This is a genomic window from Hallella absiana (genome assembly GCF_025457485.1).
Taxonomy (GTDB): domain Bacteria; phylum Bacteroidota; class Bacteroidia; order Bacteroidales; family Bacteroidaceae; genus Prevotella; species Prevotella absiana.
Map to the genome: position 1 here is coordinate 115343 of NZ_JAMXSP010000002.1, position 115343 is coordinate 230685.

At 52.4% G+C, this 115343-nt stretch carries 84 protein-coding genes and 2 pseudogenes (2 of these 86 running past the window's edge); 55 read left to right on the forward strand and 31 right to left on the reverse strand.

Annotated elements, in window-relative coordinates:
• The 6 genes from rpsB to NG346_RS01535 all read left to right on the forward strand — a co-directional run.
• Nucleotides 1-37: the final stretch of a 30S ribosomal protein S2 gene (gene rpsB, locus NG346_RS01510; protein ID WP_262279031.1), read on the forward strand. It extends 806 nt beyond the left edge of the window; the window shows 37 of its 843 coding nt (coding positions 807-843); the start codon falls outside the window, past its left edge; its stop codon occupies nucleotides 35-37.
• A gap of 42 nt (nucleotides 38-79) precedes the next feature.
• Nucleotides 80-1078: a translation elongation factor Ts gene (tsf, locus tag NG346_RS01515; RefSeq protein ID WP_262279032.1), complete on the forward strand. Its 999-nt coding sequence runs from the start codon at nucleotides 80-82 to the stop codon at nucleotides 1076-1078.
• A gap of 337 nt (nucleotides 1079-1415) precedes the next feature.
• Complete coding sequence (locus tag NG346_RS01520; RefSeq protein WP_262279033.1) at nucleotides 1416-1970, forward strand: helix-turn-helix domain-containing protein; 555 nt, start codon at nucleotides 1416-1418, stop codon at nucleotides 1968-1970.
• A gap of 53 nt (nucleotides 1971-2023) precedes the next feature.
• Nucleotides 2024-3715, forward strand: a complete 1692-nt coding sequence (locus NG346_RS01525; RefSeq protein ID WP_262279034.1) for an AMP-binding protein — start codon at nucleotides 2024-2026, stop codon at nucleotides 3713-3715.
• 9 nt (nucleotides 3716-3724) lie between these two features.
• On the forward strand, nucleotides 3725-4741 hold the full coding sequence (locus NG346_RS01530) for a YqiA/YcfP family alpha/beta fold hydrolase (RefSeq protein ID WP_262279035.1): 1017 nt from the start codon (nucleotides 3725-3727) through the stop codon (nucleotides 4739-4741).
• Between the two features lie 2 nt (nucleotides 4742-4743).
• Nucleotides 4744-5244: a hypothetical protein gene (locus NG346_RS01535; RefSeq protein WP_262279036.1), complete on the forward strand. Its 501-nt coding sequence runs from the start codon at nucleotides 4744-4746 to the stop codon at nucleotides 5242-5244.
• Between the two features lie 239 nt (nucleotides 5245-5483).
• On the opposite strand, the gene NG346_RS01540 is transcribed toward NG346_RS01535, so the two are convergent.
• Together NG346_RS01540 and NG346_RS01545 are read right to left on the reverse strand one after the other, a co-directional pair.
• Nucleotides 5484-7445, reverse strand: coding sequence for an alpha-L-arabinofuranosidase C-terminal domain-containing protein (locus NG346_RS01540; protein ID WP_396266675.1), 1962 nt, complete (start codon nucleotides 7443-7445; stop codon nucleotides 5484-5486).
• Nucleotides 7446-7575: 130 nt separating this feature from the next.
• Complete coding sequence (locus NG346_RS01545) at nucleotides 7576-10782, reverse strand: glycoside hydrolase family 2 TIM barrel-domain containing protein (RefSeq protein ID WP_262288184.1); 3207 nt, start codon at nucleotides 10780-10782, stop codon at nucleotides 7576-7578.
• Nucleotides 10783-10911: 129 nt separating this feature from the next.
• Here NG346_RS01545 and NG346_RS01550 point away from each other — a divergent pair, with 129 nt between their 5' ends.
• The 5 genes from NG346_RS01550 to NG346_RS01570 all read left to right on the forward strand — a co-directional run bounded on the left by NG346_RS01550 (nucleotide 10912) and on the right by NG346_RS01570 (nucleotide 16866).
• Nucleotides 10912-11424: a methylated-DNA--[protein]-cysteine S-methyltransferase gene (locus NG346_RS01550; protein ID WP_262279123.1), complete on the forward strand. Its 513-nt coding sequence runs from the start codon at nucleotides 10912-10914 to the stop codon at nucleotides 11422-11424.
• 60 nt (nucleotides 11425-11484) lie between these two features.
• Nucleotides 11485-15015: a DEAD/DEAH box helicase gene (locus NG346_RS01555; RefSeq protein WP_262288185.1), complete on the forward strand. Its 3531-nt coding sequence runs from the start codon at nucleotides 11485-11487 to the stop codon at nucleotides 15013-15015.
• Between the two features lie 109 nt (nucleotides 15016-15124).
• Complete coding sequence (locus tag NG346_RS01560) at nucleotides 15125-15703, forward strand: porin family protein (RefSeq protein ID WP_262279038.1); 579 nt, start codon at nucleotides 15125-15127, stop codon at nucleotides 15701-15703.
• A gap of 236 nt (nucleotides 15704-15939) precedes the next feature.
• On the forward strand, nucleotides 15940-16410 hold the full coding sequence (greA, locus tag NG346_RS01565; RefSeq protein ID WP_154534773.1) for a transcription elongation factor GreA: 471 nt from the start codon (nucleotides 15940-15942) through the stop codon (nucleotides 16408-16410).
• Between the two features lie 57 nt (nucleotides 16411-16467).
• On the forward strand, nucleotides 16468-16866 hold the full coding sequence (locus NG346_RS01570) for an HIT family protein (protein WP_154534774.1): 399 nt from the start codon (nucleotides 16468-16470) through the stop codon (nucleotides 16864-16866).
• Between the two features lie 210 nt (nucleotides 16867-17076).
• Here NG346_RS01570 and NG346_RS01575 read toward each other — a convergent pair whose 3' ends face one another.
• Together NG346_RS01575 and NG346_RS01580 are read right to left on the reverse strand one after the other, a co-directional pair.
• Complete coding sequence (locus NG346_RS01575; protein ID WP_262279039.1) at nucleotides 17077-18066, reverse strand: virulence RhuM family protein; 990 nt, start codon at nucleotides 18064-18066, stop codon at nucleotides 17077-17079.
• 1 nt (nucleotide 18067) lies between these two features.
• Nucleotides 18068-19159: a mannose-1-phosphate guanylyltransferase gene (locus NG346_RS01580; RefSeq protein ID WP_262279040.1), complete on the reverse strand. Its 1092-nt coding sequence runs from the start codon at nucleotides 19157-19159 to the stop codon at nucleotides 18068-18070.
• Between the two features lie 263 nt (nucleotides 19160-19422).
• Between NG346_RS01580 and NG346_RS01585 the strand changes: the two genes are divergently transcribed.
• From NG346_RS01585 to NG346_RS01600, 4 genes are all read left to right on the forward strand, one after another.
• A complete protein-coding gene (locus tag NG346_RS01585) occupies nucleotides 19423-20247 on the forward strand; it encodes a pyridoxamine kinase (RefSeq protein WP_262279041.1) in 825 nt (274 codons plus the stop codon).
• A gap of 54 nt (nucleotides 20248-20301) precedes the next feature.
• A complete protein-coding gene (locus tag NG346_RS01590) occupies nucleotides 20302-21966 on the forward strand; it encodes a putative transporter (RefSeq protein ID WP_262288186.1) in 1665 nt (554 codons plus the stop codon).
• A 594-nt stretch (nucleotides 21967-22560) separates the two neighbouring features.
• Complete coding sequence (trxA, locus tag NG346_RS01595; RefSeq protein ID WP_262288187.1) at nucleotides 22561-23079, forward strand: thioredoxin; 519 nt, start codon at nucleotides 22561-22563, stop codon at nucleotides 23077-23079.
• Nucleotides 23080-23091: 12 nt separating this feature from the next.
• On the forward strand, nucleotides 23092-23448 hold the full coding sequence (locus NG346_RS01600; RefSeq protein WP_262288188.1) for a MarR family winged helix-turn-helix transcriptional regulator: 357 nt from the start codon (nucleotides 23092-23094) through the stop codon (nucleotides 23446-23448).
• Between the two features lie 96 nt (nucleotides 23449-23544).
• Here the strand turns inward: NG346_RS01600 and NG346_RS01605 are convergent, their stop codons facing one another.
• The 4 genes from NG346_RS01605 to NG346_RS01620 all read right to left on the reverse strand — a co-directional run bounded on the left by NG346_RS01605 (nucleotide 23545) and on the right by NG346_RS01620 (nucleotide 28908).
• Complete coding sequence (locus NG346_RS01605; RefSeq protein ID WP_262288189.1) at nucleotides 23545-24840, reverse strand: L-cysteine desulfidase family protein; 1296 nt, start codon at nucleotides 24838-24840, stop codon at nucleotides 23545-23547.
• Nucleotides 24841-24894: 54 nt separating this feature from the next.
• Complete coding sequence (locus NG346_RS01610; protein ID WP_262288190.1) at nucleotides 24895-27036, reverse strand: protein-disulfide reductase DsbD family protein; 2142 nt, start codon at nucleotides 27034-27036, stop codon at nucleotides 24895-24897.
• 133 nt (nucleotides 27037-27169) lie between these two features.
• A complete protein-coding gene (locus NG346_RS01615; protein ID WP_262288191.1) occupies nucleotides 27170-27637 on the reverse strand; it encodes a nucleoside deaminase in 468 nt (155 codons plus the stop codon).
• 233 nt (nucleotides 27638-27870) lie between these two features.
• Entirely contained in the window at nucleotides 27871-28908 is a 1038-nt protein-coding gene (locus NG346_RS01620) for a glycoside hydrolase family 43 protein (RefSeq protein ID WP_262288192.1), read from the reverse strand.
• 184 nt (nucleotides 28909-29092) lie between these two features.
• On the opposite strand from NG346_RS01620, the gene NG346_RS01625 reads away from it, so the two are divergent.
• The 4 genes from NG346_RS01625 (at nucleotide 29093) to NG346_RS01640 (ending at nucleotide 33880) form a co-directional block, all read left to right on the forward strand.
• Nucleotides 29093-31540, forward strand: a complete 2448-nt coding sequence (locus tag NG346_RS01625) for a GH36-type glycosyl hydrolase domain-containing protein (RefSeq protein ID WP_262288208.1) — start codon at nucleotides 29093-29095, stop codon at nucleotides 31538-31540.
• 176 nt (nucleotides 31541-31716) lie between these two features.
• Nucleotides 31717-32223 (forward strand): RNA polymerase sigma factor, encoded by a 507-nt coding sequence (locus NG346_RS01630; RefSeq protein WP_262288193.1) that lies wholly within the window; start codon nucleotides 31717-31719, stop codon nucleotides 32221-32223.
• Nucleotides 32220-32990, forward strand: coding sequence for a hypothetical protein (locus tag NG346_RS01635; protein WP_262288194.1), 771 nt, complete (start codon nucleotides 32220-32222; stop codon nucleotides 32988-32990). Before NG346_RS01630 ends, NG346_RS01635 begins: the two co-directional genes overlap by 4 nt.
• On the forward strand, nucleotides 32987-33880 hold the full coding sequence (locus NG346_RS01640; protein WP_262288195.1) for a DUF5024 domain-containing protein: 894 nt from the start codon (nucleotides 32987-32989) through the stop codon (nucleotides 33878-33880). Before NG346_RS01635 ends, NG346_RS01640 begins: the two co-directional genes overlap by 4 nt.
• 129 nt (nucleotides 33881-34009) lie before the next feature.
• Here the strand turns inward: NG346_RS01640 and rseP are convergent, their stop codons facing one another.
• From rseP to tsaB, 6 genes are all read right to left on the reverse strand, one after another.
• On the reverse strand, nucleotides 34010-35446 hold the full coding sequence (gene rseP / locus NG346_RS01645) for an RIP metalloprotease RseP (RefSeq protein ID WP_262279051.1): 1437 nt from the start codon (nucleotides 35444-35446) through the stop codon (nucleotides 34010-34012).
• A gap of 155 nt (nucleotides 35447-35601) precedes the next feature.
• Complete coding sequence (locus tag NG346_RS01650; RefSeq protein ID WP_262279052.1) at nucleotides 35602-36804, reverse strand: 1-deoxy-D-xylulose-5-phosphate reductoisomerase; 1203 nt, start codon at nucleotides 36802-36804, stop codon at nucleotides 35602-35604.
• A gap of 61 nt (nucleotides 36805-36865) precedes the next feature.
• Entirely contained in the window at nucleotides 36866-37393 is a 528-nt protein-coding gene (gene rimM, locus NG346_RS01655; protein WP_262279053.1) for a ribosome maturation factor RimM, read from the reverse strand.
• Between the two features lie 18 nt (nucleotides 37394-37411).
• Nucleotides 37412-38722 carry a UDP-N-acetylglucosamine 1-carboxyvinyltransferase gene (murA, locus tag NG346_RS01660; RefSeq protein ID WP_262279054.1) on the reverse strand — a complete coding sequence of 437 codons (1311 nt, stop codon included), beginning with the start codon at nucleotides 38720-38722 and terminating at the stop codon, nucleotides 37412-37414.
• 12 nt (nucleotides 38723-38734) lie between these two features.
• On the reverse strand, nucleotides 38735-39343 hold the full coding sequence (locus NG346_RS01665; protein ID WP_262279055.1) for a DUF4290 domain-containing protein: 609 nt from the start codon (nucleotides 39341-39343) through the stop codon (nucleotides 38735-38737).
• A 55-nt stretch (nucleotides 39344-39398) separates the two neighbouring features.
• The gene (tsaB, locus tag NG346_RS01670; RefSeq protein ID WP_262279056.1) at nucleotides 39399-40091 is read right to left on the reverse strand and encodes a tRNA (adenosine(37)-N6)-threonylcarbamoyltransferase complex dimerization subunit type 1 TsaB; all 693 of its coding nucleotides are present in this window, start codon (nucleotides 40089-40091) and stop codon (nucleotides 39399-39401) included.
• A gap of 193 nt (nucleotides 40092-40284) precedes the next feature.
• On the opposite strand from tsaB, the gene NG346_RS01675 reads away from it, so the two are divergent.
• The 3 genes from NG346_RS01675 (at nucleotide 40285) to nadD (ending at nucleotide 42653) form a co-directional block, all read left to right on the forward strand.
• On the forward strand, nucleotides 40285-41160 hold the full coding sequence (locus NG346_RS01675; protein WP_262279057.1) for a YicC/YloC family endoribonuclease: 876 nt from the start codon (nucleotides 40285-40287) through the stop codon (nucleotides 41158-41160).
• Between the two features lie 326 nt (nucleotides 41161-41486).
• Nucleotides 41487-42056, forward strand: a complete 570-nt coding sequence (gmk, locus tag NG346_RS01680) for a guanylate kinase (protein ID WP_262279058.1) — start codon at nucleotides 41487-41489, stop codon at nucleotides 42054-42056.
• Between the two features lie 12 nt (nucleotides 42057-42068).
• Nucleotides 42069-42653, forward strand: coding sequence for a nicotinate (nicotinamide) nucleotide adenylyltransferase (nadD, locus tag NG346_RS01685; RefSeq protein ID WP_262279059.1), 585 nt, complete (start codon nucleotides 42069-42071; stop codon nucleotides 42651-42653).
• Nucleotides 42654-42866: 213 nt separating this feature from the next.
• Here nadD and NG346_RS01690 read toward each other — a convergent pair whose 3' ends face one another.
• The 7 genes from NG346_RS01690 to NG346_RS01720 form a co-directional block, all read right to left on the reverse strand.
• Nucleotides 42867-44486, reverse strand: coding sequence for an RluA family pseudouridine synthase (locus NG346_RS01690; RefSeq protein ID WP_262279060.1), 1620 nt, complete (start codon nucleotides 44484-44486; stop codon nucleotides 42867-42869).
• Nucleotides 44487-44609: 123 nt separating this feature from the next.
• Entirely contained in the window at nucleotides 44610-45503 is an 894-nt protein-coding gene (locus NG346_RS01695; protein WP_262279061.1) for an FAD-dependent thymidylate synthase, read from the reverse strand.
• Nucleotides 45504-45586: 83 nt separating this feature from the next.
• The gene (gene xerA, locus NG346_RS01700; protein WP_262279062.1) at nucleotides 45587-46492 is read right to left on the reverse strand and encodes a site-specific tyrosine recombinase/integron integrase; all 906 of its coding nucleotides are present in this window, start codon (nucleotides 46490-46492) and stop codon (nucleotides 45587-45589) included.
• A gap of 23 nt (nucleotides 46493-46515) precedes the next feature.
• The gene (locus tag NG346_RS01705) at nucleotides 46516-47190 is read right to left on the reverse strand and encodes an O-methyltransferase (RefSeq protein ID WP_262279063.1); all 675 of its coding nucleotides are present in this window, start codon (nucleotides 47188-47190) and stop codon (nucleotides 46516-46518) included.
• Nucleotides 47187-47624 carry a type II 3-dehydroquinate dehydratase gene (gene aroQ, locus NG346_RS01710; protein WP_262279064.1) on the reverse strand — a complete coding sequence of 146 codons (438 nt, stop codon included), beginning with the start codon at nucleotides 47622-47624 and terminating at the stop codon, nucleotides 47187-47189. The genes NG346_RS01705 and aroQ overlap by 4 nt, the downstream gene beginning before the upstream one ends.
• Before the next feature lie 112 nt (nucleotides 47625-47736).
• On the reverse strand, nucleotides 47737-49620 hold the full coding sequence (locus tag NG346_RS01715) for a GH32 C-terminal domain-containing protein (protein WP_262279065.1): 1884 nt from the start codon (nucleotides 49618-49620) through the stop codon (nucleotides 47737-47739).
• A gap of 23 nt (nucleotides 49621-49643) precedes the next feature.
• The gene (locus tag NG346_RS01720; protein WP_262279066.1) at nucleotides 49644-51941 is read right to left on the reverse strand and encodes a TonB-dependent receptor; all 2298 of its coding nucleotides are present in this window, start codon (nucleotides 51939-51941) and stop codon (nucleotides 49644-49646) included.
• A gap of 460 nt (nucleotides 51942-52401) precedes the next feature.
• Here NG346_RS01720 and NG346_RS01725 point away from each other — a divergent pair, with 460 nt between their 5' ends.
• The 10 genes from NG346_RS01725 to NG346_RS01770 all read left to right on the forward strand — a co-directional run bounded on the left by NG346_RS01725 (nucleotide 52402) and on the right by NG346_RS01770 (nucleotide 67894).
• Complete coding sequence (locus NG346_RS01725; protein WP_262288196.1) at nucleotides 52402-53394, forward strand: hypothetical protein; 993 nt, start codon at nucleotides 52402-52404, stop codon at nucleotides 53392-53394.
• A 300-nt stretch (nucleotides 53395-53694) separates the two neighbouring features.
• Entirely contained in the window at nucleotides 53695-56895 is a 3201-nt protein-coding gene (locus NG346_RS01730) for a SusC/RagA family TonB-linked outer membrane protein (protein ID WP_262288197.1), read from the forward strand.
• A gap of 19 nt (nucleotides 56896-56914) precedes the next feature.
• Entirely contained in the window at nucleotides 56915-58657 is a 1743-nt protein-coding gene (locus tag NG346_RS01735; protein WP_262288198.1) for a RagB/SusD family nutrient uptake outer membrane protein, read from the forward strand.
• Nucleotides 58658-58696: 39 nt separating this feature from the next.
• Nucleotides 58697-59962 carry a glycan-binding surface protein gene (locus NG346_RS01740; protein ID WP_262288199.1) on the forward strand — a complete coding sequence of 422 codons (1266 nt, stop codon included), beginning with the start codon at nucleotides 58697-58699 and terminating at the stop codon, nucleotides 59960-59962.
• Nucleotides 59963-59974: 12 nt separating this feature from the next.
• Nucleotides 59975-61456 (forward strand): glycosyl hydrolase, encoded by a 1482-nt coding sequence (locus NG346_RS01745; RefSeq protein WP_262288200.1) that lies wholly within the window; start codon nucleotides 59975-59977, stop codon nucleotides 61454-61456.
• A gap of 193 nt (nucleotides 61457-61649) precedes the next feature.
• Nucleotides 61650-63386, forward strand: a complete 1737-nt coding sequence (locus tag NG346_RS01750) for a hypothetical protein (RefSeq protein WP_262288201.1) — start codon at nucleotides 61650-61652, stop codon at nucleotides 63384-63386.
• A gap of 34 nt (nucleotides 63387-63420) precedes the next feature.
• On the forward strand, nucleotides 63421-64821 hold the full coding sequence (locus NG346_RS01755) for a DUF5723 family protein (RefSeq protein WP_262288202.1): 1401 nt from the start codon (nucleotides 63421-63423) through the stop codon (nucleotides 64819-64821).
• A 92-nt stretch (nucleotides 64822-64913) separates the two neighbouring features.
• Nucleotides 64914-66731 (forward strand): arginine--tRNA ligase, encoded by a 1818-nt coding sequence (gene argS, locus NG346_RS01760; protein ID WP_262288203.1) that lies wholly within the window; start codon nucleotides 64914-64916, stop codon nucleotides 66729-66731.
• Between the two features lie 2 nt (nucleotides 66732-66733).
• Nucleotides 66734-67210 (forward strand): ribonuclease H family protein, encoded by a 477-nt coding sequence (locus NG346_RS01765; protein ID WP_262279075.1) that lies wholly within the window; start codon nucleotides 66734-66736, stop codon nucleotides 67208-67210.
• 336 nt (nucleotides 67211-67546) lie between these two features.
• A complete protein-coding gene (locus tag NG346_RS01770; RefSeq protein WP_262279076.1) occupies nucleotides 67547-67894 on the forward strand; it encodes a DUF1893 domain-containing protein in 348 nt (115 codons plus the stop codon).
• Nucleotides 67895-68146: 252 nt separating this feature from the next.
• On the opposite strand, the gene NG346_RS01775 is transcribed toward NG346_RS01770, so the two are convergent.
• A complete protein-coding gene (locus NG346_RS01775) occupies nucleotides 68147-68749 on the reverse strand; it encodes an HU family DNA-binding protein (protein WP_262279077.1) in 603 nt (200 codons plus the stop codon).
• A 494-nt stretch (nucleotides 68750-69243) separates the two neighbouring features.
• Here NG346_RS01775 and NG346_RS01780 point away from each other — a divergent pair, with 494 nt between their 5' ends.
• The 4 genes from NG346_RS01780 to NG346_RS01795 all read left to right on the forward strand — a co-directional run bounded on the left by NG346_RS01780 (nucleotide 69244) and on the right by NG346_RS01795 (nucleotide 75427).
• Complete coding sequence (locus NG346_RS01780; RefSeq protein WP_262288204.1) at nucleotides 69244-70425, forward strand: tyrosine-type recombinase/integrase; 1182 nt, start codon at nucleotides 69244-69246, stop codon at nucleotides 70423-70425.
• Nucleotides 70426-70472: 47 nt separating this feature from the next.
• Nucleotides 70473-70988: a hypothetical protein gene (locus tag NG346_RS01785; protein WP_262279079.1), complete on the forward strand. Its 516-nt coding sequence runs from the start codon at nucleotides 70473-70475 to the stop codon at nucleotides 70986-70988.
• Between the two features lie 135 nt (nucleotides 70989-71123).
• Nucleotides 71124-72899 (forward strand): IS1634 family transposase, encoded by a 1776-nt coding sequence (locus NG346_RS01790; RefSeq protein ID WP_262279080.1) that lies wholly within the window; start codon nucleotides 71124-71126, stop codon nucleotides 72897-72899.
• Between the two features lie 1106 nt (nucleotides 72900-74005).
• Entirely contained in the window at nucleotides 74006-75427 is a 1422-nt protein-coding gene (locus tag NG346_RS01795; RefSeq protein WP_262279081.1) for a substrate-binding domain-containing protein, read from the forward strand.
• A 109-nt stretch (nucleotides 75428-75536) separates the two neighbouring features.
• Here NG346_RS01795 and NG346_RS01800 read toward each other — a convergent pair whose 3' ends face one another.
• Genes NG346_RS01800 through rfbA form a run of 3 tightly spaced genes read right to left on the reverse strand, consistent with a single transcriptional unit; the run spans nucleotide 75537 to nucleotide 79497 of the window.
• Nucleotides 75537-75968: a BT0820 family HAD-type phosphatase gene (locus tag NG346_RS01800; protein ID WP_262279082.1), complete on the reverse strand. Its 432-nt coding sequence runs from the start codon at nucleotides 75966-75968 to the stop codon at nucleotides 75537-75539.
• Nucleotides 75969-75977: 9 nt separating this feature from the next.
• Nucleotides 75978-78563, reverse strand: a complete 2586-nt coding sequence (locus NG346_RS01805; protein ID WP_262279083.1) for a GumC family protein — start codon at nucleotides 78561-78563, stop codon at nucleotides 75978-75980.
• Nucleotides 78564-78621: 58 nt separating this feature from the next.
• On the reverse strand, nucleotides 78622-79497 hold the full coding sequence (gene rfbA, locus NG346_RS01810) for a glucose-1-phosphate thymidylyltransferase RfbA (RefSeq protein WP_262279084.1): 876 nt from the start codon (nucleotides 79495-79497) through the stop codon (nucleotides 78622-78624).
• Nucleotides 79498-79733: 236 nt separating this feature from the next.
• On the opposite strand from rfbA, the gene NG346_RS01815 reads away from it, so the two are divergent.
• The 5 genes from NG346_RS01815 (at nucleotide 79734) to NG346_RS01835 (ending at nucleotide 83339) form a co-directional block, all read left to right on the forward strand.
• Entirely contained in the window at nucleotides 79734-80366 is a 633-nt protein-coding gene (locus NG346_RS01815; protein WP_262279085.1) for a hypothetical protein, read from the forward strand.
• A gap of 93 nt (nucleotides 80367-80459) precedes the next feature.
• A complete protein-coding gene (locus NG346_RS01820) occupies nucleotides 80460-80777 on the forward strand; it encodes a hypothetical protein (protein ID WP_262279086.1) in 318 nt (105 codons plus the stop codon).
• On the forward strand, nucleotides 80761-81087 hold the full coding sequence (zapA, locus tag NG346_RS01825; protein WP_262279087.1) for a cell division protein ZapA: 327 nt from the start codon (nucleotides 80761-80763) through the stop codon (nucleotides 81085-81087). The genes NG346_RS01820 and zapA overlap by 17 nt, the downstream gene beginning before the upstream one ends.
• Before the next feature lie 39 nt (nucleotides 81088-81126).
• Nucleotides 81127-82662: a ribonuclease Y gene (gene rny / locus NG346_RS01830; protein WP_262279088.1), complete on the forward strand. Its 1536-nt coding sequence runs from the start codon at nucleotides 81127-81129 to the stop codon at nucleotides 82660-82662.
• Between the two features lie 86 nt (nucleotides 82663-82748).
• Nucleotides 82749-83339, forward strand: a complete 591-nt coding sequence (locus NG346_RS01835) for a helix-turn-helix transcriptional regulator (RefSeq protein WP_262279089.1) — start codon at nucleotides 82749-82751, stop codon at nucleotides 83337-83339.
• Between the two features lie 103 nt (nucleotides 83340-83442).
• Here the strand turns inward: NG346_RS01835 and cls are convergent, their stop codons facing one another.
• The 3 genes from cls to kdsA all read right to left on the reverse strand — a co-directional run bounded on the left by cls (nucleotide 83443) and on the right by kdsA (nucleotide 86651).
• Nucleotides 83443-84705 (reverse strand): cardiolipin synthase, encoded by a 1263-nt coding sequence (gene cls / locus NG346_RS01840; protein ID WP_396266677.1) that lies wholly within the window; start codon nucleotides 84703-84705, stop codon nucleotides 83443-83445.
• 126 nt (nucleotides 84706-84831) lie between these two features.
• Nucleotides 84832-85845 carry a KpsF/GutQ family sugar-phosphate isomerase gene (locus NG346_RS01845; protein ID WP_262279091.1) on the reverse strand — a complete coding sequence of 338 codons (1014 nt, stop codon included), beginning with the start codon at nucleotides 85843-85845 and terminating at the stop codon, nucleotides 84832-84834.
• Between the two features lie 47 nt (nucleotides 85846-85892).
• Nucleotides 85893-86651: a 3-deoxy-8-phosphooctulonate synthase gene (gene kdsA / locus NG346_RS01850; RefSeq protein WP_262279092.1), complete on the reverse strand. Its 759-nt coding sequence runs from the start codon at nucleotides 86649-86651 to the stop codon at nucleotides 85893-85895.
• A 250-nt stretch (nucleotides 86652-86901) separates the two neighbouring features.
• Between kdsA and fmt the strand changes: the two genes are divergently transcribed.
• Nucleotides 86902-87882 (forward strand): methionyl-tRNA formyltransferase, encoded by a 981-nt coding sequence (fmt, locus tag NG346_RS01855; RefSeq protein ID WP_262279093.1) that lies wholly within the window; start codon nucleotides 86902-86904, stop codon nucleotides 87880-87882.
• Nucleotides 87883-88013: 131 nt separating this feature from the next.
• On the opposite strand, the gene NG346_RS01860 is transcribed toward fmt, so the two are convergent.
• Nucleotides 88014-88991: an ROK family protein gene (locus NG346_RS01860; protein WP_262279094.1), complete on the reverse strand. Its 978-nt coding sequence runs from the start codon at nucleotides 88989-88991 to the stop codon at nucleotides 88014-88016.
• A gap of 220 nt (nucleotides 88992-89211) precedes the next feature.
• Between NG346_RS01860 and NG346_RS01865 the strand changes: the two genes are divergently transcribed.
• From NG346_RS01865 to NG346_RS01895, 7 genes are all read left to right on the forward strand, one after another.
• Nucleotides 89212-89781: an L-threonylcarbamoyladenylate synthase gene (locus NG346_RS01865; protein ID WP_262279095.1), complete on the forward strand. Its 570-nt coding sequence runs from the start codon at nucleotides 89212-89214 to the stop codon at nucleotides 89779-89781.
• Between the two features lie 158 nt (nucleotides 89782-89939).
• The gene (locus tag NG346_RS01870) at nucleotides 89940-91661 is read left to right on the forward strand and encodes a chloride channel protein (protein ID WP_262279125.1); all 1722 of its coding nucleotides are present in this window, start codon (nucleotides 89940-89942) and stop codon (nucleotides 91659-91661) included.
• Between the two features lie 98 nt (nucleotides 91662-91759).
• Entirely contained in the window at nucleotides 91760-92428 is a 669-nt protein-coding gene (locus NG346_RS01875; RefSeq protein WP_396266678.1) for a LysE family translocator, read from the forward strand.
• A 102-nt stretch (nucleotides 92429-92530) separates the two neighbouring features.
• Nucleotides 92531-93082, forward strand: a complete 552-nt coding sequence (locus tag NG346_RS01880) for a DUF4924 family protein (protein ID WP_262279096.1) — start codon at nucleotides 92531-92533, stop codon at nucleotides 93080-93082.
• 14 nt (nucleotides 93083-93096) lie between these two features.
• The gene (gene rfbD, locus NG346_RS01885) at nucleotides 93097-93984 is read left to right on the forward strand and encodes a dTDP-4-dehydrorhamnose reductase (RefSeq protein ID WP_262279097.1); all 888 of its coding nucleotides are present in this window, start codon (nucleotides 93097-93099) and stop codon (nucleotides 93982-93984) included.
• A gap of 7 nt (nucleotides 93985-93991) precedes the next feature.
• Nucleotides 93992-95578 carry a peptide chain release factor 3 gene (locus NG346_RS01890; RefSeq protein WP_262279098.1) on the forward strand — a complete coding sequence of 529 codons (1587 nt, stop codon included), beginning with the start codon at nucleotides 93992-93994 and terminating at the stop codon, nucleotides 95576-95578.
• A gap of 25 nt (nucleotides 95579-95603) precedes the next feature.
• Nucleotides 95604-96173 carry a UpxY family transcription antiterminator gene (locus NG346_RS01895; protein ID WP_262279099.1) on the forward strand — a complete coding sequence of 190 codons (570 nt, stop codon included), beginning with the start codon at nucleotides 95604-95606 and terminating at the stop codon, nucleotides 96171-96173.
• Nucleotides 96174-96380: 207 nt separating this feature from the next.
• Here NG346_RS01895 and eno read toward each other — a convergent pair whose 3' ends face one another.
• The gene (eno, locus tag NG346_RS01900) at nucleotides 96381-97688 is read right to left on the reverse strand and encodes a phosphopyruvate hydratase (protein WP_262279100.1); all 1308 of its coding nucleotides are present in this window, start codon (nucleotides 97686-97688) and stop codon (nucleotides 96381-96383) included.
• Nucleotides 97689-97979: 291 nt separating this feature from the next.
• On the opposite strand from eno, the gene NG346_RS01905 reads away from it, so the two are divergent.
• The 6 genes and pseudogenes from NG346_RS01905 (at nucleotide 97980) to NG346_RS01930 (ending at nucleotide 111062) form a co-directional block, all read left to right on the forward strand.
• Nucleotides 97980-100112 carry a M3 family metallopeptidase gene (locus tag NG346_RS01905; RefSeq protein WP_262279101.1) on the forward strand — a complete coding sequence of 711 codons (2133 nt, stop codon included), beginning with the start codon at nucleotides 97980-97982 and terminating at the stop codon, nucleotides 100110-100112.
• 244 nt (nucleotides 100113-100356) lie between these two features.
• Nucleotides 100357-103005, forward strand: a pseudogene (locus NG346_RS01910) (glycoside hydrolase family 88 protein); the annotation flags it as partial.
• 93 nt (nucleotides 103006-103098) lie between these two features.
• Nucleotides 103099-104193, forward strand: a pseudogene (locus NG346_RS01915) (pectinesterase family protein); the annotation flags it as partial.
• A 136-nt stretch (nucleotides 104194-104329) separates the two neighbouring features.
• On the forward strand, nucleotides 104330-107560 hold the full coding sequence (locus tag NG346_RS01920; protein WP_262279102.1) for a SusC/RagA family TonB-linked outer membrane protein: 3231 nt from the start codon (nucleotides 104330-104332) through the stop codon (nucleotides 107558-107560).
• Nucleotides 107561-107572: 12 nt separating this feature from the next.
• On the forward strand, nucleotides 107573-109414 hold the full coding sequence (locus NG346_RS01925; protein ID WP_263010668.1) for a RagB/SusD family nutrient uptake outer membrane protein: 1842 nt from the start codon (nucleotides 107573-107575) through the stop codon (nucleotides 109412-109414).
• 31 nt (nucleotides 109415-109445) lie between these two features.
• Entirely contained in the window at nucleotides 109446-111062 is a 1617-nt protein-coding gene (locus NG346_RS01930) for a fibronectin type III domain-containing protein (RefSeq protein WP_262279103.1), read from the forward strand.
• Between the two features lie 1184 nt (nucleotides 111063-112246).
• Here the strand turns inward: NG346_RS01930 and NG346_RS01935 are convergent.
• On the reverse strand, nucleotides 112247-115343 hold the 3' portion of the coding sequence (locus NG346_RS01935) for a two-component regulator propeller domain-containing protein (protein WP_262279104.1). Its footprint extends 728 nt past the window's final position; 3097 of the gene's 3825 nt are visible here — the last part of the coding sequence; its start codon lies off the right edge, out of view; its stop codon occupies nucleotides 112247-112249.

Below are 115343 nucleotides of genomic sequence, written 5' to 3' on the forward strand. Positions count from 1 at the left end.
AGCTGCTGCTGAGGAGCAGGCACCTGCTGCTGAGTAATTGAGCAAATCATTATCATAAACCAATAGATTTATATCCATTATGGCTGTTACAATTGAAGACATCAAGAAGCTCCGCGCTATGACCGGTGCAGGCATGAAAGACTGCAAGAAGGCTCTGGCCGAGGCTGATGGTGATATTAACAAGGCCGTAGAGCTCGTTCGTGAGCGTGGTCTGGCTATCGCTGCAAAGCGTTCTGACCGTACCACATCCAACGGCTGCGTGCTGGTGAAGAACGTCAATGGCTTCGCTGCCATGATCGCACTGAAGTGCGAGACCGACTTCGTGGCCAACGGTGCTGACTATGTCCAGCTGACACAGGACATCCTCGACGCTGCCATCGCTGCTAAGGCTAAGACCCTCGATGAGGTGAAGGAGCTGACACTGGCTGATGGTCTGAAGGTTGCCGAGGCTGTGACACGTCGCTCTGGCGTTGTTGGTGAGAAGATGGAGCTCGACGGCTACAACGTGCTTGAGGGCGAGAACATCTACACCTACGACCACATGGGTCGCCACACACTGGGCACAATGGTTCAGCTCTCCGCTGCCAACGAGGATGCAGGCCACAAGGTAGCCATGCAGGTGGCTGCTATGAAGCCTGTTGCTCTCGACGAGGCATCTGTTCCTCAGGCTACTATCGACGAGGAGCTTCGCGTGGCTGTCGAGAAGACAAAGGAAGAGCAGGTCGAGCGCCAGGTCAATGTCGCACTGAAGAAGGCTGGCATCAACCCCAACCTCGTTGACTCTGATGATCACATCGAGAGCAACGTCGCTAAGGGCTGGCTGACTCAGGAGGATGCTGACAAGGCTAAGGACATCCGCACAAAGGTTGCTGCAGAAGCTGCTGGTAACCTCAAGGAGCAGATGATCCAGAACATCGCTAAGGGCCGCCTCAATAAGTTCTTCAAAGAGAACTGCCTCGTTGATCAGGAGTTCCAGTTCGGCGACGGTGACAAGGCAAGCGTAGCACAGTGGCTCGCTAAGCAGGACAAGGATCTGAAGGTCGTTGCCTACAAGCGCTTCAGCCTCTCTGCTGACTAAGCCCACGTAAAATTGCCCATAGCAATTCAATTATACATACATTATCATTAATGAAGTCCGAAGTACGTGACGTACTTCGGGCTTTTTTTTGTGGCCGTACTTCTCAATCCTCAGTCATCACACTTTACGGCACGGAAATTTACAGCTGATGGGAAAGACTCCCTAAACAGAATGTTTCTGCACACTTGTTTTCTCAGTGTGCAGAGGGCATTGCACAACCCATATAGTTGTGCGCAACGATTTATGCTTTCTTTACAGTCTGAAAAAGAAATCTGTAAGATATGACTGCGTTTTGCTAAGTTTTTTGTACTTTTGGCTAAACAAAACGAGAGTTATCATGGAAGAATCAATCAAGCAAATCGGCGAGCGGCTCAAAGGCCTGCGCGAAGTTCTGAACATTCCGGCACAAGAAGTTGCCGACCTCTGTGGCATTTCGCTGGAGCACTATCAAAAGATTGAGTCTGGTGAGGCCGACCCTTCTGTCTACCGTCTCAGCAAGATTTCCAAACGCTATGGCATCGATCTCGATGTCTTGCTCTTTGGCGAAGAGCCACGCATGAGCAGCTATTTCATCACACGAGCCGGTCAGGGTCAGGAGATCGACCGTGGCAATGACTATCGCTATCAGTCGCTGGCCGCCGGATTCCGCGGTCGTAAGATCGATCCATTCTTCGTCACCGTGGATCCATTGCCCGACGGACGCAACCACAATAAGAACACACACGACGGTCAGGAGTTCGACTTCATGATTGACGGAACGCTCGAAATCACCATTGACTCCAAAGTTCTCGTGCTCAACGCCGGCGACAGCATCTATTTCGACAGCCGTCATCCCCACTGCATGCGCGCCCTCGGAGGAGAGCCCGCCACGTTTATCAGCATCATCATCTAATCAGTCTCCTGCGAGAGGCTTCCACGTTTATAGGTAAAAATTCATTCACCATCATGATAGAAAGATTCCTTACTCAGACGCATTTCACGTCGGAACAAGATTTCAAGGATCACCTTCACTTTATTATCCCCGAGAACTTCAACTTTGCCTACGATGTCATGGACGAGTGGGCACGCCTGAAGCCCGATAAGGTCTGCCTGCTGTGGACCAGCGAGCGTGGCGAGGAAGTGCGTACCACCTTCCGCCAGTTCAAGGAGCAGACCGACCAGACAGCCGCCTATTTCCAGCAGCTGGGCATCGTCCACGGCGATAAGGTCATGCTCATCCTCAAGCGCCACTACCAGTGGTGGCTGAGCATGATGGCCCTGTGCAAGCTCGGTGCCATTGCCATTCCGGCCACCCACATGCTCACCAAGGGCGACATCATCTACCGCAACAACCGGGCCAGCGTGAAGGCCATTATTTGCTGCAACGATGAGTATGTCACCACGCAGGTCAGCGAAGCCATGTCTGAGAGTCCCACCGTCAAGCAACTCGTGGCTGTGAACTCCTCTACCCAGCAGGACAAAGCCGTACCCGAAGGCTTCCACGACTGGCGCAAGGAATGGGCAGAAGCACCGCATTTCCGTCGTCCCGAGTTTGTCAACACCAACGAGGACACCATGCTGATGTACTTCACCAGCGGCACCAGTGGCGAGCCGAAGATGGTAGCCCACGACTTCCTCTATGCCATGGGGCATCTCACGACCGGATGTTTCTGGCACAACCTCAACGAGAACAGCGTCCATCTCACCGTGGCTGATACCGGATGGGGCAAGGCCGTGTGGGGCAAGCTCTACGGACAATGGTTTGCCGGTGCCACCGTCTTCGTCTTCGACCACGAGAAGTTCACGGCCGAAAAGATCATGCGGCAGATCGAGAAATACCGCGTCACCTCGTTCTGCGCGCCTCCAACCATCTATCGCTTCATGATTCTTGAGGACTTCTCCAAGTACGACCTCAGCAGCCTGGAGTACTGTACCACGGCCGGCGAGGCAATGAATCCCTCCGTGGAAGAGACTTTCTATCAGCGCACAGGCATACATATCTATGAGGGTTTCGGCCAGACTGAGACCACGATGACGCTTGGCACCTTCCCATGGATCAAGCCGAAACCCGGCAGCATGGGCAAACCCAATCCACAGTACGACGTCTGCCTGCTCCGTCCCGACGGCACTGACTGCGAGGATGGCGAGAAAGGCGAGATCTGCATCCGCATCGGCGACGTAAAGCCCATCGGCCTGTTCAAAGGCTATTACCGCGATCCCGAGAAAACCAAGGAAGCCTGGCACGATGGCATCTACCACACCGGCGACATGGCGTGGCGCGACGAAGAGGGCTACTACTGGTTTGTAGGCCGCACCGACGACGTCATCAAGAGCAGCGGCTACCGCATCGGGCCCTTTGAAGTGGAGAATGCGCTGATGACCCACCCCGCTGTTGTGGAGTGCGCCGTGACGGGCGTTCCCGATCCCATCCGTGGCATGGTAGTGAAAGCAACGATCGTTCTGAGCCAGGAATACAAAGCCAAAGCCGGACCGGACCTCGTCAAGGAACTGCAAGACCACGTCAAGCACGAGACCGCACCCTATAAGTATCCGCGCGTCATCGAGTTTGTCGATGAACTGCCTAAGACGATTTCCGGTAAGATCCGGCGCGTGGAGATCCGCGAAAACGACGAAGAGAAATATCAGGAAAAGAAATAACGCACGCACATGGAAAACGAATATGTCAAGCAGTTCCCTGAGCTGATGAAGGGAAAGAAGATCATGTATAACCACGGCTTCAGCTCCTCCGCCGCGTCAGGCACGGTGAAGCTGATCCGCCAGACTTTCCCCAATGCCACCGTAGTCGCCTACGACATCCCACTCCATCCCGCCGAGGGCCTGGCTCTCTTGCGCCAAAAAGCAGAGGAAGAGAAGCCCGACCTGATCATCGGCACGTCGATGGGTGGCATGTACACCGAACTGCTCTATGGCTTCGACCGCATTCTCGTCAATCCCGCTTTCCAGATGGCACAGACCATGAAGGAACATGGCATGACCGGAAAACAGGCGTGGCAGAATCCCCGGCAGGACGGCGAGACGGAGTTTATGGTCACCAAAGCCCTTGAGAAAGAATATAAGGAGCTCACCGACCAGTGCTTTGTGCAGCTGGAAGCCATGGACGAGGAGCAGAAGAAAGAAGAGCAGAGCCGCGTATGGGGCCTCTTCGGCGATGAGGATCCGGTGGTTCACACCTTTGATCTCTACCGCAGCCACTATCCCCAGGCTGCCCACTTCCACGGCGAGCACCGCATGGACGACAAGAGTTTCCTCAACGGTGTAGTCCCCGTCATCCGATGGATCGACGACAAGCAGGAAGGACGTGAGCGCCCCATCATCTACATCGACTTCTCGGCCCTGGTCGACAGCTATGGCAAGCCCAAAGCAAGTCTGGTCAAGGCCTACCGCATGCTGATCGAAAACTACCAGGTTTATATCGTCGCCTCAGCACCCACCAACGACCATCAGCACCTGGCCGACGCGGCAGCATGGGTCGAGCAATATCTCTCCACGCCTGCCCACGACCATGTCATCTATGCCAACCAGAAGGCATTGCTCTATGGTGATTACTTCATCGACATGCTCCCTGACGACAATTTCATGGGCACCGGCATCCAACTCGGCAGCGATGAGTTCAAGACGTGGGACGAGATCATCACGTATTTCGAGCGACTGGGAGGACAATAACGATGAAAAGAACCAACCTCATCATCGGTTTTCTGTGTTACGCGCTCCTCGCTCTGATTCTGATCGTGTGCGGATGGTGGTTAGCCGCCCTGTTGTTACTGCTTATCTATGGCGTTGTACTACTCCTCTACAAGCGCAACAAGAAGGCACAATGGCTGATCGACGGCGACCCAAGCGACAAAGAGACACTCGACACGCTCATTGCGCAATATGGTCAGCCCGACGATGTGGTGATCATCGACGCCAGCCGTGCCAACGAGCCTTTTGGCGTGATCCTCGTCTATCGCTCCGGCCGTTTCCTCATCGCCGCAGGCAAGCGCATCCCCTTCGACAGCATTACAAGCATCTCGGCCAAGAATTCTGCCACGCCTTATACCGTAGGACAATACCAGATTCTCATCAATACCAACGACAAACTGTTGGGCACGCTGCATCTCAACGCAGGCTATGACGCTCAGTTCGCTACAAATGCGGCAACACAAGTCTTACATGCGCTGAAATAGAAATTTCGGTTTCTGTGACTCAAAAGACAACAAACGATGGCTCACATCAGCCTCTCCTTCTGATCAAAGCAGGTATCTCTAATGATAAAAAAGACGTCGGACAATTGGCAGACGGCTGTTTACCATCTTCAAATCAGCTCTTTACACGACACATCAAGGTTGAAGAAATCAGCGATCACGAAAAAAGCATGGTGAGCCAACAGCTCATCATGCTTTTTATTTTAGTAGAGGGATCTCTTTTAGAATCTATACACAGCAAATGTCTTGGCAGGGATCGTCACCGTGCAGGTGTTTCCGTTGACATCCACAGAGCTTTGCTGCGGCACCACATTATTGGGTTTATCCAGCGTGTTCACCGCACGGGGATCGTCAGCGTGGAGCGTTGTGACCTGAGCCTGACCTGCAATCTTGGCGCCACGGAAGGAGAGTGTGATCTGCTGCGGCTGGTCGCTGGTGTTAGCAATCTTCACGATGTATTTCTTCATCGGCTTATCCCATACCGCACTGGCATAGAGGCCGTCCTTACCTTCTACGGGCAGACCATTTTCAGTGAGGTTAAGCACATTGGTGCCCTTATTGGTGCCATAGAGCATCTGCACGTACCAGTTGACCGAGCGCACAGAGCGCAGATTGTCAAACCAAATCAGATCGGGACGCCACTGCCAGCCTTCGACATGTGCGAAAAGCGGAGCATAGGTAGCCTGATAAACCACGTCGGCATTGCGCTCCAAGCCTGTCATGAAGGCAGCCTCGGAAAGAGCAGCCTCGAAATTGTTCTTTGCCACAGTAGGCTGATCGTCCACGCCCTTGACGTGTGAGGCGTATTCTCCGGCAAAGACCTTCGGACCCTTGCGTGAATAGTTGTCATATCGGCCTGCGTTCTTCAGGAACCAGTCGGGCGACATATAGTAGTGCTCATCGACAAGATCCACTCCTAACTTGCGCATCTGCTCCCAACCATAGTCAAAGTCCTTGCCGCTGGCAGAAGGTCCCGACGTTCCACAGATCTTGATATTGGGATATTTAGCGCGTATCTGCTCCACAAACTTCTTCAGGCGCTCGGGATAAAGCGGTCCCCACTGCTCATTACCGATACCGATCTGCTTAAGATTGAACGGTTGTGGATGGCCCATCTCAGCGCGCAACTTACCCCATTTGGTGGTTGTAGCACCATTGGCGAACTCTATCAAATCGAGGGCGTCGTCGATATACGACTGCAAGTCGTCGACAGCCACATGCGCGTTTTTGTCATTGTCCTTATTTTGGAACTGGCAAGCAAGGCCACAGCTCAGCACCGGCAACGGCTCTGCGCCAATCTTCTCCGACAGCAGGAAGAACTCATAGAAGCCAAGACCATAGGTCTGATAATAGTTGGGATAGAGACGATGCGGGAAGGTATAGTTCCAGCGGTTCTCGTTGAGCGGGCGGTTCTCAGCCGGTCCCACACTGTTCTTCCACTGATAGCGTGTGGCCAGATCGGTACCCTCGACGATACATCCGCCGGGGAAGCGGAAGATGCCGGGATGAAGATCTTCCAAGTCCTTCACGAGATCAGCCCGCAATCCGTGCCAGTTGTCTTCAGGGAAAAGACTGACATGATCGAGATCTACGCCGTCGGCACTCTCCAAGAAGATGCGCATCAAGCCTTTCTCAACAGTCTTGTTGGAGGTGAGCGTCACCGTTTTCTTCGCCCACTGGTTGTTTGCGATAGTGATCTCCTTCTTGTCGATAGGGTTGTCCTGGTCGTCGACAAGCTCTACACGAATCTTAGCTTCCTTGCCCTGCAAGTCGTGAAGGCGGGCAAAGACCGAGAAATCATAGTTCATACCCTTCTTCAGTCCCATGCCGAAGAAGCCACGGTTCTCCAGTCCGGTGAACTTCTGGTCGTGACCGGCGCTCTCCAATACCACGTAGTGGGGATTGCGGTCAAAGGCCGGTTTCACATCGCTGACGCTGACATTGCCGAAGGTGTTCCAGCCCATCAGCCGCTGCGGAAATTCAAAACTGCGGTTTTCGACCATCTCGGCATAGAGTCCGCCGTCGGCGCCGAAGTTGATATCTTCGAAGAAGATACCGTACATCGTTGGCTGGATGGGCGCACCCGGCTTGGCGTTGATGGTCAACTGTCGCTGAGCCGAAGCCCCCGTGAAGGAGAGCAAGCCAAGGGCCAGCGAGACAAACATTTTAGTAGTATGGTTCATAAGTAATGATTGTTGAGTCTTCCTCCTCCTCCCGGATATGCCGGAAGAAGGAAGAGAGACAAGTTAAATATAAGATGCTATGTTCGTAAAAACAAATTCTTGAGCGTATGTCTACGCGACGGACATCGGATTACTTCACCGGTGCGATCATGACTTTAAAGGTCATGTTCTGTGCATGCAGTTGGTATTCCTTCAGCGGACGGGCGCCCCAGCTGTTGATGCCGCCCACACCGTATTGTGCCAAGTCAAGACAGAGCTCCGTGTATTTGCTCTTTGGCACTTGGTAGGGATGGCGCTGATCCTTCTCCTGTCCTTCGTCGAGATCAGAAATATTGTAATGCAAAGCACTTGCATAGAATGGTTTGGCAGCTGTGAAGCGCAGTCCGATACCTTGTGCGTTGGTTTGTTTCCACCAACGGATGTCGCTCTTCGTCCCCGTCTCCTGTGGACGGATGTAGGGATAGAACTGCTGGTCGGCGGTCTGCGTATAGATACCGAGCCGCTCACTGCTCTTGCGGTCGACATAGTTCTCGATAGGTCCGCGGCCATAGAATGTGCTGCGATCCATGTCGTAAGCCAAGTCTATCTTCAAGCCGAAGCGGAAAAGATCGCTTACCTTTGCGCCCGGCGTCAGCTTCATAGCCTCTGTCACGGTCATCTTGCCGCAAGGCTCTACTTGGTAAGTCATGGTCAACTCAGCCTTCACGTCGGGCATGTCATAGACAGCGGTCACCACATTGTTGTCCTTATCAACGGCGATCGTCTTGAGGTTCATGGCCGGATTTCTCCAAGCAGCAAACTGTTTTTGCAGTCCGGCACCCATGTCGTTGTCGGTCACGGCGCGCCAGAAGTTTGGTTTCAGCGTACCACCGTCGGGCAGAAGATTGCTGCCGCCCACGGTGTACTCCTTGAGCCAACCGGTCTGTTTGTCAAAGACGATGTCGAGACCGGCCTTGTTGCTCAGAGTGATAGTGGCGGTCTTCTTGTCGTCCTTCACCTTGATCTTGCCGTCCTTGTCGGCTTTTCCTTCTTCCTCCATAGCGCAGCAGGCAGCCGGAGCCGTCTGTTCGCGTACGGTCATCTGACGGTAGGCGACGGTTTGTCCCTTTGTCATCAGCGGCTCAGCTTCCTTCAGTTGGAAATCGACGTTGAGCATCACCTCGCCCGTAGCCGGTACCTGATAGGGCAGTGTCAGCGTGGCGCGCTGCTGAGGAGCAACGTTCAGGTCAGCAACCTCACCGTTTTGTACGGCCTTACCGTCCTGGAGCAAAGTCCAAACAAGCTTATAGCTGCTCAGATCGCGGAAGAAGTTCTCGTTGTAGACCGAGATCTTTCCGGCTTTCAGATCCACGGGCTCAGCCCAAATGTTCTGATACTGATAAGCCAACTCATAAGCGTGGGGGTTGAGCTGACGGTCGGGACCGATGATACCGTTGCAGTTGAAGTTGTTGTCGCTGGCGTCTGTCTTGTTGTAATCCCCGCCATAGGTGTATTCGGGAGCCATGTTTCCGGTTCCGGGCTCATACTTTGCGGCGATAGCGTCGTAATCGGCTACCGTGCGGCCAGCCTTGAAGTCGGGATGACGGTGGAGTCCCTGGTCTACGAAATCCCAGTCATAGCCGCCCTGGAATTTAGGATACTTGCGGATAAGATCCCAATATTCCTTGAGGTTACCACCCGAGTTGCCCATTGTGTGGTTGTATTCGCACTGGATCAGCGGGCGTGTGTATTTCGGATCTTTGGCGTAGGCTTCACAATCCCACGGCGTGTAGTACATGGGGCAGAAGATGTCTGTGTTGGCTCCGGTTCTTCCAGCTTGCTCATACTGCACGGGACGGCTCTTGTCCTGACTCTTGATCCATTTGTAAGCAGCGGTGAAATTAGGTCCGTCAACCGTTTCGTTGCCCAAGCTCCACACGATGACACTGGGATGGTTGAAGTTGATAGCCACGTTGTGCTGGTTGCGCTGGAGGATCTGCAAGCCAAAGTTCTCCTTCTTAGCCTCAGAGTCGCTCTTGTAGCCAAAGCCGTGGCTTTCCTGATTGGCCTCAGCGGTGACATAGAGACCATATTCGTCACAGAGGTCATACCAGCGTGGATCGTCGGGATAGTGACAGGTACGCACTGCATTGATGTTCAGCCGTTTCATGACCTTGATATCCTGAATCATGCGGTCGAGGGTGACGACATATCCTCCGTCGGGATCCATTTCGTGGCGGTCAGCACCCTTGATGAGCACGGGCTGTCCATTGACGAGCAGCTGGCTGTTTTTGATTTCCACCTTGCGGAAACCGACTTTTTGCGGGATGACCTCCACGACATTGCCGCGGCTGTCCTTGACGGTGGCAAGGAGCGTATATAAATAAGGTGTCTCTGCCGTCCACTTCTTTACGTTGCGAAGCATGAAGCGGGCAGTGCCCTCCTTGCGTCCGACCAACTTAGCGGTAGACTTGGCTACGACGAGATCGTTCTCGTTGAGCAGTTGGAAGTCGATCGTCGGGTTGCCCTTGACATTGACATCGATGAGCAGCTCACCGTCGTTGTAGTCATTCTCCAAGTCCGGTGTCAGCCTGATGTCGTTGACCTGCACCTTACTGTCGCGTGCGAAGAGATAGCACTGACGGGCTACACCGCTCAGCCGCCAGAAGTCCTGATCCTCGTCGAGCGAGCCGTCGCACCAGCGGAACGTCTGAAAAGCGATGAGGTTCTTGCCGGGATGGACATATTTCGTAATGTCGAACTCAGCGGCAACCTTTGCGTCCTCGCTGTATCCGACATACTGTCCGTTGACATAGAGATAGATATTTGAGGTCACGGAACCGAAATGGGCGATGACCTGCTTGCCGTTCCAGTCGGCCGGCAAATCGATCTCCCGGCGATAAGAACCTACGTGGTTGTCCTTTGTAGGCACGTTGAGCGGATGCTTCCAGTCGAACTGATAGCGCCATGCAAAACCGATATTGACATATTCCGGGTCGCCGAAGCCGTTGAGTTCCCACATTCCCGGCACCTGCATCGTCTTCCAATTGGCGTCGTTCAAGTCGGTTTTGTAGAAGTCCGTTGGGCGTTGGTCGGCATTGGCCACCCAAAGAAATTTCCAAGGTCCCTCAAGTGACAGGTAGTTGGCAGATCGGGTAATATCGCCCGCAAGCGCTTTCTGCCCATTCTCATAGGCGAAGAAACTGGTGTGCATCGGGAAACGGTTGACCTCGTTGACCTGCTGGTCGTGCCATTCCGTCCACGTTGGCTCCACGCTCTTGGCCGCCAAGGGCTTCTGTGCGGCGCGTGCTCCCAAAGCCATCAGCATCATTGCGGATAGGATGATTGTTTTGTTCATAACGCTTTAGGTATTTATTAGTAAAGATGTCTTATGTTCTTACAAGTGCAAAAATACAATTATTTTTTCAGAAATAAAAATAATACATCTTTTCTTTTGGTTTTCTTATTATTTTATGTAGATTTGCAAATTATGAGACAAATAGTTTATGGATTTAGTGACTCTCCTTTCGGTCACATCATCGTGGCGCGCACATGGGAGGGCATCTGCGATTTGCAGTTCTTGGATTACAACCGGCTGGAGACCATCCACCAACTGGCTAAGCGATGGGGCGTCTATACGCCGACAACGCAAAACGACACTATGGCGCAAACCGTAGAGCGCGTTATCTTCGAGGGCTATGACCATCCCCTCAAACTCGACATCAAAGGCACTGACTTCCAGCTGCGCGTGTGGAATGAGGTTCAGAAGGTGCCCTTCGGTCACACCGCTACTTATCTCGACATCGCAAAAGGCATTGGGGAGCCAAAAGCCGTCAGAGCCGTCGCAACAGCCATCGCTCAAAACCCCATCGCCATGCTCATTCCCTGCCACCGCATCATCCACAGCGACGGAACCACCGGCGAGTATCACTGGGGAAAGGAACTTAAGCAGCAACTGCTCGACTGGGAGAAAGACTCTCTTTTGAACGCTCAGAAATAGAAACCACGAGAGGACTGCCACGATCCTGACACCGAGGCAGCCCCATCATCCTATCCACTTATGCTCTCTACCGAACACACTATCCACGCCACCACTTCCGCCGCACAGCTTGCCGGTGAGTTTTTCCAGCGCATCGAGGCGTTGCTCGCCCAGCAGGGCAGTGCCACGGCCAACAAACTCATGCATGAGACACTCGTCCTCGTCTGTGCCGAAGGGTTGAAAGACACACGCTACGGCTTCGGTGACCTCAATGCGCAAGTCGAAACGCTGTTGCGACAGCACCACATGCCCACCGACGAGGCGAATGCCGTCAGGCAGATGCGCCGCCACTCCAACCAAAGTCTGCCGCTGTTGCCCGAAGACTTGCTCCACGATGCACGTGCCCTTGCCGTCTTCGTCAGCCGTGTGCTCCATACCGACATACCACCGTCGCTCTCCATCCGACTGCCCCGCGACCTACAACCCAAGCAGGAGCACCTCCATGTCAACGCGCCCAACAAGCGTTGTCTCGTTCGATCGTGGGACAACAGCACCATTTCCGTTGTCGTTGATGAGGATGGAGCCGAGTCACCGATGACGGTTCACTACTGCGAGGACAACCAATACGCCGACATGGGCTACCTGGCTTCTATCCTCAAAGAAGGCATGCACCTCAATCTGCTGGACTGTCAGGTGGAAGGAGACGACATCTATCCGCGCATCATCATCGTAGAGCCGGACTTTCTGCTCGACATCAGCACGATCGCATCCTGCTTCATGGAGTATGGTCACTCGCCACTTCTCTACCTCGTCAGCCGCATGAGGCCCAAAGCCAACACCCAGCCGATCCTGCTCGGAAACTTTGCCGGCAGTGCACTCGACGACATCATCAACAATCCAAACTTCAACGCTTCTCAAACGCTGCGCGACAATTTTCGGGAGAAAGCACTGGAGTATAGCACCTGCACAGACTTCGACGCACGCCGCTTCAAGGACGATGCCGCCATGCAAATCCGGAACTTGCAGCAGGCCGTCGCGGAGCTGCGCCGCTACTTCAACATGGATCACGCGATTCTCGAACCTTCCTTTGTCTGTGAGCAACTCGGCATCCAGGGACGTGTGGACCTGATGACCACCGATCTGCAACTGCTCGTCGAGCAGAAGTCGGGACGCAACATGCTCATCGAACGGCCAGATACGACCAACGGCATCAAGGCCGTGGAGAAACACTACGTGCAGTTGCTGCTCTACTACGGCATACTCTATTACAACTTCCACGCCACGCGCACCGACATCCGACTGCTTTACTCCAAATACGCGCTACCCGGTGGACTGCTCAGCGTGACGCGATTGATGAAACTCTACTACGAGGCCATCCGCTTCCGCAATGAGGCTGTGGCCCAGGAATTCCAAATCGCGGAGCACGGCTTCGCCCCTTACCTGCCGCTGCTGACGGCCGACAACCTCAACGTGGCAGGCAGATGCGACTTCTTCTACAACAATTATCTCTATCCACAACTCAACGCACAGCTGCAGCCTCTGGCTTTTCTCACGCCACTGGAGAAGGCTTACTTTTGTCGCATGATGCAGTTTGTCATCAAGGAAAACCTGCTATCGAAGGTCGGCGTCGTCGAGGGCACGGGCAACTGCGCGGCTTCGCTATGGAACATGCCACTGGCTGAAAAACGCGAAACTGGCAATATCTACACAGGACTGAAAATCGTCAGCAAGGAGAAAAGCAACGACTATAACGGCTACGACCGCATCACGCTCGCCGTACCCGACCAGGGTGAGGACTTCCTGCCCAACTTCCGGCGGGGCGACATGGTCTATCTCTATGCCTATCCACAGGACGAAGAGCCCGACGTGCGCAAGGCCTTACTCTTCAAGGGCGGTTTGGAGGACATCCATACCGACCGCATCACCGTGTTGCTGACCGACGGACAGCAGAATGCCGACATCTTCAACCATCTGCCCTATCGCCGTACGCTGCGGCAGGGCGAGCCCATCAGCAAGGCCGGAAAGTCTTTTGTGTGGTGTGTCGAGCACGGCAGCAGCGACGCCGGAGGCAGTGCGGCAATCGGTGCGCTCTATGAGCTGATTACCTCCACCGCCGACCGCAAGGCACTGCTCCTGGGGCAGCGTACGCCTCAGGTCGACAAGAGCTTGACGCTTTCCCACTCTTATCTCCCCGACCTCGACGCCATGTTGACGCGAGCCAAGCAGGCGCGCGACTTCTTTCTCCTCGTCGGACCGCCGGGAACAGGCAAGACCAGCATGGCACTGCGCTTTATGGTGGAGGAAGCCCTCGCCACGCCCTCACCCTCAGGACAGCAGGCCGACCTGTTGCTGATGGCCTATACCAACCGTGCCGTCGATGAGATCTGCGGCATGCTCGTCAAGGCTGGCATCTTGTTCTTGAGGATTGGCAGTGAGCTGAGCTGCGATCCTCAGTATCAGCCTTGGCTGCTGCAAAACCAAATCGGCGACAAGCCTAAGCTCAGCGACATGCAGGAGAAGTTGCTCGCGGCGCACGTCATCGTCGGCACCACCTCGATGATGCAGTCACGCTCCTATCTCTTTGCCCTGAAACACTTCACGCTGGCCATCGTCGACGAGAGCTCTCAGATTTTGGAGCCCAATCTCATCGGACTCCTCGCCAGTCATCAAGGCGAGAACAGTATGGCAGGCAAACAGCATTCAAGCGATAAAGCCGCCATGAGTGTCTGCGACATCGACAAGTTTATCCTTATCGGCGACTATAAGCAACTGCCTGCCGTGGTACAACAAAACGACGGGAGTGCTGCCATCAACGAGCCGGAATTGCAGGCCATCGGCTTGACAAGTTGCAAGAACAGTCTTTTTGAACGACTCATCCGCCAAGAGTTGCGTGCCGGACGCACCGAGTTCATCGGCACGCTCCACCATCAAGGACGCATGCATCCCGAGATTGCAGACTTTCCCGGCAAGGCTTTCTACGCCGAGGAACATATTTCTCCCGTGCCACTGCCGCATCAGCAAGAGACATCGCTCAACTATCCCTCGCCCGCTCTCGACAGCATGGACGAATTGCTGAAAGCTCACCGCTGTCTTTTCTTCGCCTCTGCCGACTGCCGGCAACCTGAGATCTCAGACAAAGTCAACAGCTATGAGGCACGTCTCGTGGCACTGTTGTCGCAGCGCATCCGCCGTTTCTATGATCAAGACTTCGATGCCGACACCACGCTCGGCGTCATCGTGCCCTACCGCAACCAGATCGCCATGATCCGCAAAGAACTTGAGAAGCTCGATGATCCGCTGTTGGAGCGCATCAGCATCGACACCGTGGAGCGCTACCAGGGCTCGCAACGCGACGTCATCATCTATTCGTTCACGATTCAACAACGCTATCAGCTCGACTTCCTCACGGCCAACAGTTTCGACGAAAACGGCCGTATCGTGGACAGAAAACTCAACGTAGCCCTCACGCGCGCCCGCCGCCAACTGCTGCTTACCGGTCATCCCGACACGCTACAGCAGTCCCCGCTCTTCAACCGACTTATGGAATATTTCAAAGAAAAAAGCGAATACATTCCTACAGACTTTTTAAGTAATTATGTGAAAATAGATTAATTCCACCCACAGTGCTGTTACTTTTTCAATACTTCGTCGTCGTTAGATTTAGAAAGATAGAAAAAGTATAATAACAACAAATAAAAGACAAAACTAAATTTTAGGTATTATGAAAAAGTTACTTCTCATGGCAGCTGTCATGCTGTCTTCCGTGGGCGCTTTTGCTCAGCACGCAGTTGGTTCTTTCACACTGCAGCCGAAGGTGGGTATCAACATTGCCAACATCACTAACTACGGTGATTATGGCAAGGCACGCGTTGACTTCGCAGGCGGTCTGGAAGGCGAGTATCAGGCAACAGACATCTTCTCTCTGAGCGCCGGTCTGATGTACTCTCGTCAGGGCTTCAAGACAAAGGACGTGAAAGTAGCAGGCTACACCGTTTCTGGCGATTCCTGGAAGCCCAGCTACTTGAACATCCCCGTGCTGGCCAACGTATATGTTGTACCTGGCCTCGCAGTGAAATTGGGTGTACAGCCCGGCTTCATGATTGACAAGGACGATGCTGAGGATGTCAACACCTTTGATCTCTCTATCCCTGTAGGTCTGAGCTATGAGTACAACAACTTCGTGCTCGACGGCCGTTACAACTGGGGCGTAACCAAGATCAACAAGCACAGCATCAAGGGAGCTGACGACACTCGCAACTCTGTCTTCCAGATCACTCTGGGCTACAAGTTCAGCCTCTAATCATTCCATAAGCATAAGTTTCAAGCCACAGAGTCCAATGCTCTGTGGCTTTTTTCGTCGCTTTAGATAGAAAGCAAAATAAACATTAAAAAAGTTGCTCGTTAGGAAATAAATGCCTACCTTTGCAAAACATATAGGTAACGAGCAAACAGAGAGATGGAATTCCGACATTCTACGATGTTGGAATTCTTTTCTTTTTTGCCCTTTTGAAACGAAACAATTAAACAGAAACAATTATGGCTTACATGTCTCAAGAAGGCTACGACAAACTCGTGGCCCAGCTTCACGAACTCGAAGCAGTAGAGCGCCCAAAGGCATCGGCCGCCATCGCCGAGGCCGCTGACAAGGGCGACCTGAGCGAAAACTCAGAATATGACGCAGCCAAGGAGGCTCAGGCTCACTTGGAAGCGAAGATCAACAACATCAAGCTCACCATCGCTCAGGCAAAGATCGTCGACACCAGCCGACTTTCTACCGAAGAGGTGCAGATCATGTCTAAGGTGGAGATGACCAATCTCGCCACAAAGAAGAAGATGACCTACACGATCGTCAGCGAGAGTGAGGCTGATCTGAAGAAAGGCAAGATCTCTATCCACACGCCGATCGCTCAGGGTCTGCTCAACAAAAAGGTGGGCGACATCGCTGAGATCAAGATTCCGCGTGGCACCATCCGCCTGCAGATCGACAAGATCTCCATCGGCGAGTAAGTCCGGCAAGGCGGCAGACAACATCATTAACCCATTAACAGATAGGAGAACAAGACTATGGCTACATTGTTCAGTAAGATTGCTGCGGGAGAGATTCCCAGCTACAAGTGCGCCGAGGATGACAAGTTCTATGCTTTTCTCGACATCAATCCGGTGGTAAAGGGACATACCCTCGTGGTGCCACGCAAGGAGATTGACTATATCTTCGACATGGACGACAAGGACTTGGCCGACTTTGAGGTCTTTGCCAAGAAGGTGGCACGCGCCATCCGCGCTGCTTTTCCTTGTAAGAAAGTAGCTGAGGTGGTGCTCGGTCTGGAGGTCAACCACGCCCACATCCATCTGATGCCTATCAACAGCGAGGCCGACGTAGACTTCCACAAGCACGTGAAGTTCTCCGACGAGGAGATGGCGGCTATCGCTGACAAGATCTACACGGAGTTTAAGAAACTGTAGTAGAAGACTCTCCCCCTAACCCTCCCTGAAGGGAGGGAAAAAGCTCACCCTTGCACACAGCAGGAGGGAAGGCTCAACTAAGAAAGCCATCACAAGCGTATGGTAAACAAGCTCCCCGACTTTTCTCATTGGGAAAAGTCGGGGAGTTTTTTCACAACTATGCTTATGACATTGATAAAGAGTGATGAAAACGCTCATGAAATTATACTTTTATTTCCCCTTCAACTTCCTTATCTCCTTATCAAAATCAGAGTCAATCTTTTGCGTTTTATTGAAGATGTCGTATTCCTGCTCCGCTTTTGCCTTGGCTTCCGCCGCAGACACCTTGCCTTTATCTGGAAGGATGCGATAGTTGCGGAACTCAAGAAATTTGTTGACGCATGCTGAGAACTGATCCATCGTGAACGTATTCTCCCGTTCAATAAGATCCTCGACATAATCGAAGAAGCCAGTGACAGCACGCTCCAGACGTCTGATCTGTTCAGGTTGCAAGTAGTTCTTTGCTATGCTGACATCAGACTTCAACACTCTGCCGTCGGGTGCATTTTTCCATGTTGTCAATCCCATATGGTCTTTCGTGTGGTCAGCGTTCGTAAAGATGATCTCTGCAGCCGTCATACCTGTTATGGCAAAATGGAAGCGGTTTTGAATCATCGCATAGAAATCGCGGGTAGTCGGCGCGTTCTTGTCATAGTCTGTGCTGCACTCTGCATAGATATCTGTGATCTGTTGCCAAATGCGACGCTCGCTGGCACGAATAGAGCGAACGCGCTCCAAGAGCTCACGGAAATAGTCTTTTCCAAACACAGCCGTGCCCTGTTTGAGTCGTTCATCATCGAGTGCAAACCCCTTGGTAATATATTCCTTCAACACCACCGTGGCCCATTGACGAAACTTCGTAGCCTTGATGGAATTGACGCGATAGCCAACGGAGATGATTGCATCAAGAGAATAGAACGAAGTCAAATAGTTTTTACCATCAGCAGCAGTTATTCGAATTTTTTGAATAACTGAATCTTCTGAGAGTTCCTGACTCTTGAAGATCTCCTTTAAATGGTAATTGATCGTATTGACTTGCACTCCGAACAGCTGTGCCATCGCCTTTTGGCTACACCAAAGCGTGCCATCCTTAACGACGACCTGCACTTTACCCTGCTCATCGGGCATACTGTAGAGCAAAAACTGTATCTCGTTCTCCATTCTACACATATTTCTCGCCCTTCTTCAGCGCCACCTCATTGACATACTTGCGGATGAGGGCAGAAGAGTCTTCTTTCTTGCAGATGAGCAGCACATTGTCCTTTTCAGCCACGATGAAACCATCGAGACCGCTGATCACGCCCAAGCGGTCTTTCGGCAACTTGATGATGTTGTTACGACTGTTTTCAATCATCACGTCAGAGCCCACCACCACATTGTCGTCGCCAGTCTTCTGCTGTGACTCATACATACTATGCCATGTGCCCAGGTCGGCCCAGCCAAAGCTACAGCGCATCACGTGCACGTGCTCAGCCTTCTCCAGTGTGGCCGATTCAATGCTCAGGTTGGGATAAGAGGGGAAATGCTCGAGCATATAGCTCTCCTCCTGGTCGGGAGAGGCATAGAAGTTGATGTTGTCGAGCTGTCTGAGCACCACGGGCAGCTGCTTGGTCAGTTCTTCCCACGCCGTCTTCACGTTGACGAAGAACACGCCCGTATTCCAGTAAAACTCACCGCTGTCCATAAACACCTGGGCAAACTGCCGCTCAGGCTTCTCAGTAAACGACTTCACGGTGTAGAAGCCTTCCTCCACGGGATCGCCCAACTGGATATAGCCATAGCCTGGTTCCGGCCGTGTCGGCTTGACACCCATGACCAGAAAGCCCTCGTGCGCCGAGACAAAGGCAAAGCCGTCGTGGACATTGCGCTCGAAAGCAGCCTCGTCCATCACAGCCTGATCAGAAGGCACCGTGACTATATTGGCTTTGGCATCCTCGCGCGCAATGCGATAAGCAGCCCAAGCCAGGCTCGGTGCCGTATTGCGCTGCACGGGTTCTGCAAGGATATGGTCGCGCGCCACCTCTGGCAACTGCTTGCGCACCAAGTCGACGTAGTCGATGTTTGTACTGACAAAGATATGGCCGGGAGCCACCAGCCTGGCCATGCGGTCATAGGTCTGCTGCAACTGTGTGCGTCCGGTACCAAAAAAGTCAATGAACTGTTTGGGATAAGACTCTCGGCTGTAAGGCCATAAACGCTGTCCCTTACCGCCCGCCAATATCAAACAGTAGTCGTTGTCACTTCTTGTCGTCATGTTTCTTAGGGTATGAGATTTAAATTCTTGTACGAAATTACGATTAATCTTCGAGACCGCAAAACGTTTTACACTCTTTTTGTGTATTTTAATCATCGTGTCCATTGTGTTCGTTCACATTCTCACAACTCCTTTTCCTATCCTCGCCTCTCCGCCTTCAAGCGACAAGCCTCGTCATTTATCGGAATCACAGAACTTTTCGTGGCTTTTACTTTCCTATCTTTATAGTTTTTACTACCTTTGCACTGTATTTCATCGAAGATATGAACAAGAAACAGATACTTCTGATCAACGACATGGCAGGCTACGGCAAGGTGGCTACGGCAGCCATGCTTCCCATCCTCTCTTACATGGGGCTCCCCACCTATAACCTGCCTACCGCTTTAGTCAGCAACACGCTGGACTATGGCAAGTTCAATATTCTCGATACCACCGACTATATCCAAGGTGTCTTCCCCGTCTGGAAGGAGCTGGGCTTTAGCTTCGATGCCATCGCCACGGGCTTCATCGCTTCCGAGCGTCAGGCCGAGATCGTCTCGGCATACTGCAAGCAGGAGGCTGCCCACGGCACGACGATATTCGTAGATCCCATCATGGGCGATGAAGGGAAACTGTACAATGGCGTGACACCGGCCACTATCCAGAGCATGCTGGAGATGATCGCTGTGGCTGACCTGATCTTTCCCAACCACACCGAGGCCTGCTATCTCACGGGCAGCGAGTACCATGCCGAAGGCGTCAGCAAGCAAGAGGCACGCACGCTGCTCGACAAGCTGCACGCCACAGGCGCCAAATCGGTGCTCATCACCTCCATTCCCGTTGAGGGCCAGCACTGCGTGGCAGGATACAACGACAAGCTGAAAGAATACTTCCTGCTGCCCTACACCGAGATACCGGTGCACTTCCCCGGCACAGGCGACATCTTCTCGGCTGTGCTCATCGGCAACCTGCTCAACGGCAAAGCACTGCGCCTTGCCACCCGCATCGCCATGGACGCTGTCTACCGCCTCATCGATCTCAACAAGAACAATGCCGACAAGAACCGTGGCATACCCTTGGAAAACTATCTCAACGTACTGGATGAGTAATCTCCGCTGTTGTGAAATGCAAGAAGACTACAAGTATACAATGTTGTAAATAACATGGACTGGTTAACTTCCCTCTTTACTGTTCATTCTTCGATACAGACCGTTGTCATCATCTCTGTGATCATCGCTGCCGGTCTGGCTTTAGGCAAGATACGTGTCATGGGCATCTCGCTGGGCATCGCCTTCGTGTTTTTCGTGGGTATCGTAGCCGGCAACATCGGCATGTCTGTCGACAAGGTGACGCTCGACTATGCCGAGACCTTCGGTCTGTCGATGTTTGTCTATTGTCTGGGACTGCATGTGGGCCCCAACTTCTTCGGCTCGCTTCGCCACGAGGGCATGATGCTCAACGTGTGGAGTCTGGCCGTCATCGTCCTGGGCACCGCCTTTGCGCTGGCACTCTCGCCGTTGACAGGCATCAGCATACCGGTGATGACAGGTCTGCTCTGCGGTGCTACGACCAACACACCTGCCCTCGGTGCCGCCACGCAGGCACTGGCTCACGCCGGACTGCCCAGCAGCGACACGGCACTGGCCACGGCTGTCACTTACCCGCTCGGCGTGGTCGGCGTGATCATCGCCATGGTCCTGATCCGCAAGTTCTTTGTGAAACCGGCTGATCTCGAAGTCAAGAAGCTCAGCGACGATAACCATACCTATATCGCACAGTTCACCGCCATCAACCCGGCAATCATCGGCCGCACCATCCAGCAGATTGCTCTGATGACTCATGTGAAGTTCATTATCTCACGCATCTGGCGCGGCAAGCAGGTGCTTGTACCGGTAGCGACGACAGAACTGCACGTCAACGACAAACTGCTCGTCGTCACCAACAAAGAGGATGAGCAGGCCATGACGCTGCTCTTCGGAAAGAAAGAAAACGATCAGGACTGGAACAAGGAAGACATCGACTGGAACGCCATCGACGCCAACGTAGAGAGCCGCGTATGCGTCATCACACGTCCCTCGCTCAACGGCAAGCATCTCGGCGCACTGCACATGCGGCAGGCTTATGGTGTCAACGTCAGCCGCGTGATCCGTGGCGACATCAAGCTGTTGGCCAGCGACGACCTTCGACTGGAATACGGCGACCGCATCACTATCGTGGGCAAGCACGAGAACCTCGACAATGCTGAGCATTTCTTTGGCAACTCGGTCAAGACTTTGGAGGAGCCAAACATCGGCAGCATCTTCCTCGGCATCGTGCTCGGTCTCATCCTCGGCTCCATTCCACTCAGTCTGCCAGGCATGGAGTCACCGATCCGCCTGGGCATTGCCGGTGGTCCGATCATCATGGGCATCATCGTCGGAGCCCTTGGTCCCCGTCTCCACCTCATCTCTTATACGACACGCTCGGCCAGTCTCATGCTCCGCAAACTGGGACTAAGCATCTACTTGGCCTGTCTGGGACTCGATGCCGGCAAGGACTTCCTCTCCACAGTCATCAAACCTGAGGGCCTCGTCTGGGTGGGCATTGGCTTCCTCATCACGCTCGTGCCTGTCCTTATCATTGGCGTCATCGCTCTCAAAGCCCATCGCTACGACTTCGGAACCATCTGCGGCATCCTCTGCGGCAGCATGGCCAACCCGATGGCACTGGGCTATGCCAACGACACCCTCAAAGGCGACACGGCAAGCATCTCCTACGCTTCAGTCTATCCCTTGGGCATGTTCATCCGAGTCGTCATCGCGCAGATGATCATCATGTTCTTTGTGTAGAACCATATATACATGCCGGGAGGATTCCCGGCATACAGAATAATACTGACAAAAACACTTCATCCCGAACTCACAATCTAGAGAAGACAAAAACAGAAAATCGGCTTCTCTAACTCAGTTTTGAGGCGTGAAATGATGAAAACAGCCTGATGAGAGGGAGAAAGCAGTGGTTTGACAGCATCAAAACACTGAGATGACAAGGTAAAACAACTGAGATGACCATGAGAAAACAGTTGTTTGATGAAAAATTCTCTAGAGAATTTTTCATCAAACAACCGTTTTTATTTTATCAAAATACAATATTTTCTATAACTTGTTATGTATCAGTAGTTTATAAAATAGTGCTGAAATTCGCAAAATTCAGTCCAATGTGCCTCTCGTTTCTGAAAAACGTCTCTACGAGCGCGGAAAAATGTCAGTTTCGCGGACAAAAGATAGTATTAACAGCAAGGAGACTTTAAATACAGACCACGGCAAACTATAATGCGCGCAATAGGTTAATATACGTTAGAAAACTATTATTTTCCTTTGGAAATTTGTTACTTTGGAAAACAAGCATTACCTTTGCACTGTTTTCCAACGGAAAGTATATATATGAGTAAAAGTTCAACCCTGCTGTCGCTCTTATTTTTGCTTCCGATGACCCTCAGCATTTCGTGCACGGGCAAAACCACACACCCCGATGGTCAGAAGCGTAGCAACGCCTACGCGCAAGAGCAAACAGCAACAAAGAAAAAGGAGAAAAAGAATATGGAAGTAAAGGAGTTAACAACACAGGAGTTCAAGGAGAAGGTGATGAACTACGACGTGCATCCCAAGGAGTGGGTGTTTGAAGGTGACAAACCGGTGATCATCGATTTTTATGCCACCTGGTGCGGTCCCTGCAAGGCTACAGCGCCAATTGTGGCAGACATCGCCAAGACATACGCCGGAAAGATCGATGTATATAAGGTGGACGTGGACCAGCAGCAGGAGCTCGCTGCCACATTTGGCATCCGCTCCATCCCGACAATATTCTTCATCCCAAAGCAGGGCAATCCACAGGTACAGGTGGGCGCCATGAACCGTGCGCAGTTCGACGAGGCCATCAAGGAGATCCTCCTTCCCGAGTAATCCTTGCGCACAATGGAAACCGAATGTATCTGTAGACTCCGGAAGATCTACAAGGCCATCACGGCTTTTGAGACGCAGGTGGAGGCATCATTGGGCGTGAATATCAACGCGATGATGCTCCTCTGCCTGCTCTCGGAGAAAGAAAATCTATCGGCCGGCGAGATTGCCGACGAGATGGGGCTCACCCGCTCCAACGCCTCGAAGGTCATCGCCTCACTGGAGAAGAGCGGCAGCATCCGTCGCCGCATCTGCAAGGAGGACGGCCGCAGCATGCGCTTCCACCTCACCAAGCAAGGTCAGGAACTGCTGGACCATGTCCATTGCGACAGCCTGCAACTGCCGGAAGAGCTCAGGAAGGTGGTAGAGTAGAAATGAATAGAAAATAAAAAAGGCTCACTCGGGCAACAGACATCAGCGTCTGTTAGCTCGAGTGAGCCTTTTTTTATATTGTACTGGAAAGACTGCTTAGCACCCTCCTTTGTGCGTCATGATGTTGAGCACCATGTCGTCTGTGGAGCACATGGCTTCTTTGCCGATGCTGGTGAGGTTGTGGATGCTCTTGTCCACGTCCTCGTCGATGATGCCCTCGGCGGCGGTGACATGCTCGCCCTCCATGCTCAGCAAAGCAGAGAGCAGAGCTGAGGACACACCGGAACAGATCTTGATCGAGCAACTCGGCTTCGCACCGTCGCAGATCATGCCCGTGAGGTTGGCGATCATGTTCTTCACCGCATGGCAGACACGCGTGAAGTCACCACCCATCAGGTAGACGATGCCACAGCTCGAACCGATGCTTGCCACCACACAACCACAGAGCGCACTGAGCTTGCCAAGGCTCTGCTTGATGTAGATGGCCGTGAGATGCGAGAGCGTCAGCGCACGGATGAGTTCCTCCTCGGTATTTTCGTTCTCCTCGGCATACACGGCGACGGGATTGGTAGCGCAGATGCCCTGGTTGCCCGAACCGGAGTTGGACATCACGGGAATCATGGCGCCACCCATACGGGCGTCGCAGGCCAGAGCCGTCTCGGAGATGATATGCGAGAAGATCGTCTTGCCGAAGATGCCATGACTCAAAGGCCGGTCGATCGTCTTACCCAGGCAGTGGCCGTAGTTGCCCTTTTTGCTCTCCTCGGCCGCACGGATATTGTAGTCGCGCGTTTGCAGGATGAAACGAATATCGTCGAGCGGTGCCGTGGTGGCAAAGTCCCACACCATCCGCAAGGTCAGCTGCACGTCATCCTCCTCGGCACTGCCGCCAAGACAAGCCCGCTTGTCCAGAAGCACCTTGCCGCAGGCTTCCTCATAGACAAAATTGGTGTGGCCACCGGCAATGATCGCCGTAGCCTTGTTGCCGTCAGCCTCGCAGGTCACCTCGATATAGAGTTTCTCCGTGATGTTCTCTTTGAGTTTGATGTCGATATGATCGCCCTCGATATATTTCTTTCCCTCTTCCAGAATGTCCGGCGTCAGGTCGCGCAGCACCTCCAACTGGTATTTGCTTTTTCCGCAGAGCGCACCGAGTGCAATGGCAATGGGCAGTCCGATCATGCCCGTACCGGGAATGCCTACCCCCATCGCGTTTTTCAACATGTTGGCACTCAGCAGCACCGAGATATGAGACGGACGCTTGCCCAAGTCCTCCGTGGCCCTTGCGGTACAGAGGGCCACGGCCATTGGCTCTGTACAGCCAATGGCGGGGACAACCTCTTTTTTTATGAGAGAGATAATGGAATGATTGAGTTCGCTGTTGTTATTCATAGTAGACAGGGATCAATTTGCTGAAGAAAACTGTAGCCCCGAAGGGCCACAGGTTTATTTTCCTGCTTTGTAGTTGTCAAGGCCCTTCTGCAGGAAGTCGAGATAAGCGGGCACATCCTCTTTATAGCTGAACGAGCCACTGAGCGGATTGCCTTCGTTGTCGACCGTGACATAGAAAGGCTGGGCGTTAGCACCGAACTTATGGCTTTGGAGATAGCTCCACTTGTCGCCGACGGTGCGCAGCGTACGATGCTGTCCGTTGTCGTTGACCTCGATAGGCTTTGGCAATGGCGTCTTGTCGTCGACATAGAGCGAGATGAGCACATAGTCTTTCTCGAGCTTGTCAGCCACTTGGGGATCTGTCCAGACCGAGGCCTCCATCTTACGGCAGTTGACGCAGCCATAGCCTGTGAAGTCGAGCATCACTGGCTTGCCCAAGGCTTTGGCAGCCGCCATACCTTCCTCATAGTTCTTGTATTTAGCCTCGACGGTCTTCGTGTTAAGGTTGAAGTCCTGTGTGTTCATAGGAGGAGCGAAAGCCGAGACCGCCTTGCAAGGAGCACCCCACAGGCCCGGCAGCATGTAGATGGCGAAGGCGATGGAGCACAAGCCAAGCATCACGGCAGGGACAGGCATGGGACGGTTGAGCTCGCCACCGATCTCGTCGCTGCGAAATTTCAGCCAGCCGACCAGATAGCAGCCCAAAGCCAGGAAGATGACAATCCAAAGGGAGAGGAACACCTCACGGTCGAGGATGTGCCAGCCATAGGCCAGATCCGCCACGCTGAGGAACTTCAGCGAGAAGGCAAGCTCGACGAAGCCGAGCACCACCTTGATCTGATTCATCCAAGAACCGCTCTTCGGACTCTTCTTCATCAGTGTCGGGAACATGGCAAAGAGCGAGAACGGGATGGCCAAAGCCAAGGCGAAGCCAAACATGCCCACAGCGGGACCAACCCAGTTGCCCGATGTCACGGTCTCTACCAGCAGCAGACCGATGATCGGTGCCGTGCAGGAGAAGCTGACGAGCACAAGGGTGAACGCCATGAGGAAGATAGAGAGCAGCCCCGTCGTCTTGCTGGCTTTGGAGTCAACGCTGTTGGCCCAGCTGTCCGGCAGCTTGATCTCGAACCAGCCAAAGAAGCTTACGGCAAAGATCACCAGCAAGAGGAACAGGAAGATATTGAAGACGGCATTGGTCGAAAGCGCGTTGAGCGTGTTGGGACCGAAGATCGCTGTCACGCCAATACCGAGGGCGAGATAGATGACCACAATGGAGATGCCGTAAGTGACGGCGTCGCGAATACCTTTCTTCTTGTCGTCTTTGGAACGTTTCAGGAAGAAGCTGACCGTCATCGGGATGATGGGCCAGATGCAGGGCATGACGAGGGCGAGCAGTCCGCCCACGAGTCCCATGAGGAAGATATATAATAAGGAGTGGTTGGCAATGTCGCCCGTACCACCGAACTGCTGGAGTTGCTTGATCACCGGACGCCAGAGCATGTCCTTGTCAGCACTGGAGAGAGAGGCACTGGCAGCGGCAGCAGCCTGTGCGGCAGAGTCGGCTTGCAGCTTGGCAAGCGAGTCAGCTCTGAGTTGCTCCAAGGCTGCGGCAGCCTCGGGATCGCCTTCCTGAGCCTTGAGCATCAAAGTCTGCTCCTGAGCAGACATGGGGGCACCGGTCTGAGCACCGGCGGCTGTGGCTGAAGCGGCGGCAGTCTTCGCGGCAGCAGCGTCGACGGCAGGACTCTTGCCCGACTGCTTAATGTTTACATCAGTGGGCGGCAGGCAGTTCTGGTCGTTGCAGGCACCATAGGTCAGATAAGCGTCGATCGTGTAAGTAGGCTTGGTGAACTTGATCTTCTGCACAAACTGCACACTATTCTCGAAATAGCGCAGCTTCATGTCGAAGAGCTTGTCGAAAGAGGAAATCTCGTGTCCCACAGCCTTCAACTTGCCGACAAGCTGCACGCCGTCGAGCTTGTTGACATTAAAAGTGGCGGAGATAGGACCGTCAGCACCGAGTCCGGTGGAATAAACGTGCCATCCGCTCTCGATTCTTCCGGAGAACACAATCTCAGCCTCAGCCGATCCGTTGGTCTTCAAATGGGAAGAGAACTTCACGGGGTTGAGCATTTGTGCGTTGGCCAGCAGGGTAAAGACCAGCAGCAAGGCCAGTGTCATTGCTTTTTTCATTTGTAGTTTCCTAATACGATGAATATTTTCTAAATGTTCTATCTTCAATACGCTTTCACTGGTAACATGGCTACTGATCATCAGAATTATTGAGAGTTTTTAACGAATCGGCCAATAATTTCCACCGAACCAGTTAATATTCGACTTTATCCTTGCTGTTCCGCCACAGCTCAAACGCCTTGATCGCTTCCTGCGGCAACAGACGCTCCATAGCTTTATCGCGGTCTTCGGGACGCAGCGCGATCTCGTGATAGATGAAATCGTCGTCGAAGCCAATGTCAGCAGCGTCCTTACGCGTGTTGGCGTAATAGATCTTGTCGAGATGAGCCCAGTAGATGGCACCAAGACACATCGGACAGGGCTCGCACGAACAATAGATCTCACAGCCTTGGAGATCAAAGGTCTGAAGCTTACTGCACGCGATGCGGATGGCGTTGACCTCGGCATGAGCCGTCGGGTCATGGTCTTTGGTCACACTGTTGCTGGCCTCGGCGATGATCTCTCCGTCACGTGCGATGACGGCACCAAAGGGTCCGCCGCCATGCTGTATGCTGTCTATGCTCAGCGCGATGGCTTCATGCATCAATTCTTCTTTCGTCATTGTAATGTATAATGTATAGTGTATAAAGAATAATGTATAAATTAATGTATAATGTATAGTGTATAAATAATAATGAATAAATAAATGTCTGCTCTCCTCCTTTTCAGATTTTTCTTCTCCCTTTCCGCTTCTTCTTCTCCCTTCTAATCACTTTTCCCTCCTCCCTCTTGGGGGAAACAAGGGTGGGCTCATTCCCTCCCCCTTGGGGGAGGGTTAGGGAGAGGGCTCTTGATCTATTTCTTCTTATTGAGCTTCATCAGCCTGTCGTATTCCTTTTTGGTGATGCGCATGAACGAGCCATGCTGGGGAGCAGTGACGCCCTCGATGTCGACAGGATCGTGGAAGTTGCGCAGATGGCTGTCGACCTTGCAGATACGATAGTGCTTGGGCTGGTCGCTGTATTGGATGTAGGCCACGCGCCACGTGCTGTCGCCGATAAGTTGGAACGCCGAAGAGCCCTCGCAGTTCTTGCGGCCTTCAAAGCTCACGTAGTCGTTGTCAACGGGTTCGCCCCAGCCATAGGTGAGATGATCTGACGTTGCTGTATAGATGCCGGGCTTGCCGCCTTCCTTCTTGATGAGCATGTGGTACTTGCCATCGCTGAGCAGATTGATGTCGCAGTCGATGGTGGCATAACCCCAGTCAAAAAGCAGATGCGGTGTGGTGATGCGCCGGAAGTCTTTGTCGGCATAGCTGTAGTACATGCGATCGTACTTTTCCTCAGGACGGTTGAGCATGGAATAATAGACCATATAGCCGCCCTTGTCGCCGTTGGGCCACACATAGTTAGGGTCCCAAAAGATCTGTGGTGCCCACACGCGGTTGATGGTGGACCAGTCTTTATACGGTGAGGGAGCCGTAGCGCCGTCGCAGAAGATACTCATACCCTTGCGGAAGTCAAAGGTCACGGACGTCCAGTGGATGAGATCCTTGCTTTTGAGCAGGTCGATGCCATAGTTGTCCCACTTATGACTCTTGGCCACACACATGTCGGTAGTGACCATGAGATAGCCTTTGCCGTTGTAGGCTCGGGTGATGTAAGCGTCGCGTGTGCCGCCCTCTATGCGGGCATGCTCCTTGGGATCGAAGATAGCATTGCCGCCGAGGATGTCGGTGTAGTGGTATCCGTCGCGGCTCACGGCATAAGCAGTGTACTCTCCCCGGTCGCTCATGTGACAATAGAGATAGCCGTAGTCGCCTTTCTGCAGGTTCTGTGCCGAAAGGGGCAAGGACAGGAAAGTCAAGCCGAGTGCTAAAAGTAGGTTCTTCATGGGCAATTATTCTATGATTAGTTATATTTTATCCTATGATCTGTATTATCTTTGCAAATGTAGTGAATATTTTTGAAACGCCGCCCAATAATGATGCAAAGATGGAGAAAATTAGCTAATTTAGCCGTGGCAATCAATAAAGCTCAACTTTGCACATTCACAAGACTAACTATATATGACAGACATGGACAACAAACGCTATGGACATTTCGACGACGCGCATCGCGAATATGTCATCACTGATCCGCAGACACCGTGGCCGTGGATCAACTATCTGGGCAACGAGGACTTCTTCTCGCTCATCTCCAACACTGCCGGAGGCTACTCGTTCTACAAGGACGCGAAGTTCCGCCGCATCACACGCTACCGCTACAACGACGTGCCGATGGACAACAACGGCCGCTATTTCTATATCAAGGACGGTGACACAGTGTGGAACCCGGGATGGAAACCTTGCCGCACGCCTCTCGACAGCTATGAATGCCGCCACGGCATGAACTACACACGCATCACGGGCAGCAAGCTCGGTGTCGTGGCCAGCGTGCTTTTCTTTGTGCCGCTTCACACTGCCGCAGAAGTGCAAATGCTCTCGCTGGAGAACAACAGCAACGAGGTGAAGCATCTCAAGATCTTCTCTTTTGAGGAATGGTGCCTGTGGAATGCTGCCACTGACATGGAGAACTTCCAGCGTAACTTCTCTACCGGCGAGGTAGAGATAGAGCAGCAGACTTCGACCATCTACCATAAGACGGAATACCGCGAGCGCCGCAACCACTATGCATTCTACCATGTCAACACGCCCATCCAAGGCTTTGACACCGACCGCGAGAGCTTCGTGGGACTATACAACGAATACTCGGCACCGCAGGTGGTCGTTGAGGGAAAGCCGCGCAACAGCGTCGCACACGGATGGAGTCCCGTCGCCAGCCATTATATCGAGGTAGAGTTGAAGCCGGGCGAGAAGCGTGACCTCATCTTCCTGCTGGGTTATGTCGAGAACGAGCAGGACAAGAAATGGGAAAGCAAAAAGGTCATCAACAAGGAGAAAGCCCATGCGCTCATGAACCGTTTCGCCACACGCAGGCAGGTCGACAAGGCGTTTGCTGAGCTGAAAGCCTATTGGGATCAGTTGCTCGACATCTTTGTGGTCGACAGCGGCAACGACAAGCTCGACCGGATGGTCAACATCTGGAACCAGTATCAGTGCATGGTCACGTTCTGTATGAGTCGTTCTGCATCATTCTTCGAGAGTGGTATCGGCCGTGGCATGGGCTTCCGAGACTCCAACCAGGACCTCGTGGGCTTCGTACATCAGATTCCAGAGCGTGCCCGTCAACGCATTATCGACATTGCCTCAACGCAGTTCCCCGACGGCGGATGCTATCACCAATACCAGCCGCTCACCAAGCGCGGCAACAACGACATCGGCGGGGGATTCAATGATGACCCTTGCTGGCTCATCTTCGGTACTGTGGCTTACATCAAAGAAACGGGAGACTTCTCGATTCTCGACGAGCCTGTGCCCTTCGACAACGTGCCGGGATCTGAGGTCTCGCTCTTGGAGCATCTTAAGGTTTCGTTCAATCATGTCATCAATAACCTCGGTCCTCACCGTCTGCCACTCATCGGACGCGCCGACTGGAACGACTGTCTCAACCTCAACTGCTTCTCATGGAACCCCGACGAGAGCTTCCAAACGACGGAGAACAAGAGCGAAGGCTCTAAGGCTGAGAGCTTGATGATCGCCGGACTCTTCGTTGTCACGGGTCGAGATTACGTCTCTCTCTGCCGTCATCTCGGTCACAACAACGAAGCCGACCGCGCACAGAAGGCTGTAGACGACATGGTAGAGGCTGTGGAGAAACATGGATGGGACGGAAAATGGTACTTGCGCGCCTACGACTACTTCGGTCATAAGATTGGCTCCGACGAGAACGAAGAGGGTAAGATCTTTATTGAGAGCCAGGGATGGTGCACCATGGCTGCTATCGGCAAGGAGAAAGGCTATCCCGAGATGGCACTTGACTCAGTGAAGGAACGCATGGAGTGTGAGCATGGCATCGTGCTCAACAACCCTGCCTTCACCACCTATCACGTGGAGATGGGCGAGATCTCGTCCTATCCCGAAGGCTATAAGGAAAACGCCGGCATCTTCTGTCACAACAACCCGTGGGTGATCATCGGCGAAACGGTAGCCGGACGCGGCGATGATGCATGGCGCCACTATACCAAGATCCTTCCTTCCTATGTGGAGGAGAAATACCAGACGCTGCACAAGGTGGAGCCGTATGTCAACTGTCAGATGGTGGCCGGTAAGGATGCTGCACGCCCCGGTGAGGGTAAAAACAGTTGGCTTACGGGCACGGCGGCCTGGATGTGGTACACCGTGAGTGAGTTCATTCTCGGTATCCAACCCGATTATGAGGGCCTCCGCATCGATCCCTGCTTGCCTTCGACGGCAAAGGAATACACGGTGAAACGCCGTTTCCGTGGTGCTCTCTACCATATTCATGTGGTCAATCCCGACGGACATCAGAAGGGCGTGAAGCATATTTCGCTCGACGGAAAGGCTGTCACCGGCAACCTCGTCCCATGGTCTGAGGGTGAGCACCAGGTGGAAGTGATAATGTAAAATCAATAAGCAATAACAATCTTCTAAAGAATCCGTGCATACTTTTAATCGGTATGTACGGATTCTTTTTCTTATATCAACACTACTGACTGTATATAAAACATTGTTAAAAACGACAATCTCTCTGTTGAAAATAGAGGGATAGAAGCGTTATAGAAGTGTAAAGCAACAAAGAGATGGACAGTCAAGCATACATATCCCAAGCCACTACACTACGACAAAAAGCCGTAGAGAGTAGCCGCCGCTATGGGGCCCCAGCGGAGGAGGCTGAGGATATCGCGCAAGAGACGATGATCCGACTTTGGCAAGTCTGCCCCAAGATCGACACAAGACAAAAAGCTGAAGCCTTGGCGGTCTGCATCGCCCACAACTTAACCATCGACTGGCTACGACGCGAAAAGCGACGAGCTCCCCAAGATGAGATTCCGACAGAGTCATCAGACAGCCACTGTCAAGCCGACACACATTTAGAAGAGCAAGAGACAGACGAATGGTTGCGGAAGCAGCTGGCAGATTTGCCAAGTACAGAGTACACGGTACTGCACTTACGGCAGGTGGAGGGACTCGACAACCAAGCCATCGCCCAACGTCTGGGTATAGAAGAGCGGTCAGTGGCCACACTACTTTCCAGAGCGCGCCGACGCTTGTTGGAGGAGATAAGAAAAAGGAGGAAACAATCATGAAGGCATATACAAAAGCATACATACAGTCGTTGCTCGACAAATATCTCGACGGGCTTACATCGCTGGAAGAGGAACGTCTGCTCGGCGAATATTTCCGCACACAATCCGTTCCACCGGAGTGGGAGGACTACCGCGAGATGTTTGCTTGGTTTGACAATGGCATGAAGGGGGAGTACCTGCAAGACGACAATGGTATCAACAATGCAGAAACAGCTTCTACCTCAATACCACCCAAGCGTTCCAAAATGATACGTCTGACCCTACCTTGGCTCGCTGCCGCCTGTTTGGCAGGAGGACTGATATGGGGAATATGGCCGAAGCAACACAGTAGTCAAAGCCTCACGATTACGACAGACAATGCCAGCGGGCACCTAATACGTTCTTCTCTGAAGGAACATGCTGCCCTAAGGACTGAATCTAAGGAAAATGAGCGACCTGCCGTCACACCGGTTACTTCTGATCAGAAGTCTACCCCCCATGTGCTTGCAGCTACACATAGCTCGACAAAGATGACAACCATTCCCGAAGAAGCAACATCGATTGATCATCAAGATAGCCTTCTACTCGCTCAAGCACAACACGACATCGACCAGTGGCAAATAATAAATGACAGCGCCAAAGCTGATCATTCGCTGCTGATGGCCAATTTGCTCGAGACTAAGGCGATGATCGCACAGGCTCACGAGGAAGTTGCACAAGCCAAACGACTGATCGACAGTGAAGATAAACAGCAACATTATTCACCCTATAACATCATTGAACTATGAGAACAATTCATTGTATCGCAGCCTGTCTGTTAGCTATGACACCTCTCTTTGGGCAGGCTCAGGAAAGAATAGAAAAGATGAAGGATGTCATTATGCGCCAAGACGGAGTAGCGACAACCAATGAGACCGAGAAAGATCCTAAGACTCTGGATCTGCGATCGTCGCGGGAGACCTATGGGTTTACTGTGAAAAGAAACTCTCTCATCGTGCAGAATGCCATCAAAGCCTTCGACCAAGATGCTGCCAAAGCCTACAGCGTGTTCAAAGGCGATGGAGAATCATTGGCCACTACATACAATGTGGGCGGCATAAACATAGGGAAAGGCTATGACCACTTTGTGCTGGAATGCTTTGCCGATAAGAACAATTCCAACCGACGCTATGCCTATGCATTGGAATGGAACGAGGCTAAGAGAGGCAAGATAACCGGAAAGCTGACAAAGGTGTACGGACAAAGACCCGGCAGCGTGACTGTAACCAACGTCACTACTTCCTTGCCATCAATGTCAGATTATCAGTCTGTCGGTAAGGCGGTAAAGAAACACATAGTGACAGACGGCACGCTCTCCAATGAGCAAATCGACTCTATCATCAACTCGGTGATACGACGACTCAATAAAAAAGGCTACAAAGATATCGCATCCATGCTTCAACAGGAGTGGCAGACTGCTGAACAATCCGAAAAGAACGATGCAAGAGCCGTTCAGACGATTGTCTATGACAAAGAGAAAAACTTCATGAAAAGATATCGCAACGGTCAAGTACTCATCATTGACGGAGCGGGAAACATCGTCTTCACTGGTCTGAAAGGCAAACTCGTCATGGACGCTGCGGGAAACATCGTCGCGACAAACTATTCAGGAAAGACCGTCGTCATAAGCAACGACTGATCCTCGTCTCATGAGTTATCCTCACAACGGATTAATATCTCTCTTTAATTAAGAATACGATAATGTTATGTAAAAGGGGCGGCTCCGTGATGGAGCCGCCCCTTTATGGTTTTACTATGGATAATCATCTTATTGCATGACGCCTATCCAGCGCAGGATGTCGTTGAGATTGGCCACCACCATGAGGATAACCAGAATGGTGATGCCGGTGTACTCGGCATAGATCATGAACTTATCCGAAGGCTTGCGACGTGCAATGATCTCGTAGAGCAGGAAGAGCACGTGGCCACCGTCGAGGGCAGGGATAGGCAGAATGTTCATGAAAGCAAGGATGATGCTCAGGAAAGCGGTCATCTTCCAGAACATAAACCAATCCCACTGACTGGGGAAGAGGCTGCCGATGGAGCCAAAACCGCCCAAGCTCTTCGCGCCGTCAGCCGTGAAGACATACTGCATGTCGCTGACATAACCGGCCAACACATCCCAGCCATACTTGCATCCGGCGGGGAAGCTCTCCAGAAAGCTGTAGCTCTTATGCGTCATCTCCTTTTCGTAGAGCTGATAAATGCTTGCCACGGCAAAGCCAACCTTCAAGTCTGTAGTGAGTGTCGTGGCGAGCGTGTCCTGCTTACCATTTGCGGCGCGGCTCACCACAAGCGTCACCTTGCGAAGACGCAGGCTGTCAGCAGCACTCTTTGCTGCCGTGAGTTGATCGTTGATACGGCTGATCTCATCGGTAAACTCATTGTAGGAGTCAACAGCCTTACCATTCAACGCCAATATCTTGTCGCCCTTCTTCAGACCAATCTTCCAAGCCGGTGTCTCTATAGAGTCTTTGCTGCCCTCCGCCACAGGCAGGCGTTGCAGCACAGTATCAACAACAGCTGGAGTGAACGGAGTCACGAAACGAGGCGTGGACTTCAGCATGCCCAACAGATTGATATGGCCTGGCAGAGCGATACGCATCTTCTTGCCGTCACGGATGATGTCGGCATAGTGAGCTTCGGAAAGGTCGCGATAGACATCAACATTGAAGTCTTTGAACGGACGCTTGTCGGTACCCACCAGGATGTCGTGGTCGCGGAAGCCCAGCTGTTTGGCCTCTGTGTTGAATTTCATGCCCTGACTCATGTCTGCCACACGCACGTAGCTTTCGCCCCAGTGGAACATGATCATGGAGTAGATAAAAAGTGCCAGCACAAAGTTCACCGTCACGCCAGCCACCATGATGATGAGCCGTTGCCACGCCGGTTTGGTGCGGAACTCCCACGGCTGCGGGTCACGCTTCATCTGTTCGGTGTCCATGCTCTCGTCGATCATGCCTGCGATCTTGCAATAGCCGCCGAGCGGCAGCCAGCCCATGCCGTACTCCGTCTCGCTGTTCTTGGGTTTGAAACTAAAGAGTTTGCCGCTCCACTTGCCAATGGAGACGTCGAAGAAAATAAAGAACTTCTCCACTCTGACTCCAAAGAGCTTAGATGCCAGTGCATGTCCGCCCTCGTGAAGCAATACCAACAACGAGATGGACAGAATAAACTGGAGAAGCTTAATCAGAAAGATTTCCATTTATATCTAATAAATTACTAATTGCGAATTACTTGCCGCGGCTTTGCGCCCGCAAATAGCCTGCCGCGTCTCGGTCTGTTTCCATGCTTGCCTCTGCTTGTCAGCACCGAGTTATCCGTTCGGTTTGCCGCCCTTGTGCAGCGGTCCATTCTATTCTACAGAGCGCCCTCCAAAAAATGTCTTGCAATCTCCCTTGCCTCCTTATCTGTTTGCAGGTAAGTGTCGAGATCAGGGTTTTTGTCAAACGTTGTCTGCTCCATGGTCTTGCGGATGACGTCGGCCATACCGAGGAACGAGCAGCGACCTTGTCGGAACGCAGCGTTGGCCACCTCGTTGGCAGCATTGAGGATGCACGGCATGTTGCCGCCCTGGCGGATTGCCTCATACGCAAGTGCCAGACACTCAAACTTCTTTGTATCGGGCTCAAAGAACTCCAGCTTCTGTGCCTTGAACAGATCGAGACGATCACCATTGAGAGGCAGACGCTCGGGGAAGGAGAATGCATACTGGATGGGCAGCCTCATGTCAGGAACACCCAACTGAGCTTTCACGGCGCCGTCCATGAACTGCACACCGCTGTGCACGATGCTCTGCGGATGGATCAGCACTTGTATCTTGTCGGCAGGAACGCCGAAGAGCCACTTTGCCTCCATCACCTCAAAGCCCTTGTTCATCAGTGATGCCGAGTCAATGGTGATCTTTGCGCCCATGTCCCACGTGGGATGCTTGAGGGCGTCGGCAGCGGTGACATGCTCCAACTGCTCATGCGTGTAGAGACGGAAGGGGCCACCGCTGCAAGTGAGCAAGATCTTGTCCACCTCGTTTCTGTCCTCTCCTACCAGGCACTGGAAGATGGCACTATGCTCAGAGTCGACCGGCAAGAGGCTGACATGGTATTTTGCCACTAAGCTAAGGATAAGCTCACCGGCGACGACAAGCGTCTCTTTGTTGGCCAGGCAAATCTTTTTGCCGGCCTTGATGGCGTTGATCGTGGGTACCAGTCCCGCAAAGCCCACCATAGAAGCCAACACAGTATCGATCGGTCCGGCTGTAACGATTTCTTCCAAAGCTTTCTTCCCCGCATAGACTTTGATGTCGGGACGGTCAGAAAGAGCGGCTTGCAAATCCTCGTAGTGATGCTCATTGGCGATGACCACAGCGGCAGGATTAAACTGCCGGGCTTGTGCGGCCAGCTTCTCCACACTGTTGTTCGCCGTGAGGCAATAGACCTCATAGCGGTCGGGGTGCTGGGCGATGACGTCAAGAGCCTGTGTGCCGATGCTGCCCGTAGAACCGAGTATGCAAATCGACTGCTTGCGCGGCTGCTGATCATCGTGAAGAGTTACGTATTTTGTCATTTCTATCTTTAAGTGCTATATATATAATAAGGTGTAGCCATTGCAGCCTTAGCGACAACAACTACAAATCGAGCAGTCCGTCGGGAATGTCCAAGACGATCTGACGGCCTGCAATATCTACGTCGACGACCAGTTCTTCCGAAGCAGGAATGAGCACCTCGCTGCCGTCTTCCCGTTCTACTTCCAACAACGTGTTGACCGTAGAGACATCGACGCCTGCCACGCGGCCTACTACACGGTCGTCGTGTTGGTGGTCAAGAACCGCAAATCCCTGTAGCTGCTGCCACGACACTTCTGTCGACTCGCCATTGTCGGCAAGACTATGAGGGAAGTACACGTCGCAGCCCGTCAGTTCACGTGCCTGCTGCTCGCTGTCGATATCTTCCAGTTTCATCAGTACCACGTCGTCAGACCGGAAGCGATATTCCTCTATAAAGAACGGCACAAGGATGCCGTCGACGTCGAGCACAAGATAATCAGCGTCGACACGGTCAAAGACATCGTCGTCGCACTGCATGCTCACCTCGCCTTTCACGCCATGGGGTTTGCCCATGCGTCCGATCTTGAAAACATCCTCGCGTCGTATCATGGTCTTGCTGTCATTGTGTTAATCGTCCACTCGCTCGATATGCGCACCCAACTCATTGAGTCGTATGTCGATATTCTCATAACCGCGGTCGATCTGCTGAATGTTATCGATGCGGCTGGTGCCATTAGCACTCATGGCCGCGATCAGCAGAGCAATACCAGCCCGGATGTCGGGACTCGTCATACGGCCGGCACGCAAACGGATGCGATGGTCCTGTCCGATGACCACGGCACGGTGCGGATCACAGAGAATGATCTGTGCGCCCATGTCGATGAGCTTATCCACAAAGAACAGACGGCTCTCGAACATCTTCTGATGGATGAGCACAGAGCCGCGCGCCTGTGTAGCAACAACGAGAAGCACAGACAGCAAGTCTGGAGTGAGTCCCGGCCATGGAGCGTCTGCCAAGGTCATGATCGTACCGTCGATAAACGACTGCACCTCGTAGTGGCTATGGTGTGGAATGACGAGATCATCGCCTTCTTCTTTCACCTTCACGCCCAGCCGACGGAAGGCATCGGGGATGATGCCGAGGTTGCGCAACGACACATCCTTGATGCGGATGCCATTGCCAACCATTGCTGCCATGCCGATAAACGAGCCTACCTCGATCATATCGGGCAACACACGATGCTCAGCGCCATGCAGTTGGGATACTCCGACAATAGTGATCAGATTGCTGCCGATGCCACTGATGTTTGCGCCCATGGCGTTGAGCAGATGACAGAGTTGCTGGATATAAGGCTCACAGGCAGCGTTGTAGATCGTCGTCGTGCCTTTGGCCAGCACGGCAGCCATGATGATGTTGGCCGTACCGGTCACGCTGGCCTCGTCGAGAAGCATGTAGGTGCCCTTGAGATGCTGGGCACGTATCTGAAAGACGCTGCAATCCTCACTGTGCTCAAGCTTGGCGCCGAGCTTCTTGAAGCCAAGGAAGTGAGTGTCAAGACGGCGCCGGCCGATCTTGTCTCCACCGGGCTTGGCCACAGTAGCCTTACCAAAGCGACCGAGCAAAGGACCGAACATCAGCACAGAGCCGCGCAGAGCCGAGCACTTCTTCACAAACTCCAGGCTGTCGAGATAGTCGAGATTGAGATCATCGGCCTGAAACGTATAGTCGCCCGATGCATTGGCTGTCACCTTCACCCCGATGTCCTTGAGCAGTCTGATGAGATTGTTGACATCGAGAATATTGGGCACATTACTGATCCTCACCGCGTCGCTTGTGAGCAACGTGGCGCAGATCACCTCCAAAGCCTCGTTCTTGGCACCCTGCGGTGTGATGGTTCCACTCAGGGCATGGCCGCCTTCGATAATGAATGATGCCATAAGCTGTCGTTATTACTTTCTTTTGCGTTTTTTGGAAGAAGCGGGCTGCTGGCGCTCGCGCGTACTGATCTTCTCAAACTTAAACGTATCCAAGTCGAGCTGAATCTTTCCGTCGGTATAGCGCGCCAGGTCGTCGGCGACTTTCTCATTGTCGCTGTAGCCGTGGCTCCACTGCACGAGGTCGCGCTTCATCTGGTTGGCTGTCAGTGCCACGAGATGGTCGCGTTCGGGTCCGGGCTCCATCGTCTTCAGCTGATCAAAGAGTTCGAAGACCATCGAGCCATAGTGACGCACGGGAATACGCGACATCGGATAAGGTACCGGCTTGGGCTTGTCAAGGATCACGTTGGCCTCACTGACATCGTATGGCCAGTCGATATCCAGCTTGAAATCGGTCATCAGTGCCAGATGGTCCCACAGTTTCTGCTTATAGTCAGCGCTCTCGCGCACCTGCGGGAACATCCGCTCCATCGTTGCGACGATTGTATATGCACAGCGCAACCGCTCGGCCTTGCTCTTCAGTCCTACGGCGTAGTCTGCCATATTCTGCACTTCACGGCCATATTCCGGCAGGACGAGTTTCTCGCGCTGAGTGTTATAATCTAATCCTTTAATATTCATGTGTGGTAACGTGTGGCTTTCGCCATTTATTTGTGTGGAGTAGTAAGAGATCTGCTTACAGGAGTTTACGTGGCAACTTAGCCACAAAGTTCTTGAGATAGAACGGCACGAAATAGGCAACATCCTCAAACTGCTCCTGAGCCATGCGCTTTTCTGCCAGTGGCAGCATGTTCTTGGCGATCGGCTCAATGCCTTCGATGAAGTGTGCGTTGGGATGATTGATGGCATCCTTGCATTTCAGCGCACCGTTGCCGAAGAAGTAGACGGGATGCTCATCGAGATACTCTTTGTAGGTCTCGCCGTCCACCACATCGGCATGGATCGGCCGTACCTCATGAAGCGCGCGGTCGAAGAGCTGGGCATAGACTTCCATGCGACGGGCATCGAGCATCGGGCACAGCAGTGCGTCCTCTTCCTCTACCATCTCATGGAGCAATACCGGCACGCAGAGCAACTCCAATGTGGGCACGCCGATGAGCTTCAGCCCACGTCCATAGCAGATACCCTTAGCCATCGAAACGCCAATGCGCAAACCCGTGTATGAGCCGGGACCGCAACTCACGGCAACGGCATCCAAGGGGATGGCATGATTATCGGTGAAAGAAAGAGCCTCGTCGACAAACGATCCTAAGCGCTCAGCGTGATTGGGACCGCTATGGTCTTCTTTCTCAAAAAAACAGCTTCCGTCTTGCGTGACGGCTACGGAGCACACATTCGTGCTCGTTTCTATATTCAATATGCAAGACATAATCTAAAACTCTTAGTATATTCTCACTTGCTTATTATCAAGTATGTCTATTCTGTGCAAAGATAGCTAATTTGTAGCACTTAGCGAGTATTCATCCTGCTTTTTTAAGAAAATAAAGGAAATAGTCGGTTTGCAAGCACTTATATCCCCGATTTTTTGTATATTTGCACGAACTAAATTATTTCAAGTCGTTATGATACAGTCAATGACAGGCTATGGCCGCGCTACAGTGACCTTTCAAGCCAAGAAGATACACATTGAGGTGAAGTCGCTCAACAGCAAGGCCCTCGACCTTTCCACACGCATTGCTCCCGTCTACCGCGAAAAGGAGATGGAGATCAGACAGATGATCGCCAAGGCACTCGTCCGTGGCAAGGTAGACTTCTCTGTTTGGATTGAGAAAGACGACACACAGGCCTGTATGCCCATCAATGCCGCGATCGTGGAGTCGTATTATAAGCAGATCAAAGCAGTCTCAGCCAAGACCGGCATTCCGGAGCCGCAAAACTGGTACGACGTGTTGCTGCGCCTGCCCGACACGCTCGGCAAACCGGAAGAAGAGGAACTCAGCGAAGAGGAGTGGACTGCCGTGCGCACTGGCATTGAGGCTGCGCTTGCTGACCTGCAGGCTTTCCGCCGTCAGGAAGGTGCCGCGCTGGAGAAGAAGTTCCACGAGAAGGTCGACAACATCGAGGCACTGCTGAAGTCTATCGAGCCTTACGAAAAGAGCCGTGTGCCAAAGATCAAAGAGGCAATCGTCAAAGGGCTGGAACAGATCCCTGAGGTCGACTACGACAAGAACCGGTTGGAGCAGGAGCTCATCTACTATATCGAGAAGCTGGACATCAGTGAAGAGAAGCAGCGACTGACCAATCACCTGAAATACTTCCGCGAGACGCTCGCCGAGGACACTCCCAACGGCAAGAAGCTCGGCTTCATCGCCCAAGAGATGGGACGCGAAATCAACACTACGGGCTCCAAGAGCAACCAGGCTGAGATGCAGAACATCGTCGTGAAGATGAAAGACGAGCTCGAGCAGATCAAGGAACAAGTGCTCAACGCACTGTAGAAAACGGCCTCACCCCCGGCTCCCTCAAGCCTCACCCCCAGCCCATCAAGCCTCCCCCAGCCCCCTCCCCAAGAGGGAGGGGAGTGATATGCTCCAAGAGTCGTAGTGAAGCAAGGCTACTGGTTCGCAAAACAGCTGGCTCCCGCCCGGTTCTGCCGGTTTCCGCTTGGTTCTGCTGCTTATCGTTTGGTTCTGCCGGTTTCCGGTTGGTTCTGCTGTTTATCGTTTGGTTCTGTATGACGCTGCTCAGCAGCGTCCTCCTGGCTTGTCCTCCATTCATCATTGCATCAACTCATCTTTCATCCTTCAACATTCATCATTGTACAATGGGTAAACTCATCATATTCTCCGCACCATCAGGCAGTGGCAAAAGCACCATCGTGAGCTGGCTGATGAAAGAACATCCCGAACTGAAGCTGGCTTTCTCCATCAGTTGCACGAGCCGTGCGCCGCGTGGCACCGAGCGCAACGGTGTGGAATATTTCTTCCTTACCGCCGACGAATTCAAGCAGAAGATACAGGCCGGCGAGTTTCTGGAGTACGAAGAGGTCTACAAGGACCGTTTCTATGGCACGCTGAAATCGCAGGTAGAAACGCAGACGGCAAGAGGTGAAAACGTCGTCTTTGACGTCGACGTGAAAGGCGGCTGCAACATCAAACGACAGTACGGCGACCGCGCACTGAGCCTGTTCGTCCAGCCGCCATCGATCGACGAGCTGCGCAACCGGCTCGTACACCGTGCCACCGACGCGCCGGAAGTCATCGAGCAGCGACTGGCCAAAGCCTCCTACGAGCTGACCTTTGCTCCTCAGTTCGACCATGTGGTTGTCAACGACGACCTGAAGAAGGCCGAAGAGGAAACCTATCGTCTCGTCAAGGAATTCCTTGAGAAATAAGCTCACTACGCTATGGCTCGTATCGGCATCTTCGGCGGCAGCTTCAATCCTATCCACGTGGGACACATCGCCCTGGCGCGTCAGCTTCTCCGCTTGGCACGTCTTGACGAGATCCTCTTTGTTGTCTCTCCACTAAATCCCTTCAAGAAGCAGGCCACCGATCTCATGGCTGACGACTATCGTCTGGCCCTCGTGGAAATGGCATTGCAGGAAGAGCCGAAGATGAGAGCCTGCGACGTGGAGTTCCATCTGCCCAAGCCCTCTTATATGTGGCGGACGCTTGAGCATCTGAGTCTGTCGCGCCCCGCCGACGAACTTGTGCTGATCATCGGTGCCGACAACTGGCTGGCCTTTAACCGATGGGCGCACCACGAGGAGATTCTCAGCCACTACGAACTCGCTGTCTATCCGCGTCCCGGCTATCCCATCGACACCACTTCCCTACCAACCAACGTACATGTCTACTCAACCGTGCTCTTTCCGGAAAACAGCACGGAGATCCGGCGCCGTCTCGCTGCCGGCGAGTCGATCTACGGATTGGTTCCGCTAAAGATTGAAGCGGAACTGACAAAACATAAACAAATATTTCGCTCTTGATTTTCCTTGCTTAAGGAAAGTCATTTGCTGCGTAGCCTAAGATCATTTGCTACGCAGTGAACAATCTTTTTCTATAGGATTACAACATTGAAAACGCCATGATGGCCTCATCTGTCCGCCGTATTCTCCCCAAGAACGTCGCTTTCCGACCCCATGAGACGGCAACGTTTTCTTCCTTTCATCCGCATAGTTTGTTGATAAAACTGCTTGTCCTTATTCCTCGTCGAAGTCTATTTTCCACTCAAAGGTAACGTTTTTGCCACTACGGGGATGGCGGAAGGTGAGCTGCTCGGCGTGCAGACACAACCGGCGACCACGCTGACCATAGAGCTCATCGCCCAATATTGGATTGTTCAAACCATCGGGATGCGCACAGTGTACCCGCAACTGATGGGTACGACCCGTCTGAGGATAGAGTGCCACATGCCGGTCGTCAATCTTCTGAAAATAGGTTGTCGCAGCCTTGCCATGGAGCTTATCAACTATTTGTCGCGGACGATCGTCAAGGTCCGGACGGAGTGGCAGCGACAAAACGCCGTCTTCTGTCTCCATCTCATGGCTCAGCCGAGCCACATAGCGCTTCTTCACCTCGTGACGCAAAAACTGGTCTTGCAGGTTGTGATAAGCCGCCCATGTCTTTGCGATCACCATCAGTCCACTCGTCGCCATGTCGAGCCGGTGGACGATCAGCGGCCCCTCGGCTTCCGGGCAGTGGGCCTTCATCAGACTATAAACACTCTCCCGCGCGCTCTTCCCCGGCACGGAGAGCATACCCGCGGGCTTACACACCACACAGATATCGGCATCCTCATAGATGACGGGCAACTCTTGGTGACGCTCATCGTCAAGAGGATTCGGTGCCACATCCATACCCTTCAACATCCACCACAGCAGTGGTTTGCACTTGCCGTTGCAAGCCGGATAGCACTGAAGATGGTGCCTTACCTCTTCCTTCGGACTTTCGCCCCACCAAAACATCGCCATGCTCAGCGGCTGCATCCCCTGTTCAAAGGCATATTGCAGCAACTTCGGTTCGCAGCATTCGCCGCTGCCTGCCGGAGCCACCATCTTTCGCCCTTGTTGCTCGCCATAGTCACGAAAGATTGTCTCGATGTCTTTCACCTCTCCGCATGCGTTGCGCAGGCGGAACTGACGGAAGAGCCACGACTGCAAGTTGTCGCTCTTTTGTCGACGTTGCTGACGAAGACGACGGAGCGTATCTTCCAACTCGTCGACCGTGCTCAATGCCTGCTCCACCTGAGTGCGGTAATCTTTCCGCAAGCGGTGGAGCTCAGCGTTCTCGAATTGCCGCCGCCGGATATATGCTTCCTGGCTCTCCCCTACCCTCGCCCCGCTGGGATGATTGGCCTTAAAGTCTTGGACGGCCTGCTCCTGCCGGGCCTTCACGGCTTCCAACTGCCGATGGGCATCACGCAGATCCTGCCCCTGCTCCATGTCGCGGATGCGGTTGTTGATGTTCGTGATCTCAGCCTCATGCGTCTTGAAATAGCCGTTGGGCTGGAGATAGTCATAGACTGCCGGCACGAAGTCGGGCCAGTCGCTGCGTCCGACAATCTGTCCGCTGTAACCGGCTATGTAGCCCAGCTTGCCATCTTTCCGCACGATCACCACACCAAACATCTTGCCCTGGGCTATCTCGGCCTGAAAGTTAGCGTCCACCGCGTCCTTTGCAAAGGTCTGCTCTTTGTCGCCACGCAGATATGCCGCCAGTTGCGCAATCGCCAAACGGCAAAGCGCATCCGGCTCGTAATAGAACGGATTGTTCAACCTGACCGGCGGCTGCATAGTTGTATCGAGCGGATGGAATATCATAGTTTCGGAAATGTAATGTCGAAAACGGGAGAAACGAATGAGAAAAAACTGAGCCGACCCATAAGGCCGGCTTGTCGGTTAAGCGAGTAAGATGTCAAGCGAAAAGACGCTGCAGGAAGCAAATCAGAGCGAAAAACGTTTCTTCATCTCTTCGTAAAGCGGCAGGGCCACTGCCTTGGCATCGGGATGAGGAGCACCCGTAGTGCCTAAGGCACGCAAATCGAAGAAATGTTTCCAGTCGGAGAGGAAAGCTGTATGAATCAGCTCCGTGTTGGTATCCAGCGGCAACACCACGCGAGCTTCCTGAGGCTTACGCCCCAAAGCGGTCAGATTGAGGTAAGCACGCTCGGCAGCTAAGTTGGCGAAGAGCCAGTTGTCGGCAGCGTCGGCCTCACCCGCAACAACTTTCTTGGTCAAAGCCAGGAAAGCGTCATCGTCGAGACTTACCATGCCCTGCTTGACCGTCGACGACCACGCACCGTCGGGCAGTTCTTTCACCCATTGCGGCAGGTTGATGGTGATCTCAGCACCAAATTTCTCCTTAGAATAATTGCAGTAGCGTGTACTCTGCTCTGCCATGGAGTTGACGCGATGACGATTGAACTCGCGTGTGATCGCTACCTGAGTGGTGAAATGCACCGTGACGCGGCGTTCATGATGAGCCGTTGGCTCACAGAGTTCGTTGAGGTCGTCCATACGTCCGTTCTCCACCAGTACGCGCAGGTTGGTGGAGACGTAAGCCTTTCCGTCCACCATGTTGACATGTGTAAACCGATTATGGCAATAGAAGTCTGTACGGTCGTCGTGCTCGTCGAGCGTCAGATAGATAGTGGCATGCTCCAGCATTGCCGTATGCTTGCTGGCGATCATGCGCTCCACAAACGGGCGCGCCGAGTCGGCAGTCTGGTGATTCTCACTCTTGTAGCACACTCTGCCGCAGCGCTCCACCTGACGGTAGACACCGTCTACTCCGGGCTGCTGCTCCCATATCTCGAAAGAAGGTTGATTGATCTTCATGTTTTTGTCGTTTTGCTTTTGGCTGCAAAGATAAGAAATAATATCGAAACGCACCGGCATATTCCGTCTGAAAGTGAAAGTTTTCAGCCGTTGTCTGTCTCTCGCTTGATGTTTCTGGGATGATGCAAAAGGATTTCCTGCCGCAGCGACTCGTCGTCCATGTGGGTATAGATCTCCGTTGTGCCGAGGTCAGCATGTCCGAGCAGTTCCTGAATGATGCGCAGATCAGCCCCACCCTTGAGCAGTGCCGTTGCGAAGGAGTGGCGGAGCGTGTGTGGCGAGATCGTCTTTTTGATACCCGCAGCCTCAGCCTGTCGTTTCACCATAATCAGAATCATCGTACGCGTGAGGTGGTGTCCGCGTCGGTTGAGAAAGACGTAGTCCTCCTCACCGGGTTTGATTTTCATCTGTCGCCGGTCGTCAAACCACAACTCCAACTCATGGATAGCGCGTTCCGAAATAGGCACCAGCCGTTGCTTTCCGCCTTTTCCGTTGACACGGATGAAGCCTTGTGTCAGGAAGAGGTCGCTGAGCTTGAGGTTGGTGAGCTCCGAGACACGCAGGCCACAGGAGAAGAACACCTCGATAATGGCGCGGTTGCGGTGCCCTTCATTGCTGGTCAGGTCGATACTGTTCTCCAAAGCATCCACTTCCTCGGTGGACAGATACTCCGGCAAATGCTGTGGCAGATGGGGAGACTCCAACAGTTCGGTCGGGTCAACGTCGAGATATCCGTCCAAGACAAGGTAACGATAGAACGAGCGCACACCGCTGAGGATGCGCGCCTGCGACTTTGCGCTGATGCCATGATCGGAAAGCATCGCCGCGAAGTGCTCCAGATCTTCGAGCTTGACGCTTAGCGGGTCAACTCCTTCTTGCTCTAAGTAGCCCAGCAACCAGTCAAGGTCATGCTTATAGGCCTCGACGGTATTGGGCGAATAGCCCCGCTCCAGCTTCAGATAACGTAGATAATGCTTTGTTAATTCCACATTCGTTTCTCCCTAACCTTTCATCACTCAACATTGACCAAGTCATCATTCAACACTCTGATAATGGTCAGTCCATCACGTACGGGCACGATGACCTTTTCCACCCTTTTGTCGTCGCGCACGTGGTCGTTGAATGCCCGTATGCCGAGCGTCTGATGATCGTGGTCATAGGCCGGATCGATGACATGTCCGTCCCACAGCGTGTTGTCGGCGAGGATGATACCACCGGGATTCATCAGTGGCAGGATCGCCTCATAGGTTTCTACATAGCGTCGCTTGTCGCCGTCGACAAATGCCATGTCAAAGGTAACTCCTAATCGAGATGCCTCCACGCAGGCGTCGCCAATGCGGAAGTCTATCCACGGCGACACTGCGCTGCCCTCAATCCACGGGCGGGTGAAGTCCTCCATCTCGTCGTTGATCTCAAAGGTGAAGAGCTTACTGCCGTCCACGCCCGCCTCGCGCAGTCCCTCAGCCATACAGATAGCAGAGTAGCCCGAGAACGTGCCGATCTCAAGCACATACTTTGGGCGCTGCATCAGCACGAGCATCTTCAGCAGTCGCCCTTGCAGATGTCCGCTTTGCATACGCCCGTGGATGGTATGGATGTTCGTGGCACGATAGAGCCGATAGAGGTATTCGTCTTCCGGATCGCTGTGGTTGACGATATAGTCGTCGAGCTGTTGCGTGTCGGTCATGCCTTGTCGCTTTGGTGTGCGAGGATGCCACGGATCGCCAGCTCATAGCTTTGCAGGCCAAAACCACAGATGACACCAAGACAGCCTGCCGAGATCATCGAGTGATGGCGGTACTCTTCACGCTGGTGCACGTTGGAGATATGCACCTCCACCGTGGGACAGCGCAGCGAACGGATGCAGTCGAGCAGTGCGATACTCGTGTGGGTATAAGCACCGGCGTTGAGTACGATGCCGTCGTAGTCGAAGCCTACCTGTTGCATCTTGTCGATGAGCTCCCCTTCTATGTTGCTTTGGAAATAGTCGATCTGCACGTCGGGAAACAGCGCTTTCAGTGTGGGCAGATAGCTCTCAAACGAGTTCTTGCCGTAGATGCCCGGCTCGCGCACACCGAGCAGGTTGAGGTTGGGTCCGTTGATAATCTGTATCTTTCTCATAGTTTTCACTTTCAGTACTGCAAAGATACGAATAATTCTGCTGCTATACAAAACCTCCGCGCCACAAATGCAGCGCGGAGGGTTTGTTGTTTATCAGTCAGATACTATTGAACTACATTCCGAGTTTATAGGCCTTGAGATTCATGACTTTGGCGGTACCGCCTTTGCTATAGAGTTTGATGTTGTTGTAAGGTTGCGTGGGGAAGACGAGATTGGTCATGGCGATGCGACCGCCGTCAACAAAGATCTCGACGCTGCACTTGTCGACAAAGATGTCGAGATGATAGGTCTTACCGTTGCACAGACTCAACGGCGCCCACGTGCCGAGGGCGAAGTCGTTTTGGTAGTTGACGCTGTTGGCGGCGCGTGCCGGAATCTTCATCTCGCGGTGCTCATGGACGTCGGCCTCCTTCTCGATCTCGTGGATGCTCGACTTGCTGCCAAACGAAGTCAGTCCGCTGCGTGTGCGGTCCATGACGAGACGCATCTTGCTCATGTCGAGATAGATCTGCGAGAGCTCGCCCTTGTCGTTGTAGATGTCGATGCCGAGCGCGTTGTCGCTGCCGGGCGTGAAGTCTCCATCTATTTCAAAGGCTCCATCGTTGCCCTTGAAGAGTCCCTCCACCTTTTTCTCCATACCGTCTTTCAACTGCACGTTGGGGATGACGCGGGTCTGCTTGCGCAACTTTCTAACCTCGGGCACGACGTTGGCAGACATATACGTCTGTCCGTCTTTCTCGAAGAGCTTCAGTTCGCGCGGCAGGCCGTTGGCACCACGATACTGCTTGATGGGCGTAACGTTGGCATACTGCCAGTTGCTCATCCACGGCAGTGCGACCACACGTCCGGGCGTGCCATAGAAGGTGACGGTGGCATAGTGGTCCTTGCCATAGTCGAGCCACTTGACAAACGAGGGCGGGGTGTCGCACGTGAAGTGCGTACCGTCGAAGTCACCGACGAAGTACTCTGTGGCACTGCCGCCGAAGAGACAGCCGGGATTGATGTTGACGATCATCACGTATTTCGTCTTGCCGTTGAGTGTCAGCGGGAAGAAGTCGGGACACTCAAACTGGTTGGGCTGTGCGCCATAGCCACGACCAAAAGCCGAGACATAGGTCCAGTCTTTGAGGTTTTGTGACTTGTAGAAGCGCATCTCCTTGTCGGCCGAGACAATCATATACCAGCTCTTGCCCGGTGCATACCAAAACACCTTCGGGTCGCGGAAGTCCTTCAGCCCGTCGAACGGCCGCAGCACGGGGTTGTGATTATACTTAGTAAATGTAGTACCATTGTCGAGACTGTAGGCCATGCATTGTATCTGCCCGTTTTTGTCGCTGGCGGAAGTATAGAAGGCGATGATCGCATTCTTGCCATATCCGGCCGAGTTGTTGACATCAATGACCGACGAGCCGGAGAAGATATGGCCGAGCGTGTCGCGCGCAATAGCCGGCGGCAGCTCACGCCAGTGCATGAGGTCGCGGCTGACAGCATGTCCCCAGTGCATATTGCCCCACTTACTGCCATAGGGATTGTACTGGAAATAGAGGTGATAGACACCGTCTTTGTAGACCATGCCATTGGCATCGTTCATCCAGCCATAGGAGGGAGTGTGGTGGTAGATGGGCCGGTAATAGTCGGTATTGGCTACGCTCCAACGGTCAGCAAGGCGCATGGAGGTGAGCGCAAGGTCGCCCTTCTTCAGTCCGACAATCTTCACCACGGCGCGAGATCCCTTGCCCAGGGCGAAGGGCACGTCGTAGTCGGTCTTGCTCTCGGCGAGGCGAATGTCCATCCAAGTGTCGGCAGCGTTGCCCGTGTCGAGCAGCACCTTTTTCTCGCCAGTGTTTTCTTCAACTGGAAGAATCAGATATTTGGTCGGTTGGTCAACGGTCACCACAGCAGTGTCGCCACTCCAGCCAATACTCATCTTCTGAGCCGAGGCAGTAGAGACCGTCAAGGCCATAGCTGCCAACAATAACAATTTATGCTTCTTCATATCGGTATAGTTTATTGGTTCTGTTAGAACTTGAAGCTGGCGGTGAACTCCACAGTGAATGGGCGCAGGTAGGAGCCCGTCATGAGCGTGTTCTTGATGTTTTTTGCTTCGTCCTTGGTAATAAGCTCTGCACCGGCAATGCTGCCCTTGGCACCCGTCTGGTTGAGGAAGTTGACCACGTCGCAACCCAGTGCCAGCCGTTTGTTGACCTGCCAGTTCACACCGCCGAAGGTCTCCCAGTGGCCGTTGAAGTAGTAAGCCTCGTTGATGTTGGCATAGGTCTTACCGAAGTAGCGCCACGAAGTCCAAATCTTCAGGTCCTTGGTAATCATGTAGCTCGGGTCGAACTCTATGAGCACTTGCGGAATCTCAGCCACGATGTTGCCGGTAGCGTCGATCTTACCCTCATAGCCATCGGAGAACTTCACGCTGGTCTCATATTTCTTATACGTCGGTTTCTGATAGGTGAAGAGAAAGTGAACGTCGAGGCCTTTTAACGGATGCGCCACGACATCGGTAGTCCAGCCAATGGTCTTGATGTCATAGGTCAGCGGAGCGGCCATGATCTCGTTTTGTCCACTCGCTAACTTATGCTGGAGGTTCAGCGTGGAGTTGTTGTTGGTCTTGCTGATATAGGAGAAGAGCGAGGTGAGGCTCAGCCAGCTGTTGTTGAAGTAGATGCCGGCACGTCCCAATGGCACGGAGATCTTGTCGGTGTTGGGAAGCGTAGCTGGAGCAAAGGCCTCGAACTTTGGATGCTGCACGAGGTAGGTGAAGTCACCGGTGAAGCCAAACTCCTTGGTGAGTTTATAGGTGACGGCGGCCGTGAGGTCGTAGTTGAACCAGTGATAATCAATGCGCGTGGGACTGATGCGCGTGCCGTCGGGTGCCGTGGCACCTATATAATAATTGGTGAAGCGGCCCACATAGTCTCCGGCTGCGTTCTTCACTGCGGCATTGCGACCGCTGAGTGTCTGCCACTCCAAACGTGCACCGTAGTAGAGGTTAAGCACAGGCAGGATGTCCCAGTCGTGAGTAGCGTAGACCGCAAATTTGTTTTCATGGCCTACATAATACTCCGATGCGTTCTTGTTGTAGTCGTAGAAGATCGTCGACCGCTGGTTGGCATCCCACAGACGCACGGCATAGCTGCCGTCGCTGGGAACGCTTTGGTCATACATCGTCGTCTTGGAAGCATAGTCGATGTCGTACCACCACTCGTTGACACCTAATCGCACGGTGGAAGTGCGAAATTGCTTCTGCAACTCTGAGGTAAGGAGAATCTCATCGATGTCGCCCGCGTTAATACACGCCATACGGCTCTGCACATACTCGCCGGTATAGGCTTTGGCCTGTCCCTCTTCGTCGAGATACTTATAAGCATAGCCATTGCCGTTGTTGATAAGCGACATTGGGGTCTGATAAACCAGTGCGCCATGGGCATGGTCGTAGCGTCCCATGATTCTCCACGTCAGCCCGTTGTCCCAGTTATAAGTGTTCATCAGCGAGATCTGGCTCGACCGGTTCTCGATGGCATCATAGAGATTGGTGGAGGTGAGCTTGCCCGTCTTCATGTCGACATAGGTCATATTGTTGTCCACAGGCAGATACGATGTGGTGCCAAGTTTGAACTTGCCATACTCCTTTACGCTGCCGTCGCCGACATAGATAAACGGAGCGGACTGTGTGGCGTAGGTGTAGACAGGATGGCTGTTGGCGTATTCATACATAGCGGTGAACGAGCCACGGCCTTCAGCGTATTTCTTTGTCAGCGCGCCCTTGTAGATCTGTGTGCGGTCCTGGAAGGGCGTGGATTTCAGCTTAAACGTTCCCGGGTCAAAGTCCTGGTAGATGTTGGCACTGTAGTACCAGTCGTGGCCCATGTCACCGTTGACATTCAGCGAGAACTCACTGAGTCCGAAGTGGTTGCTCTTGTAGTTGAGTGTGCCGTGAAAGCCCTTTGTGCCGAGCTGCGTGAACGAGTTGACGGCATAGCCGATGTTGCCGGTGGTGATGGCTGTCTCGGAGATCTTCAACAGTCCCACATGGCTCAGGCTGGCATCGGAGCGCCACACCGAGTTGACCGAATGGGGATTGGTGGCGTAGGTCACGGGCAGCCCGTTCTCCAATACATTGACATCGGCCGAGGGTAGACCGATCTGGATCTCTCGTGGACCGTTGGCACTGGAGGCGTTGAGCATGACATTGCGGTTGCCCTCCTCCTTGGAGTTGCCCGAGCCTTTGCTCTGTGCGAAAACGGGGGATGCAGTCAGCAGCAATAAGGCTACTAACGCAGAAAAGGAAATAAAGGTTTTCATCATCTAAGCGTATTAAAAACACAGGTAGTTACATTCACTTAATTAAGTCTATACACCTTATTATATATATCCTAAAGATAAGCTATACGTACAGACTTCCGAAAGAGGTTGCACAGTCACTGGGGACTGTAGAGATTGTTTCACATCGTCGGCATATCTGCCTGACAGTGCCAAAGATACGAAAAATATCAATAGGTATACTCTTTTTTACGTTCGTTTTTTCGTATGCAAACGTTTTTTTAACATAGCACGTTCTAATAAGCACAAAAGTGTGGCTTGATTGCCGTGAACCTTGCTATAATAAGTCAAGCACGGAATGCTGATTTCAAAAATAGAAGATAGTATTACGTTGTGCAAACTTAGTATTACAGAGATATAAAAATTATGTTTAACTTTGCAGCGTGACAATATAGAACCGACATCATCAAGTAACAACCAAATATTACTAACATCGATTTGTATTATGAAGAAAATCTCTACTCTATTCGTCGCCCTGCTCGTTGCTGCCAGCATGAGCGCCAAAACTGAAATCACACTGGGTACATGGTCGCCTTGGGATGCCACTACCACCACCGTAAACGGCAACACACTCACCATGTCCGCGGCTTGGGCTGGTGCCGGCAACTGGCAGGCCAACGGTACGGAATGTGCTGACTGGTCTGACGGCGACTACCTTGAGCTCGATGTTTCCAACTGCACAGGTAGTTTCAACGTGGCTATAGAATATAATGATGGCAAGACCGTTGACGACAATGGCAACCCCACAAAAGTAGATGCACTGACTACCAAAGGCAGCGTTGCAAGTGGTGATAAAGTAGCATTTATTAAACTCAACCAAGACTACTGCGACAAGGTCGTCAATATCTGGTTACAGAGCACGGCCGCCAACATCGCCGTCACCGTAGACAAAGCCTATCTCGTAACAGAAGACGAATACCAAGACTATATCGACCAAAAGGCTAAAGGTGAGCAAGTAGTTTGGGAAGGCAGCAGCAACTTCGGTACAAGCTGGGACGGCTCTCTCGCCGTACAGATTAGTGCTGACAAGTTCGCCTCTGCCAAGAGTGGTGCAACTTTCACGTTCTACTATGATTGCAACAGCGATGCCGCCTACTCACAGATTGGAATCTGCGACGGCAGTTGGAAGACTCTTTCCAGCGCCAAGGACGCAGACCCTCAATGGGGCACCATTAACGTAGGCGGCACCCCTTCCTACACAACCACGCTTAGCGACGACGACATAAAGACCATCCAATCCGGCGGAATGGTAATCAAGGGCTACAACGCCACACTTACCAAAGTTACATTCACGAACCCGACAACGACTAACATCAACAGCATTAGTGCAGACAAGAAGATTCGTGAAGGATCAACCTTCAACCTCGCAGGTCAGCGTGTGGACAAGACCTTCCGTGGTATGGTTATCCGCAATGGCAAGAAATACATTCAGAAATAACAAAAGCACAATAGTCTGATTGTTTCGTTCTCCAAGAAGAGCAGGAGCGGCAAGTACCGCTCCTCTCTTTCTACTTTTTCGCAACTGCCTATAGTCAAAAAAGTATTCCTCACACATTATCTTAATTTTTAAAGAAGGTCTGCCTGTATACACATCATTGACATTATTATTGCATCATAGTATCTGATATTGCAAAAATAAGAATATTCTATGCAAGCATTTATCAGTAACTTTGCGCACAGATTATACCAATAGCACCATAAATAAGTCAAATCTACATACATTATATATCACAATCACATGAACAGAGCAATTCTTATCCTGGTAATGACGATCCTCTCATTGCCAATCTTTGCCCAGTCGAAGCTCACGGGTACCGTTGTCGACGGTGCTACCGGCGAGACGCTGATTGGAGCAAGTATTGTTGTCCAGGGAACGGGCACCGGTGGCGTGACCGACCTCGACGGACATTTTTCTATCGACTTGCCAAAGGGCAAGACCAAAGTCATCGTCTCCAGCGTAGGCTACACATCACAAACCATCAACGTTGCCGGCAAGAGCAACATCACCGTGAAGCTCGTCGAAGACTCTAAGGTCATGGACGAGGTCGTCGTTGTCGGCTACGGCACCATGAAGAAGAGCGACCTCAGTGGTTCGTTGAGCTCGCTCGCTGGCAAAGACCTGATGAAAGGCGGTGCCATGGATATCGCCCACGGCATGCAAGGTAAGATCGCCGGTGTGCAGGTCAACCAGAGCGACGGTGCTCCGGGCGGCGGCATGAGTATCGTCATCCGTGGTGCCAACTCGTTCTCCACGTCTTCCCAGCCTTTGTATATTGTCGACGGCGTGCCCTTTGAGACAGGCAGCACACCAAGCAACGGCGCTACGACCAACCAACAGAGCTCCAACCCGCTGAGTTTTATCAACCCACACGACATCGAGAACATCGAAGTCCTCAAGGATGCTTCCGCCACGGCCATCTACGGCAGCCGCGGTGCCAACGGTGTGGTCATCATCACCACGAAGAAAGGTAAAGCCGGCAAACCCAAGGTGGACTTCTCTGCCAACTGGGGCTTCTCACACATCAGCAAGAAGATCGACATGCTCGACCCGGTAACTTACGCCCGCTATATGAACGAGCAGATCGACAACGACCGCTACTACCTCGGCTCGCAAGCCACAGCTTATCCCTACCCCGGCACATGGGGCTACCAAGCCTACTCCGACGGACACATTAATTATAATACAGGCAAATACACCGGCAAACCCGAAGACTACGCTCATCCGGGATGGTACTACGACGAGTACGGCAACGCCACTGAGCTCGGCGTGGCCGACTGGCAGGACGAGATCTTCCACACCGCTTTCCAGCAGGACTACAACATCGGCGTGAGTGGTGGCGACGACAAGGGTTACTACTCCTTCTCGGGCAACTATGCCGACCAGGACGGTATCATCAAGAACTCAGGCTACAAGCGTTACTCTCTCCGTGCCAACATCTCGCGCAAAGTCTACAGCTGGTTGGAGATCGGTACCAACCAGAGCTTCACACGCAGCACGACAAACTTTGCCAACACGCTGAGCTACAACACCGGCGTGGTGCGCTCGGCACTGATCTTCCCACCGACCTACGGCCCGAACATGGATACCACGCAGGCCGACAACCTCAACTGGCTCGCTGCCAACCCGGCTGCCTACGTGCGCAGCACCAAGGATGAGCTCAACGGCATCAACTATTTCAGCAGCTCTTATCTTGAGATTCAGATCGTACCGAAATGGCTGAAGTTCCGTCAGAACCTCGGACTGGGCTACAACGACTCGCACCGTGGCTCGTACTACGACCGTCACACCCAAGAGGGCAAGTCACCAATCAACGGCAAGGCCAGCAAGGCCAGCAACATCTGGACGTCGACCACCGCTGAGAGCATCCTGACCTTCGACCACACCTTCAACAACATCCACGCCGTGAATGCCGTCGCCGGTTTCACCGTGGAGAGTGACTCTTGGAACAACAACAGTGAGGTGGCACAGAACTTCCCCGATGACCTCACCAAGGACAACGATATGGGGCGTGCCAAGGACCGTGCCACTCTCTCCAGTGACAAGGGCACACAGCGTCTCGTCTCCTTCCTCGGACGTGTGAACTACACGCTGATGAACAAATACCTCTTCACCGCGAGCGTCCGTTCCGACGGTAGCTCGAAGTTCACCGACGAGAACAAGTGGGCTACCTTCCTCTCCGGCGCCGTCGCATGGCGTGCCAGCGAGGAGAAGTTCATCAAGGATCTCGGCATCTTCTCCAACCTGAAATTCCGTCTGAGCTATGGCGAGACCGGTAACCAGGGCATCGGCTCTTACCGCACGCTGCCTCAGCTCGCCGTGGCCAACTATCCCTTCGGCGGTTCGCTCAACAGCGGCGTTGCTATGGTCAACTGGCGTGGACCTGTCGACAAGAACATCAAGTGGGAGACCACCGCACAGTATAATGCCGGTATCGACTTCGGATGGTTCAACAACCGTCTGACGCTTACCGTGGACTACTATCACAAGAAAACCCGCGACCTGCTGCAGGAAGTGAAGATTCCTTCTTCTAACGGTTTCTCCAACAAGCTCACCAACTCCGGCAATGTCACCAACGAAGGTTTGGAGTTCACCCTCGGCGCCACTCCTGTTGACACGAAGGACTGGCACTGGGACCTCAACGGCAACCTTGCCTTCAACAAGAACAAGATCGGCGGCCTCAACGGCGACCAGTTTGCCAACACACTGTGGTATGGTGCCGACAACGTCTTCATCCAGCGCAACGGCTGTCCTATCGGTGCCATCTACGGATATGTCGAGGACGGCTTCTACGACAACGAGGCTGAGGTGAGAGCCGACCCACAGTATACCTACTCCACCGACGCTACCGTGAAGTCAAAGATCGGTGAGATCAAGTATCTCGACATCAACCACGACGGCAAGATCACCGATGCCGACCGTACCATCATCGGCGACACCAACCCGAAATACACTTGGGGCTTGACCAACAACATCTCTTGGCGTGACCTCACCCTGAGCTTTATGCTCCAAGGCTCTCACGGCAACGACATCTTCAATGGTAACCTCATGGACATCAAGCTCGGCAACATCGGCAACATCACACGCGATGCCTATGACCATCGCTGGACAGCCGACAACTACGAGCAGGCTGAGTGGCCGAAGGCTTCCTCAGGCTATGAGCGTACATTCCTGCTCAGCAATCGCTATATCGAGGACGGCAGCTATATCAAGCTGAAGAACATCAGCCTGACCTATAACTGGAACCATCCCTTCAAGAGCACGGGACTGGAGAAGATCCAGTTCACCTTCGCTGCCACCAACCTCTTCACCATCACCAACTACAGTTGGTATGATCCGGATGTCAACGCCTTCGGCAGCGACTCCAGTCGTCGCGGCGTGGATATCTACTCTTATCCTTCTTCACGCACGTTTACTTTCGGCGTGAACATGACATTCTAATTATATAACGACAAGCAATATGAAATTCAATAAACTGTTCTCTGCTGCGTTGCTGCTGACAGTGGTCACTCTGCCTCTGACCACCTCCTGCGACGACTATTTGAAAGAGAAATCCGAGAGCTTCATCGGGCCTGATCAGGTCGAGGACTCCAAGGAAGGCGTCGACATGTGGGTCACCGGTGTTTACAGCAACTGGCTCGACGACATGTTCCGATGGAGCGAGTTTCCACGTGTACTCGAGATGGATGCTGATTACATCTCAGGACCCGACTGGCTGTTCAGCTCGCTCGGTGCCGGCAACTTCCAGGGCGAGAGCGCACTGGACAAGATGTGGAAAGGCCCTTACAACCTCATCAACGACGCCAATATGGCCGTGCGCTACATCAGCCAGATGAAGGGCGTCGACGAGGCCTATAAAAACAATGCCATCGGCGAATGCTACTTCCAGGAGGCCTTTGCCTACTTCCTACTCGTGCGTGCCTACGGACCTATCCCCTATATGGCTGAGGACGTGAGCAATAGCGGTGAGTTTATGCACAGCCGCCGTCCCGTGGCTGAGATCTACGATCACATCATCGACCTGCTCACCAAGGCTTCTTCCCTGATGTACACCCGCGACAACAGTAACTACAAGGCCGGACACGTCTCTGCCGGATCCGCTGCCGGACTGCTCGCCAAGGTCTACGCTACCATGGCCTCTGCCGCCATGCCCGCCGGCACGGAGGTGACCGTGCGCACCGGCGCACCTTATGTCACCGAGGACGGCAAGAAGCACTATCGCATGCCGACTGCCGAGACATTTAAGAAAACAGCTGTCGAAGGCTATGAAAACATGGACGCTCAGGCTCTCTACAAGAAAGCTGCCGAGTGGGCCAAGAAGGTCATCGACGGTGAATACGGGTCATACGAGCTCACTGCCTATGACGATCTGTGGAAGCACAGCCACTGCCACGACGCTGAGATGATGTGGGGCGTGGAGTCCACAACGGGCGACGCTACCTACTGCACCGGCGTGCACTCCTACTACTCCGGCTACAAGAAGAGCAAGGGCAGCCCATTCATCGAATCCGGCGGTTGGATCGGATGCACCAACAACTGGTACCATCTTTTCGACGACCAGGATTACCGCATCACCAAGGGCGTACGCCACGTATGGCGCTACTACTATCAAGAGGAGTACAACGGTGCCTTCTACTATCCGCAGAGCTGGAGCGTGAAGATCACCGGTATGGACGCTGACGGCAACTACGTGCGCGAGCCGGACGCTGAGTACAAGAAGACAGGCATGAACTACCAGTTCAACCAAAGTTCTGAGTGCCTCGCCTTCACCACAAAGTACGACGATGTCGACGACGACGCCACACAGTATGCCGAGTCGTTCTGGCCGTTCCTGCGCTATGCCGACGTGCTTCTCATCTATGCCGAGGCTGAGAATGAGCTGGGCAACAGTGCCGAGGCGATGCGCTATCTCAACATCGTGCGCAAGCGCTCCAACGCTACTCTGATGGAAACACCGGGTACCAAGACCGCCATGCGCAGCACCATCCTCGAAGAGCGCGCCAAGGAGTTTGCCTGCGAGGGCGACCGCCGTTGGGACCTCATCCGCTGGGGCATCTATCTACAGGCCATGAACGCTATCGGCGGACGCGACGATGCCAACATCAACAAGGCACGCACCGACCGCAACCTGCTCTATCCTATTCCTACCGACGAGATCAACGTCAACGACAGTATCAACAGCAACAACCCAGGCTGGAACTAATCGACGCTCTCGCAACTATAAAATCATTAAAGCAAGAATATGAATATCTTATCATTCAAGCATATCGGTGTAGCGCTCATGGCGGCTGCTCTGTTCTCCGCCTGCAACGATGTCGTGGATGTCAACTATCCCGACCGCTACACCAACCACGGTGCTCCCTCCATCACGGGCATCTATGATGTTCAGGACACCGGACACGTTTCGGCGCTGAGCAGCGGCACGCTCAACCAGATGCTCCGTATCGAGGGCGCCAACCTCGCCAACGTGAAGAAGATCACCTTCAACGGACTCGAGGTCGACGTGCGGCAGGTATATGCCGAGTCTGGCGAGAGCTTCGTGAAGATTCCGCGCAAGATTCCCGAGCACGTCACCGACACACTGGTCTATGAGACCAACGAGGGCAAGACAGCCCTGTACTTCCCCGTCTCGATCCCTCACGTAGAGTTAGAAAGACTCTCCAACGAGTTTGCCCTCCAAGGCAGTGAGGTACAGCTCAACGGCGACTTCTTCGATCTCTACAACTTCAACGACACCACCGACAATAGCCCGGTGTCTATCACCATCACCAACAGTGAGCAGGGATACAGCCAGAAGATCCATACCGACTCTTGCTCGGAGACCTTCACAAGCATCCGCATCCCTAAGGACTGTCCCGACAACTCGCTGATCACCTTCCGCTGGAAGGAGATGGGCAAGGACATGAGCAAGACTGTGCCTTACCGCATGACCAGCGCACTGCTCTTCGGCGACTTCACCGGCGATCTCGGCTGGTGGAACGACTGGGGAAAGAATCTCGTCACCGACGGTACCAAGAGTGGTGATCCCGAATCGCTCGGTATGTCGTTCCTGCGTATCAAGGGCACCTTCGACAGCTGGTCATGGAATTCCACCGGCATAGGATGCAACTGGCCCAACCAAGACTTCACAGACCATCCCGAGAACTATGTACTTAAGTTTGAGGTCTGCACCAACAGCTCTACACCGTTTGCCGACTATGGCGCCAGCGGTGCCAGCGGCTCGCAAAACGGAGGCTATTGCTTTGACTTCAACACAGCAGGCGTGTCCCGTCACCAGTGGGATCCCGTCTCCACTGGTCTGCGCAATACCTACGGCAAGTGGGTTACGGTCTCCATTCCTCTCGACAAGCTCTGTGAGGTGAAACAAGACGATGGCACTATCAAGCATGTGCTGCCGGCACAAGGCTCATGGGCTGCCATGGAGTTTGTCATGCAGCCCAACAATAATGAGGGCTGGACCGTGGACCATAGCTTCGGACAGTTCCGTATCGAACCAAAGAATTATTAATCGCAACTCAGCATGAAGAAATTAAATATCCTTTTGCTGGCCCTGACCGCCATGACGGCCTTCGCCAGCTGCTCCGACGACAACAGCGACTACCGTGAGCCACGGTCCTTCGCTGATCAGGACGCTCCACAGGTGGTCTCGGTGAACCCGGCTGACAACGCTGCCGACATCGACACCTTCGCCAACATCGTCGTGACTTACAATGAGCCTGTCGTCGCCACACCGCAGACTACCATCCGTGTCTACACCGACGACACCACCTATTATTATATAGACTCATTGGTGACGACCAGCGGCAAACAGCTCATCATCCCCTTCCACGCCAAGGCGGGTATGAACTACAAGGTCAACATCATGAAGCCGTCGGTGCGCGACAGTTCCTACAACTTCGCCAGCGACTACACCTTCTCGTTCTCGACAAAGGCTTACAACAACTTCGACCCGACACTCTTCAACATCGCCGACACTCCCGTCAACGCTGATGCTACCGAAGAGACGAAGAAGCTCTACGCTTATCTCAAAGAGAACTTCGGCAATCATGTGCTCTCCGCTGCCATGGCCGACGTGAACTGGAACACCCAGAACGCCGAGGCGCTCTATCAGCTCACTGGCAAATACCCTGCCATCAACTGCTTCGACTTCGTCCACTACTACTATAGCGCACCGCTCAATCCCAAGGGATGGATCGACTACACCAATACGAAACCCGTGGAAGACTGGGCCAACAACGGTGGCATCGTGGAGTGCATGTGGCACTGGAACGTTCCTTCATCAGAAGCAGACCTGACCAACTATGACTCCTGGACCTACAACACCGAAGGCTTCTCTGCCAAGAACGCCACACGCAGCAGCCGCTGGGAACATAAGTTCGCCATGAAGCAGATCGACATCATCGCCGACTATCTCCTCGCTTTGCAAGCTAAGGGCATCCCCGTCATCTGGCGACCCTTCCACGAGGCCCGCGGCAACTACGGTCGCTACGGCGGCACGGGCAAGGCATGGTTCTGGTGGGGCAACTCCGGACCGGTGTTCTTCAAGAAACTTTGGAAGATGATGTACGAAGAGTTCAAAGCCAAGGGTGTGAACAACCTCATCTGGGTATGGACCTCTGAGGGCTCCTATACAGAGGACGGCAAGACCTACGACGACGCTGACTGGTATCCCGGCGACGAATATGTCGACATCATCGCACGCGACTACTATTGCAAGACGCTCAAGACGCCTTACCAGGATGCCCATAAGGATCAGTTTGAGGCGCTGCGACAGATCACAGGTGGAAAGAAGATCATCGCTCTCGCCGAAGGTGATGCCATGCCTTCGGTGAAGAACATGCTCACCGATGGAGCCATGTGGAGCTGGATCATGCCATGGTACGGCCAGGACAGCGACGGCATGAGCTACATCAACAGCGACTACAACACTGCCGCCTTCCTCAAAGACCTCTTCAACTCAAAGTATGTCATCACACGCGATGAAATCAGCGGGCTGAAGTAATCCACAAGCTACAATAGTCCTATATATATAAAGAGGAGTAAGTTCCGTACGAGAACTTACTCCTCTTTTTTTGTATTCGGTATGGAAAAGGCATTATAAAAACATGTGACACGCAAAAAAAAGCATATGCCTTAATGTTTATATAAAAAAAAAACGTAACTTTGCGATGAATTCATCATTATCCTGTTTGACTATGAACATACGTATACCTAATCTATGTTCCGCGCTGGCTCTGTTATTGTCCACGGGAATACTTCAAAGTTGTAAAGACAACGATTTCAGCTTCGACAACATCGACGCTACAATGGGACTGGGCAGTGAACAACTTGAACTGCCAGGGAACAACGACACCAAGGAAATCGCTCTCGACGATGTCGTGAACCTGAACAACTCCGACTTCGTCTACATCGACGACAACGGAGACTATCAAATAAAGATGGACGGCAACAGTCAGGAAAAAGCCACCGTGTCCATCGACCCCTTCACCATCAAATCTTCTCCAACGACCGCAAAAACGATACTGATCTCTCAAGGTGATTTCGAAGGCAAACTGGCTGTTCTCACCATGAGTGGAACCACGCCCGCTGAGGTGGAAGACCTGAACAGCGTGACGTGTGACCAAAAGATCAACGTGACGATTAAAGTCCCTAATACCGTGCGGTGTGTGGACGAACTGACATTGTCACTACCCTCCTTCTTACTAATCGACCACGCCACCAACGACGGCACTAACCTATCGATCAGCAACAACACAATCACTCTTAACAATACAGTAGCAGGTAACCATACCATGGCTCTATATGTCAAAAGCATCGACTTTAAGACATCGAGCAATCTCGGATCCACCTCCTTCGACAAAAACAATCACCGCGTCCGTCTTACTGCCGAGATATATCTGAAAGGTAGACTTAGCAAAAACAATATCATCAACATGGGCAACCTGTCAAGCATCAGCGGTAACGCCACAGCTGACTTGACAATCACAGCCGCTACCGGCCGCTTTCACCCAGTGTTTAGATTCGACAGTTTCGGATCGGTAGCGCTTAACAATATTCCCGACTTCCTCTCTGACAAAAGCGTGAACATGAATCTCTATGATCCACACATACGCCTCGACTTCAACAACTCTCTGCCTATTGCTGCCAGAGTGAGCGGACGCATGATCGCACGCGACGCACAAAACCATGCCATCGCCACAGTAGATATTCCTACCTTCACCGTACCCACCGGCAACAGCGTCATCGTGCTCCACAAACAGAGCGAGACTGCGCCGCAAGGGCAGACCTACGTCCCAGTGCCCGGACTTGGCAATCTGCTCAAGACCATTCCAGACCATATCGACTTTGTCGACATCAAGGCCGAAGCCGACAACTCGCAGACTGCAACAGTGAAGCTCGGACACAACTACGACATGGCAGAACAGTACTCATTCTCCACACCGCTTCAGCTCGACGCCGATGCCGCTATCGCCTACACCGACTCTATTGACGACCTCAACAAAACTGTCAAGAAACTTAGCTTCAAAGAGAGCACTGTTGGTGATCCGACTTCCATAAACGGTTCTCTGAAATTGGAGGCCGACATCACCAACCGCTTGCCGACATACCTCACCCTCACTGCATGGGGTACCAATCTGCAAGGCGACTCTATACCGCAGTCGCAACTGAGCATAGATGTGGACAAGACTGTGGATGCGGCTTCTGACACGCAAACGCCTGCCACTACACACTTGACGATCACCATCAAACCACAGAGCAACGATGTTCTCCACAGCCTTGAGGGGCTGCAATTCCGCTTCCGTGCTACCGCAAGCGACGCTAACGGCAACAACGCCATCGTCGGCAAAACCATCAACGCCAAGAAACAAACCATCACCGTGAAGAACATCAAGCTCACGAAAACCGGAAAACTCATTGGCAACTTCAACTAATCATCAATTCTGTTAAGAACATAAGACAACGAACATGAAACACCATATTATATCACTTTGCCAGCTACTCCTCGTCCTGGCTCTTGCGCCTGTGTCCGCCTATGCCCAAGGACTCCGCTCAGCTTACTTCACCGACGGCTATCTCTATCAGCACACTCTCAACCCAGCCATGGGCAACGACCAAAACTATGTGGCCATCCCCGCACTGGGCAACATCAATGCCGAGGCCCACGGCAACTTCGGCTACGAGGATATCGTGCGCGACAACCCGCTCTACCCTACCGAAAGCGGCAAGAAGAAAACGTCCTTCATGAACCCTTATCTCAGCGACCCGCTCAAGGGCTTCAACAAAAGTTGGAACCGAGTGGGAGCAGATGCCAACATCACACTGCTCTCCGGCGGCTTCAAGGCATGGGGAGGATACAATACCGTGGAAATCAACGCCAAGTCTTCCTCAAACGTGAAACTGCCCTACGAGCTGTTCCGCTTTGCCGTGGACGCAGGCAACGATACTTACAACATCGGCGACCTCTACGTCAACTCGCAGAACTACGTGGAGATTGCACTCGGTCACAGCCGGAACATCAACCGTCAATGGCGTGTGGGTGCCAAAGTGAAGCTGTTGTTGGGTATTGCTGACGCAGACGTTAAGATGAAAGACGTGACCGCAAACCTCACCGGCGATACGTGGACACTGCACGGCGACGCGCAGGCTCACATGTCGATGAAGGGCTGGAAATACAAAACAGAGGAAAAGGAATACAAAGCACAGGCTGGCTCCTACTCCTATATTAATGATGTCGATGTGGACGGAGCCGGCATCGGTGGCGTGGGACTCGCAGCCGACCTGGGAGCCGTCTTCCGTCCCGACAAATACTGGGAGGTGAGTGCCGCTTTGCTCGACTTGGGCTTTATCCACTGGAGCAACGACTGCTACGCCACCAACCGCGACAAAGACTTCACCTTTGACGGTTTTCACGACACCGGCATCAAAAGCAACCAAGGCAACACCGCCGATGACCAGTGGGATAAGTACAGCGACCAAATCGCACAATTCTACAACCTACAGGACGAAGGCGACAAGGGTAGCCGCACCACCATGCTCTCCGCGCGGATGAACATCGGCGTGCGCTATACATTGCCCAGCTATGAAAAAATGCACTTCGGGCTACTCAGCGCCACTCGCTTCTGCGGTAAGCACACCTGGACAGAAGGCCGACTCAGTGCCAACTGGGAACCACTCAACTGGCTCGACGGCGGCGTGAACCTGGCCGCCAACACATTCTCCACCAGCATGGGATGGATCATCAATGTCCATCCCAAGGGTTTCAACGTCTTCTTCGGCATGGACCACCTCATCGGCAAGGTCAGCAAAGAGATGATTCCGCTGAGCAGCAACGCCTCGCTGAGCATGGGCATGAACGTCACCTTCTGAAAATATCCGCCGCAACGCACCTTTATCTCTTTGTTTTTTCGTAACTTTGCACATATATTATTATTTTGTCGACAAAATACCGGTATAAACGCATGAATATAGAAAAAGTAATCACTGAGGCCACCATCAAGGCCGTCAAAGAGCTCTACGGACAGGATGTGCCCGAGAAAATGGTGCAACTGCAAAAGACCAAGGAAACTTTCGAGGGCAATCTCACCCTCGTGGTCTTCCCTTTCCTGAAGATTTCACATAAGAAACCAGAGGACACCGCTCAGCAGATCGGTGAGGTGCTCCAGCGCGACTGTGAGGCTGTGGCACGCTTCAACGTGGTCAAGGGTTTCCTCAACCTCGTCGTGGCACCCCAGGCTTGGGTGAGCCTGCTCAACGACATCAATGCCGACGCTAAGTTCGGCGAGAAGCAAGCTACCGACGACAGCCCCCTCGTGATGGTTGAGTATTCATCGCCAAACACCAACAAGCCGCTACACCTCGGACACGTGCGCAACAACCTGCTCGGATGGAGCCTCTCCAAGATCATGGAGGCCAACGGCAACAAGGTCATCAAGACCAATATCGTCAACGACCGTGGCATACACATCATGAAGTCGATGCTCGCTTGGATCAAGTGGGGCAACGGCATCACACCCGAAACAGCACACAAGAAGGGCGACCACCTCATTGGTGACTTCTACGTGCTCTTCGACAAACACTATAAAGAGCAGTGCAACGAACTGAAAGCGAAGTTCATCGCTGAGGGCATGGACGAGGAGAAGGCTGAGGAAAAAGCCAAGAACGAGGCTCCGCTCATCGTGGAAGCTCACGAGATGCTCGTCAAGTGGGAGGCCGGAGATCCGGAGATCCGCGCACTGTGGCAGAAGATGAACAGCTGGGTCTACGCTGGTTTCGATGAGACCTACAAGGCACTCGGCGTGAGCTTCGACAAGATCTACTATGAGTCAAACACCTATCTCGAGGGTAAGCGCAAGGTGGAGGAAGGCCTTAAGAAGGGACTCTTCTTCCGTAAGCCCGACAACAGCGTGTGGGCAGACCTTACCGACGAGGGCCTCGACCAGAAACTGCTGCTCCGCGCCGACGGTACCAGCGTGTATATGACACAGGACATCGGCACCGCTGAGATGCGCTTCAACGACTATCCCATCGACAAGATGATCTATGTGGTGGGCAACGAGCAGAACTATCACTTCCAGGTGCTCTCCATCCTCCTCGACCGTCTCGGCTTCAAGTGGGGCAAGGATCTCGTGCACTTCTCCTATGGTATGGTGGAGCTGCCCAACGGCAAGATGAAGAGCCGCGAAGGTACTGTCGTCGATGCCGACGACCTCATCGCCGAGATGATCGGCGACGCCCGCAAGACCAGCGACGAGCTCGGCAAGTTCAAGGACATGAGCGAGGAAGAGAAAAGCGAGATTGCACGCATCGTAGGTCTCGGCGCTCTGAAATACTTCATCCTAAAGGTTGATGCCCGCAAGAACATGCTTTTCAACCCTGCCGAGAGCATCGACTTCAACGGCAACACGGGTCCGTTTATCCAGTACACCTACGCCCGTATCCGCTCAGTGATGCGCAAGGCCCAGGCCGACGGCATTCAGCTGCCCGCAGCCCTGCCCGCCGACGCACCGCTCAACGACAAGGAGATACAGCTCATCCAAAAGATGGACGCCTTCAAGGTGGCCGTCAAGGACGCCGGCGAAAACTACAACCCCGCCGGCATCGCCAACTACTGCTACGAGCTCACCAAGGACTTCAACCAGTTCTACCACGACTACAGCATCCTCAGTGCCGACACCGACGCCGAGAAGGTGACACGTCTCGTCCTCGCCGACAACGTGGCCAAGGTCATCAAGAACGGCATGGAGCTCCTCGGAATAGAAGTGCCGGAAAGAATGTAATCATGAGTAACGAGCCAGTCTCTCCTCCCGACTATCGCCACGACACCGTGCTGCCCCTGCCTCCAGAGGTGAGAGCAGACGCGTGGGCTGTGGACGCTGCCTGTCCCGGAAACCCCGGACCGATGGAATATCAGTGCATCGACCTGGCCACAGGGGCGCGGGTCTTCCACTTCGGCCCCGTCCGTGGCACCAACAATATCGGCGAGTTCCTTGCCATCGTACACGCCCTCGCCCTCATGAACCAGCAGGGCATACACGACAAGGCCATCTACTCCGACTCGTACAATGCCATCCTCTGGGTGCGCAACAAGCATTGCAAGACCAAGCTTGTGCGCGACGACTCCACTGCCAAAGCCTACGAGCTCGTAGCCCGCGCCGAGCGATGGCTCGCCACCCACCATGCCACCGTCCCTATCATCAAATGGGAAACCAAGAAATGGGGCGAGATTCCCGCCGACTTCGGCAACAAAAAGAAATAGTATTCGGCACATATAGAAATCCATTTCCCTGACGTGGCTTCTTCTTTTCATTTTCATAGAAGAAGCCACGTCTTTTCTTTTTAACCCTTGAAAGTAATTACTCCCCCTCTCCTTGGAGAGGGGCACGGGGGTAAGGCTACTTCACCTTTGGAGAGGGGCACGAGGGTGAGGCTACTTTGCACTCTTTGCACTCTTTGCACCTTTTGTGCAGAACGTGAGAAAAAAGATGGTCGTTAGGCATACACCTTCACGAAAAAACACTTATCTTTGCCAATGAAGCCATAGAAGTGATTCTTTGGCAAAAAAGATCAGTCAATAACTAAAGACCCTACGACTATGATGCAAGAATTGATAGACACGCTCAACGATAAGCAGGCCTCTCTCGTCATCCTGCATGAAGGAAAGATCCACTCCTTCGGTGGTCACGGCGTGCGCCACCTATATAATCTGATGAATGAAAAACCAGAACTCTTCCTCGAAGCCAAACTCGCTGTCAAAGCCGTGGGACGTTCCGCTGCCAAGATGATGGCCGACGGGGGCATCACGGAGGTGTGGGCAGAGTATATCAGCCAGCAAGCCTACGACCTGCTGCGCGATGCCGGTGTGGTGGTGAAATACGACCATAAAGTCGACCATGCCACCTTCCTCGACATCTGGCGTAAGCTCGGCGAAGAAGCAGCATGAGGCACAAACCAGCATTTTCGCCATATGTACGCTCACCACGCTTCTACAACACGGGAGCGTGGGCGATGTCATGACAGAAAGCGGAATCCTTCAGTTTAACACCCTCTGGCAATACAGATTTGATGAAGAAAAGCTCTTGACTATATTAAGGGCTTGACTGCTCATATGGCTTCAGCTAAGCAAGCTAACGAATCCAAGAGCACCCTTTACAAGCCGTCGGGGAAGTTGGCAATCCCTTATAAAAAAAAGAGATTAACATGAAGGGAAGTACAGTGGCAGATGCCGCGTGCCTTCCTTTGTCAGTTTGCCACCCTCCACAAACTTGGTGAGCCATTGATTCGCCTTGTAGTCGCTAAGGCCGAACTCGGAGCGCATCGCTCGGCGTGTGATGTAGCGGTGGGCGGAAAGATATTCTGAGATCTTTGCCCACAACGTTTCCTCCGTGTACTTAGCAGAAAGCGTAGTGTAGTCCGACTTGGTGAAACGGACGTTGCGCTGCACCTCCTTCAAGAATTTTTTCTCGGGTTTGAAGTTGATGTTGCGCAGATAGATGTCCTTGCCCGTCAACTTCCCGTTTGGTTTCTTCGACGGTGGAGTATTGCTCACGGCAAGGGACAGATAACCTATCTCCGGCAGATAGAAACGGCTGCCAGAGGACAGCTCGCGCTTGGCGATGTGGCAGATCTCCGACATTACCGCCTTCACGTCGGAGGCGGTGACGGAGCATGCCTCCTCTATGGCTCTTGCCAGCTCTTCGGCCGTCATTGCCGGAATGTTCCTCAACTGTATGAATGGACGGCTCTCGCCCGTACCTTGTGAGTTCTCTATGCTATGTACCTCGTATTTAATTTCCATATCAGTTTGTTGTTCAGTACAAAGTTAAACAATAATTCCGAAACAGCGAAATGATGATTCAATAAAAGCACAAAAAAGAATCTGTGACGACCGTCACGCGATTATGCGACGGTCGTTCTGTAATTACATGACGGACGTTGAATTATTATGTGACGGTCGGCACGCAATATAATACCAACCATTAAGCCCCACAGACTGGCAGTTGCAATGCAGCCCGTCTGTGGGGCGTGTCTCTTTATATGTGTTGATCCACTCGCTTAGTTCTTGGACAGTTATCAGCCGTCTTCAAAATTTTTGTTTGCCTAACAGAAAGTCGTAGATGTCGTTCAAATAGCATCGCTTTGGAATATATTTATGTGTCTTGACACAGATTTGTACGGCAAAGATAGTACAAAAGAGCGACTTGTCAAAGAAAAAATACAGTTTTTCTCTTTTCGTTGTATGTCCAAGTACTGCCATCTTATGAAAAGATAGTACAAAAGAGCGACATCACTATGGCAGAGACAAGAGGCAAGAACAAGAATCTCATTGAAGCCGGCAATCCCCGCCTTCTGAGAAAGCCCGTCAAGCAGGGCAAGGAGTATAGTCTGTATCTGGAGTACCAGATGGGCTATAACCACGACACCGGTACATCCATCCGCAAAAAGGAAACGCTTTCGCTTTATGTCTTGGCAAGTCCAAGGACAGTCGGCGAGCGCCAAAAGGTAAAGGAGACCATTGAGTTGGCGAAGAAGATTCGCTTCGAGCGGGAGCAGGAGTTTTTAGAGAACAAGGAGGGCTACCGCTTGAAAAAGGACAAGACGCTGAACTTCCTCGACTTCTATCAGGCTTACATCGAGAACTACACCAAGAAAGACTTGCGGATGGTGCGTATCGCATATAACCGGTTTGTTGATTTTCTGAAAGTCTATCATCCGTTGATGGCTGAGTATATCAAGCCCGATGTCATCACGCACGACATGATGGTGAAGTTTGCCGACTATCTTCAGACGCGCAGTGTCGGCGAGGGTGCCAAGAGCATACTGCAACGGTTCAAGAAGGTCATCCGCTTCTGTGTCTCGCAGGGACTGATGGCAAAAGATCCCTGTGAAGGTGTCAAGTGCATCGTTGACGACCAGGTGCTGAAGAAGGATATTCTCTCGCAGGAGGAGATTCAACGGCTCATAGAGACTCATTATTCAAGAGAGAAAGAAAATGTCTGCAACGCTTTCATCTTTTGTCTCTATACGGGCATGCGTTTCTGTGATGTAAAAGACCTGCGGTATGGCAGCATCGACTATGCCAACAGACTGCTGTCGTTTGAGCAGGACAAGACCAAGGGTCACTCCGCACGCAGTTGGGTATCGGTACCGCTGAACGACAGCCTGCTGACGCTTGTTGGCAAGCCCGAGGATTCCAACAAAGGGAAGGAGAACCTCATCTTTGACCTCCCGTCTTACGAGAGCTGTTGTAAGTCGGTGAGGCGGTGGGTGAAACGTGCCGGCATAGACAAGCATATCAGTTGGCACTGTGCCCGCCATTCCTTCGCTGTCAACATCCTCAACAATGGAGCCAACATCAAGACCGTTGCCAGTCTGCTCGGCCATAGCGGACTGAAACACACGGAGAAGTACACGCGTGCCGTTGACAAGCTGAAAGAGGATGCCATCAACAGTCTGCCGGAGCTGAAACTTTGAAGGAACGTTGGGAAAATGAAAATAAAATTGTACTTTTGTAGCATTCTATGGCTATACCTATAAATATAGAGAAGTTGCTCGGCGGGCCGATAGAAAACGAGCGAGTGAAGAATGTCGCATTGATGATGTTCTCCTATCATCCCGAGAAGTTCTTCCCTGGCACACAGATAGACATCGTCATTTATCCAAGAGGTAAGGATGACGACCCCGATAGAACTTATTTCATTATTTCTATCCCTTGCCACAGAGATTTTGTGACGGACGAGCTTATGGTGTATAAGAATGGCAATGTAGTAGGTAAAGTCTGGGTTACTAAGCTAGGTCAGAGCTATGTCGAAAGTGATGTAGAAGCTGCCATCGCATATATGGATAAAGCATTCAATACCAATATATTAGAATTGAATCCGACTATGTCGGAAGCTGGGTCAGCAGCTGGGTCAGTAACTGGGTTACTTGAAACTCTTAATGGTCGTGATTTATCATCCAGACTTTTACTTGAGAAGGCAGGGCTAACTTATCATAAATATAATAGAGACAGATATATTACTACGTTAGTAATCTGAATTTTCGATTAATTTGTAGCGATAACGCAAGCTGCAAAGCCAATTATCTATAAATCAGTTTATATTTAACTTATTATGTTTTGTCATTTCATTTATTATTGTTACATTTGTAGCGGTAATCAAAGATATAGCACAATGGCAAGGCCTATAAGCGATGAGACGGCTCACAAGGTGACGCTTCACATCAATAATGGATATAGATATGCTACACTACGTCCACGTGTAACGAATGAGGCAACCGGTAAGCGCATGAACAAAAGCATTCATTTAGGCACGGTGACCGAAAGCCTGAAGTTCATTCCAGGCAAGGCATACCTCTACATGCCTCCTGCCGAGCGAAAACAATTGGTATTCCCACAGGGATGGGATTTGAGTGAACTTGACTCTTTGCCAAGCACGAGGAAAGCAGGGAGACCCTCCTATAATGGAGACGCGCAGAACCGTCTGTATGGCGACGTGTGGCTTATGGAAAGAGTTGCAGAGAAGACCAAGATACGCGAGGACCTGGAGAAGGTGTTCGAGGGAAACAAGGAGAAAGTGGATGACATCATGACGCTTGCCATGTTCCCCTATATTTCCAGCTATTCTTACAGCAGGCTCGCTCGCTGGCAGAGATACACCAAGACTCCGTCCGCGCGCGTAATGTCTCCGGGAGACATTACCCGTCTTACGCAGTCAATCACTGAGAAAGACCGCCAGGCCTTATTGCGCCTTCGTTCAGAAAGAATTGGAAAGATGGAGCTCTGTGCTGTTGACTCCACAAGCAGGTCGGCTTACGGGAGCAGCCTGGCCGACATACGCTGGGGGCACAACAAGGAGAACATTGCCTTGGCGCAGACGAATGAAGTTGTAGTCTATACTCTCAGCAACCACATGCCCATCTATTACAGGTCGTTTCCCGGTAATATCCCTGACTCACGCACAATGGGTGTCATCCAGTCCGACCTGCGCTGTGCCGGTTTTACGAATTACGTAATGATAACGGACAGGGGCTATGGGACAGTGCAAATCCTTGAGGACAACATTCTTCATGACCAGTCCGCTATAATGTGTATGAAGACCGGCCACAAGTTTATCAGCGACAAAATAGACGGCCTTGGAGACTTCAATGTCCGTCCGGACGGAATGGAGATAGACCTTGACAGCAAGCTGTACTACAAGCAGTACGACATTGACTACAAGGTACATGGAAAGGGCAAGTACGAGAAGGCAGCAAGCAAGATGCGCCTGAATCTCTTCTTCAATCCGTCGTGGAGGAGCGAGGGGCAAATCAACATAGACATGAAGGTCGAAGGGCAGAGAAACAGTCTTCAGCAGATGATTGATGGCAAAGAGGAAGCCCCTGACGATGAGACACTTAAAAGGGACTTCTGCATGTTCGACGTAAAACTGGACAAGAAAAGACATGTCGTGTCGTTTGAGAAGAACGAGAAGAAGTACAACGACTCACTCAGACTTTTAGGGTTTGTCGCCATTGTAACGCTCGGGCTGGATCTGACGGCACCGCAAGCTCTGGCTCACTATAAATTGAGAGATGAGCAAGAGAAGTACTTCCAGCAGATGAAGACGGAGATGTGTTCTGACAGGCAAAGAAACTGGAGTGAAGACGGTAAGACCGGCAGGCTGTTCGTCTTGTTCGTCGGACTGGTCATCGGATCATATATCAGACACATCTGGAAGACGACAGGCCTTCACAGCATGTTCGCCTCTTCGCTTGACATGCTTGACGAGATGAGAAACATAAGATGTATCGAGCGGCAGGGGCATGCCACCAAGATAACGCCTTTTGTCGGGAAGCAGGTAGAGATTGCAAAGGCTTTTGGGATTGACATCCCAGTCGGGTGTGAACCGGGATACAAGTCGAAAAAGGTAGGGAGAAAAAGAGGAAGGCCAAAGAAAAACGAGTCGTAGTAGGTTATCGCTACAAACTAATTGAAAATTCAGAATATTAACGAATATCGAGAATATATTTTCTAAATATTCGGTTATCTTCTTTATTCCGCGTAGCGGAGCGTTAAACTCCAAAACAAAGTATGCACGTGAATGAGATAACTCTGTAATAATAATATGAACCAATATCCTTGAAGCTATACTCACACAGAGACACAGAGTCACAGAGTATCAGAGACAGACTCCTTATTATATACAGAGTTCACAGAGACGGCTTCACCGTAAAGAGTTCACGAAGCGAGCACATCGCAGGAGCTTCTATATTCTCTTTAAGGCGAAGCCGTCTCTGTGCTCTGAGTCACGAGTAAGTCTCCGTGGCTCTGTGTCTCTGTGTGAGCCCTACAAAAGCAAGCTAATTTGCAACATTAAAGTTTCTGACAAAACACCATCACCGCGGACTTCGCTTCCAGAAAGAACAGCGGCATAGAACAGACAGAAAAATGGAGTTTTTCGCAAAGAACAGAGAGACGAAACTGAGAAAACAGTTGTCTGACCCGATGAAATCGGTGGTTTGACCTCATCAAACAACCGAGATGACAAGGTCAAACAACTGAGATGATAAGCAGAAAACAGTACTTTGACGAGAAATCTACCCCTGATTTCTCCCCCAAAGTACTGTTTTTTATTTATCACGAAAGTCTGTATCTGCGTAACAAGTTATCCAACAGCAAGTTGCAGAAAACCGATCGAAATTCGTGATTTTCGGGCCCAAGGAGGACTTGCCGGCAAAAATCGCAGCCACGACAGAGGAAAATTGTCAGTTTATCCAACAAGACCGCTACGCCCCGACTTGCAGGAAGAAAAGGCCGGCATGGAGAAGTTATGTTACGAAAAAGCCATTGCAAGGTTATGCAATAAAACCTAATACTTGCATTTTAGTCCTATAATAATACATTATTATCACCATTTACTTTCATAACGAAACCGTTTTATCGAATATTATCATAATAAATCTTAATTAGAAAACACTTTTGGTCTACAAGCACTTATATTTGCAGTATGAACGATGCTTTACTTTGCAGTATAGCAAATACCATCAACCGAGTAATTAATCAACCGAAGTAGAAATGAATAGGAAAGTAATTCTAAAACTATTACCGTTATTGCTGCTGACAGTCCTGCTCTCAGGTTGCAATCGACAACCCAAATATGTCATAGGCGCCTCGCTGGCCGGAGCCGGCGACTGGTCTGCCAAGCTGTACGATGAGATCAAGACCGCCTGCTATCTGCGTCCCAACGTCACTCTCGACTTCCGCTCTGCCGGCGAGGACAACAAATTGCAGGAAGAGCAAATCGACTCGATGATCAACGCCCACGTCGACCTGATCATCATCTCGCCCGGCATCTTCCGTGACGACTCGCGCATGCTGCAACGGGCCAAAGCAGCCGGCATTCCCGTCATCGTTGTGGACCGACAAACCAATTCGCCGGACTACACAGCATATATCGGACGCAACGACGAGCAGTTAGGACGGATGATCGGAAACTATTTAGGCCAGGCGCGCAGAGGAAAACCGACTGCCATTCTTGAGGTTTCCGGCAGCCCAGGGTCTTCTCCGTCCATAGACCGCAGCCGTGGCTTCCGGCAGGCCATCGCCAAGTACCCCAACCTGCATATCGTGGCCACGGTGGGCGAGACGTGGAAACAGGATTCTGTCACCGAAAGAGGCAAGGAGTTCCTCAGAAGACACCCCAACCTGAAGTTTGACTGCGTCGTCGGACAAAGTGACAACTGCGCCATGAGCATGCGCAAGGCAATTGAGCAGACCGGCGGGCATCATGGAGTTACCTACTACGGTATCGACGGACTGCCAGGACCGAAAGGCGGACTGCAAATGGTGAAAGACGGCAAGATGGAGGCTACCGTCATCAATCCTACGCGCGGTTTCCAGGTAGTGGCCCTTGCAATGCATATTCTGAGCGGAAGTCCCTACAAACGCATCAACCTGCTGCACACCGCCGTAGTGGACAAAACCAACATTGGCGTGGTGATGAACCAACAAGAGCTGATAAATGACCAGGAAAAGCAGCTGAACAAGCAAAACAACATGCTTCTGCACTTCTATGAGCAATACAAGCACCAGCTGGTGTGTTTTCTGCTCAATGTCATCATCGTATTGCTAATTGCGTTTAGCTTCTATCTATATCACCGCATGACGGTACTCAGCCGACAGCAAGTCTTCAAGCTCGTCACGCTGCATCTGCAACACTATATGCAGGTGCAAGCCTTGCAAGGGCGGCTCACCATGTCGGACGCTTACGAATACGACAATGCTGAAAGCCACTTTATGTCAGTGCTGTTTGAAACCATTCTGAAGCATATCAACGACACCTCACTCAACACAAACACCATAGCGGAAGAGATGGGTATCAGCCCACAAAAGCTCACCGCAACGCTAAAAGGCATCGCCAACACAACTGTCGATCAAGCCATCGCCATCACACGAAAGTTCGTCGCGCTAAATAAGGTGAAGACAAACTTTGTATAAGACAACAACACAACCACGAAAAAAGCAGCGCACCTCTCCGGCAAACCGGAAGGTGCGCTGCACTTTTTTTACGAAATGAGCAGAGGTCTGTGCCTCTCACGGTCAGCCATCAGAACTGCCACCAGTGACGCTTGCGGGGAACGTCCTCGTAAGCCGCCTGGCCCATGCTCTCACGAATAACCTGCGCGTAGGACTTGTGCTCCGAGATCATGCGATAGATCTGCCCCCAGTCGGGCAGCCCACCGACGTTGCGGTCGTCGATGAAATAGTCGGCCTTGATCTTGCGGGAGAAGTGGTTGTTCTTCTCCCGCTCCTCCTCCGGATAATCACGGTTGACAGCCCAAAAGTCCACGCCACGCTCGTGGCACCAGTCCACGGCGTCCTGCAGGAGCTTGCCCTCGCGCACGCTCCACAGGATCAGCCTGTGATGGTCCTTTATCAGCATTCGCAACGTCTCGGTCGCGAACGGGCGCTCCTCGCCTATCTCTGGATAACGGTGCTCTACGATGGTACCGTCGAAATCAACTGCTATTGTTGCCATTGTATATCTTTATTGCTTGATGGAATCGTCCTTTTCGTTGCTGTAGTGGCTGTCCTTGTAGTCACCATAACTGCCATAGCTGCCGTAGTTGCCATAATTGCCATAGCTGCCGTAATGGCCATAGTGGCCGTAACTGCCGTAGCTGCCGTAGGTAGAGCGCAGATTGCGTGCATAGCGGCCATACTTGCCATACTTGCCGTAGCCGTAATAGTAGCCGTTTTTCTTCTTCGACATGTCGATGCCGTTGATGACTATGCTCATCTTTGGCATCTTCTTGCTGAAGGACAGTCCGTTGATCATCTCGAAGTTCTCCTTCGGAGTGTAGTCGGCACGGCAGACATAGACCGTGGTGTCGCACACCTTGGCAATCTGCAAGGTGTCGGTAACCAATCCCACAGGAGCCGTATCGACGATGATATAGTCGAAGTGCTGGCGCAGGAGGTCGAAGGTGATGCCAAGGCTCTTGCGTGTCACCAGCTCGGCCGGGTTTGGAGGCGTAGGACCGGCCATCAGCAGGGTCAGGTTCTTGTTCACCCCAGAGGGCAAGAGCTGCTTCTCCACATCCTCCCACGTCGGCGACTCCTTGACGAGCAGGTTGGTGATGCCATGGACGAAGTCGTCGATCTCGAAGAGATTGGCCAGACGGGGCTTGCGGATGTCAAGTCCCACAAGCAGCACACGCTTACCAAGCAGGGCAAACGACATGGCCAGGTTGGAAGCCACGAAGGTCTTGCCCTCGCCGGAGGTGGAAGAGGTGAACATGATGACCTTCTCGTCTTTCTCCAACATAAACTGTATATTGGTACGCATGGAGCGGAAGATCTCCTCCATCTGGTTGTTCATATTCTCGTGCACCACAATCTCGCCCTTGGTCTTGGCCGTATCCGACGACACGGCGATGTCGGCGATGATAGGCAGTGTGGTGAGCTTGGCCACGTCTTCGTGTCCCTCGATCTTGTAGCGGAAGAACTCAAGCAGGAAGAGAATGAGTGATGGAATGGCAAGGGCAAGCACCAATGCCACCAAAATGATGATTGCACCCTTCGGACTCACTTTCTTGCCGAGAGACGGGCCATCGATGAGTTTGCCCTTGTCGGCAGTAGCGGCCAGAGAGATAGAGTTTTCCTCGCGCTTCTGCAACAGCATCAAGTAGAGTCCGGACTTCACCTCCTGCTGCCGGCCAATCTGGGTGAGCATACGCTCCTGCTCGGGAGTCTCACCGACCTGTCCTTGATATTTGCCATATTCCACGGCGAGCGCGTTGCGCTGGATCTCCAGGCTCTTGCGTGCCTGAACGAGAGCACGGCGAATGGCACGCTCCATCTCAGAGATCTGTGATGTCAGAGGTATCACCGATGGAGAGTTCTCGCTGGCACTCTGCAACAGCAGGCTGCGCTTCTGCAACAGCTCGTTGTAGTTGCTGATAAGCGCTGTAGAGGCCTGGTCCTCCAGTCCCACGTTGGAAGGCAATGGCTGGAAGTGATTCTTAGGATTGTTCATGTAGCTCTGCATCTCAGAGATCAGCGCCACCTGCGTGTTGGCCTCGCTGAGTTTCTGCTGATATTCCGTAGCGTTGGTATAAGCTCCGGTAGCGTTGGTTTTCAACTCCACGACGTTGTTGCGGCGCTTGTAGCTTTCCAACTGCCCCTCGGTATTGCCCAGTTCGGCATTGATCTTCTCCAGTCGGCCGTTGATAAACTGCTCGGTGCGGCGGGCAATCTCGTTCTTGTCCTCATTGGCCTGCTGATTATAGCATATCGAAAGCTGCTGCACATAGTCCAGCGCACGCTGCGGATCTTCGTCGTTGAGGGTCAGCTGGGCGATGGTAGTGGTCTTGCTGGTCTGTGTAGCGGTGAGCTCATCCACATATTTATTCGCGGCCTTGAGAGGCGAATAGATAAAGACTCTTATACTTTCACCGTCCTTCATGGTGGCATACGTACTCTGCGTAAGGCTGATGGCGCCTACACGCGTATAGATGGTAGAGGGCAGTCCCTCTACGGTACGTTCAAAATCAAACGGTCCCTTGGACACCATCTTGTTGACAGGCACATAGCACTTGCCCAAGATCTTATAGCTGTTGCCCTCGCGGGTAATCTTCAACTCCACAGGCTTGTTGAGCTTGTAGAGATGGTTGGCATCCATATCCACATTGACAGGCTGCTGGCGATAGAGCAGCTCATCTTTCACCTTGCCGACAAAGTAATAGTCGACGTAGATCTTCATGTCCTTCACCACCTGCAGGGCAAGCGAGTGCGACGTGAGGATCTCCATCTCGTTGTCAAAACCATTGGAATTTGAGATCAAGCCCAGCGTCGCCGAGTTGAGCATGGCACTCTTGTTGGCAGAGTTGGGTGAGTCCTGGTTATTGTCCTTAATAAGAAGTTTGGCAGACACCTGATAGATAGGCGTGGCATAGCGCAGATAGGTAGCTGCCAAGCCCATACAGATGATGATAGAGAGTACAAACCATTTCCAGTTAAGCACAACAGCCGTGAAAATGGTGGCGAAGTTGATAGCAGACTTAGCCTCGTCAGGCTGCTGTAGCTGCTGCTGGTTGTCCAGTTCTGTTTCCGCGTTTAAGTTTTGTTCCATAAATCGTATGGTAAAAGAATCGTTGAATACAGTTGTCTATTAATTATCGTTCGCAAGCCTATTCGCCGGCCAGCTGCAACAGGTATTTGCCATAATCGTTTTTAGCCATCGGCTGTGCCACGGCCACGAGTTGCTCGCGTGTGATCCATCCTTGCTTGTAGGCGATCTCCTCCAGGCAGGCCACCTTCAGCCCCTGGCGCTTCTCGATGCACTCGATAAAGGTGCCGGCCTCTGACAGACTGTCGTGGGTGCCGGTGTCGAGCCAGGCGAAACCGCGCGGCAAGGCCTGCACGCGCAAGCGCTTCTGACCGAGATAGTCCTGATTGACAGACGTGATCTCCAGCTCGCCACGCTTGCTGGGCTTCACGGCCTTGGCGATGCGCACCACGTCGTTGGGATAGAAATAGAGACCTACCACGGCGTAGTTGCTCTTGGGATGCTGCGGCTTCTCCTCCAAGCTCAGGCAGTTGCCTTCCTTGTCGAGCTCGGCCACGCCATAGCGCTCCGGGTCATTGACATAGTAGCCAAACACCGTGGCCTTGTCGTGCCGCTCGGCTTGCTCCCTGCTGTGGCGCAGCAGTCCGGTAAAGCCCGCGCCATAGAAGATGTTGTCGCCTAAGACCAGACAGACGCTGTCATCGCCAATGAACTCTTCGCCGATGAGGAATGCTTGCGCGAGTCCATCGGGATGGGGCTGCTCGGCATACGAGATGCTCACACCCAACTCTGAGCCATCTCCCAACAGGCGCTTAAAGCCCGGCAAGTCGTAAGGGGTGGAGATGACAAGTATATCGCGAATTCCAGCCAACATCAGCACCGACAAGGGATAGTATATCATCGGCTTGTCAAAGACGGGAAGGAGTTGCTTACTAATACCTTTTGTAATAGGATACAAGCGTGTGCCTGAGCCGCCAGCTAAAACAATGCCTTTCATCACTTATCTTGAATTTGGTGTAATTAATAACCTTGGCACTCGGCAGACTTATGAACAAGCCACTTCACCCGCCTTGTGTTACGGATTATCAGTTGATATTACTGCGTTAATCGCTGCAAAGTTACGAAATATTATCGAAACATAGAGAGATTCATAGACTTTTATTTTGTCTTCTCGCTATATTATTGTATTTTTGCAGATGATTTACGACATACTCTAAAGTAATTTCAATAAATATGGGAATATTCTCCAAACTTTTTGGAAGGAAGGAACAAGAAAGCAAGACGGGCGGCATGGAAGACTACATGACGCTCGTGCGTGTATATTTTCAGGCTGCCTTAGCCGCTCAACTGGGCATCAGCAATCTGGCCATGTTGCCGGATCTCAGACTCTTTAAGTCGACGCTGCACGTGCCCACTCAGAACAACAAACTGGGTGTGGGCGAAAAAGGACATTGCCGCAAGATGATGATGGAGATCTATCACACCGACGAGCAGTTCTTCAAGGAAATCGACCAGAGCATCCGCCGCAACTGCAAGAAGTTGCAGGACGTGCAGGTGTATATGATCCAGTTCCAAAGTTTCTCTCAGGAACTGATGATGCTCATGGGCAACCTGATGAAGTTTAAGTTGCGCGTGCCCTCCATCTTCAAGAAGACCATCTACGCCATGACGGAGAAAACCGTCAGCGACATCTTCATGAAGAACGACTACAAGGATCCGAGCGTGATCAAATCGGTGCTGAATGTGCGCAAGCTCAACGCCCGCTTGAACTTCTCACAGAAGTGGGTGACCGACTTCACCTATCAGGTGATGATGCTGGCCAAGAAAGAGCCGCGCCCCAAGGATGAGGATGTGAAGAAGAAATAAATATAAGGAAAAGGCAAGCTCTCTGAGAAAAATGTTTCAGAAAGCTTGCTATTCTCACTAAAAATCTATAATTTTGCAGAAACAAGTATAGTCATGGATGCCAATGAGAAGATAATCAATACATTTGTGACACGTGTCAGACAACTGATGCTCCAATACGAGGAGCTGAAAAAGGAAAATGCGCGTCTGCACACTGTGATCGATGATAGAGATGCTTCCATCAGCCTGTTGCAAGAACAGCTGAAAAAGGCGGAGAGTGACTATCAGACGTTGAAAACCGCTCGTATGCTGCAAGTGAGCGATATGGACATGAGTCGCGCGAAAAAGTCTCTGTCCGCGCTCATCCGTGATGTCAACAAATGCATCACCATGCTGAGTAGCGAAAGTTCCGACAATGACAGAAGAAACTGATAAGATCACCATAAGGCTTCATATCTACGATACGGATATCAGCGTGACTGTGCCTCGGAAAGACGAAGCACTGTATCGCCGTGACGCGGAGTTGATCAATGAGCGTCTGAATGCTTATTACAACCAGTTCAAACGTTTCAAGAGCGATAAGGAAATCCACTACTTCGCCATGATCGACATAGGACTGAGGTTGCAAGAGATGCTTCAGCGCAATGACACCAAGCCATATAATGATTTGCTCACACAGCTTACTTCGGAAATTGAGGACGTTCTCGGGAGCGGGAAAGAAAACGATCAGGAGAGTAAATAATTATATGTCTAATCAACTAACAATATACAATTAACATACATGATAGTTACCATCATTACTGCCGTCGTTGCCCTGGCACTGGGCGCGCTGGCTGGTTTTTATTACTTCCGCCATATCGCGAAAGGTAAATATAATGAGATCCTGGATACTGCCCAAAAGGACGCAGACGTGATCAAAGAGAAAAAGCTCCTTGAGGTCAAGGAGAAGTTTCTGAATAAGAAAAGTGAGTTGGAAAAGGAAGTGCAGGCGCGCAACCAAAAGATCCAGCAAAACGAGAACCGACTGAAACAGCGCGAGATCTCCCTCAACCAGCGTCAGGAAGAATTGCAGCGCCGCAAACAGGAGGTGGAGCAAGGTCAGGTACGCATCGACAACGAGAAGAAGCTTATCACGCAGCGTCAAGCTGAGCTCGAAAAGATGCAGGAGCAGGAGCGTGCCAAGCTGGAGGAGCTCTCTGGACTCTCTGCCGAGGAAGCCAAGAAACGCCTCGTGGAGAGCATGAAGGACAAAGCCAAGATGGACGCGGCAGGCTATGTCAACGAGATCATGGACCAGGCGAAGCTCGACGCCAACATGAAGGCGAAGAAGATCGTCATCCAGACAATCCAGCGAGTAGCCACTGAGACGGCCATCGAAAATTCGGTCAGCGTCTTCCATATCGACAACGACGAGGTCAAAGGACGTATCATCGGTCGTGAGGGCCGCAACATCCGTGCCCTTGAGGCTGCCACCGGCGTGGAGATTGTCGTCGACGATACGCCTGAGAGCATCGTCATCTCGGCCTTCGATCCTATCCGCCGTGAGGTTTGCCGGTTGGCGCTTCACCAGCTCGTCGCCGACGGACGTATCCATCCCGCACGCATCGAGGAAGTTGTGGCTAAGGTCAAGAAGCAACTCGACAACGAGATCATCGAGACCGGAAAGCGCACGGTGATCGACTTGGGTATCCACGGACTGCATCCCGAACTGGTGCGTATCATCGGTAAGATGAAGTACCGCTCGTCCTACGGACAGAACCTGCTGCAGCACGCACGTGAGACGGCTAACCTCTGCTCCGTTATGGCTGCCGAGCTCGGACTCAATCCTAAGAAGGCAAAACGCGCAGGCCTGCTCCACGACATCGGCAAGGTGCCCGACGAGGAGAGCGAATTGCCCCACGCACTCTTAGGCGCTAAGATGGCCGAGAAATACAAAGAGAAACCTGACATCGTGAACGCCATCGCTGCTCACCACGACGAGGTGGAGATGCAGACGCTGTTGGCTCCTATCGTGCAGGTGTGCGATGCCATCTCCGGTGCCCGTCCCGGTGCCCGCCGCGAGATTGTTGAGGCTTACATCAAACGTCTCAATGACCTGGAAGCCATCGCCATGAGCTATCCGGGCGTGACGAAGACCTACGCCATCCAGGCCGGTCGTGAGCTCCGTGTCATCGTCGGCGCCGACAAGATGAGCGACGAGGACAGCACGAAACTCAGCAATGAGATTGCAGAGAAGATCCAAAACGAGATGACTTACCCCGGTCAGGTGAAGATCACCGTGATTCGTGAGACGCGTAGTGTAGCCTATGCAAAGTAATCATCATCGATAGAACGTACAAGCCTGCTATTGGTTTCAGAGAATACTCCGAAGCTAATGGCAGGCCTTTTTTTATTTCTTCAGTCATGGAACATCCTAAAGTAGCTGTAATCAATGAGGACACGCTTGCGCTGATCGGCATGAAGACATTGCTCGATCAGGTGATGCCAATCATGGAGACGCATACGTTTAACAACTTGGAAGAACTGTTGCAAGACGGTGAGGAACATTTTGTGCACTTCTTCGTTTCCCAGGCGGTGCTGCTCAACAACCGCGATTACTTCATGCAGCGGAGGTATCAGACCATCGTCTTCACGCCTACTGATGACCCGGCCGCACAACCGACAGGTTTTCATTGCATCTGTTGTCATCTGCCCGAAAAGCAGCTGGTCAGACGACTCTTGGCATTGGAGCAGCGTGCTCATGGACACGGACAGCATTTGCCACCGCAGTCCGTGCCTACGGTAGAGAAGAAATTATCGAAGCGTGAAATAGACGTGCTCAGACTTATTGTCAAGGGCTATATTAATAAGGAGATAGCCGACAAGCTCAACATTGGCCTGACGACGGTCATCACGCACCGCAAAAACATTGTCACCAAACTTGGCCGACGCAGCGTGTCGGCCTTGACGATCTATGCTGTGATGCACGGATACGTCGATGTCAGCAGCATCTAAGAGAGATAAAAAGGGGAAAAAGGAAAAAGGGAAAACGTAAGAGAGAAAAGAGGTAGAAAGGATAGACGATAACAGAAGAATATTGGAGAGTAGAGAAAGATGTCTATAGAAACTTTGCCAACAGGTGGGCAAACCATCCGCGGAACTTCTGCCAAGGCGTGCGCCAGGCGTTCCAGGACTCTTCTGTCAGTCGGAAAGAGTCCTTCTTCTCAGAGTTGAACAGTTGTATCAACTCGTTTGTTGTGCACGGATCAATGATCACGGCATTCTCCTCATAGTCCCAGGCCAGACTCCTGGCGTTGAGATTGGCGGAGCCTACCGTACAGAAGCGGCCGTCAACCATAATGATCTTGGTGTGATGAAAGCCGGGCTTATACATCCATACCGTGCAGCCATGCTTCATCAGCTGGTGGGCATTGTAGAAACCGCAGTCCGGAGTCAAGGGAATGTCGCTTTTCACGCTGAGCATGATCTCTACTTTCACGCCACGCTTCGCAGCGTTTTTCAGTGCCTTCTTGATTTTGTGGTTCAGCGTGAAATAGGGGTTGATGATCATGATGCTGTCCTGCGCATCGTTGATAGCGTGGGTGTAGAACTCCCTTATAATTTCGTTTGACGTGTGCGGCTCGCGGTTGATGATACCGACCATTTTGTTTCCGGCCGTGTCGCAGGTGTCGCGCTTGAGTCCATGGAAGTAGCTCACGTCGCCCAGTCCACGGTAGTATTGTGGTCCGTGGATGTTTTGTCCCGTCACCTTGTTCCATGTGCGCAGGAAGATCTCTTGCAGCGTGTTGACCTCTGTGCCCTCGATGCGGCAGTGCATGTCGTGCCAAGAACCCACCTGCTTCGTGCCTTTAATATAGTAGTCCGCCACGTTCATACCGCCGGTATAGGCGATTTTCCCGTCGATGACCACAATTTTTCTGTGGTCGCGCGCCCAGACATGGTTGACCCACGGAAAGCGTATCGGGTCAAACTCATAGATCTCGATGCCTTCCTCACGCAGCTTCTTGATGGGCTTACGGCGTAGGGGACGGTTGTTGCTGTCATTGCCAAAGCCGTCGAACATGGCTCTGACCTCTACGCCTTGTGCTGCTTTCTCGGCAAGTAAGTCGAAAAGGCAACGGGCTATGGAGTCGTTCCGAAAGTTGAAATACTCCAAATGTACGGAAGAACGTGCCTGTCTGATGGCTTTAAACAGGTCGTCGAATTTCTCCTGGCCGGTCATCAGCAGCGTCACGCTATTGTCGTGGGAGAAGGAAATACCGTCTTCTCTCAGTTGGCTGACCAGCATCGAGTCACTGCGCTGACACTCAGACTGGGACATATTGCTTTGGGCATGACAAGGCGTAATGCCTGTCAGCATGAAACACACTAATACCTTAAAGGATGATTCTCTCAAAATGATATAAGTAATTGATACTAAAACTACTGGTGTGAATACCGACTCTCATCGAGCCATTGTCATTCCGCGTGTTGGCTTCTTATGCTTTTACTGGTTGAGCAACGACGCGGCGTAGGAGTCTACAATCCCTAAGAGATGTTTCTCTTTGTCGCAGACGAGCACCGAATGGATCTTGTACTGGTGCATGACACGTTGTATCTCAGTTACCTTTGTCGATGGTGAGACGATCTTGGGCGTGCGGGTCATGATTTCGCTCACCGTATGATCGAAGAAACGGGCCTGCCATTTCTCCATGGCTCGGCGTATGTCGCCGTCGGTGATCAGTCCGACAACACGGTTGTCGCTGTCGAGCGACACGCCCATGCCCAGCAGTCCTTTCGAGACGTTGATGATGGCTTTGCCGAGGTTCATGTCTTCGGGGATGATCGGAAGGTCTTCTGTGCGCATGACATCCTCGGCTTTGGTCAACAGTCGCTTGCCGAGCTCGCCGCCCGGATGGAACTGCGCGAAGTCACGGGGGCGGAAGTCGCGCACCTGCATCAGCGCGATGGCGAGTGCGTCGCCCATCGCCAGTGCAGCCGTCGTGGAGGATGTGGGCGCAAGGTTGAGCGGACACGCCTCGTGATCAACAAACACTTTGATATGGATCTCTGAGTATTTGGCCAGCAGCGACTCGGGATTACGGCTCATACCAATGATGGGGACGTGCATGTGCAACAGAATTGGCACAAAACGCAACAACTCATCAGTCTGACCGGAATTGCTGATGGCCAGCACGATGTCGTCGGGTGTCATCACGCCGAGGTCGCCATGATAGGCATCAAGAGGATTGATGAAAAAGGCCGGAGTGCCCGTGGAGGACAGCGTAGCGGCAATCTTGGCGCCGACATTTCCACTTTTTCCTACTCCCGTGACAATGATCTTGCCACGGCAGCGATACATCATATCGACAGCTTTCTCAAAGTTTTCGTCGAGCTGGGGAATGAGATCAAGAACGGCCTGAGCCTCTTCACGCAGACAGCGTGCGGCATATTCTCTGGCATGATGCAATCGTTCTTCGGGCGTGGTCTTTACTTTTTCTGTTTTTATCTCTTTGTTCATCTGTTGTTCTCCTCTGAATGATGGTGACGCTTGTTGTTCTTGGTTGTTTATTTCAAAAGCGGCAGCAGAGTTGCTTCGAGCTTGTCCAGTTCTATCATATTGGCGGCGTCGGACAGTCCCTCATCAGGATTGGGATGTGTCTCGAAGAAATAGCCGGTGGCACCGAAAGCTTTTGCCGCAAGTGCCATGCTGGGTACAAATTTGCGGTCGCCGATCGTCTTGCCGTCTCCGGCAGAAGGGCGTTGCACGCTGTGGGTACAGTCCATGATCACCGTGGGCACGATGTCGAGCATGTCGGCGATGTTGCGGAAGTCTACGACAAGGTTATTGTAGCCAAAGCAGTTGCCGCGCTCGGTGAGCCACACCTCCTTGGCACCGCTGTCCTGTGCTTTTTCCACGGGATAGCGCATGTCGCGTCCCGAAAGGAACTGTGCCTTCTTGATGTTGACAATGCGTCCCGTCTTGGCGGCAGCCACGAGCAGGTCGGTCTGTCGGCACAGGAAAGCCGGAATCTGCAATACGTCACACACCTCACCGGCCGGCTCTGCTTGCCAAGCCTCATGGATGTCGGTGGTGATTCTCAACTGATATTTGCGCTTCACATCGGCCAGCATCTCCAGTCCGCGCTCCAGTCCCGGTCCACGGAATGAGTGGAGTGAGGTGCGATTGGCCTTATCAAATGAGGCCTTAAAAATAATATCGATGTCATATTTGGCGTTGAGTCTGACAAGCTCTTGCGCTACGGTGTCGAGCAAAGAGGCAGACTCGATGACACAAGGTCCGGCAATGACTACGGGTTTTTGCATGATCAACTGTCTTAGACTAAAACTGTGCAAAGTTACTAAGTTTTATCTGAAAGACCAAATTTATGGGAGAATACCTTATTATATATAAGGAATTCCAAACCGTAATCATGGCCGAGAAGGAGGCTATAAGTTGACAACAAGCCAAGAACTATGGTGTGAGCCTCCTGACGAGAAAAGAATAAAGCCGGTGATAATTTCAGTTTCTCGTAAAAACTCGCTACCTTTGCAAAGAGAAAAAATAGCAATGACGATGAACAAAAAAGATCTGAAAATCATATTCATGGGCACACCGGAGTTTGCCGTTGGCACGCTCCGCCGCTTAGTAGAGGATGGATACAATATCGTGGCTGTGGTCACGCAACCCGACAAGCCCGTCGGACGGCACCAAGATCACCTTCAGCCCTCTGAGGTCAAACGCTATGCAACAGAGCAGGGCATCCCGGTCTTGCAGCCTGTAAAAATGAAAGATCCCGCCTTTGTCGAGCAGTTGGCTGCTTATCATGCCGATCTGCAAGTGGTCGTAGCTTTCCGCATGTTGCCGGAGGTAGTCTGGTCCATGCCACGCTTCGGCACTTTCAATGTTCACGCTGCCTTACTTCCGCAGTATCGTGGCGCCGCGCCTATCAACTGGGCCATCATCAATGGCGAGACGATGACGGGCGTGACGACCTTTTTCCTTGACAAGGACATCGACACGGGACGCATTATCCTGCAAAAGAAATTCCCTATCCCTGACGACGCCGACGTGGAATACGTCTACGACGGACTGATGCATTTAGGCGCGGACATCGCGGAAGAGACGATCAACCTCGTACTCGATGGTGACGGACACGTTGACTCCACCGATCAAAACCAGCTGACAGCAACCGACTGTGAACTGCATCAGGCCCCGAAGATCTTCAAAGATACCTGCAAGATCGACTGGACGAAAAAAGCAAAGCAGGTCTATGACTTTGTCAGAGGCTTGTCCCCCTACCCTTGCGCCTGGACTACCATGCAACCGGCAAACGGAGAAACAGGCAAAGCCAACACTTACAAGATCTTCAAAACATCCAAGACCGGCATCGCCTGCACAGAGAAGCCCGGTACCGTCAGCGTGCGCAAGAACCAGCTGCTCGTCGCTTGCTCCGACGAATGGCTGTCGATAGAGGAATTGCAACCAGCCGGTAAGAAGCGTATGCCCGCCACCGCTTTCCTCAACGGTATCCATTCTGAACTGACCTGCATCTGATTATGCACTGCACAGCCGCCTTTCCGGTACGTTCTGTTCGTCGAATTATAATTCGACGCCGCCCGCAGTGCCCAATAGACAAAAAGAGCCGCCCCGTATGGAGCGGCTCTCTGTTTTCTGTCAAGCCTTGCTTAGATGTCCCAGCCCACAGCGGAAGCACCGAGCACAGCAGCTGAGCTGCCATCCAATCCGCTGACAAGGAACTTTGCCTTGCCCTTGAAGATAGGCAGTACATGCTCGTCGTAGCTCTTCTTGATAGGATCCATCAACAAATCACCAGCCTTAGTCAGACCACCAAAGAAGATGAAGGCCTCTGGAGAAGAGAAAGCTGCAAAGTCTGCACAAGCCTCACCAAGCATCTCACCCGTAAAGTCATAGATTTTCTTGGCCAACTTATCGCCCTTGCCGGCTGCAATGCTCACATCAAGAGAGGTGATGTCTTTCGGATTCAGATCACGCAGCAGAGATGGTGTGTCTGTTGTGTCAAGGAACTCACGTGCCGTACGTGCCACACCCGTTGCTGAGCAGTATGCTTCCAAACAACCATGGCGGCCACAGCCACAGAGACGTCCGTTCTCACGACGCATGATGACATGACCCAACTCACCGGCAAAGCCATCGCAACCATAGACCACCTTGCCATCAATGACAATACCGGAGCCTACACCTGTACCCAGCGTGATGTCGATGAAGTTCTTCATACCTCTTGCCACACCGTAAGTCATCTCACCGATAGCGGCTGCGTTGGCATCATTGGTCAGAGCCACGGGAATACCCAGCTCCTTGGAGAACATATCTGCCAATGGCACGATACCATTATGGCCCCAAGCCAAGTTTGGCGCAAATTCTATCGTGCCCTTGTAGTAGTTACCGTTAGGTGCGCCGATACCCATTGCCTTGATTTTGTCAATGCCGCCCACCTGATCAATGATTATATGAAGTGCCTCTACGGAAGCCTTCACATAGTCCTTCACCTTATCGTAACCCTGAGTCTTAATAGCTGTAGTTGCCTTGATGTCACCACGGCTGTCCACGATACCAAACACAGAGTTGGTACCACCGAGATCCAGTCCAATGACGTAAGGCTTCAATAATTCTTGCTCATTCATTGCTTTTGGTTTTATCGATTGTGTTTCTGTTGCAAAGATAATAAAACATTTGAAAACTCTACTACTTTGAGATGAATTTTAACTGATACCGCACAAAAAAGAGTCTTTTTACCATCACAGACACACACTTGACAAACGATTGAGACATATATTTTTCTAAAAACATTTGCATAGGACAAAAAGAATTGTTATCTTTGCTTGGAAAACGAACAACTATAAAATGACACAAGAAGAAGATATCAAAAACGCCGTGGAAGTGCTTCGCAGGGGAGGCGTCATCCTCTACCCCACTGACACGGTTTGGGGCATCGGCTGTGATGCTACGAATGCCGACGCAGTAGCACGCGTCTACCAAATCAAGCATCGCGACGATTCCAAGGCTCTCATCTGCCTCGTAGACTCTGATGCCCGCCTGCAACGCTATGTGCGCAACGTGCCTGCAGTAGCGTGGGATTTGCTCGATGCTGTTGTCAAGCCCACAACGATTATCCTCGACGGTGCCGTCAACCTGGCACCGAACCTTATCGCAGAAGACGGCAGCATCGCGCTGCGCATCACCAAAGAGCCTTTCTCGCACGAACTGTGCTATCGGTTCCAGAAAGCACTCGTCAGCACCAGCGCCAACATCAGCGGGCAGCCCGCTGCACAAAACTTTGCCGACATCGCGCCCGAACTTCTTGACGCTGTTGACTATGTCTGCTTCTCACGCCGCCAAGAGCATAAGCCACACACACCCAGTTCCATCATCAAACTTGGGCCGCAGGGAGAAGTGACCATCATCAGAAAATAACTTCGCAAAATACTGCTGATATATTCACGTCTGTAAAAACACAAATGAATATATGGCTACACATATTGTATAATAAGGTATAAGTTCTATAAAGTAAGAAGAAAGTGACTTTCAATCAAATCCTCGAGTGGAAAAACCACAACCTGACAGAGCGACAGATGACCAGCATACTGGCGTTCTTCATCGGCATATTCTCCGCTGTGGCAGCATACGTTCTGCATCAGCTCATCCACCTGATAGAGCGTCTGCTCACCGAGGATTTCCTGACCAATGCCGTCAACTGGCTTTATCTTGTCTTTCCAGTTATTGGTATCTGGCTCACCTCCTTATTTATAAAATACGTCGTTCGTGACAATATCTCACACGGTATCACCCGTGTTCTCTATGCCATCTCGACCAAGCGCTCATGTCTGAAGCGTCACAACTGCTGGTCGTCGGTGGTAGCCTCCGCCATTACCATCGGCTTTGGTGGATCTGTGGGTGCCGAGGCTCCTATCGTCTTGACGGGATCGGCCATCGGTTCCAATCTTGGACAGCTCTTCCACATGGACAAGCGCACGCTGATGCTACTGGTAGGCTGCGGTGCTGCGGCTGCTATCTCCGGCATCTTCAAAGCTCCTATCGCCGGTCTTGTCTTCACACTGGAAGTGCTGATGATTGACATGTCGATGGCTTCGCTGATCCCTATTCTGATTGCCAGCATCACTGCCGACATCTTTTCCTATGTCTTCACTGGCACCTCTACCCTCTTCAACTTTACGCTTCAATCGCCCTTCAGCGTAGAACGGGTACCGGCAAGCATATTGCTCGGACTGGTATGCGGTGTGATGAGCCTCTATTTCATGCGTGCCATGAATTTCTGTGAAGGACAGTTTGCCAAGATGAAACAGCATCCCTACCGAAAACTCTTCGTAGGAGGTATCACCCTGAGCACACTGATCTTCTTCTTCCCATCGCTCTATGGTGAAGGTTACACGACACTGGGGACATTCATTACCGGGAAAACTGTCACAGACTGGAGCCAAGTGATGAACGGCTCTTTGTTCTATGGTCACAACGAGCTGCTGCCTCTTTATATCGGCCTCGTCATGCTCACAAAGGTCATCGCCACGTCTTCTACCAATGGGGCAGGCGGTTGCGGTGGTACCTTCGCGCCGTCTCTGTTTGTAGGTGGCTTCGCAGGCTTTCTCTTTGCCCGGCTTTGGAACATGCAGCAGATTGGCGTTTATCTTCCCGAAAGCAACTACACGTTGCTCGGCATGGCAGGCGTCATGGCCGGTGTCATGCACGCTCCGCTGACCGGCATCTTCCTGATCGCCGAGATCACCGGTGGCTACCAACTCTTCGTTCCCTTGCTGATCGTATCTGTAGTCAGCGTGATGTTTATCAGCATCTTTGAGCCTCATTCCATCTACGCCATGCGATTGGCTCGTGAAGGAAAGCTCGTCACCCACCACACCGACAAGAGCGTACTCACGCTGATGAGTATGGACTCACTCATAGAGAAAGACTATGTCACCGTGCAACCCGACATGCTGTTGGGCAAGCTCGTCAACGTTCTTTCCAGCACCGACTATGATTTCTTGCCCGTAGTAGACACTGCCGGCCGGTTGATGGGAGAGATCGACATCAACAAGATTCGCCATATCGTTTTCCGACCGGAGCTCTATCAGAAGTTCCGCGTAGCGCAGCTGATGACTCCTGTACCCGCTATTCTCTATCGCAATGAGCCTATGGAGGATGTCATGCATAAGTTCGACGCCACCAACGCAGATGCCCTTCCCGTCGTTGACATCAATAACTGTCTGCAAGGCTACATCCTGCGCACACGCATGTTGAGAGCTTACCGACAACTGGTGGCTGACTTCTCTGCTGAATAACGGTAGGACAATAAAGCACACTGATTGCACGAAGAAAAAGACGAAATAACCTAATAGATGATGTTATATCGGATAAAATTCGTAACTTTGCAAGCTATATGATGCCGTTTTTACATATTGATCTGTTAGAGCTCATCCTGAAGGGACTACTCATCGGAATCATCGCCTCAGCACCTATGGGGCCGGTGGGCATACTCTGCATCCAACGCACACTCAACAAAGGGCGTTGGTATGGGTTCGTTACAGGCATTGGAGCAGCCGTGAGCGACATTATCTATGCACTCATCACAGGTTTGGGTATGAGCTTTGTCATGGATTTCATCACCAACCCTACCAACAAGTTCATCCTGCAACTCTCGGGTAGTATCGTCCTGCTGCTGTTTGGCATCTATTGTTTCAGAAGTGATCCACGGAAAAATATGCATAAGAGCAGTCAGAGCAAAGGTACATTATGGCACAATGCCCTCACCGCCTTTCTCGTGACCTTCTCTAATCCACTGATCATCTTTCTGTTCATTGCCTGCTATGCTCAGTTTGCCTTTGTTGTCCCGCACCACCCTGTGGAAATGACGCTTGGCTATATGAGTCTCATCTCCGGTGCTCTGCTGTGGTGGTACGGCTTGACATGGCTGGTAGATAAGGTGCGTGCTAAATTCGACATGAATGGCATTCAGATCATCAACCGCATCATCGGCGGTCTCGTCATCGTCTTTTCCTTTGCCATGCTCATCGGCACGGTGTTCAATCTCTACACCATACATTATTAGCTGCGACAACGACATGACGAACACCAATATCGGAGAATACGACTATAAACAGTATTTCAGAATCCCTCAACAGACATCTTTCATCAACAAAATCTTTCAAGCATGTATATCGCAAAGAAAATAAAGGAAAAATCCATTGCAGAATATCTGCTCTATATGTGGCAGATGGAAGACCTGATCAGAGCATACGGTTGCTCTCTGTCGCGCATTAGAAAGGAATATATCGACAAATTTGATTATACCCCCGAGCAAAAGGACGAAGAAGCCGACTGGTTTGGCAATCTCATACGCATGATGAACGAAGAAGGTTGCCGCGAGAAAGGGCATCTTCAAATCAACCAGGTGATCATCGGTGACCTCTTTGACTTGCATTGCCAACTGCTCGACTCCAACAAGTTCCCGTTCTATAATGCGGAATACTACAAGGTATTGCCGTTCATCGTGGAACTGCGGCAGAAAGGCGACAAAAATGTCAATGAGATAGAGACTTGTCTTGATGCGCTCTATGGCGTAATGATGCTCAGACTGCAACAAAAAGAAGTCTCACCCGAGACCGACCATGCCATCAAAGAGATTTCTACATTCATTGGGATGCTTTCCGACTATTACATCAAAGACAGAACTGAAGGCATCGACTTCGGAGAACAAGAATAAAAGATAAACACAATATGAATATTCTGGTAACAGGCGCTAATGGGCAGCTCGGCAACGAGATGCAGATCGTCAGCAAAGCAAGCTCAAAGGATAAATATATCTTCACAGATGTCTGTGACGGCTATACTCACCTCGACATCACCAACATTGATGCCATCCGCCAGATGGTGAAGGACAATGATGTGAAATGCATCATCAACTGTGCAGCATGGACAAATGTCGACAAGGCAGAGACAGCAGGCGAAATCGTGGAAACGCTCAACGCTACAGCTCCTGAGAATCTCGCCAAAGTGATGAAGGAAGTAGAAGGTCTGCTCGTGCATATCTCCACCGACTATGTCTTCGGCGGCGACCCTTACAACACACCATGCCGCGAGGATCAGAAGGGAACGCCAACAGGCGTCTATGGCCTTACCAAGCTGCATGGCGAGCAAAAGATTCAGGCTACCGGCGTCGACTACATCATTCTGCGCACCGCCTGGCTCTACTCAGAGTTCGGTCACAACTTCGTAAAAACAATGCTCAACCTCACGGCTACTCACCCTCAGCTGAAGGTGGTCTTCGACCAATGCGGCACACCAACCTATGCCGGAGACTTGGCTAACACCATCTTCGACATCGTAGAGAACCGTAAGTACAAAGGCAATAGCGGCATCTATCACTTCAGCAACGAGGGAGTCACTTCTTGGTATGACTTCACCAAGGCTATCGCTGCACTGGCCGGGCACAACGACTGCGACATTCAGCCATGCCACAGCGATGAGTTCCCCTCACCCGTCAAGCGCCCTGCCTACAGCGTTCTTGACAAGACAAAGATCAAAACAACCTTCCACACAGCCATTCCTTACTGGCTTGACTCGCTGAAAAAGTGTATGGCTAATATGAACGAAATCAAGAAGTAATCATTATATGAACGAAATACAACGTCGGCGCACATTCGCCATCATCTCTCACCCTGATGCCGGTAAGACTACACTCACCGAGAAGTTCCTGCTCTTCGGTGGTCAGATACAAGTAGCCGGTGCCGTTAAGAACAACAAGATACGCAAGACTGCCACCTCCGACTGGATGGATATTGAGAAGCAGCGTGGTATCTCTGTGTCTACATCTGTCATGGAGTTCGACTATCTGCCCGAAGGTCAGGAGGGCGAACCCTATAAGGTCAACATTCTGGATACGCCGGGTCACCAGGACTTTGCGGAAGACACTTACCGCACGCTTACCGCCGTCGACTCCGCCATCATCGTCGTAGACTCTGCAAAAGGTGTGGAGGCTCAGACTCGCAAACTGATGGAGGTATGCCGTATGCGCAACACGCCGGTGATCATCTTCATCAATAAGATGGACCGCGAAGGCCGTGATCCTTTCGATCTGCTCGACGAGTTGGAGGAAGAACTCCACATCCACGTGCGTCCGCTGTCGTGGCCTATCGGTCAGGGAGCTAAGTTCAAAGGCGTCTACAACATCTATGAGCAGCAGCTCAACCTGTTCAAGCCCAACAAGCAGCGCGTCACCGAGAAAGTCGCCGTGGACATCAACTCCCAAGATCTCGACCAGCACGTGGGTAGCCAAGAGGCCGAGCAACTGCGCAACGACCTGGAACTGATCGACGGTGTCTACCCTGAATTCGACGCAGAAGACTATCGCAAGGCTGAGACCGCACCTGTCTTCTTCGGTTCCGCGCTGAACAACTTCGGTGTGCAAGAGCTGCTCAACTGCTTCGTAGAGATCGCCCCGAGCCCACGTCCCACCAAGGCTGAGGAGCGCATGGTGGAGCCGTCAGAGCCGAAGTTCACTGGTTTCATCTTTAAGATCACAGCCAACATCGATCCCAACCACCGCTCCTGTATCGCTTTCTGCAAAGTCTGCTCAGGCAAGTTTGTACGCAATCAGCCCTATCTGCATGTGCGTTTGGGCAAAACCGTACGTTTCTCCTCTCCAACACAGTTCATGGCACAGCGCAAGAGCACAGTCGATGAGGCATGGCCGGGCGACATCGTGGGACTGCCAGACAATGGCATCTTCAAGATTGGCGACACGCTCACTGAGGGCGAGCAACTGCATTTCCGTGGTCTGCCTTCATTCTCACCGGAGCTCTTTAAGTATATTGAGAACGACGATCCTATGAAGTCCAAGCAGTTTGTCAAGGGCATCACGCAACTCATGGACGAAGGTGTGGCCCAGCTCTTTGTCAACCAGTTCAACAACCGACGTATCATCGGCACTGTGGGTCAGTTGCAGTTCGAGGTCATCCAATACCGTTTGGAGCATGAGTACAACGCCAAGTGCCGCTGGGAGCCGTTGCATCTCTACAAAGCCTGCTGGATTGAGGCTGATGATCCTGCCGAGCTTGACAACTTCAAGAAGCGCAAATATCAGTACATGGCCAAAGACACTGAGGGCCGCGACGTCTTCCTTGCCGACTCTTCTTATATATTGAGCATGGCCCAGCAAGACTTCCCGCACATCAAGTTCCACTTCACCTCCGAATTCTAATTGGCTTACAACAACGCTTAGCACCATGCAAACAGAGAACAACATAATGTATACCGAGGACGAGACCAGCCCTTGGTACGCCTTAAGATTATTCTCCCTGAAGCAGCAAGCGATAAATGACGAACTCAAGCGAAAAGGCTTCACGACATTCATTCCGATGGAAACCGTCGATGTCATTGATAGAGACAACAAACTCCATCACGAACTGAGACCAGTAGTGCACAACCTGATCTTTGTCAGAAAGGCAATGGAAGAATCGGAATTCCAGAAGATGCTCATCGCCATGCCCTACAAACTAAGTGTCATCAAGAAAGGACGCGACTCTAAAGAGATGGCAGAGATTCCCGCAAAGGAGATGCATGAGTTTCAGCTGATGTGCGACCCTAAACTCGCAGAAAAGAAGTATATCGCAGAAGAAAGTGCTAAGCTCAAGACAGGAACGACAGTTCTCGTCACCCACGGACCTTTGAAGGGACTGACAGGCAAACTCATTCGCATCAACAAGAAATACTATCTTCTGAAAGACGTGCCGGGAATTGCTGTCATGCTCAAGGTCACTCGCTGGTGTTGCCAACCATTAAACAATAAGACATAAGTGAGCCGACGCTTGCATATATGTTCATGCTCAAAGTAAGATACCTTCATGTACAAAGTAAGGTATCTTCATGGGCAAAGTAAGATATATGCGTAGCCCAAGGAACATATATTCGTTGTAGAACACAGTTAATGCTATTACATATAACAAAGAGCCGGACATCCCACGACGCGGATGCCCGGCTTTTACTATGTGCGAATATGATTTTTACTTCAGCTTCTTGTAGCCATATACAGCACGGTCACCAAGCTCTTCCTCGATACGGATCAGCTGGTTGTACTTAGCCATACGGTCCGTACGGCTCATGCTGCCTGTCTTGATCTGTCCAGAGTTGGTAGCCACAGCGATGTCAGCGATCGTAGTATCCTCCGTCTCACCGCTACGGTGACTTGTCACGGTGTTGTAGCCATGACGATGAGCCATCTCGATGGCCTCCAAAGTCTCGGTGAGTGAGCCGATCTGGTTGACCTTGATAAGGATAGCATTGCCTGCTCCCATCGTGATACCCTTCTCCAGGAACTTCGTATTGGTGACGAAGAGATCATCACCGACGAGTTGCACCTTCTTGCCCAGGGCGTTGGTCAGTTTCACCCAGCCTTCCCAGTCATTCTCGTCGAGGCCATCCTCGATAGAGTCGATAGGATACTTGTTGACAAGCTCTTCCAGATAAGCGATCTGCTGCTCATCGTTGAGTTCCTTGCCATTAGGATCCTTAGGCATACCGTTGCTCAGTTGCTTATAGTTGTAATACCACTTCCCATCACGCTGGGTAGCAAACTCACTGGCAGCGCAGTCCATGGCGATAGTCACATCCTTGCCCGGCTCATAACCGGCATCCTTCACAGCGTCGACAATGCTCTGCAATGCGTCCTCGATACCGTCGAGTTTTGGAGCGAAGCCACCCTCGTCGCCTACAGCTGTGGACAGTCCGCGCTTCTTCAGGTTCTTCTGCAACTGATGGAAGACCTCACTGCCCATGCGGATAGCCTCTTTCTCCGAAGCAGCACCAACAGGGCGAATCATGAACTCCTGGAAAGCGATTGGAGCGTCGGAGTGAGCGCCACCATTGATGATGTTCATCATTGGCACAGGCATCACGTAGGTGTTGCAGCCACCGATATAGCGATACAGGGGCAGTCCCAATGCCTTGGCAGCTGTGTGAGCCACAGCCAGTGAAACGCCTAAGATAGCATTAGCACCAAGTTTGCTCTTTGTCGGCGTGCCATCCAAAGCCAGCATCTTATAGTCAATAGCACGCTGGTCAAGCACATTGTCGCCCTTCAACGCAGGAGCGATCACGTCGTTGACATTGGCCACAGCCTTCAAGACACCTTTGCCGCCAAAGCGCTTCTTGTCACCGTCACGAAGCTCCAAAGCCTCGTTCTCACCGGTAGATGCACCTGAAGGTACGCTGGCACGTCCCATCACACCATTATCAAGAGTGACCTCTACTTCCACTGTCGGATTGCCACGCGAATCCAAAATTTCTCTTGCATGTACTTTTTCGATTACCATAATCTTGTTGTTTAAAGTTGTTCCGAATGCAAAGGTAATGCTTTCCACACATCCTTGCAATACTCAAAAATGATGAGATCTCTTCTCCTCTTCTTCTGAGCTTTCACTATCTTTTATTGCAAACGATATGCCAAGAAAAAGAAAAAAGACCCATGTTTTAATCTTTCTTGCATTTTATCAAACGATTTGGAAATTATTTAGTAACTTTGACCCAAGGCACGCCACACCGCCTGCCACAAATGTTACCATCGTTGTCATACAGAGAAACATACTATATATAATGAGTCGACTATGAACACAAAAATTAAGAAAACACTTCTGACAGTAGGATTGTCGTCATCTGTCATGCTGTCCATGGCGCAAACGCCGTCCGCCACAGCCACGACAACCAATCCGCTGCTCATTCCCAGCACACTGTCCTATGGTGCTCCGGACTTCAACCGCATCAAGGCCAGCGACTATCTGCCTGCTTTGGAGGCCGCCATTGCGCAGCAACGCAAAGCCATCAATGCCATCGCTGACAGCAAACAGACACCGACATTCCGCAACACGATACTTGCATACGAGAACAGTGGTAAGCTTTTAGACCGCGTCTCCAGCATCTTCTTCTGTGTCGACGAGGCTGACAAGACACCCGAGATTGCAGCGACAGAGAAAGCCATCATGCCTCAGCTTACCCAACTGGACAATGACATCTCGTTCAACGAGAAACTCTTCCGCCGGGTGAAATATGTCTACGACCATGAGTTCTCCAAGCTCAAGGGTGAGGACCGTCGGCTCTTAGAAGAGATCTATAAAGGCTTTGTCCGCAACGGAGCACTTCTCTCAAAAGAGAAGAAAGCCCGCGTCGAGCAGATCAACAAGCGCATCTCCGACCTGCAACAGCAATGGGGCACACAATTGCAAGAGGCTACCAACAACGCTGTCGTCTGGGTCAACAGCAAAGAGGAACTCGCCGGCCTCAGCGACGCTGACATCGCCCAATGCGAGAAAGACGCACAGAGCCGTGGCGCCAAAGCTCCTTATGCCATCGTCATCATCAACACGACGCAGCAACCCATCCTCACCAACCTCGACAACCGCGATCTGAGACGACGCGTCTATGAGGCTTCCGTCCATCGCAGCGACGGCACAGGAAAATACAACACACTGCCCATCGTCGTGGAGATGGCAAAGCTCAGAGCCGAAAAAGGCGAGATCATGGGCTATCACAACTATGCAGCTTACTCACTGGAGAAGACGATGGCCAAAACTCCGGAAAACGTCTATACCTTCCTGAACAACCTCATCAAAGCTTACCGCCCCAATGCCGATAAAGAGACAGCCGCCATCGAGGCGTACGCCCGTCAGACCATGGGGCCGGACTTCCAGCTCCAGCCCTACGACCGGTTCTACTATTCTGCCAAGATGAAGAAGGCACAACTCAACCTGTCTGAGGACGAGGTGAAACCTTATTTCAATATCGACAGCGTGCAGGTCAACGGTGTCTTTTACGCCGCCCACCGTGTCTACGGCTTAAACTTCAAGGAGCGTAAAGACCTTCCCACCTATCATGCCGACATGAAGGTCTTTGAGGTCTCCGACAGCACAGGCAAGCCCATCGCCCTGTTCTACAGCGACTACTTCCGCCGTCCCACCAAGCGTGGCGGTGCCTGGATGAGCTCCTTTGCCAAGCAGAGCAAAGCGTGGAATCAGTTACCTATTATATATAATGTGTGCAACTTTGCTCAAGCACCCGAAGGACAGCCTTCTTATCTGACGTGGGATGAGGTAACCACCATGTTCCATGAGTTCGGTCATGCCCTGCACGGCATTCTCTCCAACTGCCAGTACAACACGCTCAGCGGCACGGCCGTACCCCGCGATTTCGTGGAGATGCCATCACAGTTCAATGAGAGCTTTGCCTCGATCCCCGAGATCTTCAACCACTATGCCATCAACAGCCGAGGCGAGCATATGCCCGAAACACTGAAAGAAAAGATGATGGAGTCGATCAACTTCCAGCCATGCTATGCCTTGGGAGAGAACTTAGCAGCCACATGTGCCGATATGGCATGGGCCATGCTGCCGTCGAGTGCCATCCCCACGGCAGCCCAGGCTACTACCTTTGAGCAAGAATCACTGAAGAAGGTGGGACTCCTCGACACTCAGATCCCTCCCCGCTACTTCACGTCTTATTTCAATCATGTCTGGGGTGGTGGCTACGCTGCCGGTTACTACAGCTATCTGTGGACCGAAGTCCTGGCAGACAACATTGCCATGACATTCAAGCAGAAGGGTGCTCTCAAGCGCACCACCGGCGACGAGTTCCGCGACAAGATCCTCAGCCGCGGTTACACCGTGGACCTGATGAAGGCTTTCTCAAACTTCACAGGACTGCAGCAGCCCGACGCCCAAGCTTTGTTGAAGATGAGAGGACTGTAATTATTTGATCGGTATCCATGCCATCAAGCCATTGCTCACCGAAGGAGTGAGCAATGGCTTCTTTTTTTCCGAAACAATCTATCAGCTATCACCCGGCTGTCATCGTGTAAAATCGTATGTAAATGGGGGTAGATTCTTCCAATGAGCCTAAAAAGGTGTGGCAGTAACGAAAGGGAATGAAATTATTTTCTTAATTTTGAACCAGTCAACTAAAAGCCAATACTAATCAATCCAACAAATATAAATGACGCAAAGACTCCTGAATTCATTACAGACGACGGTGAAGTTGCTACTCAGCTTCCTGCTCTTAGCTCTTTGGTCTGAGCAGGCCTCAGCCTGGGACTACGAGGCTGTGAAGCGCATCGAGAGTGCCACCGTCCTGCCCCAGCAGCCCGACCGTGAAGTGCTCGTCACCCGTTATGGTGCCAGCCCGAAGGCCAGCGCAGCAAAAAATCAAAAAGCCATCAACCGCGCCATCGCTGAGATGGCGAAGAGCGGCGGCGGACGTGTCGTTATCCCCGCAGGCACGTGGCACACCGGTGCCCTGCGTCTGTTGAGCCACGTCAACCTCGTCGTCAGCAAGAATGCCACGCTCAGTTTTGTCTTCGACACCAAACTCTATCCCCTCGTCAAGACGAGCTGGGAGGGACTGGAGTGTTGGAACTACAGTCCATGTATCTATGCCTACCAGGCCACCGACATCGCCATCACAGGTGAAGGTACCATAGACGGAGGAGGCAGCAACGCCACGTGGTGGGCTATGTGCGGCAAAAAGCACTATGGCTACAAGGCCGGCATAACCAAAGAAGCACAGAATCTAGGCTCCCGCGACCGCCTGCAGAAGATGGCTGAAGACGGCGTGGATCCTGACAAACGACGTTTCGGACGCGGTCAGGGCCTGCGCCCACAGCTCATCAACGTCATGCAGTGCGAGCGCGTGCTCATCAAGGGCGTGCGACTGATCAACTCCCCTTTCTGGGTCATCCATCCTCTGCTGTCAAAAAGCATCACCGTCGACAATGTGAAGATATGGAACGAAGGGCCCAACGGCGACGGCTGCGATCCCGAAGCCTGCGAGAACGTCATCATCAAAAACTGCTCGTTCCACACCGGCGACGACTGCATCGCCATCAAGAGCGGGCGCAACAACGACGGCCGTCTTTGGCAAAGACCATCCCGAAACATCATTATCCGCAACTGCAAGATGGAGGACGGACATGGGGCCGTGGTCATCGGATCTGAGATTTCCGGAGGCTGTCAGAATGTCTTCGCCGAGGACTGCATGATGGACTCGCCCAATCTCGAGCGCGTGCTGCGCATCAAGACCAACAACTGCCGAGGCGGTGTCATCGAGAACATCAACATGCGCAACATCAAGGTCGGACAGTGCAGTGAGGCTGTGCTGAAGATCAACCTCGACTACGAGCCCCGTGAGGCTTGCTACCGAGGCTTCAATCCTTTAGTGCGCAACGTGACGATGGAAAACGTGACCTGCGACAGGAGCGACTACGGCATCCTTGTCATCGGACTCGACACCACCGTCAATGTGCAGGACATCACCGTACGCAACTGCCGTTTCAACGGTGTGAAGAAGAAACCTGTCTCCGTCACCGGTCAGACCAGCAACATGGTCTATGACAACCTATACATCAACGGCAATCTCGTACAAAACGACACTGCCAATCCTTACTCCTCCTATGCCGAGTGGATGACCTACTCCGAGATGCAGCGCAACCCACAGCCCTGGCTGCTCGACTTCGCCAAGAAGCCCAAATGGAACTATGCTGTAGGCATTGAGCTCGAAGGCATGCTCGACACCTATCTCCGTCATGGCGGTGACACCATCCGGAAATATCTCGAAGCCTATCTGAGGCACATGATTGCTGATGACGGTAAGGTCACCGGCTACAGCCAAAAAGACTATAACCTCGACAATGTGCGGCCTGCCAAACTCGTGGAGCGAATGCAGCAGCTCGACAAGGAAAAGCCAAGCACGACAGCCACTAACGCTGCACGCCAAGGCCGGGACCAGGCCTTGCAAGTATTCTTTGATCAGCTGAACAAACAGCCACGCACTACCGACGGCGTGTATTGGCACAAGGCCATCTATGCCCGTCAGGTATGGCTCGACGGCATCTTTATGGGACTTCCCTTCCGCTGTCTCTATGCCAAGAATCACCTCTCGCCGCGTCAGGCCCGCAAAGTCTACGACGATGCCGTGAAGCAGATCACGACCACCGACCGGCGTACCTTCGATGTCGCCTCCGGGCTTTGGAAACACGCCTGGGACGAGACACACAGCGTGTTTTGGGCCGACAAAACCACAGGACAGAGTCAGCACACCTGGGCAAGGGCGTTGGGATGGTATGCCATGGCCATCACCGAGGTGCTCGACGTGTTGCCCGAAAACTATGCCCGCCGTGCTGAGTTGCGGCAACTGCTCCAAAAGGTGATGACCGCCGTGGTGCAACATCAGGACGGAAAGAGCGGCGTATGGTACGACGTCATGGATGTCAACGACCCCCGCAACTATCTTGAGTCCACCGCCTCCTGCATGTTTGCCTACGTACTGCTGAAAGGCGTGCGCACCGGCAACCTTCCCAAGAGTGCCAACGTGGACGGTCGGTCGGTCAACTACCTCTCAGCCGGCATCAAAGCTTACGAGGGCATCCTGCGCAACTTCATCCGTGTCAACGACGACAAGACGATCTCTCTCACACGTTGCTGCGCCGTCAGCGGACTGGGCCCCGGTCCCGGCCCTCTCGTGAAAAAGCCCAACTACAAACGCGACGGCAGTTTCGACTATTACATCAGCGAGCCCATCCGCGACAACGACGCCAAGGGTGTCGGCCCGTTTATCTGGGCCAGCCTTGAGATGGAGGCACTGCATGAGTCTCAGAAGACGGCCGGATACTACATTGCCAAACCCGGCGACGCTCAGTCGGTGCTCGATATCTTCCACACAATCGCCGATACTGAAAGCAAGTGCCAACGCATAAAAATATTTCTGCCCAATGGCGTTTATGACTTCGGCAACATGACCGAGCAGACCTTTCCCGCCGACAGCCTCTCGATCATCGGTCAGAGCATGGACTCTACCATCCTCGTCACCCGCCCCCGAACAGAGCAGGAAGGACTGGGACTGGCCGACATGTTTCTCAACAACCGCTCCGGTCTCTATCTCCAGGACCTCACGCTCAACAATGCCCTCGCCTATTACGAGGCAGGCCGTGCCGGACGCGCAGCTGTCATGCAGGATGCCGGCAACCATACTATATATAATAAGGTGAGGATGCTCTCACACCAGGACACCTACTACAGCAGCAACACGGCGATGAAAGCCTATTTCCGCGACTGCGACATCCACGGTACCGTAGACTTCATCTGTGGCGGCGGAGACATCCGCTTCGATAACACCACGTTGAGCCTGGAGCCCCGCAATGCCGACGGCACCGGCCGCCGCATCATCACCGCACCGTCTACTACGACTTCTTTCGGCTATGTCTTCGACCATTGCCGCATCGTCGACTTGTCTCAAGGCAAGGGCTCTTGGTGCTACGGACGCACATGGCGCAATCAGCCCATCAGCGTCTTTCTCCATACAACTCTCGACACTCATGCTGCCGCCACGCTTCTTCCCGAGCGTTGGGTCGAGAAGGGCATGAATGCTACCAACCCTTATATCCTTGGTGAATACCTCACTCAGAGCACCGACGGCACAGTCCTGTCTCCCACCAGCCACAGCATCAACTCCTACGATGGCCCCCACTCCACTATTCTGAGCGACACTCAGGCCGCCAATTTCAGCTATGAGCGCATGTTCCCAAAATGGAATCCCAAAGCGCTGACAGAAGATCTTACCGTGACTGGACTGCAATTCTCAAACAGCAAACTCTGTTGGAAGGCTACTCCGCAGGCCACTGCCTACGCTGTCTTCCACAACAATGTACTGCTAACGATCACCACCTCCACGTCGTTTTCCGCCACTTCCGCCACAGGCAAGTGGACCGTACGTGCAGCGAACGGCATGGGCGGTTTTGGTCCCGAAGCCGTCGCGCATGGAGAAAATAGTACTTTTTGAGGGGGAAAATCGTCCCAAAGGTGAATAAAATCAAAAGAAAAGGACACTGATAACAAAATTTTCCGTAATTTTGAATCGTCGCCTACACTACAGAAACCGATAATTACAAAGAAAAACAATAACTAAAAGCAATCGTATGGCTAACAATCTTAACAAAATGCGGGCCGCGCTTCTCACCGGTCTGCTCGTTTGTGCCGCTGACATCAATGCACAAATCGTCAAGGGTACGATCACCGATAAGTCGGGAGAACCCATCATTGGCGCCACTGTGCAGGAAGTTGGCTTGCCCGGCAACGGTACCGTCACCGACCTTGACGGAAAGTTCTCTATTGATATGAAAGGTGGAAAGAAGACGCTTAAGATCAGTTACGTGGGTATGAAAACCCAGACCGTGACTGTCGGCAACCGCTCTTCGCTCTCCATAAAGATGGAAGACGACGCCAACAACCTCAACGACGTGGTGGTCATCGGCTATGGCTCGGTGAAGCGTAAAGACCTCACCGGCTCCGTCGCTACGGTTGACAACAAGTCGCTCGTCGAGGTGCCTGTGGCCAGTGCCGAAGAAGCCCTGACCGGTAAGCTTGCCGGTGTACAGGTGTCTACTTCCGAAGGTTCACCCGATGCCACGGTGAAGATCCGCGTGCGCGGCGGTGGCTCCATCACGCAGAGCAACGACCCGCTGTTCATCGTCGACGGCTTCCCCGTGGACGACATCAGCAACATCCCCGCTACCGACATCGAGGACATCACCGTGCTGAAGGATGCCTCCTCCACCGCTATCTATGGTAGCCGTGGTGCCAACGGCGTCATCCTCGTCACCACAAAGAAAGGAAAGCAGGGAAAGGTCAGCGTGAGCTACAACGCCTACTACAGCTGGAAGAAAATCGCAAAGAAGGTGGACGTACTCCAGCCCGGCGACTACGCACGGTGGCAATATGAGCTCGCACTGCTGAAAAACAACAATGACCCGTCGAAGATCTCGTCTTTCACCTCGCTCTTCGGCAACTATCAGGATCTCGACCTCTACGACAACGTACAAGGCAACGACTGGCAGGACATCGCCTACGGACGCGTGGGCCACACCTTCAACCAAAGCCTCAACATCACGGGAGGATCGGAATCCATCAAGTATGCCTTCAGCTATGCCCACATGAACGACAAGGCCATCATGGTCGGCTCGAACTTCAAGCGTGACAACTTCTCGCTCAAACTCAACTCCAAGCCCACCAAGCGCACCACGCTTGACTTCCAGGCTCGTTTCAGCAACACCGACATCCGTGGTGGTGGTGCCAATGATGCTACTGGCTCTTACGACACAGATAAGCGACTCAAAGACGCCGTCATCTATCCGCCAATCCCCCTGAAGGGCCTCGCAACAGAGAACGCCTCGTTCGACGACGACGATATGAACCTCTATGATCCCGTCACCTCTGCTGCCGACAACGACCGCAAGAAAAACCGCAAAAACCTCAACCTCAGCGGATCGTTCGGTTGGGAATTCATCAAGAACCTTACGGCAAAGACCGAGTTCGGCTATGACTACTATACACAGTACGACCAGCGCTTCTTCGGTCTGACCTCCTACCAGGTGCGAAACTATGCCTCTCAAGAGTATACGGGACATCCTATCATCACCCTCGACAACACTGACCGGCACCGTTTCCGCAATACCAACACGCTCAACTATGATTTCAAGGATCTCATCAACAACAAGAATCATAATCTGACATGGCTCGTCGGACACGAGTATATCATCACCAAGGAGCATGAAAACCTCAACCAGGTCGTAGGCTTCCCCGTCGACTACGATGCCAACACGGCATGGAGACTCTCCGGCACAGGCACCGCAGCCGCCACAAGCGACTACTACGATCCCGACGACAAGCTGCTCTCGTTCTTCACCCGTGCCAACTATGGCTTTATGGACAAGTACCTGGTGAGCTTCACCTTCCGTGCTGATGCTTCCTCAAAGTTCAGCAAGGACAACCGCTGGGGCTACTTCCCCTCCGCTGCCCTGGCCTGGCGTATCACTTCCGAGCCGTTTATGAAAGGCACAAAGAAGTGGCTCGACGACTTGAAACTGCGTTTCAGCTACGGTACCGCCGGCAACAACAACATCCCCTCGGGACAGCTCATTCAGGAGTACAGTGCCTATGATGCCAGCTCCAGCCAGCGTACCTGGGTCAACGGCTTCAACAACCCGCTGCGACCCTCCAACTATATGGCCAACCCTGACCTGAAGTGGGAGACAACCATCACCCGCAACATCGGACTCGACTGGACGCTCTTCGGCGGAAAACTCAACGGTACGTTTGAATACTACCGCAACACCACCAAGGATCTGCTCATCGCCTTCCCTGTGGCTGGTACCGGTTACGACTATCAGTATCGCAATCTCGGCAAGACTCAGAACCGCGGCTTCGAGGCTACCTTCACCTGGCATGCCATCAACAAACACAACTATGGACTCGACATCAACGGCAACATCGGACTGAACAAGACCAAGATCAAGTCGCTCGGCATGGAGAACTTCTATCAGGAGAGCCGCTGGGCTTCCTCTGAGATCGACAAGGAATATGTCATCGCCGTCGGCGGACGTGTCGGCCAGATCCGTGGCTACCGCAATGCCGGACGCTACGAGGTCAGCGACTTCTCGGGCTACGACGCTGCCACAGACACGTGGACGCTCAAAGAGGGCGTCGACGATGCCAGTGCCGTTGTCGGCAAGGTACGTCCGGGCAGCATGAAACTCAAAGACCTCGACGGCGACCATAAGGTCACAGCCAAGGACTATGACATCATCGGCGACGTGGCTCCCGATGCCTACGGCGGCTTCGGCATCAACGCCCGTGCCTACGGATTCGACCTCAGCGCTCAGTTCAGCTTCGAGATCGGCAATCAAGAGTACAACGCCAACAAGATTGAGTACACCACCTCCGGCAAGTATATCTACCGCAACCTCTGCGACATCATGGAGAGCGGAAAGCGATGGACCAACCTCGACCCTGAGACCGGTCTGATCACCAACGACCCGGCACGACTCACCGAGCTCAACCAAAACACCACCATGTGGAGCCCCTACATGAGCAAGATGGTGCTCACCGACTGGGCTATCGAGGATGCAAGTTTCCTGCGTCTCAACACGCTCACGCTGGGCTACACGCTGCCTAAGTTTGTCACCAACAAGCTGGGCATCAACAGTCTGCGCTTCTACGCCACAGCCTACAACGTGTTCTGCATCACCGGCTACAGTGGCTTCGACCCCGAAAACGACACGATGAAGAAGACCACCCTCACCCCGAGTGTCGACTATTCCGCTTACCCCAAGAGCCGCAGCTTTGTCTTCGGCCTGAACCTTAACTTCTAATTACCCGCAATCATGAGACAAATACATCTTACCATAGCATCCCTCCTGTTGGCATCCGCCACGCTTGTGTCCTGCGACATGGATGCTCCCACACAATCATCGCTCAACGAGCAGTCTACCTTCTCGGTCTATGGTCTGGCCGAGCGCGAGGTGATGTCGGTCTGTGTCTCCTTCGGCGAGACCAACTCCTACCGTGGACGCTTCCTGCCCTTCTACGGCATCAGCACCGACATAGAGACAAGCTCCGGTACCGTACCATCGGCAAAAGACGCCAGCAATGAGAAACAGTCGCTCTACAACTACGACACGCCGGCCAACAATCCGCAGATGAACACCGACAACAACGCCTACGCCAAATTCTACGAAGGCATCGAGCGTGCCAACCTTGCCATCCAGGGCATACGCAAGTATGGCGACATCGAGCACAACGCCGACATGCGGCAACTCCTCGGTGAGGCTCTCACCCTGCGTGCCGTGCTCTATCTCGACCTGACCAAGGCCTGGGGCGACGTGCCCGCACGCTTCGAACCCAACAACGCCAATAATGTCTATCTGCCACGCACCAACCGCGACAGCATCTACATCCAGTTGCTCAGCGACCTCAAAGAGGCTGAGGACTACTGCTACTGGCCCAACCAGAATGCCATCACCAAGACGACCGAACGCGTGAGCAAGAGCTTTGTCAAGGGTCTGCGCGCCCGCATCGCCCTCGTCGCTGGTGGCTATGGCCTGCGGGGCGACGGTTTCCGCCGCAGCAAGAATCCTGAACTCGCACCGGAGAAGATGTACGCTATCGCCAAGGAAGAGTGCGAGGACGTCATCAACTCGGGTCGCAACAAACTTGGATCGTTCAAGGAGAACTTCGTCAAGCTCTGTGAGGACAATGTCACGGCAGGCGGCGAAAGCCTTTGGGAAATACCTTTCTCCGACGGACGCGGACGTGTGCTCTACACCTTCGGCATCAAGCACAACGCCAAAGACCAATACACCCAGCAGGCCCAGGGAGGTATAGTCGGCCCTACCCCAACGCTCTACTACGACTATAATGCCAAGGACATTCGCCGCGACATCACCTGCGTGCCCTACGACTGGAGCAAGAAGCTCGTGGAAGGAAAGTCACCCGTGCAGCTCCGCGGCCTCACTAAGTGGTGCTTCGGTAAGCTGCGCTATGAGTGGATGAAACGTATGGTCACCTCGACCAACGATGATGGTGTCAACTGGCAATACATGCGCCTGGCCGATGTCTACCTGATGGCTGCCGAGAGCGAGAACCAGCTCAACGGTCCCGACAAGGGATGGCAATACATGAAACCAATTCTCGACCGTGCACTGCCCACTGACACCGTAGCCAAACTCAAGGCTGCCTACTGCGCCAGCAAGGAAGCATTCCAAAAAGGTATCGAGGAGCAACGTGCGCTGGAGTTCGCTGGTGAGTCGCTGCGCAAGATGGATCTCGTTCGCTGGGGCATCATCGACGAGGCCATGAACATGGAGAAAACCAAACTACAACAGCTCGCCAACCGCGAGGGACGCTATGCCGGACTGCCCGACAAAGTGTATATCAACAACTCGACCGATGCCAACAGCATCGAATACTACGGCCTCAACAAGGGCGAGGACGACCCCGACGTGATCGCCAAACTGAAAGATGCCGGATGGTCATCTAAGAACTGGTTTATAGACACAGACACCAAGAGCGGAAGCAACATCCTCATCCTCACCGACGACTATATCAATGGACTCTTCGTCGTCACACCGTCGACCCACTGCCTGTGGCCGATCTGGCAGACATTTATCGACGGCAGCAACGGAAAGCTCAACAACGACGGCAATCTCGGACAGCTCAACAACTAAATCTTCTCTAACTCAATATCGCATTTAAACAATGAAAACATATCATCATATCATCGCCTTATCGCTCGTCAGTGCCTCTCTGGGTCTGACGGCATGCTCAGGCCCGATGGACGAGATCACCAGCCTCATCCTTGACCGCAACTTCTCCCCCGTCGGACTGGAGGCAAAGAATGTATCGACCAGCACCGCCAACCTTAGTTGGCAACCGGTGAGCGGTGCCACCTCGTATGAGGTGGAAGTCTATCCCGACGACAGCCTGGCCTTCGCCACTACACCAAAGACCTTCACCACTGAAGGTGTTTCGCTCAATCTGGAGGGACTGACCTACGACACCAAATACTCGGCCCGCGTGCGTGCTGTAGACAACAGCGATGCCTCGCGCAACTCAAAGTGGACTTCCATCTACTTCCGTTCCGATGCCCAGCAGATCATGCAGAGCATGGCACTGGAAGACGTAGGCGACAAGGATGTCATCATCAAATGGCCTAAGGACTCGCTCATCAACAGCGCAAGCATCCTCGACAAAGACGGCAACGTCGTGCTGACACAAGAGGTGACCGCTGAGGAGCAGGCTGCCGGACGCAAGAAGATCAGTGGACTGACACCTGAAACCAGCTATGTAGCCAAGATCTACAATAATGGTAAGGAGCGCGGCAGCAAGAAATTCACAACAATTGTCGACCTGAGCGGTGCCACCATCGTGCGCTCTACCGACGACTTCAGCGGTATGCTCGAAAAAGCTACTGAGGGTCAGGTATTCGCGCTCTACAACGGCACCTACATGATTAGCTCCGGCTCTGAGACACCCGACAAGGCTGGCTCGGCAGTCATCGAGCACTCTGTCACCATCAAGGGCATATATCCTACCGCCAAACCGACGATTCAAGGTACATTTAAGTTGCAGGCCGGTGCTTCGCTCACGCTGAGCAATCTCGTATTGGACGGTACAAACAATGCAGCCACCGACCAGTTCTTCGACTATAAGTCGGCAGGTGACTACAAACTGCTCGATGTAGAGGACTGCGAAATCATCGGTGCTGGCGACCAGAAGGGCCTGCTCTATGGCAACACCGACCAGACGATCATCGACAACGTGGTCTTCCGCAACAACAAGATCCATGGTATCGGATGCGACGGTGGCGACTTCTTCGACGTACGCAAGAGCTATATCAAGGACATCACGTTTGTCAACAACACGGTCTATAACTGTGCCAACGAGCGCGACCTCTTCCGCTACGACGACAAAGCCAACAACTATGGCAACCCCGTACCTGTCATCACCGTGAAGAACAACATCTTCTACAATGTGATGAACGCCACCAGCGGCAAGCGATTCCTCTATGTCCGCTTCAACGGCAAGAAGGGCGGTCAGCAGATCACCTGGGCCAACAACCTCATCGTCAACACCCAGGCTGTCTACACCAATCAGAGCACGACATCAACACCGGCTTACCAGAACAACTATTATTTCGGCTGTGCCAACGCCAACCTGTTCGCCGCCAGCGATCCCGAGAACAAGGTCTACTGGAATGGTGATACGAGCGGCAAGAACGGTGCTGATCCGAAGTTCAAGGATGCTGCCAAGGGCGACTTCACTGTTGGCAACGAAGATGTGAGCAAGCTCGGCGTGGGTGTACAGAAAAAGTAATGAGTAAAGACTGACGAACGATCATATAGTTCTTTGACCTTCGTTCTGTCAGAAACAATTAGCGGCCGTGTGCATTCGAGTTCCCGTCCTCTCGGGAACAGAAGCCACGGCCGCTTTGTCATTGGTGGATATGACGGATATTCAGTGAAGCTGCTGAAGAAACCACCCACGAGTAACAGATTGTAAAAAAGCCAAGCACTATCATCGTATCCTGTCCGCAGAGGAGACATGAGCCAACTAAAGCATTTTACTTTCTGTCTGACAGTACCGGTACTTTTTCTACAACCTCTATCCAGCGGCTCCCGAACAGCAACCGATTGTGGCACTACAGTGAGTGACAGCCTACATGATAGCCGAAATGTATTGACAAAAGTCTGTCACCGCGGGCGAGCATTCTAGAGAGAAAGTCAACGTGTATTTTATAAAAAACTGGGTTCAAAAGACGAAAAAAACAAGCTCGACTGATCAAAAAGGTGAGATGAGTGCATCAAACAACCGAGATGACCAGGTCAAACAACCGAGATGACAACATCAAAAAGGTACTTTGACGAGAAATTCTCTAGAGAATTTTCGGTCAAAGTACCTTTTTCATTTTGACCTTAAAACGATATTTTTCGTATCTTCCTATTAATCAACAAGTTAATAAAATCGCTCTATTTTCGCAAAAATCCGGGCGAAGGACACTTTGTTTCAAAAGAACGCATTCTCAGGGCCGCTTTTTTGTCAGTTTTATCAACAACACACACTTGATGATAATTTAGGCGCAGCAGAAGAGTAAAAGAGGGACTCTGTACGAGTTGCCTATGTTTTAGAAAGAAATCAAGCCTTTCTTGCCTATGTTTTAGAAAGAAATCAAGCCTTTCTTGCCTATGTTTTAGAAAGAAAACAAGCCTTTCTTGCCTATGTTTTAGAAAGAATTCATGCTATTCTTGCCTATGTTTTAGAAAAATATGCAGACACACACGACATAGAGTCCCTCACACCAGTCTACCGATCACTTCAGACAGGCTATGCCGAAGACGTGGAACGTTATGCCAAATTACATCCAAGACGGTTAAGATGGAGATAACACCCTCGTAACATGCGGCTTCCATCTTCCATGATTTGGGACCTGCTGGAATTGTTTAACCAGCATTTTACTCCCCTCTCCTTTGGAGAGGGGTATGGGGGTGAGGCTTGTCCTTTTACGCTTCCTCCTGCTTCTGTTTCATTCTCCGGTATTCCGACGGTGTCATTCCCGTAGCCTTACGAAAGCATTTCGAGAAATACTTAGGATCAGAGAATCCAACGGCATAGGCGATCTGTGAGAAGCTGTCCTTGCTCTTGGCCACCAAAAGCTCGGCACGCTGCAAACGTATGTGCCGGACAAACTCCACAGGCGGCATACCTACGATCGACCGCATCTTGCTGTAGAAAGCAGTACGGCTGAGGTTGACCTCGTCGGCCATGTCCTCCATGCGCAGGGTTGGGTCGCTGATGCGTGCCTCGAGGAATGCCATGAGCTTGTCCATCATCACCTTATCTGCATCGATGATCTCGGGAGCGCTCAGTCGATAGGTAGTAGCCGTTTCCTTGTCGGGCGTCTGCTGCTCAGCATCAGCAGTCCCGTCCACGACCGGGTCGGTGAGCTGTTGCAGAGCCTCTTGTTGCAGACTATGACGTCGGGCAATGATGTTGGCCACACGCTCACGGAGATAGGTAGCCGAGAAAGGCTTGGGGATATAGTCGTCAATGCCCTCACGCAGTCCCTGCAGGCGGTCTTGCATAGAGGCTTTGGCACTGAGGATGATAATGGGGATGTGGCTGGTAGATGCGTCCTGCTTGAGCTGATGCACCATTGCCAGTCCGTCCATGACAGGCATCATCACGTCTGAGATGATGAAGTCGGGCAGTTGCTTGCGTGCCGTCTCCAAGCCCTGCAGGCCATTGTCGGCAGTGAGCACCGTATAGTCGGGGCTGAGGATGGTAGAGAGGAAAAGGCGCAAGTCGGCATTGTCCTCGACGACGAGCAGCGTGGTGCGCTGTCCTTGGTCAGACTCTACGTTGTCTGTCACGGTGCTCTGCCCAGCATTGGAGAGCACAAACGGCGCGTTGGTGTCGTCGACGAGGTAGGTGTCGGAGTTGTGGTCGTAGTGGAGCATATTGTCGACAAGAGCGAGCATGCTCTGGCTATTGCGCCGCACCATATCGAGCAATCCGTGTCCCCGCTCTGATAGCGACTCGCTCTTGAGTACCTCGGTGACAGGTCCTCCGATAAGCGTCAGCGGAGTTCGCAGCTGATGACCGATGCGGGTGAAGAACTCGGCACGCATACGTCCCATCTCGGTTTGCATCTTCATGCGTTGACGCTGGTTGATCAGATAAATAGCCAGGAAGACCAGCGCTCCGCCAATGATGATATAGAAGCACCAGCCCATCCACGACTCCCAGAAGGTGGGATGAGCATAGATGACGAGCGCCCGCGTATTGTCCTGCCACACGCCGTTGGCATTGGTGGAGCGGACGAGGAGACGCAGATGACCGTGGGGGATGCGGTTGAAAGAAGCACTGTGCATGTCATCGACATAGTTCCATTTGTCGCCATCGCCCTCAAGCTGATAGGCATAGCGCACCCGGCTCGCACCAGCATAGTCAAGGGCAGAAAAATAAATGGTCAGGCTGCGCTTGTCGCTCGGCACTTCCAGCACGGGCGAGTTAAGAATGGCTTGCGGCTGATCGTCGCCCTGATAGCGCACACTGGTAAAGGCAATGCGCGGCACCACAGAAGAGTTGCGCAGGTCGCCCGGTGCAAACGAAATGGCACAGCCATTGCACGCCATGAACAGATTGCCGTCATCGGGTCGGCAAAGCGGCTTGGCCTCGGAGAACTCCACAGGATAGCCAATGTCTTGCGCACTGAATGTGGAGAGGATGTTGTGTTTGCGGTCGTATTTGTCGATGGTAGTCTCTCGAACAAGCCAGATGCTGCCATGACGGTCCTCAACCATAGCCTGCACGAGACCTTCGTCGGCGGTCACTGAGGAGATTGTCTTCAGATGGAGATTGTTACGGAGCAGGTCGTCGTCGGTGACTTCCTGTACGCCGCCTCCCATGATATTGACAAAGACATGACCGTCGCGCGTGGGCAGAGCCTGCAAGACAGTGCCGCTCGAAAGCGAGTGGTCGTCGCCACTGCGGGATGAGGTGGTGAAGAAGCGAAGACGCGGCAGCGGCATGGGCTTACTTGAGAACGTAATAAGGCCACCATTGGTCGCCACCACCATCTCGCCACGCCGTGTCTCAGCAATACGCCGCACCCTGAGGAAAGCAAGACGCGGATAGCTTTTGAAAAGATTGTTGACGTTGACGAAATGCAAAGAGCCATTGGATTGCGGCTCCACACAATTCACGCCTCCGCCGTATGTGGCGATCCACAGACGGTGACTGCTGTCCTCAAAGATGTCGTAGATGTCGTCATTGCTCAGACTCCAGCGGTCGTGCTGATCATGGACATAGTGGTTCATGGCTTTGCCGTCCCAGCAATAAAGCCCCTCGCCTTTGGTTCCGATCCACATCCGTCCCTTGCTGTCTTGCTTGATCGAATAGACGCTGTGGGCAAAACGTGTTTGTTGGCTTTGCAGCGCGCCCGAGGGTGTGAGATAGCCCTTCTGCCTGCCCTCACAGTCGTAGACGGCAAGATAGCCTTCGCGGTCGCCAGCCCAAAGGTTTCCGTCACGGGCAATGCACAACGCGCGCACTTCCTGGTTGACGACCATCGGCAAACGGCGCACGCGATGGCGACGGAAATGCAGCATCGAGAGGTTGCGCTCGCCCGAGAACCAGAGGTTGTGCTGATTGTCGACAAACGATTTCTTGATCAGTGGTATGCAGGCATCTGTCGTCTCACCGCTATACAAAGGATAAGCTACGAGGCTGTGAAGACGCTCATCGTAGTAGCTGAAAGTACCGCCACGGGGCACCACCCAAATGGTGCCATACTCGTCTTCATGGAAAAACGGCGCACTGCTGGTTGTGCGCAGATAGGGCTGTTGCGGTTCGGCTTGCAGCCATTCACAGCGGTCGCCGTCAAACATGACTACGCCGTCGTTGGCCGAGAAAAGCCAGACACGCCCACAGCGGTCTACAAATAACTTGGTGATGTCAGCGGAAGAGAGCGCGGGATGACGCAACGGAACTTCATGCAGACGCTGATGATCAAGCACAAACAGACCTTGCGAAGTGCCCATCAACAGACGACCGCGCCACGCGCAGACATCGTTGACATGGAGATCCTTCGTGTCC

Bases quoted from the DNA above. Each gene is read 5' to 3' on its own strand.
- tsf (WP_262279032.1), top strand. From the start codon at position 80: ATGGCTGTTACAATTGAAGACATCAAGAAGCTCCGCGCTATGACCGGT.
- NG346_RS01520 (WP_262279033.1), top strand. From the start codon at position 1,416: ATGGAAGAATCAATCAAGCAAATCGGCGAGCGGCTCAAAGGCCTGCGC.
- NG346_RS01525 (WP_262279034.1), top strand. From the start codon at position 2,024: ATGATAGAAAGATTCCTTACTCAGACGCATTTCACGTCGGAACAAGAT.
- NG346_RS01530 (WP_262279035.1), top strand. From the start codon at position 3,725: ATGGAAAACGAATATGTCAAGCAGTTCCCTGAGCTGATGAAGGGAAAG.
- NG346_RS01535 (WP_262279036.1), top strand. From the start codon at position 4,744: ATGAAAAGAACCAACCTCATCATCGGTTTTCTGTGTTACGCGCTCCTC.
- NG346_RS01540 (WP_396266675.1), bottom strand. From the start codon at position 7,445: ATGAACCATACTACTAAAATGTTTGTCTCGCTGGCCCTTGGCTTGCTC.
- NG346_RS01545 (WP_262288184.1), bottom strand. From the start codon at position 10,782: ATGAACAAAACAATCATCCTATCCGCAATGATGCTGATGGCTTTGGGA.
- NG346_RS01555 (WP_262288185.1), top strand. From the start codon at position 11,485: ATGCTCTCTACCGAACACACTATCCACGCCACCACTTCCGCCGCACAG.
- NG346_RS01560 (WP_262279038.1), top strand. From the start codon at position 15,125: ATGAAAAAGTTACTTCTCATGGCAGCTGTCATGCTGTCTTCCGTGGGC.
- greA (WP_154534773.1), top strand. From the start codon at position 15,940: ATGGCTTACATGTCTCAAGAAGGCTACGACAAACTCGTGGCCCAGCTT.
- NG346_RS01570 (WP_154534774.1), top strand. From the start codon at position 16,468: ATGGCTACATTGTTCAGTAAGATTGCTGCGGGAGAGATTCCCAGCTAC.
- NG346_RS01575 (WP_262279039.1), bottom strand. From the start codon at position 18,066: ATGGAGAACGAGATACAGTTTTTGCTCTACAGTATGCCCGATGAGCAG.
- NG346_RS01580 (WP_262279040.1), bottom strand. From the start codon at position 19,159: ATGACGACAAGAAGTGACAACGACTACTGTTTGATATTGGCGGGCGGT.
- NG346_RS01585 (WP_262279041.1), top strand. From the start codon at position 19,423: ATGAACAAGAAACAGATACTTCTGATCAACGACATGGCAGGCTACGGC.
- NG346_RS01590 (WP_262288186.1), top strand. From the start codon at position 20,302: ATGGACTGGTTAACTTCCCTCTTTACTGTTCATTCTTCGATACAGACC.
- trxA (WP_262288187.1), top strand. From the start codon at position 22,561: ATGAGTAAAAGTTCAACCCTGCTGTCGCTCTTATTTTTGCTTCCGATG.
- NG346_RS01600 (WP_262288188.1), top strand. From the start codon at position 23,092: ATGGAAACCGAATGTATCTGTAGACTCCGGAAGATCTACAAGGCCATC.
- NG346_RS01605 (WP_262288189.1), bottom strand. From the start codon at position 24,840: ATGAATAACAACAGCGAACTCAATCATTCCATTATCTCTCTCATAAAA.
- NG346_RS01610 (WP_262288190.1), bottom strand. From the start codon at position 27,036: ATGAAAAAAGCAATGACACTGGCCTTGCTGCTGGTCTTTACCCTGCTG.
- NG346_RS01615 (WP_262288191.1), bottom strand. From the start codon at position 27,637: ATGACGAAAGAAGAATTGATGCATGAAGCCATCGCGCTGAGCATAGAC.
- NG346_RS01620 (WP_262288192.1), bottom strand. From the start codon at position 28,908: ATGAAGAACCTACTTTTAGCACTCGGCTTGACTTTCCTGTCCTTGCCC.
- NG346_RS01625 (WP_262288208.1), top strand. From the start codon at position 29,093: ATGGACAACAAACGCTATGGACATTTCGACGACGCGCATCGCGAATAT.
- NG346_RS01630 (WP_262288193.1), top strand. From the start codon at position 31,717: ATGGACAGTCAAGCATACATATCCCAAGCCACTACACTACGACAAAAA.
- NG346_RS01635 (WP_262288194.1), top strand. From the start codon at position 32,220: ATGAAGGCATATACAAAAGCATACATACAGTCGTTGCTCGACAAATAT.
- NG346_RS01640 (WP_262288195.1), top strand. From the start codon at position 32,987: ATGAGAACAATTCATTGTATCGCAGCCTGTCTGTTAGCTATGACACCT.
- rseP (WP_262279051.1), bottom strand. From the start codon at position 35,446: ATGGAAATCTTTCTGATTAAGCTTCTCCAGTTTATTCTGTCCATCTCG.
- NG346_RS01650 (WP_262279052.1), bottom strand. From the start codon at position 36,804: ATGACAAAATACGTAACTCTTCACGATGATCAGCAGCCGCGCAAGCAG.
- rimM (WP_262279053.1), bottom strand. From the start codon at position 37,393: ATGATACGACGCGAGGATGTTTTCAAGATCGGACGCATGGGCAAACCC.
- murA (WP_262279054.1), bottom strand. From the start codon at position 38,722: ATGGCATCATTCATTATCGAAGGCGGCCATGCCCTGAGTGGAACCATC.
- NG346_RS01665 (WP_262279055.1), bottom strand. From the start codon at position 39,343: ATGAATATTAAAGGATTAGATTATAACACTCAGCGCGAGAAACTCGTC.
- tsaB (WP_262279056.1), bottom strand. From the start codon at position 40,091: ATGTCTTGCATATTGAATATAGAAACGAGCACGAATGTGTGCTCCGTA.
- NG346_RS01675 (WP_262279057.1), top strand. From the start codon at position 40,285: ATGATACAGTCAATGACAGGCTATGGCCGCGCTACAGTGACCTTTCAA.
- gmk (WP_262279058.1), top strand. From the start codon at position 41,487: ATGGGTAAACTCATCATATTCTCCGCACCATCAGGCAGTGGCAAAAGC.
- nadD (WP_262279059.1), top strand. From the start codon at position 42,069: ATGGCTCGTATCGGCATCTTCGGCGGCAGCTTCAATCCTATCCACGTG.
- NG346_RS01690 (WP_262279060.1), bottom strand. From the start codon at position 44,486: ATGATATTCCATCCGCTCGATACAACTATGCAGCCGCCGGTCAGGTTG.
- NG346_RS01695 (WP_262279061.1), bottom strand. From the start codon at position 45,503: ATGAAGATCAATCAACCTTCTTTCGAGATATGGGAGCAGCAGCCCGGA.
- NG346_RS01705 (WP_262279063.1), bottom strand. From the start codon at position 47,190: ATGACCGACACGCAACAGCTCGACGACTATATCGTCAACCACAGCGAT.
- aroQ (WP_262279064.1), bottom strand. From the start codon at position 47,624: ATGAGAAAGATACAGATTATCAACGGACCCAACCTCAACCTGCTCGGT.
- NG346_RS01715 (WP_262279065.1), bottom strand. From the start codon at position 49,620: ATGAAGAAGCATAAATTGTTATTGTTGGCAGCTATGGCCTTGACGGTC.
- NG346_RS01720 (WP_262279066.1), bottom strand. From the start codon at position 51,941: ATGATGAAAACCTTTATTTCCTTTTCTGCGTTAGTAGCCTTATTGCTG.
- NG346_RS01725 (WP_262288196.1), top strand. From the start codon at position 52,402: ATGAAGAAAATCTCTACTCTATTCGTCGCCCTGCTCGTTGCTGCCAGC.
- NG346_RS01730 (WP_262288197.1), top strand. From the start codon at position 53,695: ATGAACAGAGCAATTCTTATCCTGGTAATGACGATCCTCTCATTGCCA.
- NG346_RS01735 (WP_262288198.1), top strand. From the start codon at position 56,915: ATGAAATTCAATAAACTGTTCTCTGCTGCGTTGCTGCTGACAGTGGTC.
- NG346_RS01740 (WP_262288199.1), top strand. From the start codon at position 58,697: ATGAATATCTTATCATTCAAGCATATCGGTGTAGCGCTCATGGCGGCT.
- NG346_RS01745 (WP_262288200.1), top strand. From the start codon at position 59,975: ATGAAGAAATTAAATATCCTTTTGCTGGCCCTGACCGCCATGACGGCC.
- NG346_RS01750 (WP_262288201.1), top strand. From the start codon at position 61,650: ATGAACATACGTATACCTAATCTATGTTCCGCGCTGGCTCTGTTATTG.
- NG346_RS01755 (WP_262288202.1), top strand. From the start codon at position 63,421: ATGAAACACCATATTATATCACTTTGCCAGCTACTCCTCGTCCTGGCT.
- argS (WP_262288203.1), top strand. From the start codon at position 64,914: ATGAATATAGAAAAAGTAATCACTGAGGCCACCATCAAGGCCGTCAAA.
- NG346_RS01765 (WP_262279075.1), top strand. From the start codon at position 66,734: ATGAGTAACGAGCCAGTCTCTCCTCCCGACTATCGCCACGACACCGTG.
- NG346_RS01770 (WP_262279076.1), top strand. From the start codon at position 67,547: ATGATGCAAGAATTGATAGACACGCTCAACGATAAGCAGGCCTCTCTC.
- NG346_RS01775 (WP_262279077.1), bottom strand. From the start codon at position 68,749: ATGGAAATTAAATACGAGGTACATAGCATAGAGAACTCACAAGGTACG.
- NG346_RS01780 (WP_262288204.1), top strand. From the start codon at position 69,244: ATGGCAGAGACAAGAGGCAAGAACAAGAATCTCATTGAAGCCGGCAAT.
- NG346_RS01785 (WP_262279079.1), top strand. From the start codon at position 70,473: ATGGCTATACCTATAAATATAGAGAAGTTGCTCGGCGGGCCGATAGAA.
- NG346_RS01790 (WP_262279080.1), top strand. From the start codon at position 71,124: ATGGCAAGGCCTATAAGCGATGAGACGGCTCACAAGGTGACGCTTCAC.
- NG346_RS01795 (WP_262279081.1), top strand. From the start codon at position 74,006: ATGAATAGGAAAGTAATTCTAAAACTATTACCGTTATTGCTGCTGACA.
- NG346_RS01800 (WP_262279082.1), bottom strand. From the start codon at position 75,968: ATGGCAACAATAGCAGTTGATTTCGACGGTACCATCGTAGAGCACCGT.
- NG346_RS01805 (WP_262279083.1), bottom strand. From the start codon at position 78,563: ATGGAACAAAACTTAAACGCGGAAACAGAACTGGACAACCAGCAGCAG.
- rfbA (WP_262279084.1), bottom strand. From the start codon at position 79,497: ATGAAAGGCATTGTTTTAGCTGGCGGCTCAGGCACACGCTTGTATCCT.
- NG346_RS01815 (WP_262279085.1), top strand. From the start codon at position 79,734: ATGGGAATATTCTCCAAACTTTTTGGAAGGAAGGAACAAGAAAGCAAG.
- NG346_RS01820 (WP_262279086.1), top strand. From the start codon at position 80,460: ATGGATGCCAATGAGAAGATAATCAATACATTTGTGACACGTGTCAGA.
- zapA (WP_262279087.1), top strand. From the start codon at position 80,761: ATGACAGAAGAAACTGATAAGATCACCATAAGGCTTCATATCTACGAT.
- rny (WP_262279088.1), top strand. From the start codon at position 81,127: ATGATAGTTACCATCATTACTGCCGTCGTTGCCCTGGCACTGGGCGCG.
- NG346_RS01835 (WP_262279089.1), top strand. From the start codon at position 82,749: ATGGAACATCCTAAAGTAGCTGTAATCAATGAGGACACGCTTGCGCTG.
- cls (WP_396266677.1), bottom strand. From the start codon at position 84,705: ATGCTGACAGGCATTACGCCTTGTCATGCCCAAAGCAATATGTCCCAG.
- NG346_RS01845 (WP_262279091.1), bottom strand. From the start codon at position 85,845: ATGAACAAAGAGATAAAAACAGAAAAAGTAAAGACCACGCCCGAAGAA.
- kdsA (WP_262279092.1), bottom strand. From the start codon at position 86,651: ATGCAAAAACCCGTAGTCATTGCCGGACCTTGTGTCATCGAGTCTGCC.
- fmt (WP_262279093.1), top strand. From the start codon at position 86,902: ATGAACAAAAAAGATCTGAAAATCATATTCATGGGCACACCGGAGTTT.
- NG346_RS01860 (WP_262279094.1), bottom strand. From the start codon at position 88,991: ATGAATGAGCAAGAATTATTGAAGCCTTACGTCATTGGACTGGATCTC.
- NG346_RS01865 (WP_262279095.1), top strand. From the start codon at position 89,212: ATGACACAAGAAGAAGATATCAAAAACGCCGTGGAAGTGCTTCGCAGG.
- NG346_RS01870 (WP_262279125.1), top strand. From the start codon at position 89,940: ATGACCAGCATACTGGCGTTCTTCATCGGCATATTCTCCGCTGTGGCA.
- NG346_RS01875 (WP_396266678.1), top strand. From the start codon at position 91,760: ATGATGCCGTTTTTACATATTGATCTGTTAGAGCTCATCCTGAAGGGA.
- NG346_RS01880 (WP_262279096.1), top strand. From the start codon at position 92,531: ATGTATATCGCAAAGAAAATAAAGGAAAAATCCATTGCAGAATATCTG.
- rfbD (WP_262279097.1), top strand. From the start codon at position 93,097: ATGAATATTCTGGTAACAGGCGCTAATGGGCAGCTCGGCAACGAGATG.
- NG346_RS01890 (WP_262279098.1), top strand. From the start codon at position 93,992: ATGAACGAAATACAACGTCGGCGCACATTCGCCATCATCTCTCACCCT.
- NG346_RS01895 (WP_262279099.1), top strand. From the start codon at position 95,604: ATGCAAACAGAGAACAACATAATGTATACCGAGGACGAGACCAGCCCT.
- eno (WP_262279100.1), bottom strand. From the start codon at position 97,688: ATGGTAATCGAAAAAGTACATGCAAGAGAAATTTTGGATTCGCGTGGC.
- NG346_RS01905 (WP_262279101.1), top strand. From the start codon at position 97,980: ATGAACACAAAAATTAAGAAAACACTTCTGACAGTAGGATTGTCGTCA.
- NG346_RS01920 (WP_262279102.1), top strand. From the start codon at position 104,330: ATGGCTAACAATCTTAACAAAATGCGGGCCGCGCTTCTCACCGGTCTG.
- NG346_RS01925 (WP_263010668.1), top strand. From the start codon at position 107,573: ATGAGACAAATACATCTTACCATAGCATCCCTCCTGTTGGCATCCGCC.
- NG346_RS01930 (WP_262279103.1), top strand. From the start codon at position 109,446: ATGAAAACATATCATCATATCATCGCCTTATCGCTCGTCAGTGCCTCT.